Genomic DNA, 115,343 nt, shown 5'->3' with positions numbered 1-115,343 from the left:
GCAGGTCAATGCGTTTGTGCTGCGTTATACTGTTGATACGTTGACCGAAATTGCCACGCTTGCCGAGCCTTGGGAAGCTGGCATACGTATGCTGATGATTATCAGTGCGGTCTTGCTAACTAAAGAGATCCTGTCGATATTTATCTCTTTTGGTCAGCGTTTCTTTGGTGAAAAAATACGTATTAATCTGTCACGCGATTTGTCACAGCGCATCATTGAGCGCATTCTCACTTATCGCATGGCATTTTATACCAGCAGTGAAAACGACAGTGGTAAATTGCAAACCCGTATTGATTATGGGGTCAGCAGTTTGACCAGCCTCGTGCAAAACTTCTTTATCGATATGCTACCGCTGTTTGCCAACGCAATTGTGGCACTTATTATCATGTTTTCGACCAATTTTTGGGTGGGTATGGTCGGTCTTGTCATCATACCCATTTACTTTTTTATCAGCCAAAAACAGGCAAAGCGACTGCAAGGATTTCGGCGGCAGATGCGCGGGTTTCGCGAGGCCAAAAGCGGTTTGGTGATCTCTTTGATCAATTCGATCAGCGTGGTGAAGTCCTTTGTCCGTGAATCTATCGAAGCTGAAAAGCACCTAACCATTCAAAAAGAGATGACCGACAATCAGCTGCGTATTCGCAGTATTGGTTTTGTTTATGATGCCATCAAAACTTTTATTGAGCAGATTGGTGTGGTGGTTATCATCCTTCTCACCGCTTATTTTGTCCTACAAGGCGAGATGACCATTGGCATGATTTTGTTTCATGTCATGCTGTTTCAAAACGTCGCCGCCCCTATCCGTCAATTGCACCGTATCTATGATCAAATAAATAATGCGCTCACTTATGCCGAAGGTTTTTTTGATATTTTAGAAGATGACAAACAAGTTGAAAACATCGCTGGTATTAGTAGCGACAACCTAAAAGGTCATATTGAGCTTAAAAATGTCGACTTTACTTATCCAAATGGCACACAAGCGCTCATAGACGTCAGCTTTACCATCAAGCCTAATCGTATCACCGCGTTGGTTGGCCTTTCAGGCGCTGGCAAGAGCACCATCATCAATCTATTGGTCAAGTTCTATGCGCCAGACGCTGGCACGATCTGCCTAGATGGGCATGATTTGGCAGACTGTGATACCCACGAGCTGCGTCAGCGCATTGGGTTGGTACTACAAAGTAATCATATTTTTTCAGGTACGATCAGTGAAAATATCCGCTATGGCGATATGAATGCTAGCATTGATGACATCATTGTAGCGGCAAAAAAAGCTTCGATACATGAACAGATCGTCTCCTTGACAGATGGTTATGAGAGTACTGCCAAGTCGTTATCAGGTGGGCAGCAGCAGCGTATCGCGCTGGCAAGGATGTTTTTAAAAGATCCGCCGATTGTGTTTTTGGATGAGCCGACCGCTAGCCTCGATGCTATTGCCAGTCAGCAGGTCAAAAGAAGCCTCGATCTGATCAAAAAAGACCGCACCGTCATTATGGTCTCGCACAATATTGCTCAAATCATTGATGCCGACGATCTTGTGGTGATAGAGAATGGCGAAGTGGTTGAGACAGGTACTCACGAGGTACTATATGCCCAGCGCGGCAAATACTTTGAGATCTTTAGTGCCATGTCTGATAGCTTAAACTTAGACAAAATCAGCCAAACGCTAAAGGGTTAGTCATGGTTAATGACTGCCTAAATCGTTATAATGCCCCTATTTTACCGCCTATTGCCAGAAGCTAGACCATTATGAATTGTGAATTTTCTATTAAAACCTTTAACGAGCTGACCTCAGTTGACCTTTACCATATTCTAAAAGCACGCTCGCAAGTGTTCGTCGTCGAACAAAACTGTGCCTATCAAGATATGGATGAGGTCGATTTTGATTGCTTGCACTTGATTGCTCATCAAAACGCAGCGTTAGTGGGCTATTGCCGCATTGTCCCGCCCGAATTCAATAAGCTAAAATCCAATCTGTCGGTCGCCGACCCTACGATCAAGACCAACCACACTGCCATGCCTGCCATCGGTAGAGTGCTTGTGCTATCAGAGCACAGAGGTGACGGCCTAGCACGCCAAATAATGACTCAGGCTATTGCTCATTGCCGCAAAAAATACGGTAAAAAGCGTCCGATTATTATCTCGGCACAGGCTTACCTGCTTAGTTTTTATGAGTCTTTGGGTTTTGTACCTGAAGGTGAGCATTATCTTGAAGACAATATCGAGCATGTGAAGATGGTGCTATACGTTGCTAAGAAAAACAAAGTAAGAAAAGAAAGTGTGGATACTGCGTCAACCACGACCAAAGTTTTAAGCTTCCTGCTGTTTATTATAGCAGCGCTGTTCATTTTAGGTCTGTTGTATTTGATGATTTAAATGGACTACAAAGTTTTATTTCTTAACACAATTCAGTCTGGTTGTTCCATATTGAGTATGCTACTTTTGAATGATAACCGCTTTAAAAGGATGACTGCGAGCATGGGTCAAAAAAGCGAAAAGTTAGCACACTCAAGGAAGAGGAAACAACCATGTCAAATACCAATTCAGATACAGCTCATTCAAATACGAATGAGGCAACGGTAGAGAGCAATATCCGTCCAGAATATGACGATGAAATCCAAAATATCGCCGATTATGTGCTCAATTATTCCATAGATAACGAGTCACCAAATCCCACTGATGCATGGAATACTGCGCGCCACTGTCTCATGGATACCATCGGCTGTGGACTACTGGCATTGCGCTTCCCTGAGTGTACCAAGCACTTAGGGCCTGATTGCCCTGATCAAATAACGCCGCATGGCGCTCGCGTCCCTGGCACATCCTATAGACTAGACCCCATCAAAGCCGCTTTTGACATCGGCTGTATGGTGCGCTGGCTTGACTATAATGATACGTGGCTCGCTGCTGAGTGGGGTCATCCGTCTGATAACTTGGGCGGCATCTTGGCGGTCGCCGACTATATCAGTCAAAAAAATATCAGCCAAGGGCAAGCACCTCTGACCATGAAGGCCGTGCTCGAGGCGATGATCATGGCTCATGAGATTCAAGGTGTGATGGCGCTTGAAAACTCATTTAACCGTGTGGGTCTTGATCATGTGTTTTTGGTCAAATTAGCCTCAACTGCGGTCGTCGCCAAGCTGTATCAGCTGCCACGCGAGCGCATCATGGCAGCTATCTCACAAGCCATCGTTGATGGTCAGGCACTGCGCACCTATCGTCATGCACCCAACGCGGGCAGCCGAAAATCATGGGCGGCAGGTGATGCAACCAGTCGTGCGGTACGTCTGGTAGATATCACCGCGCGTGGTGAAATGGGTATCCCTGGCGCATTAACTGCACCGCAGTGGGGATTCTATGATGTGCTGTTTAGCCATACCAATAAAGATCTCGCCACAAAGTCTGAAGACGATCGTCGCTTTAAATTCCAGCGAGATTTCGGTAGCTATGTGATGGAAAACATCTTATTTAAAATAAGCTTTCCTGCTGAGTTTCATGCGCAGACTGCTTGTGAAGCGGCGGTTATTTTGCACCCACATGTGAAAGGTCGAATTGATGATATTGAAAAAATTGTCCTAACCACCCATGATTCAGCGATTCGTATCATCTCAAAGGAAGGCGCGCTTGCCAATCCCGCCGATCGAGATCACTGCTTACAATATATGGTGGCTGTTCCCTTATTGACAGGCGATCTGATGGCGGAGAACTATGAAGATGATTATCACGAAGAGCATTTATCAATCGATGAGCTACGCGAAAAAATGGTAGTAGAAGAAAACGCGCAGTATTCAAAAGACTACCATGACCCCAGTAAGCGCTCTATTGCCAATGCTATTCAGGTATTCTTTACAGATGGCAGTAGCACAGAAAAAGTTGCCATTGAATATCCTATCGGTCATAAACGCCGCCGCGCCGAAGGCATTCCCATACTTGAGGCAAAGTTCCGTGCCAGTCTGGCCACCCGATTTATCGAAAGTCGTTGTCAGCAGATCATCGAGCTGTGTGACGATCAAGAAAAATTGGAGCAAACGCCAGTGAACGAGTTTATGGACTTATTTATGGCTTACTAACGTCTCATTCTGTTGATATATTTACTACCAAGGTATCGACTCTCCTGCCCAATCGACAAAACTACCTGATTGGGCAGCCGTCATCCCTGATAGCACTTCCAATAAACATTTAGCGCTATACGCTGGCGAGAATAGATGTCCTTCAGCGACATTGCCTTGAAAAGGCGCGGACAATTGGGTATTCACGGTGCCCGGTTGCATGACGACTACGCACACGTCTTTGAGTGATCGGCCCCATTCTATACTCAAGTTTTTCATCCCCATATTGAGCGCCGCCTTACTCATTCTATAGCTATACCAGCCGCCTAGTTGGTTGTCCGTGATGCTACCGACTCGGGCTGATATGGTCGCAAAAATTGCTGGATGTTCAGCGCTACGCTCAGCTTTGGCGAGCAAAGGTTTGATATGCTTGGCTATGAGCAAGCTTGCTAGTGCATTGATTTGCATATTCTGTAAAAAGAACTCCGTTTCAATCTGCCGCAACGCCTTCTCTGGTTGCGCAGCCTCTGTATGTAGTAATCCTACGCAGTTGATCATCCAATCTACATGATCCACTGTCTGCTTGATGGTGTCGACCGCTTTTTTGATGCTGTCCTCAGCACTGATATTCATGGGCAACCAGTGTAGGTTTTCTGATTCAAAGTTCGGCTCACTGCGATGATAAGTGGCGAATACTTGTGTGCTATGACTTTTAGCAGATGCGCCGTCAGTTTGATCGGCAGCTAACTCTTGTACCAGCTGCTTGACCATAGCCTGACCAATACCGCCCGTTCCGCCGATGATAAGATAGGTTTTATTATTCATGTCGTTGTTCATATGCCACCTTCCCTTTTTTTATACAGCTCTTAGCTCGTGTTGGTTTGTTTATTCATTTTGGCTGATTTTACGAGCGTTTGCTATGATAAAAATAATAGACATTATTCTCATTCCATATACGCTACAATAATTTTTAGCGATTAAACCCGCGTTTTTTGCTTTCCATTACTTCTATTGACGTTCTTATACGGATATCAGCGCCTTATGCTATCACCCCAAGACCAACTGACCGAGCTGGTACGTGCTTTAGAGACCGATCAGCACATCTTTGCCACTGACCCGTTACTAATCACGGAAAAGCTACAGAGTGAGGATGGCACGCCTATCCAAAAGCTACATCGACGGGCCTCACGGATAGATAGCAATGGTGCACTTGCGCGGGTACTGGGCAAAATAGACGGTCGCATCAAAGGCATCATGATTGTCATGAGCGTGGTGTGGTGTATTTCGGGATTTTTGGGATTGTTTACGCTATTGCAGTCTAATGTGGTGAACTTCTTTTATGTGTTGGTCTGCTTGCTTGGTTTTCATACTATTATGCTTGGCGGTTGGCTGGTGATGACACTTATCAATCGAGACCAGCAAGCGCCTAGTTGGTTTGCGAGCTTTGTCAGTCCAAGTTACCTGATACGTGGTAAAGACGATGTGACCAAGGCGGCCGTCGATCTGTATGAGCGCCAATTACAGCATAGCGGTATGCGTTGGTATTTAGGCAGATTTAGCCATCAGTTATGGCTTGCGACATTGACCGGTATGCTGCTTGCCATTATATTTTTATTGATCGTACGTCAGTATAGCTTTAGCTGGGAGTCGACCCTACTCTCTGATCAAGCACTTGTGAGCTTAACGCAAATACTCGGCTGGCTACCAAGCATGGTTGGTTTTGATGTGCCGGATAGTACAGCGATTGCACAAAGCAGGCTGGTAACAGAAACGATGCCACTGTCTGTCGCTCGGCAGTGGGCAGGATTGCTAGTCGGTAGCTTGCTGATGTACGGTATTGTCCCGCGCGCGATAGCGTGGGTATTTTGTGCCTTGATGTTCCGCCGCAAAAAGATGCGATTAGATATCAAGCAACCATATTATCAGAAGATAATAAACTTTTGGCAGCGCCATGTGGTCGATGCAGATGACTTTACGGAAGCGCCCGCACCTGTCGCGCCCAAAGCGACCGTTAGCGCCGGTAAAAAACTGGTCGCCTTGCTTGAATATCCTTCAAATCAGGATAAATGGTGGCAGTCAGGGCTTGATGGCAGTCATCATGGTTTTCAACAATCAAGTGAGGTTGAGAATTTTGGTATTATCGATGACCGTGAGGACATGGCACGGCTCAAAAACTACTTAGATGAGCACCCTGTACAAGTCCTATTAGGTATTCATAGCAAAGCACTGCCTGACCGCGGTACGCTACGCAAACTTGATCAAATCGCCGCTCATGCAAAAAATGGTCTTATTGTACAGCTGCTCAGTGATACCACCCCTTCTGCTGGCTTGACTGACGCTCGTACGGATGATGAACCAGTAGATAAACAAGCCGTTCGCTATCAGCAGTGGCAAACAGCGCTCTCTGCGCGAAAAATTGGCTTGGTGGATATTGATTATTAAAATTTTCGAATGCGATACTTAATAATAATTATTTTTATAAAAAGGACAAAATAAACCAGTAATATAGAAAAATAGTTATCTCTTGGATAACAAGGATGTTTTATAGTGGCTAGGAGCCAAATATGTCAACAGACAACACCCTCTTAACATCAGGTGAGTATGATCAGATATTGGATAATTACAAAGAAGCATTAAACCAAAGTATATTAACCGCTGCACCCGAGTCATGGCAGCCAATGCTGGCAAGTATCTTACCTGCTCACTGGCAAGAATGGCTGTTACCGCTGGCTGGTGGCCCATTTTTCTTATTATTTTTGGCAGAGTGGTTCTATCAGTCTAAGCGTGGGAAAAATGAAAGCTTTAGCTGGCGCCGTGCGATGACCAATTTTAGCTTGGGAGGCTCTTATCTCGGGTTTGAATTGATTGTCCAAGCACTTATTGTGCTGCCTATTTGCTTATGGCTATATCAATACCGACTATTCACTATTGAGGTGACATGGCTGACGGCCATACCCATATTTGTCGCCGTTGAGTTCAGCTATTACTGGTTCCATCGTGCCTCACACCGCATGAATTGGTTTTGGTCAGCGCATGTCGTGCACCATTCAGATGATAAGATGAATCTATCCACCGCGATGCGCCAAAGTCTGCTGTACTCGGTGACAGGCTGGTGGTTGTTCTTTGTCCCATTAATGCTGCTGGGTGTGCATCCTGTCTGGGTGTTTTTCTTTTATGCCTTAGATTTGATTTACCAGTTCTTTATCCATACCGAGACGGTGGGGAAATTTCCAAAATGGGTTGAGTATATCTTTGACACCCCATCCAACCACCGCGCCCATCATGGTACCAATAGTGAATATATTGACCAAAATTATGGCGGTGTTCTCATTATTTTTGATCGTTGGTTTGGCACTTATGTAGAAGAAGACACGGTCAATAACCCCGTTAAATACGGTGCGGTTGGTGAAGCCAGCCATGACAATATCATCAGCCTGATATTCGGCGTTTTTTACCGTATGTGGCAACGATTTTTTCGTGCCAAGGGGTTTAAGAAAAAAATTAAGGTACTGCTGCGCCCACCTACGGCAATCTCATAGCGTATCATGGATACGTAAAACATGGTTTACGATATGAACACTACGCATCCATAACCAACACGCGACCAGATTTGTTTTACAATACATGGCTACAGTAATTTGATCATCAATAACAATAAGACGCAACTATGAATAATGACAATAAAAAAGAAAATTACGAGAATAATAAGCCTGTTGGTCTTTTTGCAGACAAGGCGTTGCCCAGTGATTCAAATAATAACGCCAATACCTCGCAATCAACAACGGCCTCTCAGTCTAAGGTGACTCATGATAATCAATCTATATCAACTGAATCAGTACCGCCAGCCACCAGCGCAAATGTGACAAAAAAAACCATCGCCAGTGGTGAGGCGCTCAAATTGGCCGTCGTGGGTCACACCAATACTGGTAAGACCTCTATATTGCGCACCTTATTGAGGGATGTCTATTTTGGTGAAGTCAAAAACGAAGCGGCGACCACACGTCATGTCGAGCAAGCACAGCTGACAGACAGTCAAACTGGCGAGGTGCTAGTAGCTCTATACGACACACCAGGATTGGAGGACGCATCAGGACTCATGGATTGGCTTGAGGACAACACCGCCAGTCGCCGTGATGGTATTGAACGCTTGCAGCAGTTTTTGGCGGCAGATGTCGCTCAAGGTGCAGATAGCGGTGTTTTAGACAGCTATGATTATAGCCAAGAAGCAAAAGTGATTCGTCAGCTGCTGGCAAGCGATATGGCCATCTATGTGGTAGACGCTCGTGAGCCAGTATTGGGCAAGTATAAAGATGAGCTAGCGATTTTATCGTGGGCAGCCATTCCGGTGATGCCTGTATTTAATTTTACCGACAGTCAGAATGCCAATATTGATGATTGGCAAACCATGCTGGCAAGACGCAATCTACATATTTCCACACGCTTTGATTCCGTTGCTTTTGAATTTGAAGATGAGATGCATCTTTGGCAAAACTTAGCGACCATGCTCACTCATTCTGAGATGCTTGAGCAATTGATGCAGCGCCGGACTGAAGATTGGGCGCAGTTGTATGATGAAGCTAATATTATCATTGCTGACTTTTTATTGAATGTTGCTTCTTTTGTACGCGAGATTAATGAAGATGACGACCCGATGCCTGTATTAGCGCAAATGCAGGAAGCGGTTAGACAAAGTGAGCGTGCGATGCAGCACAATTTACTTAATTTATATAAGTTCTATGATAATGCAGTCGCAGTCACCCCGCTTGAATTACAAGCCTATCAGCAAGACCCGTTTGATCCTGAACTACTCAAAAGTTACGGTATCCGCACCACTTCTGGTGCAGCAGCAGGCGCGCTGTTAGGGTTGGGTATTGATGCAGCAGCGCTAGGTACGACATTGGGATTGGGCGCCGCAATAGGTGGTATCGCAGGCGGGTTACTATCTAATACCAGTAGTATTGCAGATAGGATTACTGGGGTAAAACGCTTGTATATCGATCCTGCGACGTTGACATTGCTAGCAACACGAGCGATCGACTTACTCACTGCCCTACGCCATCGCGGTCATGCTGCGACAGACGCCACTCAACTATTATACAGAGGCGAAAAAAATAGCCTTGAGACATTGTCAAATGATGGCAGTGACCATAGCAATAACAATGCCGATGAAGAGAACCATCCAATTACCGTATGGCCTGCGCATAAATTACCCAGTGAGCTAAAAAAGGCTCGCGGCAAACCGCAGTGGTCATCACTTAGTAGTGGTAAGTCTGAACAGGCACAGCTGCTGCGTGCAGATATGGCATGGTCGCTGTCGGGCAAATTACAGTCCTACAAGCGTGAGTCTTAATTATTTACTATACATTTATTCTAGCAGCGCGCTTAATGCCTCCGTGCCACGCACGTCTGTTTGCTGCAGATAAATTGGATACAAGGGATATTTGAAAAAGTTCTCTTCAATATCTTGCATCAATTGCTGCTGGCGCTCAGCACGGCGGCGCCAAAACTCATCTGACTGAGTCGGTGTTATCAACTGATTGATGACTATTGCTGCTGGCGTGAGCTTGCTGTTTTCTAGCTGCTCGATAGCTCGTGTAGTCTCAGCCAGCGGCAACACGTCAGCCGTCATGACTAGCACAATCGCTGTTTGTGTACGATCATGCAACAATAGTCCTGCTTGGCGAAACAGCTCTTTACGCTTTTCTAGTACGGATACTGCTTGCTCCCAGCGATCAGACTTTTTTGCGGCAAACGGATTGGCGACATCGTTCTTTTGAGCGCTATCCGTTTGACTGCTTTTTTGATTGTGACTGTCCAAATGCGTCGCTACTGAGCGTAGCTTGGCTTGCCGTCGCTGCTGAGCAAGTAATCCATCTGTCCACGCGCCCATCATCTCTGGTAGTACTAGTAACCGTAGCGTATGCCCTGTCGGTGCCGTGTCAAAGATAATATGCTCATAGCCTGCATCTGCTGCTTCGACCAAATGCTGACACATAGATTCGAGCATCGCCGCTTCTTGGGCGCCAGGCGCTGATTTTGATAGCCTCAGGTGCTCACGAATTTTGGGCATCATATCTGGATTGGCATAGGATTTAATCGTACGCTCAACTTGAGCAAAATGCTCGTCAACGATTACATCAGGATTTAGCTCAATAGCATCTAGATAAGGTGAGATTGCTGTTTTTGCGTTATTAAGCTGGGTATTTAATACGTCGCCCAAGCTGTGTGCTGGATCCGTTGAGACAATCAGCGTCTTTTGCTGCTGGCTTGCGTAATAGCTGGCAAGTGCGGCGGCAGTGGTGGTTTTCCCCACACCGCCCTTACCGCCGATAAATATAATCGGTTGTGCTTTTAGTTGTTCTACTAATGTATGTAGAGGATGTAATGCCATATTTTTATCTCATTTCTTATATTATTCTTATTTTTCCATCATAAACAAACGATTAGCAGCAGCCAACATGGTCAAACGGACATCTATCCATACCCATGCGTGTGTGCCATTCGTGGAAGTTTTCTAAAAATAATGGTTGCAACTCTAAGGTATAAAAGCTGGCAGGATTATCAATGCCTAAGCTTTCAGCAAACATAAGCAGCATAAAAAAATCTTCTTCATCACGGGCAGCACGTGCCATCGTTTGGCGATAAGGTGCATGATAAAACTCATTTAACCCAGCCACAAACCGTTGCCACCATGGTTGGACGTTTTCAGTTAATTCTCGCTCGTTTGACGTACCATTATTGTCCATAATTTACTCATCCCTCTTCCTGTTTTTCTTATCTATCATGCCTATATGATACAAAAAACGCCAGCAATTGCTGCCAGCGTTTTTGAGTTGATAAATATTTAGTATGGTTTAGCGTTTAAATGTCACCGCTTTTGCCTTTGTGTATCGACCACTCTTTGCGTAATACAGACAGACTCTCAAACGTTACTAAGATGGTTGCTATCAAGATAATGATATCCATAATGATAAGCAGCCAATTACCATCAGTGAAGAAGGTTTTTAGCTGGATCAATAATGCAAATACCGTCATGACCAGCAAGAACGTCAATGGCGCTAAAGTGTACCAAACTGGTTTGCCTTTACGTAACAAGATAACCGTTACGATCATTAGTGTTAACGCCGCCATTAGCTGGTTAGTCGTACCAAATAGTGGCCAGATAATCATACCACCAGCACCATCAATACCACCGGCACCGAATGCTAATAGCAAGCAGCTGCCGACAGCAAGTAATGTTGCAACCACGCTTTTATTCAGGACTGGCAGGTTATAAAACTCACCAAACTCTTGGAAAATATAGCGTTGCAGGCGTACACCAGTATCCATGGTTGTACCTGCAAATAATGCAGCCATGACCGTAAGCATCGTCTGGGATAGTACCATGTCGATACCAACACCTGCGTTTAATATGGTCGCACCACCGTCAATGAAGGCACCGATAGAACCGTCGCCAAATTTTTGATAAACCGCTTGCCAATCACCAAGAGTAGCAAAACCTGCGGTTGCCGCTAGAATCGCGCCGAGTGCTAGCATACCTTCGCCTAGCGCACCAAAATAACCAACGAAACGCGCATCTTCTTCTTTGTCAATCTGCTTAGACGTCGTCCCTGTCGCGACCAATCCGTGGAATCCTGATATAGCCCCACAAGCAATCGTCACAAACAACAGCGGCATCAGTGATGGCGTGCCAACCGGCAGTGCTGTGTTTATTGCTGGCGCGACAATATTCGGCGTACCGATAAAGATAGCTGCGTACAATAGAATTAAACCAACGAACAACTGCAAACCATTAATATAATCGCGAGGTTGAAGCAGCATCCATACGGGCAACAACGAAGCAATCGCTGCATAGGCGAATAAAATAAGAATCCATACAGCGTTATCAGGTAAGCCCATCACAGTCTCAGGTAACACAATTGGGAACATAGGGCCAAGATAGATCAGCCCGTACAAAGCGCTTACCCCGATAATAGATACCCAAACCAAATTCATCTTGTAGCGATAAATACACTGACCGATGATAAAGGCAACCACCAAGGCGCCCCAAACAGGCAATACAGCGGATGGCGTTTTTATCATCATATTAGCAATAGCAACACCAAACACCGCGTTGACCATCAATAGTAATAAGAAAATCACAACCATCATCAAACTGCGGACACGTGTGCCCATGACCGTACCCGCAATAGAGCCAATCGATTGACCTCTATTACGCATACTTGCCCAAATGGCCGACATATCATGTACACCAGCCATAAAAATCGTACCGAGCACCACCCAAATGATGGCAGGTACCCAGCCCCAAATAACCGCAATTGCGGGACCAATAATCGGTGCAGCGCCTGCCACCGAAGTAAAATGGTGTCCCCATAGTACATATTTATTGGTAGGAACGTAATCGACCCCATCTTTCATCGTATGCGCTGGCGTGGGACGACTGTTATCCAATGCTAAAATTTTGGTAGCAATGAATTTTGAGTAAAACACGTAGCCACAAAGCATAGCAGCAACGCCGAATATCAGTACAATAGCACTATTCATCTTATCTCTCCCTAGACAAGTAGTAGGTAGTCTTATAAGTTCAAGCTTTTTAAATGAAAATATAAAAAATATGCTAAATTAGTGTGCAGCGAGTCATTCATATAACCCGTCACCGAATAAATTGTGAAAATCATGTGAGATGAATATTAGCCAACAAATTTTCGCATTACACAATGATGGTGCGTCACTAATTAGCATATAGCGTGGTGAATCTTTGTTTCAAATTCTGGTTAAATGGTAACCGATTTCACGACAAATGTAACGCAAGTAAGACATGAAAAACAACAAATAAAGGAAGCATAATGGCACATTATTTTGGATTCGTACCTTCAGATAAATTAAAAGTATTAATCAGCGAGGCCGAACAAGTCGTTGCTTCAAATGAGCAAGTAGATTATTACCCTTACCGAGATGCGCTCACTCATCAGACAGCTCGTGATCTGACGGACAATTTATTGGTTGGTTTGGTCGAGATTATTCCCAATCCTGAACGCCAAGCCGCGATGCGTAAAATCGTCACCATGATAGAACGCTCAACCGATACTCTGCTTAATATCTTACTTGGTAAAGAAAGTAACGAAGAAGTGCTTCCAAGCTTTCACTTTCTAAAAGACCAGGCAACTTTTATTGATAATGCAGGTGTCAAACGTATTGGTTTTAAATTGTCAGAAACAGATGCTAGAACTATCGTCGAAGGCTTTGCTGCTATCACACCAGAGCATGTAGATAGAGCCAAGTTTAAAACAGCGCTCGAAACTATGAACGACGCGACACTAACCCACTTCGTCAGCCGCTACGCTGAAACGTTAAAATTAGGTATGATCAAACGCAAATCAGTGCCAGTTGCCAAATCTGCGATTGATAAAGGGATGAATATGGCGCTTAACAAGCTACTACCTGATCTACCAAATGACTCGCTCAATCGTTTGGCGAATTATTACCGTCCATTTATCATTGAAAAACCAGAGTAATTGCTAAATTTTGACCAAATGGTCATATAACATTGGGAAAATTTAGCAAAACTTGTTAAAATACTTGGCATTTTTCACCAAAGGTGCGCCCGATGACCCAAATCAGCAATCAAGAAATCGAAAAAACATTACGTAACTCAGAGTGCCTGATCAGCAGTATAGAAGTAGCGGCTGCTTATGAGCGTTTGGCTGCTCAGCTCAACCTACACTACGCCGGTCTGAACCCAATTGTGATGGTTGTTATGAACGGTGGATTAATTCCAGCTGGTCAACTATTGACGCATCTTACTTTCTATCATCGTATGCATTATATCCATGCGACACGCTATCGTGACAATGAAGGTACTAACGATCTTGATTGGAAATTCAAGCCTGATGTGAGTATCGAAGGTGAGCACGTGCTGTTAATTGATGATATTTTTGATGAAGGCATCACTCTAAAGGCTGTTGTCGAAGAGCTAAATAAAGAAAAACCATTATCTCTCGAATCTTGTGTGCTGCTAAACAAGCAGCATGATCGCAAAGTTGCCGATTTTGATGTTGATTTCGTCGGTATTGATGTCGCAGATCGTTATGTCTATGGTTGTGGTATGGATTTCCATGGTTACTTGCGTCACCTGCCGGGTATCTATGCTATCAAAGAAGATAAAGTTTAAGTCTTATCCCTAAGTGACTAACAATATCTAAGTTCAAAAAAAGCATCCAAATCGGATGCTTTTTTTGTGCGTAAAATGACAATCATAAATCCTAAAACTGCAAACTTAAACCTGTATGTCTTTCGGTTGGTGTTTGGACTGCTTTCTCAAAAGCGTGTTTTGTACTATATATTGTTACCCGTTTTTTGGCACGAGTCACCGCTGTGTAAATAAGCTCCTTGCTTAATAACCTTGCATGACTATCATCAAACGTAATCGCGACATGATCAAATTCAGACCCCTGCGACTTATGAATCGTCATGGCGTATGCAGTAGCAACTACCTCCTCGTTTAGTAGGTTGACCGCAATCCCTTGTGTCTTATTCTCAAAAAACACTTCCAATCGACTTCTGTCATCTGATGTCTGTAAGCAAAAACCAATATCACCATTAAATAATCCTAATTCATAGTTATTCTGCAAAATCATAATAGGGCGACCATGAAACCATGTGTTTTGACCCAATGGCAGCTTTAGTTTAGTGAGATGCCACTGGGTGAGATAATTATTAATGTAATGATCGCCCCACTCACCATTATGGCCAGCAGTTAATACTCTGAACTCACTAAATATTTCCATTAATGATGAAATAGTATTTTTTATTGATTTTGGCATAGATTTTTCTATCGGATGTCTTAGTAAATTTTCAATCTTTTTTAAGTATGATTGGTAATTTCGGGAAACTTTTGAGATATTTTTTTCTCTACTTAGGCTATTTTCTATCTGATTACCTGACATAGATTCTGCTTGCAACGTATTAACGTATTGGAAACTCAAGGCATCGTCTTGCCTTAATAACTGCCAAATAGCTTGAAGGTTTGTCTCTGCTCTATTGATTTGAATAGCCAGCTTACCAATACCTGAGTCCGCGCCAAATCGACGGCTCTCAGTCAGCTCTGCATGAATGAGTTGTAGAGATGGTATGCGGCATAAATCCGCCAATACTGCGCCTGCATCGACTGCTGCCAACTGATTAGCGTCTCCTAACAATATAAGTCTTGCCCCTGGTTTTACTGCACTCACCAAGTAATTAGCCAACTCAACCCCTAGCATTGATGCTTCATCAACAATGATAATATCTTCGCCAAGTGGATTATCGGCATTGTAACGAGGTCTGCCCGTCCGCCCAATACCTAGCAAACGGTGAATGGTTTTGGCTTCTTGCAGCTGCAAATTGATACCCGCTGTATCCAAAGCCGCTTGCAAAGACTCTTGCATACGCTGTGCAGCCTTACCAGTCGGCGCTGCTAGTGCTAGACTCGCACTATCCGTACTAAATCTAATATTTTCAGAATTATCACCCCTACTCTCTGTCGCTTGTTGCAGTGCAATAACCAATTGAGCAACGGTGTATGTTTTACCTGTCCCTGGGCCACCGGTAATGATACTAAACGCGTTATTATTAGCGACATTAATTGCCTTTATTTGATTGTCATGAAGATTTTCAGGTATCGCTATTGGTAAAGGGCTTACTTTTTGATTCAAAATATTGTTGATATTTTTTGCCAAATTAAATTCGGCCTGCCATGCACGATGCAGCCAAAAAGTAATGGATTCCGCTGCATTTAGATTGTTAGTTACTTTATAAACGATAGGTTGGCTATTATTGCTTAGGCTATTTTCTTCACTGCTACTATTGGTGTTAGCATTAACCTCAGCAAATAAAGCATGCTTATTAACTAGGTTCATGAAAAAAGTAAGATCGGTATTTTTCAGTAGCTGAAATACCGTCACAATCGTATCAAAACGCTTGTTTAGCATGTCCTTTTCATGATTACTCAGCGCCAACTGCATCCATAACTGATTCCGCTTATCAAATAATGTGCTTAGCAATACAAATATCGATGTTTCGGCGGTAGATTGATCTTCTGGTTGAGTATTTGATTTGGTATCTATGAGCGCAAAGATTGGCATTGCTAGCATCTCTAATAACTGTTGCTGCCAAGCGTATAGTGTAACCGACTCATTATTGATTTCACCTTGCAATAGCCCTTCATGTTCAGAGGCCTCAATGGTCAATACGGTATGCCCCTCTTCCAAATGCGTCGCTAACATCATGAACAATGCGTTAAACAAATGACTGTCTTCTATCTTGTCGGCCTGTTTGCTCTCATGATTTGCCGTTATATCCGTCGCGTCGTACGCTATACGCGTTTGCGCGCGGCGTAGCAAAATATAATCACTGATATTACTGGCCCAGCTTTCTTGTAAGCCTATTGCTGCACTGCTTTTATTATTATTGCTCATGATATATTTGTCTCTATTTTGATCTGTTTGATCTTTTTAGAATCTTTAATTAATGATAGTCGTTAGGTATGATCTGCTAATCAGGTACACCAAATAGCGCATCCAACCCCTTAATAAAATCGATTGGAATATCCCAAGTCACGAGTCCATAACGGCCGTTATGTGGTGATTCGCTAGTTTTATTAACATCTTGCGATACGGTAGCAGCTGCTTGAGCGTTGGGGCTATATACCCCTCGTAGAAAGACATATTCTACCGCCCCTAAATACTTAGCTTCGTTGCCGACATAATCAGCGATTCTCATTGAAAGGAATCGATGTAATGCTACTTGATAAATTGCTGCCTGCAGCCAATATCCGGCTTTAGACATGGCTTTTTTGAGGGTATTTTCATTATAATTGCTTAGGCTATTTCCTAGAAAATTACTCTTATAATCGACGACGTAATACTTGCCAGCATGCTCGTAAACCAAGTCAATTTCACCGCGCAAGTAACGATACAAGTGCGCGCTATTTTGCGGCACAAGATGGACATGTTTGTCTGTCTCATCCGGTAGATGCTGTTGAAACAGTTTACTGATATCTTCTGCTTTAAAGCGCTCTGACAATCCCATATTGAATTCTAATTCGGCAAATCGCTGATTTGCATCCAAAGCATATAAGGGTTGATTGGAGGCCAATAGCGGAGTACGCAACACTTCTTCAACCCAAGTAATCAAGGCCTCATGCTTTATCGTATCTATTGACTCAGAGTCAAATGAGTCACGATCTCCTTCCCCCTTTACCTGTGACCTACGGCTTTGATGTTCAGCACTGCTATACACCAGCGGCAATTGATAACTACTCACCGCTCTATCGATCACCCCAGACCACTGAAGTTTATTGGTAAAATCGATTTTTTCAAATATCTCATGTAAAAACGTACCTGCATTAGCGCCTTTCACAAAGGTAAAGCGAATATCCTCTTCTGACTTGAGACTTATCTCATCAATTTTTTCAAGAGACGCATTACTATCAAGGCTGCTATTAGGATAAGACGCTAATGACATTGCAGCGTCTGCCATATCAATATCTATCGCATCATCAATACGCTCATCAACAATAGCCATTGCTTGCGTTGATTCGTCTAGCTGACGGGCCAAAGCCGTAAAGCTGGTCTTAGCCCAACCATAAAAATAGTTCATTTTCATGACCTCAGCAAAAGGAACATACTCAATCGCTTGTGTCGTGGGTTCGATGGTAAGCTTGGTATCTGTTGACGTTACTGTTTTAGCATAATGACTATTATAGAACTCATTAATATTATGCCCTCTAAGCATGCCTATCGTGCCTTTTAGCCTATCAGGTAATTCAAATTTTGCGTCTGGAGAGTCAAACCAATAAAATACTGGCTTCAACTCAAATCCTATCTTATTACTAGGATCTCGCAACACCACATAAAGCTGCTCGCTAGCCCGCGTGAATGCCACATAACCAAGTCGGCGCAGCTCATCAAAGTCTTCTTTCGTTTCGATATCAGTATAATAGTCCTCTACCGTAGCAGAGCCTTGCAATGGTGAGAAACGACGCTGGTTACCTATGGATTGATCTTTTGTGGATTGCTGTACTAGCGCTGTAGGCGCTTGCTGAGCATTATATAGATACAGTCCATAGTCTTCTTTGTTGCCTGATTTCCTACTGGCATCTCCCATACCCAGTACATAGACTATCGGAAACTCAAGCCCTTTTGACTTATGAATGGTCATGAGCTGCACGCCAGACTCTGTGGGTAGCGGATACTGCTTGGCCCAATCGCTGTTGGGTGCAGCCTCTATGTGCTGCCTAAACCAAGCTAACAGCTCATGCTCACCCATACCTAGGCCATACTGTGCCAATACGTCCATCACATGGCGCAAATCCATGATATGTCGATCGCCTTCTGGATGAGCAGCTAGTGCTTGCCAAACGCCTTGTGACTGTATAGGACTTTTATCTAGTAAGTAATGTAGCGCCGATAAAATACCAAAATGCTGCCAGCGCTGTGCGCCTTCTTTTAGATAGGTGATAAAATCTTGATAGCTCTTTTTATGTTCTATATTTTGAACATCGCTACTATTTGGATTGATACTATTAAGTCTGTCGTCACTCTCAGCCACGCCTGATTCATGATCCGTCATCATGGCTTTAATATCTTTGATACTCAGTCCATATAGATGACTGGTTAATACCCGATTAATCATGTCATGACGATACGGGTATAGCATAGCACTAAGTAGCGCTGCGACATCCTCTGCCATAATCGTTTCAAAGATGCTGACATCACTGGTGGTCAAGGTGGGTACGCCCAGTTTTACCAGCTCGTCTTCGACCTGCTTTAAGTCTTTTTTGGTACGTGCCAGCACCCCAATGTCACTGGGCTGAATCGGCTGATCGTTTAATGTCTGACCACTACTGAGCAAAATAGCAATATGACGGGCAGTGATTTCATACTCATCATAGTCAAGCTCTGCCTCTTTACTATTAGGCAAATGCAAGAGGCTCACTGGCTGAGCAGAGAGAACGTCTGTCACCAAACTACTATCTTTTGCTCCTGAACTCTTAAACCAAGATAATTTACTCTGCTCTTTTGCGGCTTTGCTATGCTGATAATAAATACCACTGCCCAGCTGCGCTTGCTTGTTTTCAGCAGTCGTTGCTGTAGGTATACCAAACCAGCAGTTGAGTGCATTAACCAGACTGAGGGTGGAGCGCCGGTTGGTGTTAAGTGTCCAAATGGTACTTTTGTCAAACTGCGCTTTCATATAATTATAGTTGGTCACATCCCCACCACGAAACCCGTAGATCGCCTGCTTTGGGTCACCAACCAGTAGCAAAAACTCATGGTTGGATTTTTTGGTGGTGGGTTGCTTGTCATTATCCGACTGTTTGCGTTTACTCTTTGGCAAGTAAATACTTTCGATCATAATGGCTTGCTCGCCATTAATATCTTGCGACTCATCAATTAATGCAATTGGATAATGGTGACGTATATAACGCGCCAGCTTATCGCCTTGCCGACCCGTTAGTGCTTGGTTTAAGCGCACCATTTGCAGACTAAAGGTGGTCTCCCCTCGCTCTTCTAAGATAACGGGCAACCTATTACGTACCGCAAGTACAATATGACGATTAAGGTTGGCTAAAACTAATAGGATATGCTGATTTAACCCTTCGACCATATCTAAGAGTGACATCAACTTACTAATGGTCTCTAACTCAAAAAGGGTCTGGTGCTCTTTTTCTCTATCTTTATTGAAATTCTTAATTTTGCCGTCTTCATTTGGATATCTGGCGTCTTGTAAAGCGGTCAGAATCTTATTGTCACGCTCATTCAAATGGCTGTTAAATGCTAGCTGATATTGCGCTACCTTTTGATGGACATCAACAAGTGCATCGAACTGTTTAAATAGATTGGAACGCCCATTAAATCCTTGAGATTTTCTGTAATCAGGATTTAGATAGGGCTGAATATCTACTAGATCTAACTGGGCAAATTCATGAATCAGCTTTTCATACGCATCAAAATCAAAACCTTGCTCTAGTGTTATCTCATCAATCGGCGCAGAAACAAAATTCAGCGAGCGAGAAACGAATTTTTTTTGATCACCTACTGCTGTCAGCTTACCTTGCTGATCCATGAGCGCATACAGTTTAGGCTGCTCGTGATATAAACGGCTTTGAAACTGACGCAGCTCATCATGAATAATACTGTCCGTAACCTGCTCGATACTACTGTCTTCAATAATCGCCATGCCTTGCTGATGACCGGTTTCACTACTGTACTCTTTCAGCCACTTTTGCGCCAAGCTATCCAGCGTCCCCACAAACAGTTTATCTAATGTTGTTAATACTAATGCGGTACGCCGGATCGCCTCTGCCATTGGATAGCTGTATACATGATCTAATAGATAACCGACTAAATGTAGGTTAATGGGATCGTCCATAATGGCGTTTAAGCGTGCATGTTTGGCTTGCTCTTTTAACCAATCTTCACGCGCTTCTTTTACGTCCGCGCGCTTTTTTCTAGCCATCTGCTTATCATGGTCAATATCTTGATTGAACTCATCAACGCCTATCTGAGCTCTTGATTCGGTACTGGAATCACTGTCTTTTGGTTTACTCTTATTGTTATTGTTATCATCGCTGTCAGGCAGTACCTGCAATATGCTGGGATATAAGTTATCTTTATTATTGGTATCAGCACTTAGGTTATTGACCCATTGTAATAGCTGATAGAACTCTACCAGACGGTCGTGGATGCGCTGACGCATTTCGGCGGCGGCAGCTCGAGTAAAAGTGGTGGCAATGATTTGCTCTGGCGCACGCCGCGCTTCAATCAATAGACGCAGCACAATGCCAGTCAGCGTCCAAGTCTTGCCTGTACCCGCTGAGGCTTCGATAAGATGACGACCCGTTAATGCAACAGCAACCGCTGGGGTCACCTCTTCCTTTGCCTTGGGCTCAGCTGTAGCATCTGAGTGCTCATCAAATAAATTTGGTTGTGTAGAAATTTCAATATTATTGGCTGTGTCAGTAAAATCTGTCATATAGGCGTGTACTTTTAATTATTATCGATTAGATCAAAAGGATAAAAGGGACACTAAGGTCTAGCTATCCAATCCTTTTAGTGCCGTAAACATTGGCTCATATAGTGGTTGCGCCAAGGTGGTTAACGCCGCTGATAAGGCTCTAAAGGCATCTTGATCACGCAGTACATATTGCCAAATGGCATGCTGCGAGCAAGTATCGTATACCATGTCTGAGTTATAATTAGGTCTTAGCCAGTCTGAGAAGTCTGCTCGTTTTGGCCAATAATTGCCACTTTCATTATCATCTTCTTGAGATTTTGAGCACTTAGCCAGATAATTGAGCGCATACTCAGGCAGTAATGTGATGGGGGTTTGACCCGCTAGGTTGCCAAAAATCGCCCACTTTATCAGTTCTATCACTGCATCTTCATAGACGATTGGGCTGAGTTTAAATGCAATGAAATTTTTGTAGGTATCTACTTTTGAGCTGGATTTATTAAAGCGCCAAATACTCACGCCATCATCTAACGCCACTTGCTCAGCCGTGGTGCGTCTGGCAACCTGCCAATATAGATGGGACAACCAAAACTTGAGTAGATGTTTTGGACTGGCAGAATTGGGCAGTATATTTAACCACTGCTTGGGTGACTGCTCAGCATAGCCACTTGTTTCTTGAGTATGAACATCCGATTGTGCCGATACTGGTGCTAATATTGGTACAGGGCCTTTTATCTTAATAGATTTAGGTAGAATTTTAAGCCATGCGTCTGTGTCTATCGGACTGTTTGGGTCGTTATTCACATGGTCGTTATTCACATGATTGAGCACAGCCGCCAAATCTGACAATTCAACGGGTTTTTCTATGGTCGGGGTAAGTAACTGCAAATCTGCCATACCCTCTGTTCTACCTATATTAGGTACAACACGCTCACCAAAACCATTAGCGATCAACTGTTCTTCAAATTCTAGACACTGCTGCTGTAGTTTTTGTTGTTGGTTGGGCAACGTGGTTTGGCGCGCCACCCCTGCTGGTATGATTTTCTGATACATCAACGTTGAGCTGTCTTGCTGAGCCGTGTTATCCGTACGCTTATCGGTGGCCAGCTCTTTAATCAAATGATCTTTGATCTGATAGGTTGTCAGGTGATCCAAAAACAATGGCTCTTGATGCGCCATCGCTTCCTCACCTTGTACCACATGCACTTTTTGAGACCGTAAAAACGCTTTGGCAGGGTGGCGCACTTGATACACCAACATACCTTCGACATCTATCTCCCCAATGTTGAATACAGCGTCACGCATCGCTTGGTTCATATCACTGACATCATTAGCATCAACAAAAGTATCCAGCCCTAGCATATTGGCTAATGTAGACACGATTTGATGATCTATGTTCCCCAGTCCACCCAAGCGATGACCCAGCATTTGAGCAATGGCTTCGTACTGTATTTTTGTGGGCAGACCAATCAGTTGTGGATGCTCGCTAGATCTTCTTTTCTGTAGTGTCTCAAACACCGCTTGCCACAGCGGCGCCGGAGGGAATTGCTTTTTCTGAGCCAGCTTGGTTTTGCGCATGGCTTTATTTAGCAACCTATCTAGCTCATCGGCTACAGTAGTATCAGGGTTGCTATCGCTAACATCATGAGACGTATTGCTTGGATCAGCATTGACATTGGACGTATCAGTCTTTTTCTCAGAAGCCCCTTCAATATCTACTTCAAACAAGCTCTTGTGAAAAGGTAGTGCTGGATGCTCAGTGACCAGCCACTCTTTGATGAGCTTTGGTAAATAACGTTTAAGGCTTTCTGTCGTTGGATCAATACTTTCAGGCAAAGTATCAAGCGAGTTGACCTGCCACTGTACCTCACCTTGCAAAAACTGTAGCAGCTCACTCACTGGGTTCGCTGGTAGATGCTCATGGGTGTCGGTCAAGCTTTGGCCATTGTAGAATATCCAACACGCACTACGCGCACATAGTAGGGCATCCAAAAATGCCCCGTTATCGTCATCCTCACTGACTCTATCACCGCGCCGTGAATTGGTCGCTTTAATCAAGTCATATCGGTTATCACGATCACGCCCTGGGAACTCAGAGAGATCCATATTGAGCATCACTACCAACTCAAATGGTACGTTGCGTAGCGCACCAAATCGACCAAAAGTGATCACCCCCGTCGGTTCCGCACTGACTTGCTGGCTTTCAAGCTCAGCTTCGATACTGTCTAGCATAAAACTCAGCTTTAGCGGTAACTGCTCGACGCCTGCCAGCTTTTGCTCCACCTCTACCCTATTAGTATCACCACTGGAGTATTGTCTATAGTGACGATTGGCACGTAAGCTCGATTTAAAACCATTCATGGCATTATAGATGGCGCGCATCGTACGCGTTTGATCGACATCGCCAAAGTAGCGATGAATCACTTGGCTCTCAATCTGATCGAGCCAATCTTCCGCCTTCATTTTTTGTGTGTGGTCATCACGCCTTGCTACCAAGCCAGTATAGATACGGCAAAGCGCTTCTACAATCATGGCATCATTTAGACTGACTTGCGCGAGCGGTATACTCATCTCAGGCATAGCCGTACTCGGCCATTCCTCCTGAGCTAAGGGATACAGACAGTCGCTCAGACTCGCCTCTGGCATGATTAATCCCAAAGTCAGTCTGTCTAATGCTTGTGCGAAGCTAAAGCGATAATCATAGTCATTAGTATCTAAGGTTTGTTTCAGATGGCGCTCATCAAACCCACGGATAAATCCAGCCTCCACCAACAAGTCACAACCACGGCTCATCTGCTCATGGGTCAAACCAAAACTCTCAAATAAGGGCGGCAGCATCAACCAGTCTAAAACCTCAGCCGCTTCAAAACGGGCGCTATGACTGCCAAGCAGCTTATAGAACCCAATAATCGCTTCCCATAACTGGCGAATATCAGCATCGACAACACCAGTCACCTTAGCAGGTAAAGTCAAACCATCTTGACCTTTGCCACTAACAAAAATAGAGCCAATCAGCGCATGATGACGCTCAACATCAGGTAGCAGTACCACAACGTCTGATATATGGCGCTTTTTCTTACCAGACTTGATGGGCTCATTGAGCCAACGACCAATCATAATACGCAGTACTTCAAGTTGGCGCTGTAGGTTATGACAAGAATGAATGCTTAGGCTATTGTCTTGAGAAGAGATTGCCCAAAAGCGATCTTTTTCGAAACGCTTATTCTCTAGTACCTCATCGTCATACCATGACGTTTCTTGCTCAAAATCCAATGCTATTTGATTGCTGACGGCTTCTGAGACTTTTGCCGCTGTCGCTTTCTGAGTTGATTGCTCATCAAGCATCAACACATCGTTTTGCAAACGGCGCAATAAACTTGGGCTATGTTCTGCTGCTTGCAAACTAGCATCGTCATCACTATTACTGGTGCTGCCCTCAATGACACTACCAGTTTCGCCGTCAAACCTATCACTAAAGTTATCTTGCCACTCCACCAGCGCCTCTTGGTATTGCTCATTACCTGACAAATTAGCGAGCATTGCAAAAGTATCACGAGACTGTTTGCCTAAACGTGACAGCAAACTGTGCCCGTAATCACGTAAAAACACGCTTTGGGGATTAATGATCTGTTGGCGCTGTAGCCACGCTTTATCGACAATATCTGCCCAAAACAGCTTTGAGGGATTGTAGTGTAGTAGCGTGATGTTCATATATTTTGACAAGCGCTGTAAAAAATCGAGCTCAGTCTGTGGCAATTGCTGAATGGTAAAAATACGCAGCACTTTGGGTAGCTTGGCACGCTCATTTGCCTTATTATTTTCTAGCGCTGACCAAAAGGTATTCTCAATTGCCACGCGGTGCTGATGTACATCAGCAAATAAATGCGACCACAAAAAGCGCTGTGCAACCTCTAGCTCTACATAGTGCGCCACCAACCACTCAGGCGTACCGCGCGCATACTGATCAAAACGTAGGGACAATGCATCTTTATCTGCGATTAGTTTATCCACATCAAGCGGTTTGTTGTGCGACCATAGCGCCAGCCAATCCTCACGGTGAGTCAAGTAACGGTTAAATACTCTTGCCAAATCGCTTGCCAGCTGCCAAATGCGGGCATCTTGTTGCGCTTTATCTTGCTTAACCCCTTCTTGTGGCTCGTCAATCAAAGATGCTAACAACGGGTGCACAGGATGCGTGTCATCATTGACAATCGACGATTGATAGTAAGTTAGGTATCCGAATAGTCGCCACTGCATCACCGTTGGCGACAGCACGGCAACTTCGGGCACGTTTAAGGTTGCTGCGTCAGGATTAACCTCTAATAAATAGGTATTATGGCGAGTTAACACATCCTGCATGAGTGTCCACTGATACTGACCCCAAAATTTGGTACGTACCAATGTACTGATGCCAGCACGGCTAGCAATGGTTTTATCCAACCAATCGCCCAATACCATTGACGGTACAATAACGATAAAGGGTTCAAAAATGTTCTGGCTCTTTGATTGATATTGCACCAATAGCTGGTCAACGAGATTTTCGGTACGATGTGACTGAATGATAGTAAACATAGACAATAATCTGATTGGAATAAGAGTAAGCGCTGAGAGCCACTGTTGGTTACAGCTAACCTGTCAGTCACTACACTTGTAATAAAAGTGCCATAGAAAGTAGCAATGAAGCCTGAATTGATACTCATCAATACATCTTTGGCAGTCGTCACTGTAATGCATTTCTGCTAGCATTATATGATGTACAATACGCTTTCATAAATAGCGTATATGTTCTGTCAGTGTGCCACTGATATTCGATGTTTACCAGTATAGATATCAGCATTATACTATCTTGCGACATCTAATGTCGCTTTGTAGCACTGCTCATAATTATGATAATAAAATATACATTGCCGCTCTTTTAAGTTATTTTCTATACCTTATTTCGACCTAACCTTCATTATCACGAGATGATTTAACATTATGCCTTTGCGTCCTATTGATGCCATCTTTGTTCATCCTAAACAACGTTTATACGTTGTTTACTATCGTGGTGAGCTATGGCAATTACCGCGTATGAAAATCGATGATAAATCATGGCAAAACAGACGTCCTTATACTGACGACAGTGGTTCACTTTACCTGAGCATTCACCAAGCCATTAGCGATCCTGTATTGGCACAAAAATTACGTACATTAGATTTGCCTGTTGCAGTACGTGGTAGCACCTTATCGCGTTTTGAAGCATGGTGGGAGGCGCATGGGTTTAAATGGCTAAAAGACAAGCTCATGATCGGCCAGTCGCCATTAGCTGCACATCAAGCGACAGCCTATGCAAAAGCGATTGATAGCCAGCCTGCCTCGCTTAGTAATAACCGTACTGAGAATAAAACCCCAGCTTCTATGCCTTTTTTTGTGAACACGGATGTGTTTGCAGAGATGTTGACAGAGTTAACCAATGAAGTACTCGATCAAAAGCTTTGACTCAAGCCATATATCACCTATAGTGTGTTGTGTAAATTTTGAGCTGAATCTATTAATAAAAGAGCGGTAATATATGAAAGACTACAAGCTGCTACTGGCTGGGCTAATTTTATTGCTGCTAGCAATTTTTATCGCTCTGATTACGTGGTTGTGGACCCACAATCGTAAGAATATAGATCCGCTACCTATCATGGCAAGTGAGAATGAGTCTGTAACTGCTAAAGGCGATGAGACTGCCAAAACTGTGCCTGATAGTGTCCTGTATGTCCGTGCAGCAGAGAATCTGCAAGTGCCGTTGGACGATATTATTGTCAGTTTTGAATCTCGTTATCCTCATATTCAAGTATTGGCAAACTATGTGCCGCCAAACACACTTTTGACCTTATCAAACAATAATATCGTTGCTAACAACGACAGCGACGCCGCTTTTAATACAGACGTCATTATCGCAAATGATAGGCTATCGGCAGATCGTCTCGCGCCGTTACAAGCAGAGCTGACAGCGTCTCAACACCAAGATAACCAGAGTAAGGAAAACACCAATACAATTATTACAGAGGATGAAACCGATAGCGGAAATACTGATAGTGAGCAGGCAACTACCGAGAACGATAATAAAGAGGCACGTACACTAACCTCTTTTAATTATGCCTTGAAAGATAAGCAGGAGCTCGAAGGCGTTGTTTTGACAGACCGTACTGTTGCCGTTAGTTTTCGCAATTTCTTACTCTCTAGTACGGGCCAAGGTATTTTAGAAAAATACGATTATTATAATATTAATGGTTATGAGAATAGCGTGAACGACTTGTTTCAACCAACATCACGGGCAAAAAAGGCATCAGGTGATAATCCAGTAGATGTCGCTGATGCTCTTAGCAATGGAGATAAATGACAAATTATCCCTATTTGTCTTTTGTTGATTGCTTTTATGGCGGCTTTTTCCTACAATGTCACTCCATAATGCGCCTATAGCTCAACAGGATAGAGCAGTTGCCTCCTAAGCGATCGATCCGAGTTCGAGTCTTGGTGGGCGCACCATCAAATATAATTTTAATTACCGATAATCCCTTGTATGCCACGCGCTACAAGGGTTTTTTATTGTCTATTACACGATAGCTTACGATTAATAACGGTATCTGCTACTTGTACGCGGCAATAATAACGGTATTATAGACGGTATCCATCGATACCGCCAAATAGGATACCGTCAAAATGGCTAAAATAATAAAACCATTGACCGACTCGCAAGTTAAACAGGCCAAGCCTGCTGATAATCCATACAAATTGACTGATGGTGGTGTATTGATCAGCTAATTTAGGACACCTGATAAGAGGTTTTGATTAAAGTAACGTCTTTCTTTTTCAGCCGGCGATAAATAATGATTGAAGCTGTGCGGTCTTACCGTTTGGTAGTAACCCCAGATATAATCGCTAATAGCACTTGACGCTTCAGCTGTATCCTCGTAGCCACCCTTAGGCATCCATTCTGTCTTAAAGCTTCTAAAGAAGCGCTCAGTGGGTGCATTGTCCCAACAATTACCTTTTGGCTCATACTTTGTGTCATGCCCTCACAACTAGACACAGATTCAGCGTATGCCTTGCTAGTGTAATGTGTTCCTTGATCTGAGTGAAACAAGACACCACTGGGTTTAAGTCTCGTCTGATACGCCATCTGTAGTGCTTTAGTAGTCAGCACACTGTCAGGTGAGTCTGAGACACTAAAGCCCACCACATGTCGTGCAAACAAATCTAATAATACCGCTAAGTAACACCAGCCGATTTTGATACGAACATAAGTCACATCACCTGTCCAATCTTGATGAATTATTTAATGCTTCTGGGTTCAAGATTGAATCAAACGAAGATTTTGAGGCTATTCCAGACGAAAAGTGGGAAAGCTTTATCCAAGAAAATACTACTTACGAAAGCTGGCAAGAAATGCAAGAAGCTGCTGGCGTAGAATACGCAAGAAATATGCTACTTAAAGGGTTGAAATAAAATGTTTGTATTTTTTACCATTAATAAAAAGCCCCGCTAATGCGAGGCTTTTTATTAAATAGCTAATATCAATGTGCAAAAAAATTCTTTTCTGCTAATAATGCAATAAAATTACTTCTACTCTTATAACGTTCTTTATTGCTTGCAACTTTCTCATCAATCATATGAATCAGACGACTTGGTAAAGTTACATTGATTTTTTCAGTTTTTCCGAGATAACGATTTACATCGACTGGCGCTAAAGCCCAAGTTACACCTTCGTACTCTGGATTATCCATATAAGCACCGATATCAGAAGGAAGTGGAATTTGTTCTCCGTCTTCTACCAAGCCTTCTAAATGCAGCTCGATAGCTTCAATCGCCATATCAACAGCATCTTGATAGTTATCAGCAGCAGAAAAGCATCCTGGTAAATCAGGTACACGGATACCATGCGCTGTATAACTATCTCCTCTCTCGATTGCGATAGGATAAAACATGGCTAGACTCCTTTATATAGGTTTTATTAATTCAACGGTATAGATTATTTCAAAACAGATTTTTTATTAGTATTTACAAGTTAGCTGTAGTCAAACGTTAGCTTCGTTTGCAAACAAAGCTAACTATTGCTAAAGCCACTGGATCATTTCAATCCAGCTTATTTGAAAATACTATTAACAGTACCTTTCGGTAGGTCTTTTTTAGGGTGTGGGACAGTAACCCTGCCCTTTTTAGTTTTATGCTTGTACTGAAAATGACTACCCTTAGCGGCGACCCAATACCATCCATCTGCTATGAGCATATCTATAAGCTCGGATGACTTAATAAAAACCTCCTATAATCAAAATTCATTTTTATTATAACAACCATAACCCTAGGGTTATAAATTATTAAGTACAATATAACCCTAGGGTTATGAGATGTCAAATTTATTCTTAAATATTTCAAAAAGGGGAAAAATCAGCTACTGCGATAACCTCGCCAGCCACCGCAACCTTGACGTCCATATTCTGAGTTGATGGTAGGTTAACCGCAATCTCTGGCACAACCTGCCACAGCACAAGCCGTGATAATGTAGGAGCAAGCTCTGACAGCTCGCAGATATTTACCACTGCATCAAGTTTAATACGAATACGACTGGTCAAAAATCTATCTATACGCGCGGTATCGGTCAGATATGAGGGGTATTTGTGCGCTAAGGATTTAGAGTGCCAAAGCCTCACAATTTCATTTTGTTTGGGGTATAGCATATCAAGAACAAACTGCAAAAATCCCAGCCCGCGCTCACTTGCCAGCGCTTGCCAATTGGCATAGATAATCCGTATCAGCCTGTCTGACAAGGCCTCATCATCACGTCTAAGCACTACCAAACCATTTAGCTTGGTAAAACGTTCGACAACAGACTGACTGCCCTGCCACGGTACGCTATAGCTAAAAATATCGTTCAGCGCGTCAAGACAGTATTCATCTACCACTGATGCAAATACAAAACCGTGGAGTACAAGGTATCCTCATTGCCTTTGTCGATGGTTTAAGAGGCTTCCCTGATGACATTAATACCGTCTATCCCAACGCTAAAGTAGTAGGGGCTGATTTAAAGACCATCTACGGCGCTGATACGCTTGAGATAGCAGAGGCCGATCTTGAGCATTTCGATAAGGTGTGGGATAATAAATACCCGCACGTGGTCAAGTCTTGGCGCAGCAACTGGGAGGGCTTAACGGTGTTCTTTGAGTATCCTAAAAACATTAAAACAGCCATTTATACCACCAATGCTATAGAATCACTGAATAGTCTCATTCGGACGGCGGTGAATAAGCGTAAGGTGTTCCCATCTGATCAAGCCGCATTCAAGGTGGTGTACTTAGCCACCCAGCAGGTATCCAAAAAGTGGTCGTTGCCAATTCGTAACTGGACGGCTGCTCTTAATCGTTTTATGATTATGTTTGATGATCGTATCAGTAAGCATTTAATCTAAAGGGCAGTTACACAGAATCTGGGATGGGCTCTCTTATGCAGGGGACGAAATAACTAAAAATATTAATATTCATTCTTTAAGTTTCCGACAATCCCGGGACGGTTCAGAGCGTGTATTACTCTTCTAGATTTTAGTATATTTGGTAACTGCTGCCATATATTTACCGTGTAGAATTCATCGAAGACCTTTACCTACGGCACTAATATTTACGCAAAGTTTGGGAAAATCTCAGTTTGGTAGGAATTTGATCACGGCTATATTTTATTCTGTTCAATGACTTCTAAAATCTTGTGAGCTTTCCATATATATCTAACGTTTAAGTACCATTTGCACGCTATCACACTAAATGACGCAGAAATCGAGAGCCCAAAAAATAGTGAGAAATGGTTAATGGGCAACTATCGCAAATTTTGCGACAGTTACATCATTTTCTAAAATGCAGTTATCGCAAAAATTGCGACAACTGCTTTAATTTATGAAATGGAAAGAAAAATGTCTGATGATCGCCCTATCCTTGTAAGTGAAGCCGAAATTGCGAAGCGCCGGCATAGCAACGCATTTACTGCAGGTAGCTTTGCAGTAGACAATATACCTGCAAACCCTGACACTCAGCACCTTTTTGACGATTTTGTGGAAGGTCGAATTGCTACCAATGAGGAATTAATACAACTGTTACATGCTCATTATTCTAAAATAATAAACCCACCTAAGCCTTGATGGTTTAGATACATACCCTTTTAGCCTCCATTAGTTATGCTTTTACTTTACTAATGACAATCCAAAATCGAGGATTTACAGTCGGAGTCAGCAGGCGTAAAAGAGTTAAAAACACTAAATGACGCAGGAACGTACGCTGTTTTTTAGAGCGTCTATTGCTCCTCTGAATTTTATTGAGTATACCTATGGCTAACCAATCAGTCCTCCATTGATTCGGTACCCTAGTGAGGACTTGGATCTTGGTCTGTAGACTATTGGTAGTAATGGTTAGAGTTATATAAATAATTGTAGTGTACTTCACAGTGCATTTTTTTGGTAGTTAAACAGAATTCGGGATGGGCTCTGTCACACTGCTTGAGCTATGCTGAAGAAACCGTAGTGAACCCTGCCCTCAAATCCATATAATTAAACTTGAGACACTTTAGTTATGCAACCTAACGATAATAACCAAACCACATCTGCCTTGGCGATCTATAGTTTAAACCTTTTTTAATTCTCGTTTCAAAGCAGTGCTTTGCTAATCGCTCCTCATTATAATCAAGCTCAACATACTTAATAATATCGTTGATGGCTCCAGTTCTTATTTCAAAGTCTTGATGATACATAAGCTCATTCTTACTTGAGGAGCAGTACTCCTCACCCGAAAAGCTTTCTATGTGTGCGTTATCAAAGCAGTTGCCTTTGCCACTAACTGAGCTGTTAAAGTGATGCTGCTTGATGATGTGATACGCTTAGCTACAATACTAGGCTAGGCTAGGCTAGGCTAGGCTAGGCTAGGCTAGGCTAGGCTAGGCTGAAGAAAACATATTGCCCTAACACTATGGCCGCTCTTGAAGAAATCAAGTATTTTTTTGATAGTCATACTTTTATCAGGTGCCGCAGTCTTAGATTTTTGGCGTACAACATTATCAACAATAGAATATTTTCAACAGCATAAAGAGATAAAATCTTGAGTGCAAAGTCATCGCTAGCCGCTGATGTTATAGCCTACCAAACATTTATTATCTTTAAAATTATTTAGCTGACTTTTTTAATATCGGGGTTTAATTACAAATATTTTTTGCTAATTATTTATTTCAGAAAAACAAGCATTCATATTTGAATGACTAAGTGCTAAAATAATGGTTTAACACTCTTATATGATTGATTAAATTATGAATGTAAGGTTTGATTTTTATACGCCAAGTGAGATTGCCGAGATTTTAGGTGAACGCTTAAAAACGCAGCGATTGGCATTAAACTTAACACAAGCCGCCTTAGCAGAGAAGGCAGGTATTGGCGTCAGCACTGTAGCTCGCATTGAATCAGGTCAAGGCGGTACATTAGATAACGTGATCAGGCTCGCTATGGGGCTTGGCATGGTCCATCACTTTGCTGAATTGTTTGATATAGTACCTACCAACATAGAAGAGGTTATCGCTAAGAAAAATTCGCGCTTGCGTGCCTCAAATAAAAGCTGACATAAGGTAACCAATTCAGTGTATCAACCGATATCAATTGTCAATATTTACTACCAGGGATTCGGGGACAAACGTCTTATCGGTAAATTAACAATGGATGGGCGACGCCCTACCTTTGGCTATGATGCAGCGTGGCTGGCTGATGGACTGGAGCTGTCACCCATTGAGATGCCATTACGAGCAGCACCGTATTATGGTACTCATGCGTCGAGCCATTACTTATGCGGATTATTATCAGACAGCTTACCCGATGGTTGGGGAATGCTACTAATGGATAGGTTTTTTCGCAAATTTATGGACAGCTCTGCACAACAAGTGAATGTTTTGGATCGTTTGGCTTATATTGGTGATTCTGCAATGGGTGCGCTTAGCTTTGAGCCACAACAAGACCTGTCAGGCGCTGATATAGATATCACTGATTTTACTTTATCTAAACTAGCCGCTGCCAATCAATCGATTTTATCTGGACAAGATAGTGACATACTGGCTGAGCTCATCGTCATTGGTGGCTCACCACAAGGCGCAAGGCCAAAAGCACTTGTCCTATATGATGAAGCAACCGAGTTTATTGCTACGGACTTAACAAGCGAACAGCCATCCGCAACGCCGTGGCTGATTAAGTTCCCTGCCCAATCTGAGCATAAAAGCGTTTGTCTATTAGAGTCACTTTATGCTGATATGGCTAAGCAAGCAGGCCTAAACATGCCTGCGCATCATTATTTTGATATCGGTAAACAACATGCTGCTTTTGGGGTTGAGCGTTTTGACCGCATGGGCAATCAACGCGTTCATACTCATACACTGGCGGGTTTGTTAGATATTGACTTTCGCATTCCTTCAATAGATTATTTGCAGTATTTGCGCTGCGTGCGTATGTTGACTCAATCGCAAGTTGCTGTAGAAGAGGGTTTTAGACATGCTGTATTTAATGTCATCTTTAATAATAAAGACGATCATAGCAAAAACTTCTCTTTTATGATGGACGAGGCTGGCAGGTGGTCGTTATCGCCCGTCTATGATCTCGCTTATAACTCAGGTATGAATGGTTATCACCAAATGGATGTAACTGGTGAAGCTCAATACCCTACCCGATCTCACTTACTAAAATTGGCGAAGCAAGCTGATATTAAGCGAAACAAGGCACAAGCTATTATTGATCAGGTAGCATCAGTTGCTGAGGACTTTTTGACTGTTATTAAAGATCATAACATTGAGAAAGAATTATCAAATCAGGTTATTCATGATATAAAAGCCAATCTCAATCGGATGGCAAATCAATAGACCTTAAGAAGTTGTTAAATTTGTTGTTAAAAATAAATACTTAACTACCTTATCCCTTAATAATAAAGGATTATACTAAGTTAGTCGTTGCGTGGTGGGCGCACCAATCATGGTATTTTTAGCTTATTTTAAAGCCCCACAACCTTCTGATTATGGGGCTTTTTTACTTCTTATCGCGTCATAATATTGCATAACTTACGATGTATTTTCATCTAGCATATTGTCAAAACACAGAATATCCGGCATCGCTTATCAACCCAATCAGCTCATGCTTTTAAGATGTCCAAATTTATTGAAAGCATGAGAATAATTCTCCACCTTCAAAATAAAAAAATCCTTTCAAGCTATTAAGTATAAAGCTTGAAAGGCTTTTTCGATCACATATTTTTATCTAGGTAAGAGAGTTGATACTGTGGTTTGCCTAAAGCCGCTCTTACTCTATGTTCAATATCGATTTCGCCACAGCTTCGGCCACTTTAATGCCATCAATCCCTGCTGATAATATACCACCTGCGTAACCAGCGCCTTCGCCTGCAGGGAATAAGCCTTTGGTATTAATGCTTTGAAAATCTTTATTGCGTTTAATACTTATCGGTGACGATGTTCTGGTTTCTACGCCAGTGAGTAAACCGTCATCAGATGAAAATCCTTGGATTTTTTTATTAAACGCTGGAATGGCTTCACGTATGGCATCCACGGCAAAGTCTGGTAGTGCTTTGCTTAAGTCGGTTAAGGTAATGCCCGGTGTGTAGGAGGGTTTTACATCGCCTAATTCTGAATTTGGTTTACCTTTTAAGAAATCGCCAATGGTTTGCGCTGGTGCACTGTAGTCTTTGCCGCCTAATTCAAACGCTAAAGTCTCTAGTTGTCTTTGCAAATCGATACCGGCAAGAGGGTGACTTGGGTAATCTCGCTCTGGGTCGATACCTACAACAATAGCACTGTTGGCGTTGCGCTCGTTTCTTGAATATTGGCTCATGCCGTTAGTGACAACACGGCCCTCTTCTGATGCTGCGGCAACAACCGTTCCGCCTGGACACATGCAGAAGCTATAAACAGAACGACCATTTTTGCAGTGATGAACCAATTTATAATCCGCAGCGCCAAGTATTTCGTTTCCAGCATTGTCGCCAAAGCGTGCTTTATCTATGGTTGACTGCTTGTGTTCAATCCTAAAGCCAATCGAGAAAGGTTTTGCTTCAACATACACGCCTTTATCATGGATCATTTGGAAGGTATCACGGGCGCTATGACCAATAGCAAGAACAACATGGCTAGTTTTCAAGGTTTCGCCATTATTCAGCGTCACGCCAGTTACTTTTGAGTCAGTTATATGCAAGTCGTCTACGCGAGTAGCAAAACGGATTTCACCGCCAAGCTCTATGATCTGGGCACGCATTTTTTCTACCATACTAACTAATTTATAAGTACCTATGTGCGGTTTACTAACAAACAAAATCTCCTCTGGTGCGCCTGCTTTTACAAATTCTGTCATTACTTTACGGCCATAATGATTTGGATCTTTCACTTGGCTATATAGTTTGCCGTCGGAGAACGTACCCGCGCCGCCTTCACCGAATTGTACGTTTGATTCTGTGTTTAATTTACGCTGACGCCAAAAGCCAAAGGTATCTTTGGTACGCTGTCTTACTTCATTACCACGTTCAATGATAATAGGTTTAAAACCCATTTGAGCAAGGGTGAGTCCTGCTAATAAACCACAAGGTCCAAAACCAATAACCACAGGGCGCTCAGTTAAGTTCTCAGGTGCTTTACCTACATATTTGTAGCTGGTATCTGGTGTTGGTTTAATATGGTTGTCTGACTCAAATTGAACCAGTAAATCATTGGCCAAATCTGAGTCGGTCAGTATGATGTCTAGCGTATAAATTAATTGGATATTTCTTTTATTACGAGCATCATAACCACGTTTAAACATCACAAATGACGCCATTTGCTCAGCAGAGATTTTAAGTTTTGTCGTTATAGCAGTCGTTAGATCTTCAGGTGCATGATTTAATGGCAATTTAATTTCAGTTAAACGTATCATTGGTTACTCATAAACTCGTGTAGAAAACAGTCTCGCATTTTACTGGTACTGATACAAATAAGCGAATAAATATTTTACTTACGCAGCCTGATGGTAAAAGTCAGGCCACATCTTTCTTGGCTATCTATAGCTCAAACCCTTTTTAATACTCGTTTCACTGTGAGCACAGCTCTTGTCTTGCAGCACTGCAAAGCAGTATTCTCAAAACCCAAAAAGCCTGCCAAGCTTTATATTTCATCGCTTGACAGGCTTTGTTGATGTCATAGGTATTATCTAAAAACTATAATAGTTCTGGATCATTGCAAATTAGATAATAAAGCCTTTACAGAATGTCGATCAAAGAGAAACATCAAACTCTATAATTTCCTCGATAAATTTGGCTTCGATAGCAGACAAAGCGCGATGCTTGTGCCAAAAAATATATATAGGTATGTCCGCAATCCCATCACTTGGGGGCAAACGTCTAAGTTTAGATGCTAGATGAGTCGCAGCAACGAATTGATCTGGCAAAGCGCCTATGCCATATCCTGTGTAAATCAGTCGAACCAGTTCATCTAAGTTATTTGTGTAGGCACTAACATGACCAGTAAAATCATGGGCTTCTTTAAATAACGTTATTGGCGAGAGCACATCACCAATCGCTTCGCTATTAAATGCAATAAAATTTTCTTTTAATATATTACTAAAACTCAATTCCTTCACCGAAAATAAAGGATGGTGATAGCCACAATATAGATAATAACGTTGATTAAAAAGCATCTTTTGATTGAGTGTATCGGATGTATGCTTTGCTAAACAAATACCAATAGCGGGATTTTTTTGCTTTAAATCATTTAAAATATCCATACTTGATTTGACCGTCAAATCTAACGTAATGTTTGGATACTTCTTTTTGAAATAGACTAAAAAATCATTATATTTAGGATTATGAAGGCGACTAGCGACCAATAGTTTAATGTTACCTTCTAAAAGGTGTAGATTACTGCCTCTCATCGCTTCAATAGACGTAATCTCTGTAAATATTGTTTGAGCCACTTGAAGGCAATAGCGACCAATCGGTGTAAGCTCCAGCGGCTTGGTATTACGAATCACAAGCTGGCTTTCAAGTTGCTCTTCAAGCTTTTTGAGACTTTGGCTAACGGCAGATTGGGTAATATTGAGACGATCAGCCGCCGCGCTAATACTGCCCTCTTCACATATAGCAATTAATACGTGCAGTAATGTCCAGTTTAAATTGTCTGCTAATTTCCGTTGTATCATGGTAATTTCAGCACTTATATTCTAAATATATTGATAACCAATTAATATGAAAGGCCTACCAAAACTATGGCAGGCTTAGTCTTTGCGATACGCATTTAACCGCTAAATTTTCAGCGCGCCTTTCATTGTTGTCCTTAGTCCATAATACAATACAGCTAGAGATAATGGGCCAGTATAAATGCTTATTTATTGTATGGCTTGTCATGACCCTGTTTTGTCAAGACAAGCTAATGGATAGCTAAGGTGTTAGCTCATCAGGATCTGTAATCACATGTAGCAATACAGTCTTGCGCTCTTTTGTGACGATTCTCAACGCATCGGTCACACTAGTTGCGATATCTTTGTTATTATCGATTCGTATACCATGTGCCCCAAAAGCGTTGGCGAGTGCTGCAAAATCTGGGTTCTGCAACTGAGTGCCAGACACTCGATCAGGATAATGCGCTTCTTGATGTTGGCGAATGGTACCAAATTGCTGATTGTCCATTAAGACAATTAAAACAGGCGCATCATAACGAGTAGATGTGGATAGCTCTGCCTCATTCATCATAAACTCGCCATCACCAGTAACCACTATCGATAAACGTTCAGGCGACTCTAATGCAGCTGCGATACCTGCCGGCACACTATAGCCCATTGCCCCATTTCTACTACTCAACTGACTTGGAAAAATATTCGTTGGTAAAAACTTCTGCGCCCATAGGCAATGATTGCCAGCGCCAAAACTGTAGACAGCATCATCAGGTAACTGTTCAGTCAACGCTTTGATAACTTGGGTCATGCTGGCGTATGTCTGATCAGTATTTGTTTGCTCAGCACTATCAGTTGTTACGAGTATTTCTGGAAAAACACAATCTTTTCTTTGCTGCTCATGACAATAGTTAAACCAAGCTTTTCGAGAATCTGAACTTGCCAGCGACGTTTGGCTAATTGCTTTGGTAAAGCTAATAGGACTAGCGACGATATGCTCAGTCACTGAACCACTATGACCGCGCAAGCTTGTATCTAAATTAACAATATAATTAGGCTTTTCAAAGGACTGTCTTAACTTATACCCATCACTAGCCACGTCCCCTAATACAGTACCTATCGTCAGCACTATATCGGCGTCTTCAATTAACGCGGCACAGTCATCCGAGCGCCCATAACCTAGGTAACCTGCATGGGCAGGAGAGTCAAAAGCTACTCTGTCTGAGGCACGCCAATCATGAATAACAGGAATGGCGTTGTCTTCGGCGAACTTCGTTAGCTGGGTAGAAGTCTCTGTCGTCCAATTTTGCCCTCCTGCAAAAATCAGCGGCTTTTTGGCAGTCGATAATGCATCTACTATTATATCAAGCTTGCCATCACTTACCGCACCTTCAGCGATGGGAATCACTGGATGCAATTGCCCATGGAACTGCTGTTTGATGATATCTTCAGGCAGTCCGACAACCACAGGACCCGGTCTCCCCTCTAACGCTGCATGAAATGCTTTTGCGACAATCTCAGAGGCTCTTGACACTTCATCTAATATTAATACGCGCTTACATTGACTGCCAAACCACTGATTGGGGTCAAACTCTTGGAACGACTCTCGGTCTCTGTCAGAAACAGGGATAAGTCCAATAAACAATATAAGCGGTACACCATCTTGCCATGCCGTATGAATACCAGTATAAGCTTGTGCCGCTCCCGGTCCACGAGTCACCATAGCGATACCAGGCTTACCCGTAAATTTACCATGAGCGTCTGCCATATAGGTACAGGCCGCCTCATGTCGACATACGATTGTTTGGATATCAGCACTGTATAATCCATCTAATACCGATAGATAACTTTCACCAGGAACAACATAGGTACGATTAACCCCATGTAATTGGAGACTGTCTACGATTGCTTGACCACCATGGATTGTATTACTCATTTTTTATCTCCACATTACTTTGAAAATATTGACTATGACGCTATGATTTAAATGATAAGTTATCTGATTACCCCATAAATCCCTTTATTAGGATAATGAAGGGACAACCACTTTAAATATTAGACTTCTTGCAAAAATAGTGTTTTATTGACCTCTGCTAATATGGTGTATCAATGGTTAACAATAATTTATATAAGAGATCTTCCCATCATCATTTTTTAGTAAAGAACGATAGTTGAGTACATAACTCGTCAGTTATCAAATATTACTACTGTTATCACTAGTCATTAACGACACAACAATAACTAACAAGACTGAGACTGGGAAACCAATAAATATCGGATGCAAACCAAATGGATGTCCAAGTATTTGCCAAGTTACTGCAACGATTAAACCAACCCACATGGCCACTACGCCACCCAATCGAGTCGCTTTTTTCCAGAATAGACCAGCAATCACTGGCGCTAACAAACTTGACACTAACATAGCGGCACCTGTCACCCATAAACCAACCAATTTCGGGATAGATAGCGCTAGCAGTAAAGAGAATATTGAAACTATCAGAACTGAAAGGCGACTATACTTTAACAAGCGACTATCAAGATCCGGGCTATCCTGTAGTCTTGGTTTAATGATATCGTTTATAATTGAGGAGGCGCCAGCCATACAAAAAGAGTCGGCTGTTGATATGACCGTTGCAAGTAGGGCAATAATCATCACTACAATCATCGGAAAACTAAATACGTCTCCAATAACTATGTAATAAGTGAGACTAGAGTCAATGTCTCCTAGATTCAATCCAAAGCGGGCCATAACACCGATAGCAATAATCATGAAGGCAGTCACAGCACCTAAGACAACAGCTATCCAATATCCGTTTCTGGCTATTTTAGCGCTGCCCGCAGCCCAAAATCTTTGCCATAAGTCCTGTCTAAGGAACTGATAAGCCCCAATGGTTAATAGATAAACAAATACTTCAGAAGGTGAGATACCAAGTATACTCAAAAACTCACTCTGATTAGCAAGTTCGGCTTGTTTAGACACTACTTGCAAGCCACCAGACGCCAAGATTACGGTTACAAACAGGATAAAAACACCAACTGTCTGTATTGTTCCATGAAAGGCGTCTTGCCAAATTACGGACTTCATTCCACCGTAATAGGTTTTTAACGTCAGTAAAACCCAACTGATTAAAATACCAGTTGTTATATTTAATCCCATTGTCAAATTAAGTATGGTGGCAATGGCTGCAAATTGCATTCCTGTCAACGCACAGTTTGCAACTAAAACACTTACAACTGTAGGAATTCTAGCGCCCTCGCCAAACCTTAAAACCGTATAATCTGCAATGGTCACCATTTGATACTTTTCGCCAATTGCCCGAATTTTCTTTAAAAAGAACGCCAGCATCAGCACGCCTGATATGAAAATCGCAAAATTTAGCCATTGTTGTCCCATCCCATATAAAAAGCCATTCTGCATAAAACCTAATAACGTCGCACCACCAACACCGAAACAACTGACCACTTTTAGAATGGAGGGAGGTTCTTATATTGAACATCCTTGTTATATTATTAAGTCGAGCAATTGTCCTCATAAATTTTATATCGCTCACCCTTAAGCATTCATCGACAATGAGTCATTATCAAAAAAACTTGCTTTGTGAATACTGTAGGGCATAGGAACGTTACTGATTTATAGAGCGCTTCTATGCTTTACGATCATGAAATACCTATTAAATGCCCTGCCCATGGTACCTATCAGTTTTCTATAATCGCTGTTTCTAACACCGCATGTAACAACACATTAGTGCCTGCAATCGCCCATTCAGAGAAAATCTCTTCATCTTCATTGTGCGATATACCATCCACGCAAGGGCACATAATCATTGCGGAAGGTGCCACATCTGCTATCCAAAAGGCATCATGTCCAGCACCAGAACAAATATCAATATTCGAGTAGCCCAACTTACTCGTTGCACCACGAATGATGTCTACTAATTTAGTATCAAAAGCGACAGGATTTTTGTGCCCTACTACCTCAATTGAGCAACTCACATCCAGCGCAGATGATATTTGATGAACTTTAGCTTTTATCTGATCACATAACTCATCAAATTTATCTTGCGCAGCTGCCCTGATATCTATGGTGAATACCACTTTGCTCGGAAGCACATTACGAGAGTTTGGAGAAACATCAATCTTACCCACTGACACTGCGGTATTGGGTTGGTTATCCATGATCAAATCATGGGTAACATGAATTATTTTGGCCATTGTTAAAGAAGCGTTTGACCTCATCGTCATTGGTGTCGAGCCAGTATGAGCAGCCTTGCCTGTCAATGTCACTTCAAGAGCAGCCAAGCCTTGACCATGCGTCACCACCCCTATTAACTTATCTTCTGCTTCTAAGATGGGACCTTGCTCAATATGGTATTCGTAATAAGCCTGTATTTTAGGCTCCCCAACGGGCATATCGCCGAGCCAACCTGTGCGTATCAACTCATCTTTTATGCTAATGCCGTCTGGATCTTTGCAATGATATGCATATTCGAGATCATATTTATCAGCATAGACGCCTGATGCAATCATGGAGGGTGCGAAGCGTGAACCTTCTTCATTTGTCCAGTTTGCGATAACGATTGGGTGTTTAGTTTTAATGTTATGCTCATTAAGTGAACGCACCACTTCTAGGCCAGCCAAAACGCCCAAAATACCATCATATTTACCGCCTGTAGGCTGCGTATCGAGATGAGAACCTATCATGATGGGTCGTGCACTTGGATCAGTACCCGCTCTAAAAGCGAACATAGAGCCAAGCTCATCAACTTTTACCACCATACTTTCAGCTTCACACCAATTCTTGAAAAGAGTACGACCTTCACTATCTTCATCTGTTAGCGCCTGTCTATTGCTGCCTCCAGCAATACCTGGACCAACCTTGGCCATATCCATCAAAGAGGCCCATAAGCGACTCTCATTGGCAGTGATCTCAGTATTTTTTATCATTTTAGTCCAACCTCTAAAGGCTCTAATTTCGTTAGATATCTCGATAAACAATCAGTAATAGCTTAACTATAACTAGTCATTATTGACGATCTTTTCCGCAGTAAACCCAGAGAGGAAAGCTTGTAAATTTTCATTGAGCTTTTCTATGCAATACCCTCCTTCGACCAGCACAATGACCGGTTTGTTTATTGCTTGGATTTTCTCTGCCAAAATTTTGAAGCCTTCAGTGCTAACATGACATTTGGCTTGTGGATCATCTTTATAAACATCAAACCCTAAAACATGAACAATAACGTCTGGGTCAAAGAGTTTCAAAGCGTCGATTGATTGATCGATGTAATGAAAAAATCCAGATTCATCTGTGCCGTGTGGCATCGGAAAATTGATGTTATATCCATAGCCCACGCCTTCACCTCGTTCGTGCTCATGACCGGCGACGACTGGATAAAAATTGATAGGACTACCATGTACAGACGTATATAACACATCTTTGCGGTCGTAGAATATTTCTTGAATACCCTGACCATGATGCATATCCGTATCGATAATGGCGATTTTTTGAAATTTTTGACGTAGATGTTCAGCGATGATGGCAGCATTATTTAGATAGCAAAACCCACCTGCTGCGCTCTTACGAGCATGATGGCCTGCAGGTCTGGTCAGGCATATTTGCACATTGTTTTGATTAAGATTTTGATTGTCACCATCGTTTAATAAGGCCTCGGCTGCATTAAGTGCCGTTTGAGCCGACCAGTAAATAGACGTCCATGAATGTTCACCAATAGGGGCACTGCCATCCGCTTGATACTTAGCGGCTTTTGCCAAAATACTCAAGCCATCATTATTATTTGGCATATAGATAGTAGTCTGGACCTCTTCACCCATGTCTTCGTCTACCGCTATCCACTCACTGTAGGCGTTCTTCAAAAAATTCACGTACCCCAAATCGTGTACTGCTAAAATCGGTGCTATACCTATCTCTTTAGCCATCGTGATTTTCAATTTTAGAGCTTCTGGTGCTTTTAAAAGCTCAGTCAAACGCTCAGGCTTTTCTTGCGGCTGACGCATTTTCCCTCGAGAAAAATAACTTTTCGGATGATGAAGCATTTGATTTTCGTGGTTATAAATTTTCATTTTAAACATTCCTTTGTTTGTAAAGCATTTAAAAAAATAGTATTAAAAATCCTAATATATTTACCGAAGCATATTAGGCTACACCTTATGGTATATAGCTAAATTTAATAGGTTTTACTTGTTTTTCTCTAATATATGTTGCTGAAAAGTCACAGTCAAACGTTATAAATTAATATTAAATATAAGAATAGCTAATACCTATAAAGCTAATTATATAAGGAATTGTTTAATTGAAATTACAGTGGAACTTTTGATTAAAGATTAAAAAACGCATGAGAAAGCGCCCAAGCGTCATTATTGTTTTGTATGAAAAGACGCTGTTTGAGCTACGTTTAAGAAACTGTACGATCAAAATTGGCAAAGTAAGCGTCTTAATCAAAGTTTGCCATGACAAAAAATCAGAAACTAAAGTGACAAATTTAAAGCCAAGGCTGTCAAGAAGATAACCATCTTAGAATAAACGTCAACTTAAAATGGTCGAAGAGAAATGAGAGATATTGAAGGATAAAACGAAACACTGTTTCGCCCTGACGCAAGACAAGAGCCATGCTTGTAGTGGGACTATCACTAAAAAGAGTTCGGTCTATAGATCGCCAAGAAAGGTGTGGTTTGACTTTTGCCGTCAGGACGCGTAACTAAAATATCTCAGGTTTGATTGTACGGACTTGATAGCGGAGTCAGACAATTTGAAAAAAGCAGCATTTCATCCATCATTTTAGTCACTTATAGTGTTTTAAAAAATGCTGAACTTACCAAACTGCGATGATAAATATAGCTTGTAGATAACTGCTAAGCTAAACGTTCGCATATTTTTATTTAGGTAAAAGTTTAAATGTTAAGATATTTTCAAATCCTCTCACGCCTATAGTCAAAACCTTCTGCATCGTAGATTTGATAAGTAACGTTTAGTAATGTTTTTAGCAGCTCCGATTTGTCAAAATGTCTGACACTCATCACAATTGGGGAGGTGATCAATCCATCTTCAAAAGGGATATAAGTCACTTCTTGATTACGCAAATGCTCAAGCGTTTTTGGCACAATGGTCAAGCCCTCACCTGCTGCCACCAGTCCCAGTGCCACATGCAACTCACGCACTTCTGTAAAATAATTGGCTTTTAATTTCCGTGCTACAAACAATTCCAATACATAATCTATAAAGCTAGGGCGCGGCGCGGTTGGATATAACAATAGATTTTCGTTGGTCAGATCAATTAGTCTGAGACTGGTGCGACCTTCTTTTACTAAAGGATGATCAATAGGAACAGCAACGACCAAACTCTCCTCTCGAAGCACCATCCGCCTAATAGAAGCGTCCTCGAATAATAGCCTACCAAACCCCACGTCTATTTTTCCGTCTACCAACCCTTGCGTTTGTTGCCAAGAGTTCAGCTCATAAAGTTTAATCTCTATATTAGGATATGCCTCGCGGAAATGGGCAATCACCTTTGGCAAGAGCCCGTATAGAATCGATGAGACAAAGCCGATAGACAGCGTATTATCAAAATTGCCTTTACGAATAGTCATCGCACGCAGATCATCTGACTTTTTTAATATCTGAATGGCATGATCATAAAAAAATTCGCCTGCTTCAGTCAGCTTAAGCGGACGATTTTCTCGATCAATAAGCATGACACCTACCTCATCCTCTAACTGCTTAATCTGTCTACTAAGCGGCGGCTGTGAAATATACAGACGGGTTGCCGCTTTATTAAAGCTTTTTTCTTCTGCAACTGCCACAAAGTAGCGTAAATGCCTCAGTTCCATCTTCTTTCTTCCTTGATATAGATAACAATGCCAGCTGAGTAAGATTAGACGTCATAGTCTTTATACCTAAAGAACATAACATGAGGCAAGATGAATATCAAAATACCTAAAAGGTATTAAAAGTAGACCAAATAGGTCTTAGACATGCTGATACCTAACATTTATAGTTCTTATTAAGCATACGGAAGCACTATTCATCAATTAGGGACTGTCATGATTCGTTCAATTAATACCTTGCTGGTACCAATACCTACTATCCGAGCACACAAGCTTGCTTGTACCGTCATGAACGAACAAGTACTCGTACTAGTACACATCCAAACAGAAGATGGCTATGAAGGCTGGGGCGAAGCGACAACGATTGGTGGTCTAAGCTACGCTGACGAAAGTCCTCACAGCATCAAAACCAATATCGATACCTACTTTGCCCCATTATTACTAAAAGAGCAGCCTACCAACGCAGCAAAAGCCATGCAACTGCTGAATATTCATATCAATGGCAACCGTTTTGCAAAATGTGCGATTGAAACCGCGTTACTCGATATTGAAGGTAAACGTCTGAACCTGCCTGTTAGCGAGCTCATCGGTGGTCGTGTCCGTGATCGTATCGAAGTGGCATGGACACTTGCCAGCGGTAATACCGCGACCGATATCAATGAAGCCAAGCAAATGGTTGCACAAAACAGACACCGCATTTTTAAATTAAAAATTGGCAGTCGTCCTATACTTGACGACGTGGCGCATGTATTGGCAATCAAACAAGCCTTACCCAACTGCCGCATCACGGTCGATGTCAATCAGGCTTGGACAGAGCTTGAAGCAATGAAAGGTATCAGTCTATTACAAAATGGCGGCGTTGATCTTATCGAGCAACCCGTCTCGATGCGTAATAAGTCAGCACTGAAGCGCTTAACTGAACACTTTGATGTACCGATCATGGCAGATGAAGTGGTTCAAGACCCACAAAATGCTTTTCAATTAGCAGCCGACCACTGTGCAGATGTTTTTGCGGTAAAAATTAATCAAGCAGGTGGCCTAAAAGCAGCCTGTCTGATTGGACAAATGGCGCATTTAGCGGGCGTGGAGCTTTATGGCGGTACAATGTTAGAGGGCCCTATTGGCACAGCAGCATCAGCCCATGTGTTCTCAACATATCCGAGTTTAAGGTTCGATACAGAGCTGTTCGGCCCACTCTTATTGACTGAAGATATTTTAGCGCAGCCATTAGATTATCAAGACTTTGGCCTAAATGTCCCTACAGGTGCAGGTCTGGGCATCGAGGTTGACAGCGACAAAGTCTATCACTATGCCAAGCAGGCCGCAGCCATGCTAACAACGCCATCGTTAGATTATGCAAATAACGCTTATAGTGAGACCGTGTAACCGAGCACTATTGGGTATAAGAATATACCTATAGCAATAAAGGCTGATAGAAAGCCATTATCAGTCGCACTCCCTTCATTAAATGTAAGGAAACAGTTATGTTATATCACGTCAGAATGGATGTTTTGCTACCGACCGATATGGATGCAGATGTCGTCAATGAGCTTAAAGCCACCGAAAAAGCCCTGTCGCAAAAACTACAAGAGCAAGGCAAATGGCGTCACATATGGCGTTTGGCTGGTGAATACGCCAACTTTAGCATCTTCGATGTTGAGAGTCATGAAGAGTTACATGACATTATGATGTCTTTGCCACTTTATCCTTATATGAAAGTTGAGATCACCCCATTACTCCGTCATCCATCCTCTGTGCGTGATGACGATAGCTGATAACTGCTAATGCTATCGATAGGTGTAATCACAACCAGACACCTCTTCAATAGCACAACTGACTAACAGCTCCTTATTTCTTATTACTGAACAGCCGTGGTCTATATGAGACCAAGCGTACTTTATCACCCAAAATTTGCTCAAACAGTCAATGAGACAAACAAAATTCGAGTAAGAATACTCGATAACCTGACCTTTTAAACAGTCCTCAACAAGGAGAGAGACATGGAACGCAGCCAAATTGAATCTTTAGCCACGCAGTTTGTCAAAGGCAAAATAGACTTCCCTGAGCAGGTCAATCCACGCGTACAAGAGATTGTATTGCGTATCGTCACCGATCTTATGCAAGCCATCAATGATCTCAAAATCACGGCCGACGAATACTGGTCTGGTGTAGAGTTCATCGGTGATTTGGGCAAAGAAGCAGGATTACTATCACCCGGTCTTGGCTTTGATCATTTCATGGATCTGATGATTGAAGAAGATTTAAAAGCAGCGGGTCTGGATGGTGGGACGGTTCGTACCATCGAAGGCCCACTATATGTCGCTGGTGCCCCAGAAGAAAAAGGCTTTGCGCGTCTAGATGACGGTACAAACCTTGATATTGGCACCGTGTTATTTATGCAAGGTACGGTTTATGGTGAAGACAATCAGCCACTACCAAACGCCAAAGTAGAGGTCTGGCATGCCAATAGCTTGGGCAATTATTCGTTCTTTGATGAATCACAAACACCTTTCAACCTACGGCGCAGTATCATCACGGACGAAAACGGCAAGTATGCTTTTCGTAGCATCGTGCCACTTGGATATTCAGTACCGCCAGATGGCATGACACAAAAAGTACTCGGGGCATTAGGACGTCATGGTCATCGCCCTGCCCACATTCATTTCTTTGCTAGTGCAGAGGGTTATCGCAAGTTGACCACACAAATCAATATCGATGGCGATGAATACTTATGGGATGACTTTGCTTTTGCAAGCCGTGAAGGTTTAGTACCAGAGGTTATTATGGTCGAAGATGCAGACAAGCTAAAAGAAAAAGAAGTTGATAAGCCTTATGCCAGTATTGATTTTGATTTTTATCTTGTTAAAGACATCGAACAAACTATCCAAGGCAGCGAAGTCGAACGCCGACGCGCCCAAGGTTAATGATTGCTTGATAGCGTCATGCAATAGCAAGTATTTAAGACTACTCACTATTGAATATAAATAAACCATCATATTTTGCGTTTGATACGTCCATAGCTGACGTATCAAACGTCGACTCTTACTCTTATTTTACACCGTTATTATACAAGGAAGGCCACCATGAGCGAGCGTATCAATCTAGTACCTGAAGGATCAGATATTACCATTGATGATTTTTTAGAAGAAAATAAAGAAGAAGGCATTTATCGTTTGCATCGTAGTGCCTTCACCAATCAAGAGCTATTTGAGCTTGAAATGAAACATATCTTTGAAAGCAATTGGGTCTATCTGGCGCATGAAAGTCAGGTGCCAAACAATGATGATTACTACACCTCATACATTGGACGTCAGCCCGTCATCCTTGCCCGTAATAAAGAAGGTGAGCTGCATTGCATGATCAACGCGTGCTCACATCGCGGCGCACAATTATGCCGTCACAAAAAAGGCAACAAGGCCACGTACACCTGCCCTTTCCACGGCTGGACTTTTAATAACTCAGGCAAACTACTCAAAGTAAAAGACCCAAGACATGCAGGTTACCCTGAAGGCTTTAACAAAGAAGGCTCTCACGACCTCAAACCGGTCAAACTTGCCAATTATAAAGGCTTTTTATTCGCCAGCCTAAATGATGACGTTGCTCCTATCGAAGAATGGTTAGGCGGCTCTACCAAAATTCTTGACATGATCGTCAATCAATCTCCAGAAGGTCTCGAAGTCCTACGTGGCACCTCAACCTATACCTTTGATGGTAACTGGAAACTGCAAGCAGAAAATGGTGCCGATGGTTACCACGTATCCGCCGTACATTGGAACTACGCGGCGACGACTGCGCGCCGTAAAGAGCAAGAAGCAATAAAGGCTGACAACATCAAAGCCATGAATGCAGGGAAATGGGGTCGTCAAGGCGGTGGGTTTTACTCTTTCGAAAACGGTCATATGCTGCTATGGACACATTGGGAAAACCCACAAGACCGTCCAAACTATGCCTACCGTGACGACTATGTAGCCAAATATGGCGAAGCGATGGCGGACTGGATGATTGGGCGTTCGCGTAACTTATGCCTGTATCCAAACGTCTACATCATGGATCAGTTTGGCTCGCAAATCCGCGTGCTTCGTCCATTAGCCGTCGATAAAACCGAAGTCACCATCTGGTGTATCGCGCCAAAAGGCGAAAGTGATGAATCACGCACGCGCCGCATTCGTCAATACGAAGACTTCTTTAATGTCACCGGCATGGCGACGCCTGACGATTTGGAAGAATTCCGCTCATGTCAAGAAGGCTACAACGGAATTAAGCTGGAATGGAACGATATGTGCCGAGGCTCAGAGCACTGGATCGAAGGGGCTGATGAAGGCGCGGCTGCCATTGATCTTAAACCTTTGATGAGTGGGGTTAAGACCGAAGATGAGGGTCTCTATACCGTACAGCATCGCTACTGGCATGAAGAGATGAAAAAAGCCTTGGCGCAAAAAAACAACGACACGGTATAGCTGGCGACCTCAGCCTGTCAGTGGCTGATGGTGGCAAGACCAATCAATATATAAGGATATGATTATGAAAAACACAAGCGTTAGTATCGAAGAGATTCGGCAGTTTTTATACCGTGAGGCACGCTTATTGGATGAAAAAAACTGGGAAGAATGGCTCACGTGTTACGACGAAGACTGTCCATTTTGGATGCCGAGTTGGGATGATGATGGCGAGCTAATTAGTGACCCGCAACGAGAGATCTCATTGATTTATTACCCTGATCGTCGTGGTCTTGAAGATCGTATTTTCCGTATCGAAACAGAGCGCTCATCCGCAACCATTCCCGATACTCGTACTGCCCACAACTTGTCCAATATTGAGTTACTTGAAAATAACGACGGTATCGTGACGGTGCGCTTTAATTGGATAAACAAATCTTTTCGCTATCACGAGACCAATACCTACTGGGGTTACTCTCAATACAAAATAGACATGACTCAAGACCGCCCAAAGATTTTGGATAAGTATGTGGTCTTAAAAGACGACTATGTACATCAAATCATGGATGTCTATCACGTCTAACATTTACTCATTATTTGGCTATTAATTATCCACTATCTAATCAGTATTTAGTAAATGCTTCATTTAATACGTGTTGAAAAAAGGATATTTCTCATGGAATACAGTATTGCTCTACAGTTCGAAGACGGCGTCACAGGATTCATCAAGTGTGAAGCAGATGAAACGGTTGCTGAAGCCGCTTATCGTCAAAAATTTAACATTCCAGTAGATTGTCTGGATGGCGCGTGCGGTACTTGCCGTTGTCATTGTGAATCGGGCAGCTATGACATGCACCCTGATATGTATATCGAAGATGCCCTCACAGAAGCTGAGGCGGCTGAAGGCTATGTATTGACCTGTCAGATGATTCCTGAAAGCGATTGCGTCATTAAAGTACCAAGCTCTTCTGAAGCTTGCAAAGTCGGTAAATCAACTTTTAAAGGCAAGCTTCAACAGCTCAATGTCTTGTCTGAATCGACCATTCATTTTGGCATTGATATCGAAAATCCAGATGCATTGGTATTTTTGCCCGGACAATACGTCAATATCAATATTCCCGATTCTGACGAGACACGCTCTTACTCGTTCAGCTCTGTGCCCAATGCCAAGCAAGCTGAGTTTGTGGTTCGTAATATTCCTAACGGCAAGATGAGCACCTTTTTATCAGATATCGCGCAACTTGGTCAAGACATTGATTTTGAAGGGCCTTTTGGTAGCTTTTATTTGCGTCCGCTGGTTCGCCCGACTCTATTTTTGGCAGGTGGAACGGGAATTGCGCCTTTCTTATCGATGCTAAAAAGCTTAGAAGTGAGTGGCGGTCATCACCCTGTCAAGATGGTTTATGGGGTTACCAATGATACAGATTTGGTAGAAATCGAAAAACTAGAAGAGGTAAAACAAAACCATGCTTGGTTTGATTATCGTACCTGTGTGGCAAGCGAAGACAGTAATCACGAGCGTAAGGGCTATGTCACAAGTCACGTGGAAGAGGACTGGTTAAATGGCGGCGATGTCGACGTGTATCTTTGCGGCCCTTTAGCCATGGTTGATGCGGTCAGTCATTGGTTAGATGCCAGCCAGCTCAAGCCCAGCAATTTTTATTATGAGAAATTTACGCCAAGTGAAAAGTAGTAGCATCGCAACATACTAGGAAGATCACGTCATAAAGGAGAACGTGAAAATGGAAAACATGGATAGTTACACAGGTCTAGACAGGCTTCTACTGAAGATTCTCAAGATACCTGGTGCATTAATGATCGTACCCCTTTTTCTTGGAGTTATGTTCAATACTTTTGCACCACAAATATTAGATATTGGTAGCTTTACTACTGCTCTTTTTAAAAACGGGCTTGCGGTTTTAATTGGACTTTTTTTTCTAGCAGTAGGCTCTCAAATTAGTTTTAAAACTGCATTGCCATCTGTAGAAAAAGGCGTTGTATTACTGCTTGCAAAATTTGGTATTGCTGTCATTTTTGGACTATCTGTTGCTTTTTTTACTCCCGAAGGCATGCTTTTTGGATTATTACCTATAGCTATTATTGCAGCGATGTCCAATTCAAATGGTTCACTTTATGTCGCTCTAACAAGTCAATTTGGGAACAAAACGGACAAAGGAGCCATCTCGATACTTTCTATTAATGATGGACCTTTTCTTACTCTGGTCGCTCTTGGTGTAGCAGGACTTGCTGCGTTTCCCTTACTGGCGCTTTTCGCTGCTATTTTTCCAATGATATTTGGTTTTATTCTTGGAAACAGCAGCACAATTGCTAGGAAATTTCTAGCTCCAGGAGAAAAACTAATTATTCCTTTCGCCGCTTTTGCTATTGGTGCTGGAATTAATCTAGAAGTATTACTAGGGCAAGGATCAGTTGGCATCTTATTGGGAGCTGCTACCGCAGTAATCTCTGGTGGTACTGCCCTGCTCGCTCTGTATTTTTGGCACAGGGTACGTCGACATCCCAAATCTTGTAGAAATCTAGTGGCAGCAGCCTCTGAAGCCAGTGTAGCAGGAAATGCGATTGCAACTCCCGCTATGGTCACTGCCTTGGACCCAAGCTATTTGGCTATACAAGGGGCTGCCACTGCGCAAATTGCTGCTGCAGTAGTTACCACCGCTTTCATTCTGCCATTCTTCGTCGCTTGGTTAGCTGCTTGGCAAAAACGACAAGGAATTACACCTGAAAACGAAGATAGATTCTATGAAGAAAAAAGTATAAGACATGAACATGTTTTAAAAGCGGAAGTACATATAAAAAGTTAAAAATGACAGCTATTTGAAATGACGTTAATACATCACATTATAAATCGAATATAGGTTCATAGGAGATAGCAATGAATAAACGCTTTGATAATAAAATCTGTATCGTAACGGGTGCCGCCCAAGGTATCGGGCGCGGCGTTGCTATACGTCTTGCAAATGAGGGCGCAAAAGTCGTCATGGCAGACTTCTCGCCGTTGGTGGAGGACGTGTTAGCAGAAATCACGACAAACGGCGGCGATGCGATAACGATTCAAGCCAATCTTGAAACCTATCAAGGGGCACAAGATACGGTCAATAAAGCCATAGAGACTTATGGTCGTGTCGATGTACTCGTGAATAATGTTGGCGGTGCGATATGGATGAAACCCTTTATCACCTTCTCAGAAGAGGACATTCAAAAAGAAATCAGTCGCTCATTATTTCCCACACTTTGGTGTTGCCGTGCGGTATTACCAGCCATGGTCGAGCAGCAATCAGGCACTATTGTAAACGTCTCCTCCATCGCTACACGTGGCATCAACCGTATCCCCTATTCTACTGCGAAAGGCGGTGTCAACGCCATGACCGCTTCACTCGCTTTTGAGTACGCCAATGACGGCATCCGTGTCAATGCGGTCGCCACGGGTGGTACTGATGCGCCGCCCAGAAAAATCCCTCGAAATGCTACGCCCTTAACAGATGATGAAAAGCTATGGATGCAAGCAGTCGTTGATCAAACCATTGATCGCACTTTTATGAAACGCTACGGCACAATCGATGAGCAGGTCAATGCCATTGTGTTTTTAGCGTCAGATGAGTCTTCCTATATCACTGGCAGCACGGTTCCTGTCGGTGGCGGCGACGCAGGCTAAAAGCGTTCAGCAGTATTGTAGACTGACTCATCGTTACTACCCTTTGATTACCGCTCATTTGCAAGGAAGCAATATGGCCTCTGTCATCCAAACCTTAAAAGAAGACTGGTCACTCTCGGCGTCCGTGGCAGGATTTTTGGCGGTGCTCATCTCATATGCGGGCCCGTTGATTATTTTCTTTCAGGCCGCGCAAGCCGCTCAGGTCTCAGACGCCATGATGGCTTCTTGGATTTGGGGCATATCTATCGGCGCTGCTGTCTCTGGCATTTACCTGTCTATTAGATATAAGGCACCTATCATTACTGCTTGGTCAGCGCCTGGCACGGCACTACTGGTGACCGTGTTTCCTGAGATGAGCATCAATGAGGCTATATCTGCTTATATTCTCTCAGCCGTGGTGATATTTTTGGTGGGCGCGACTGGTTCTTTTGACAAGATTTTGCGGTGGATTCCTAATGGAATTGCGGCAGGTATGATGGCCGGTATTTTGTTTCAGTTTGGCTTAGAGTTGTTTGTTGCCACCAACACCATGCCATTTATCGTATTTAGCATGCTCGGTTGTTATTTATTGGCCAAGCGATTTTCACCACGCTACACCATGATTTGGGTTTTGCTATGCGGGGTCATATTAAGCGTGTTACTTGGCAGAATGAATCCTGTCGATATGGATTTGGCGATTACCATGCCAACGATTATCTGGCCTGAATGGACATGGAATGCGACGTTTAACCTTGCTATTCCGCTTATCTTGGTCAGCTTAACGGGACAGTTTTTACCCGGCATGGCCATTTTGAATCTAAGTGGTTACGACACGCCTGCCAAACCCATCGTCAGTGTGGCAAGCCTTGCCTCATTAGCCGTCGCTTGTGTGGGCGGCATTACCATTGTACTCGCGGCCATCACCGCAGCCTTGTGTACGGGTAAAGATGCGCATGAGCTACAAGAGAAGCGCTATATCGCAGGGGTCGCCAACGGTATCTTTTATTTATTAGGCGGCTTGTTTGCAGGCAGTATTGTCATGGTGTTTAGTCTGTTGCCAAAGGAGCTGGTCGCGGCATTGGCTGGATTGGCGCTCATTGGCGCTATTTCTACCAACATCACGATTGCCATGAAAGACGATGAACAAAGAGATGCCGCCTTAATCACTTTTTTAGCAACCGCTTCTGGCATGAGCTTTTTGGGATTGAGCTCGGTGTTTTGGGGCATCGTTATCGGCATGGTGGCCCATTATGTGTTAAACAAAAAACGTCTATTGTCATTTTCTTAATCGCAAATATCATGAGTTATTGACAACATTATCTTCGGATAACCCTTGTTAAAACCACAGTGTTCTTATGTTTTATTAAAGAAAAGGCTAGCCAGCGTTAACCAACTCTCCCTTTTTATAGGATATCAATATGATTAACAAAGCAGATAAAAGCATCAAGGATGTGCTCAGTCAAATCAAAGACGGTGCCACTATTATGATTGGTGGTTTTGGCACAGCAGGACAACCTGCCGAACTGATTGATGCGCTCATTGATTTGGGTATCAAAGACCTTGTGATTATCAACAATAATGCTGGTAATGGCGACCATGGACTTGCCAAGTTATTAAAAACAGGGGCGGTGCGCAAAATTATTTGCTCGTTTCCGCGCCAATCGGATTCTTGGGTATTTGATGAGCTATATCATGCAGGCAAAATAGAGCTTGAGCTGGTGCCACAAGGCAATCTGGCATGCCGTATTCAAGCCGCTGGTATGGGGCTTGGGGCGGTCTATACGCCAACGGGGTTTGGCACCTTACTCGCCGAAGGCAAAGAGACGCGCCATATCGATGGTAAAGACTATGTCCTTGAGTATCCGATCAAAGCAGATTTTGCGTTAATCAAAGCGGATAAAGGCGATCGTTGGGGCAACTTAGTCTATCGTAAATCTGCCCGTAACTTTGGTCCCATCATGGCGATGGCAGCTGATATTACTATCGCTCAAGTTTCTAAAACGGTCGAGCTTGGTGAGCTGGATCCCGAACACATCATCACACCCGGTATCTTTGTGCAGCACGTGGTGCAAATTGAACCTACTTCCTCTACTACCGCAGCGATCGCTTAATACGATTCATCATAAGGAGCGTCACCATGAGCCATACATTACTCACACGGGATCAAATCGCTGAGCGTGCTGCCCAAGATATTCCAGATGGTGCCTATGTCAATTTGGGCATTGGGTTACCTACCAAAATTGCCAAATACTTGCCTGCTGACAAAGATGTATTTTTGCATTCAGAAAACGGCCTACTGGCTTTTGGCCCGCCACCTGCCAAAGGTGAGGAAGATCCAGAGCTTATCAATGCCGGCAAGGAATACGTCACCATGCTAAAGGGTGGGAGTTTCTTTCACCATGGCGACTCATTTGCCATGATGCGCGGTGGTCACATTGATATTTGTGTACTGGGTGCATTCCAAGTGGCAGCCAATGGCGATCTAGCCAATTGGAGTACGGGCGCGCCAGATGCCATACCCGCTGTCGGCGGTGCAATGGACTTAGCTGTGGGTGCCAAAAAAGTCTTTGTGATGACCAACCACACGACCAAAACAGGCGAGCCAAAGATAGTCAGCGAACTCACTTATCCTGTGACAGGCAAGCACTGCGTCGATCGTGTCTTTACCGATCTGTGTGTCATTGATGTCACAGTGAAAGGATTGGTCGTGACAGAGATAGTAGACGGCATGAGCTTTGCTGAGTTGCAGGCTGTGACTGGCGCCACACTCATTGATGCGACTAAATAAAAATATCTCACAATTAAAACTTAGGATAATCGCTATGATCGATTCAACTACTGGTTTAAACAATGCTTATATTATCGATGCCATTCGCACGCCGTTTGGGCGTTATGGCGGTGGCTTGGCACCAATAAGAGCAGACGATTTAGGGGCTATTCCCATCAGAGCATTAATGAAGCGTAATGCCAATGTCGACTGGGTACAAGTAGATGATGTCATCTATGGCTGCGCCAATCAAAGCGGAGAAGACAATCGCAATGTCGGACGCATGTCATCACTGCTGGCTGGTCTGCCTTATCAAGTACCCGCGACCACGGTGAATCGTTTGTGCGGCTCATCGATGGATGCCATCGCTATCGCCGCCCGCGCCATTAAAGCGGGAGAAGCCCACCTCGTCATCGCAGGCGGTGTTGAAAGCATGAGCCGTGCGCCATTTGTGATGGGCAAATCAGACAAAGCATTTGGTCGTGCTCAAATCCTTGAAGACACTACGATGGGCTGGCGCTTTATCAATCCAAAGCTTGATAATTTGTATGGTACGGAAACCATGCCACAAACTGCCGAAAATGTCGCTGAGCAGTTTGATATCAATCGCGCTGATCAAGATGCGTTTGCGCTACGCAGCCAACAACGTACCAATGCGGCGCAAACGTCAGGGTTTTTCAAAGATGAGATTACCCCTGTCATTATTCCGCAGCGTAGAGGCGATGCAGTCATTGTCGATACGGATGAGCACCCTCGCGCTGATACCACGTTTGAAAAACTAACCAAACTTCGTGCCATCGTCAAAGAAAACGGCACCGTAACGGCAGGTAACGCCTCAGGTATTAATGATGGTGCGGCCGCTTTTTTAATTGCCTCAGAGCAAGCAGTGACACAGTTTGACTTAAAACCACGTGCTCGTATTGTGGCGGCAACGACGGTCGGTGTAGAACCGCGCATCATGGGATTTGCTCCAGCTCCTGCCATAAAAAAATTACTGGCACAAACAGGTCTGTCACTTGACGAGATGGATGTCATCGAACTGAACGAAGCCTTTGCTGCCCAATCATTGGCCTGCACACGTGACTTAGAATTGCCTGATGATAGCGCGCACGTCAATCCTAATGGCGGTGCGATTGCACTTGGTCATCCATTAGGCGCATCAGGGGCAAGATTGGTTTTGACCGCGCTCAATCAGCTCGAAAAAACCAGCAAACGCTTTGCCATCTGCTCGATGTGTATTGGCGTGGGACAAGGTATCGCCATGATTATTGAACGTATAGATCACCAGTCATCGTAGTCATAACCCGATGCGCCACTACCATCATAATCACACCACAATGACAAATAAGGATGATCGTTATGCCTGTACTTGAAAATAAAGACGTTACCTTAAACTATGCCACTTTTGGTGATCGTCACAACCCTGCCCTGATATTCTCTAACTCTTTAGGGACCAACTATCAGATGTGGCAGCCACAAATCGCTGACTTGCAAAACGAGTACTTTATCATCTGTTATGACACTCGTGGTCATGGTAAATCCTCTGCACCAAAAGGCCCTTATAGCCTTGATGAGCTTGGACAAGACGTCATTGATTTGCTCGATCATCTGAATATTGATAAAGCCTTTTTTTGTGGTATCTCAATGGGCGGCATGACAGGTCAATGGTTGGCTATTCATCATCCTAACCGCTTTTATCATTTGATGCTGTGCAATACGGCTGCAAAAATTGGTAACGAAGCTGCTTGGAACGATCGCGCGCAATTGGTACGAGAGCAAGGTTTAGATCCTATCGCGGCCACAGCAGCATCGCGTTGGTTTACACAAGGATTTATCAGCTGTCGTCCTGATGTGGTCGAGACCTTGTCTGAGGCGCTTGCCGCTGGTAGTAGCGAAGGTTATGCCAGTTGCTGCGAGGCGTTATCGACCGCTGATACGCGTTCGCAATTACAAGATATTGATGCTGCTATTACCGTATTGGCAGGATCAGCCGATCCGGTAACGACAGTTGAGGATGCTCGGTATATGATCGAACGCATTCCCAATGCTACGCTCGCTACCATTGAGGCGTCACACATCTCGAATATTGAACAACCTGACGTATTCAATCAGTTTATACGGCAATACTTGGTGCGTTGATCACGTCACTGCTACGGCGTATCCGAGCCAAGCTATAAAAGCACTACCCACAAGGACGTTACCCCAAACAAGGAAGAAATATGAAAAAATCATTGCAAGCATTGGTTATTGGCATTGCAGCCTGTAGTGCATTTAGCGCGCACGCTAATATCAATATCGATAAAGAAGTTAAAAGTGTTGAAAAAAAGGTGATTGAATGGCGACGCGACATTCATCAGCACCCTGAACTGAGTAACCGGGAAACCCGTACCGCTGCTCTCGTGGCTAAGCATTTAAAATCTCTCGGTATGCAGGTTGAAACTGATATCGCCCATACTGGTGTTGTGGGCTACTTAAAAGGGGCAAAACCCGGCCCGACCGTAATGCTACGCGCAGACATGGATGCCCTGCCCGTCACCGAAAAAGCCGATGTCCCATTTAAATCAACGATCGTCACCAAATACATGGGAGAAGACGTGGGTGTGATGCATGCTTGCGGACACGATACCCACGTGGCCATGCTCATGGGAACAGCTGAAGTATTGGCTGCGGTACAAAAAGAGCTGCGCGGCAATATCATGTTCGTGTTTCAGCCAGCAGAAGAAGGCGCGCCTAAAGGAGAAGAAGGCGGTGCCAACTTGATGCTAAAAGAAGGCATATTTAAAAAGTATCAACCAGACGTTGCGTTTGGATTACATATTATGTCGAATCTAAATACTGGACAGATTGGTTATCGAAGCGGCCCTATCATGGCCAGTGGCGACACGTTTGATATTACCGTAAAAGGCAAACAGACTCATGGATCAGCACCGTGGAATGGCGTTGATCCTATCGCGGCCGCGTCACAGATTGTGACTGGGGTCAATCATATTGTCAGTCGTCAAATTGACATCACTAAAGAGCCTGCCATTATCTCATTCGGTAAAATAAGCGGCGGTGTCCGTGACAATATTATTCCAGATAGTGTCAACATGATTGGTACGATTCGTAACTTCGATATGGACAATCGCGCCAAGATTTTTGACAACATAAAAACAACGGCCTCCCATATAGCCATGGCATCAGGCGCAGAGGCAGACGTCAAAATCACCAAAGGCTATCCTGTCACCATCAACGATCCCGCGCTTACCGCGCAGATGCTGCCCACACTCAAAAATGTAGCAGGGGCTGATAATGTCTTTGATGTGCCAAAGCTAACAGCCTCTGAAGACTTTGCGTTTTATTCTCAAGAAGTACCGAGCTTGTTTATTTTCTTAGGCGGTACACCTGTAGGACAAGACGCCAGTAAAGCCCCTTACAACCACTCTCCCTATTTTTACGCCGACGAATCCTCTTTTAAAATCGGTACTAAAGCGCTGAGTCAGCTGGCCATAGATTATTTAGCCATGAATCAGTGACGCATAAAACCTGTAAATCAAGCCTAGTCATTTTAATGACGCTAAACCATTACCACGAGCGTTGCCATACCAACAAGGAAAACATATGAGTATCAGTCAGGCCATCGAAAAAGTCGAAGCACGTTATGCCCATCAACCTGAATTCGTTCAAGCGGTAAAAGAAGTTGCCATGACGATTGCACCGCTATATGACGCCCATCCTGAATACAGTGCATTGAAAGTATTCGAGCGTCTCGTTGAGCCTGACCGCATTATGGCGTTCCGTATTAACTGGGAAAATGATCAAGGCGAAGTGCAGGTCAATCGCGGCTGGCGCGTTCAGTTTAGCAATGCACTGGGGCCTTACAAAGGCGGTGTTCGGTTTCACCCTACCGTCAATCAGTCTGTGTTGAAGTTTTTGGGTTTTGAGCAAATATTCAAAAACGCACTGACTGGATTGCCAATGGGCGGCGGTAAAGGCGGCTCAGATTTTGACCCCAAAGGCAAAACGGACAGCGAAATCCGCCGCTTCTGTTATGCCTTTATGCGTGAGCTACATCACTACGTGAATAAAGACATTGATGTACCTGCGGGCGACATTGGCGTCGGCGGGCGTGAAGTCAGTTATATGTTTGCCATGTATAAAAATCTTACGCACGAGTATGGCGGCGTATTGACTGGGAAAGGCGTTGGTTTTGGCGGAAGTTTGATGCGCACAGAAGCAACGGGATATGGCGCGGTATATTTTTTAGAAAACATGCTTACGGCGCAAAATGACAATATTACAGGTAAAAGAATACTCATTTCAGGCGCAGGTAATGTCTCACTACATGCTGCTGAAAAAGCCTATATGCTGGGCGGTATCGTCGTCACAGTATCAGACTCACAAGGTACTTTGTACGATGCAGCGGGTTTTAACCAAGAAAAAATCGACTGGCTCAAAGCGCAAAAAGCAAAAAGTAAACCTTTGGCGGACTATGTAGCTGTGTACGGCGGTGAATGGTGTGCCAAGCAAAAACCGTGGCAGTTCAAAGGTGATATTGCGATTCCATCAGCGACCCAAAACGAAGTCACGGTAGACGACGCCAAGCTCATGATTGACAATGGCGTTACCTATGTCGTTGAAGGTGCCAATATGCCGCTGACTACCGAGGCAATCGATTATGTGCGATTGCACCGTGTGCATTATGCTCCTGGCAAAGCTGCCAATGCAGGCGGCGTGGCTGTCTCTGCACTTGAGATGTCACAAAACTCGGTACGTCAATACAAAACGTTTGAGCAAATAGATTTACGTCTCAAAAACATCATGAAAAGTATCCATGATAGCGCAGCCGATGCCTCAGAACAGTACGGTCAAACCGATAATGGCTATATCGATTATATGGCGGGTGCCAATATCGTTGGCTTCAAGAGAGTTGCCGATGCGTTGGTTGCTTATGGTATTTTGAACTGATCCAGTTTGTAAATACTCAACACGCTTAAATAAAAAACCGCTCATCTATTTAAAAGATAGATGAGCGGTTTTTTATTGGTATTTTTACATTGGCATTGTTAGGGCAATGAGTTTTTTAAAGAGAATATAACCATTTATACTGATACTGCGCCAATCAGCTTCCATACCCTTTAGGTATAAATTTATACTTAGAGGGTTTTTGACTTGATCCTTATAAAACCCTAACTTAATAAGTACTTATAGGGACATTACCCACGGAGAAAGTCGAATGGAATCACCAACTTTAAATATCAATAAGGTCATTGATGATGCCAAATTTACACCCTTTCATTGGAAGGTGCTTTTTTGGTGTTTGCTCATTATCATTTTTGATGGCTACGATCTTGTCATTTATGGCGTAGCACTACCACTACTTATGGAAGAGTGGTCATTGACCGCCGTACAGGCAGGATTGCTCGCGAGCGCGGCACTTTTTGGTATGATGTTTGGCGCAATGATTTTTGGTACGTTGTCTGACAAAATCGGCCGCAAAAAAACGATTATGATCTGCGTTGCACTTTTTAGTAGTTTTACCTTTTTTGGTGCTTTTGCCAATGGCCCCATCCAATTTGCCACTTTGCGGTTTTTTGCAGGGCTGGGTATCGGTGGCGTCATGCCTATCTGCGTGGCCCTAACGTCTGAATATGCACCAAAACGCATTCGCAGCACCTTAGTCGCGGTGATGTTTAGTGGTTATGCTATCGGTGGCATGGCATCAGCACTATTAGGATCATTTTTAGTGGTGGATTTTGGCTGGGAAATCATGTTTTATATTGCTGGCATACCGACTTTATTACTCCCTATCATCTGGAAAATGCTGCCAGAATCTTTGATGTATTTGGTCAAAGAAAAACGGGATAATGAAGCAAAGGTTATTGTACAAAAACTGGCTCCACAAGAAAACATTACTACTTCAACAACCTTAATATTAGATGAACCCACCAAAGGGGATGATGCACCTATTAAGGCACTGTTCCTAAAAAACCGTGGCTTTACGACGATTATGTTTTGGGTTGCTTTCTTTATGTGTCTACTGATGGTTTACGCCTTAGCCAGTTGGTTACCCAAACTGATGATTCAAGCAGGCTATTCGCTAGGAGCAAGTATGATTTTCTTATTTGCTCTCAACATCGGTGGCATGATTGGCGCCATTGGTGGCGGTATCTTGGCTGACAAATTCCATCTTAAACCTGTCTTGACTACTATGTTTACTTTAGGTGCAGTCTCATTGATAATGCTCGGTTATAACAGCCCGCAAGTAGTGCTCTATACACTTATTGCTATTGCTGGCGCGACCACGATTGGCTCACAAATTTTACTTTATACCTTTGTTGCGCAGTACTACCCGACCGCCGTTCGTACAACAGCTATGGGCTGGGCATCAGGTATCGGTCGTATTGGCGCGATCGTCGGACCCATCTTGACGGGTGCATTACTTACGCTTGAGCTGAGCCATCAGACCAACTTCTTGTTCATTGCCATCCCAGGCATCATTGCATCGATTGCTATATTCCTTGTAAACCTAAATGCGGCTGTTGATAGCAGAAAAGCTGAGGTTAGACCAATAACTTTAGACACTTCCTCTATTTGACTTTGTCATTTAGCTTATTAATTGGACTGAAGGTATTAGGTGGATAGACTGACACTCAATTAACACATGTTTTTAGTTCATGTAACTGGCATTTTAAGCAACTGTGCTTGAAATTTCAGTTACACTATCTTAATAGGTAGTTAAATTCTTTTAACGAATTTAGCATTAGCAGAATTCTCTATCGTTAACCAGCGAGTTTTCATGAACACACAGACAATATGCTTTAGTAAATTTTTGTTTACCTTTTTAAAGAAATCAGAATGGTACAATCTCAAAACACAAAAAAGCTTTTCAAGCTTTATATTCAATAGCTTGAAAGGCTTTTTTATTTAGGCAAGAGGTTTGGCTGAGTTTACTTCATTTGCTTAAAAACGCTACTATTTAAACATGCTAAGAATTGAGATTAATAAAATATTCATCTCAACAAGCTAAATTTAGTTATTTATTTTCACTAAACAGTGTGAATTAATATCAGCAATCGTTTTAGCGCCCGTCAAGGTCATCGCAACGCGCATCTCTTTATCTATCAAATCTAGCAAGTTACTTACTCCTGCACCGCCATCCGCCGCTAAAGCATATATAAATGCGCGTCCTAGCATGCAGATATCAGCCCCTAAAGCCAACATACGTACGACGTCTAAGCCACTGCGTATGCCAGAGTCTGCTAAAATTTTAATCTCTCCTTTGACGGCATCGGCAATAGAAGGCAGAGCACGCGCACTTGATAAAACACCATCCAATTGTCGTCCACCATGATTGGACACAACTATACCGTCTGCACCAAAACGTACAGCGTCTTTGGCATCTTCTGGGTCCAAAATACCTTTGATGACCATCGGCCCATCCCAGTATTCACGAATCCAATCTAAATCTTTCCAAGAAATAGAGGGATCAAAATTATTACCTAGCCAGCCTATATAGTCCTCTAGCCCTGTAGGCTTACCTAAATAAGTAGAAATATTACCCAAATCATGCGGTCGACCTTGCAAGCCCACATCCCAAGCCCATTGTGGATGCGTCACAGACTGTAAGTAACGGCGCATAGCTGAATTTTTACCACTCATACCAGAGTGCGCATCGCGGTAGCGTGCCCCTGGTACTGGCATATCTACCGTAAAGACCAATGTCGAACACCCCGCAGCTTTTGCACGCTCCAGAGCATTTCGCATAAAGCCTCGGTCCTTTAATACATAAAGCTGAAACCACATCGGACGGTTGATTTTAGGTACCACTTCCTCAATCGGACAAACAGAAACCGTTGACATTGTAAACGGAATGCCTTTTTGATCGGCTGCTATAGCGGCCTGTACTTCTCCGCGGCGGGCATACATGCCCGTCAAACCAACGGGTGATAACGCTACAGGCATAGACAGTGTTTCGTTAAATAACTGCGTCTCTAAGCTCAGTTCTGACATATCATTCAGTACACGTTGCCTAAGAGCAATCTGTGATAAATCTTCAGTATTACGTTTTAAGGTATATTCATCATAAGCACCGCCATCTATATAATGAAACAAGAATGGTGGCAGTCGGCGCTTGGCAGCAGCTCTGTAGTCATTTGCAGATGAGATAATCATACGTTTACCCTTTTTATTTTGTTAGATAACTAGGTAATATTTTTGGATGTCTAATTGTACATAGCTCAGTATTAATCGATGGATACGACTGACTTATTTTGAAGCAGCAAGCCGCAGCCCAAACTCGATATTACAAACAGCACGAGCAATTACGTTTGATTTTCGACATTTTACCGACACCTGGATTAAAGGTGTTGGTTGGGTCTAAGCTTTTATAGAAGTTTTGCAAATCAGGCTCCGCTTCGTACAAGTGACCGACATTATGCTCAGCAGGATATTTTGCCCCGCGTGCGCCCAATAACTCTAACATCATTTTTTTGACATGCTTGATGTCACTACCTTTCTTCAAAATATAATCTTGATGAAATACATAACAAAAGAAGTGTCCGTAATAGAGCTTCTTTTCTAAGTGTTGTATGATTTCTTCAGGTAGCGTTTCAAGCCAGTCTAACTCATTACGTGGTATGGCAATATCAAGCGCTAATATCTCCCCTACTTCTTTTTCATGTATAATTTCATACCTCAATGCGGCACCTGCTGCTGCAAAACGATTTAAAAAGGCGCTTTCTGACTCTTCCTCACTACATTCAAAATAGCTACCGGTTTTTGATGACGCAAAAAAAGTTTTCAAGAAACCTTGTGCTTCCTCTATGCCCTCATCACTCATTTTTAATATTAGGTGATGCTCATATTGGTCGCGATACTCAATCATTTGCTTCGGTAAATGCTTTGGAAATATATTGGCGACAAACTGCATGACTTTATCTGTGAAATGCTTTGGCATCCACGACCACTTATGGAACTTTGCGTCCATAGCGCCTTTGATAGAAAACAGTCTAGGTAAAGCATTTGTACCAAGGTGCTTAATACTCAGGAACGTGTCTTTACCGTATTTAGCGGATACATCAAATATATCGCGATGCATATATTCACCAACTTCAGGAATACTTTCAAAGCTCGATAATATCTGCCGTCGCAACTGTGCAAGCTCACTCACACTGTTACTGCCTATATAAAAAGTCTTCTCCCTTGCAGCGGTTGGATAAGTGTCAAGGCGTACGGCAAATACAGCAAGCTTGCCAGCACACCCACTTGCTTCATACAGTCTCCGCTTGTCAGCATTAAAACGACTTGGTGTGCTTGCATTAACATCTTTTACTCTAGTGATGTACTCTTTATCAGATGCCAACTTGCCAGTGTCAGGTAGCTTTCTTTTATCAAAATTACCTGTTTGTAAGTTAGTGAGTATTTCTTCAGGGGTATTTCCTAACTCTACATCTAGATGATTGACTAGCACCAGCTGACCGTGTTTGTTTATTTGTGCAAACAACGCAAGCTCGGTGTAAGCAGGACCCCTTTTCACAAGAGCCCCACCTGAGTTATTAGAAACCCCACCAATAATGGACGCACCTAAAGTTGATGAACCAATGACTGAATGCGGCGCTCTATCTACGGCATTAAGTTGGCTTTGCAACTGGTGCAATGTAGCCCCAGGCAAGCTAATTACTTGTTCATTACCATTCACTAAGTACAGCTGGTCTATAGCAAGGGTATTGATAACAACCACGGGTCTATCGTAGTCATTACCGCTTGGCGTTGAGCCTTCAGTCAGTCCTGTTTTTGCCGCTTGCATGATAATAATGCAATCGCCTTCAACACACACTTCTAGGCTACGCCAAATGTCTAACAACGTTTGTGGAAATAAAACTGCTAATGCATTTCCACCACCAGAGCGCCATCCCATTCTATAATGCTCGTTTTTCTCTGGGTCTGCTTGTACATTACTGGCTCCTAATAAAGTGGTGAGTTTTTCTAACACGTGGTCAGGACTCATTATGTCTTGAGAAGCTCGATTTGACGAAGAGATATGATGCTCCTTATCTTGTAATGGTGTATCACTCATGATGCTAAAGGGCCTTGAAAATCGAAAATATAAATTGCGGCCATGACGATTATTCCACAGAGCAATACATAATATAGAGTGGGTAAAATAGTACGTCTCAATGTGGCGCCTTCCATACCAAGCAAACCCACTGTTGCTGATGCAGCCACCACGTTATGTATGGCAATCATATTACCAGCTGCTGCACCAACTGCTTGTGCCGCGATGATTAAAGAAGGTGAGATCCGTAAGCTCATGGCGGCTTCATATTGGAATTGGCTGAACATCATGTTAGATACGGTATTAGAGCCCGCGATAAACGCACCTAAGGCACCGATGGTTGCACTAATTAAGGGGAAGGTGTTGCCAAAAGTACCCGCAAACAACTCTGCACTTGCAACCGGCATACTCGCCACATCTGATAAATTTATGCCCGAATTGATAAAGATTCTAACCATTGGAATCGTAAAGATAAGTACGAAACCTGCTCCCAATACGGTTTTACTTGATTCTTTAAAGGCATTATTTAGTGCGCTGACGGGTTTTCTAGTTTGAAGAATGGCGGCAACCAAGGCGCTGATGATTAACAGGCCACCTGGTAAGTACAAAGGACTAAAGCTGGCACTAATATCTGCCTCACTTAAAATTGAGGTTAGGTCGACCGTTACACTATTAAGTAAAGACTGAAAGCCTGTAAATACTCTTGAAAACACTAGTAAGAGAGCCACTAGTAAATAAGGAAACCACGCCATAAAAGTGGACATATTTTTATCACTCAAAGCCGGCGTAATATCTTCTTTACTGATCACCAACTTACCAAGCCATTCACTTGGCCAGCTTTTTTGCGGCTCAAAATCCCATGTGGTTTTTGGTACTAAAAACCCTCTTTTAGCAGCATTAACAACGATGGCCATGCTGACCAGACCACCAACCAGTGATGGAAACTCTGGTCCTAAAAAAACGCCCGTCAATGTATAAGGAATCGTAAATGCCAGGCCTGCAAAAATAGCAAATGGCCAAATAGCGAAGCCTTCTCTCCAGCTTTTGTTTTTACCAAAAAAGCGAGTGAGCATCATCACCATGAAAAGTGGCATAAACGTACCAATAGCGCCATGAATCATAGCAACTTGGCTGGTAATCAGTTGTAAGAAGCTGTCCCACTGCAAGCCTTGTTGTGCAAGTTGCGCGCTGATAGCGACTGTATCCAACCCCTTATTTACCCCAATAACGATAGGCGTACCGACCGCACCAAATGATACAGGTGTACTTTGTATCATCATCCCCATCAACACCGCACCCAGCGCTGGGAATCCTATTGCCACCAGCAAAGGTGCGGCAATAGCGGCAGCTGTACCAAAACCAGAAGCACCCTCAAGAAAGCAGCCAAAGCACCATGCAATAATAATGGCTTGCACACGCCTATCTGGCGATACATTGGTAAATCCAGCACGGATAACAGCGATTGCACCAGTATGTTTCAATGTATTTAGTAAAAAAATAGCACCAAAGACAATCCACAACACTGAGACAGTTATCACCAAACCCTGAATAATAGATGATGACACTCGATTAAGCGTCATATCCCATATAAAAATGGCAAGCGCAGCGGTAACAACTAAAATAATTGGCATTGTTTTTTTGGCCGACCATTGCAAGCCTATAAGAAAAATACCACAGAGAACAATTGGCAGTAATGCCAGTAGACCATATATTGTTTGATTCAAAACTATATCCTTTTTTGTCGCTTAATCTTCCTTGAATCAAGTCATCGAAGCCTTTATCTTGACGGCTCAATAATGACTAAGTTGTGTTAAACACTCACGAACACAGACTGCTAATTTAACCTAGCGGTCTTTCAGACAAAGCCAAACACAGCTTCAACTAGTCTATGATCTAATGTTCAAAACATCCTAAAATAGTCTACGCCTTGTTAATAGATTGATATATTGCATCAAAGGAAAATATTATTTTCTTTTTTTGCTATAATCCAAACCGCATTGTATCAATTGGAGCACAAATATGATTAAAGCTGACGATATGGTTTTATTCGTCCAAGTTGTTGAGGAAGGGTCATTTTCTAAGGTCGCTGAAAAACTGTCATTAACGAATTCAGTTGTTAGCAAGCGTATTGCCAGATTAGAAGAAAACTTAAATACTCAGTTACTTTATAGAACCACCAGAAAGTTGAGCTTAACCGATGCAGGTATGGTGCTTTATGAAAAAGCTAAAATTGCTAGATCTGCCTTTAAAGAAGCCGAAAATGCTGTAACGGGTTATGGTGAAAATATGAAAGGCAACATACGTATAACTATGCCAGCGGTCTCTGCCAAATTAATACTGAGCGAATCGATTGCCGAATTCTGTAAGCAACACCCTGATATTTCCGTAGACTTACACATTACCAATCGATTGGTTGATCTGATAGAAGAAGGATTTGATTTAGCAGTAAGAACTGCTGAGCTTGAAGACTCTTCGCTCATTGCAAAGCGCCTGATAGACAGCCAATGGGTGATATGTGCGACTCCAGACTATGTGAAGCAATATGGTATGCCTCAAACCCCTGAAGAATTAGAGAATCACGAGTGCTTGATTTATAAGTTTGATAACAACTCTAATAATGTATGGCCATTACATATAGACGGCACAAAGCAGTTAATGCCTGTCTATGGTCGATTTCATAGCAATCATCTTAGTGCGATTAAACAAGCCACGCTTAGCGATTTAGGTATCGCTTTTTTACCGCAAGCGCTAGTTTATGAAGAGATGCAGCAAAATATGCTCACGCAAATTTTGCAAAGCTTTACGCGAAAGAAATTGGGTATGTATGCGGTTTACCCTAGGGCAAGGCAACCTGATCAAAAACTCAAACTACTTATTGCCCATTTGCAAGAGTCACTACATCAAAAACAAGCTTATTATTGCTAAGTAACAAGCCTGTTTTTGATGTATGTAAAAATGGATATAATCAAAAAGCTAGCAATATATTTTGGGGTTGTAGTAGATAAGCACTGTGCTAGACTACTTTTATTGAGATAACTCTTTGTAAAGTATTAAAAAATATAGCGAAGGTTATTAGAGTTTTTCATGGTTGAAGTAGCCGTTAGAACAGCAGCATATTTGCTATATATCCAGCCTAATATTGCTGCGCTTTTTTATTAAAAAATCAAAATTATTAGATATCGTCAAGCTGCTTAACTAAAATCTCCTAAGTTTATTTCTACGGATTTGACGGCAGGGGTCAATTACAGGATAGAAATGTGCGAAGCATACACCTAAACACTCATCCGAAATTAGCAGCTAAAATGATAGCTGTTAAATCATTTAATGACTACCATCTGACGTTTATGCTAATGTAATATTTTACAAGCATCGGCTAATGAGGCTCAATAAACACTCAAGTATTGATGTTTCATAAGAGTCTAATAGATATAAAAGCACTCTTATTGTTGCATTGATTAGGCTCAGGAAGATAGTCTCTAAGCGTGTATATATACAAGGAAGAATAAAATGGCAGGGATTGAATTTTATACTAACGGTCATATTGTCAGCGAAGCTGACATTATGCGCCAAAAGCTAGGTATTTTAGCAAAACAATATTCTGCAACGTCAGCTATCATTATTACAGATACTGGTATATCCGAACTAGGATATGTCGATATCGCTCAGCAAGCCTTACAGGAAGTGGGTGTCAATGTAGTTGTGTTCGATAGTGTCATTGCTGACCCACCGATTGAAGTTGTTGAAAGTGCCATTGAGCTCGCAAGAGACAATCAATGTGACTTAATTATTGGTTTAGGAGGTGGAAGCTCTATTGATACAGCAAAAATTGTCGCCTTATATCCGAACGACTTTCAGTCTGTTAACGATATTTTGGATAAAGATATCAGTGGTTTCAAAAAACTACCACTGTTTGCCATACCGACCACTGCAGGTACAGGTGCAGAATCCACCTTTGTCTCCGTAATTACCGCAAAGGATGGCAGTAAAAAAGCCATTTATACTCCTAAAATCCTACCTGACGTTGCCATATTAGATGCAACCCTAACATTAAAACTACCCCGTCATATCACGGCAGCAACCGCGCTTGATGCTATGGTGCATTGTATTGAAGCCTACACGAGTCGTACTAAAAAGAATCCTATTTCAGATGCACTGGCCCTAAAGGGCTTACAGATGCTTTGGCATAATTTTGAAAAAGTGTTAAACCAAGGTGACAATATTGATGCTCGTGCTGATATGCTGTTAGGTTCTACATTGGCTGGCATCGCCTTCGTTAATGCCTCTGTAGCCGCCGTTCATGGACTCTCCTACCCTCTTAGTATTAACTTCCACATTCCACATGGACATGCTAATGCACTCGTTATGTGTGGTGTTTTCACATTTAACTTATCAGAAGCTGCTCCTCTCTACGCAGAGCTTGCTCGTGCTGTCATGCCTACTCAAATAGCTGGAATGACAGATTTGGACGCAGCGACTTCATTTATTAGTCAACTAAAAATGTTTTTGGAAAACAGTGGTCTTAAATACCGTTTGAGTGAATTGGATATTACAAAGAACGATATTCCTGCCCTAGCGGACATAGTCATCAATACTTATTCACGACTAATCGCGACCAATCCCAAAGATATGAATTTAGAGGAAGTTACTGCAATATATGAAGAAATAGCCTGATAAGAAATTTTTTTAAATAATTTTGTCCATCAATCAAGGAAGATGATCATGTCGAAATATGAATTAGAAGTTGCTGTTGATGACTTTCACTATCTAGAAGGACCTCGATGGTATCAAAATGCCCTATGGTTTGTCGATTTCTATACTCAAGGCGTTTATCGAGTTAATGATAAAGGAGTGGCAGAAAAGATTGTACATGTTGAACAACAACCTTCCGGTTTAGGGTGGCTGCCTGATGGACGTATGCTGGTCGTATCAATGAAAGACCGCAAGGTATTACGGTTAGAAAATGATGGTAACTTGGTCGTTCACGCGGATATTTGGGAGCATTGTGGTGGTCATGCCAATGACATGGTGGTAGCCTCTAATGGTGACGCCTATGTGGGCAACTTTGGCTTTGATTTGATGGGTGGCGCTGACCATAAAAATACAGGGCTTGTATTGGTTAAGCCTGATGGAAGCTCACAGATCGTTGCAGAAGGATTGGCATTTCCAAATGGTATGGTTATCTCTGCAGATCAAAAAAGATTGATCGTTAACGAGCTTTTTGGCAATAAAATTACGCAGTTTGATATTAACGAAGACGGTAGCCTAGGAGAAAAGCGTGACTTTGCTAATTTTGGAGAATTAGGTGATGAGCTAAATCTTGGCCTACGTATAGAGAATGCCAGCATATTACCGGATGGTTTAGCTTTAGATGCCAAAGGTGCTGTGTGGATCGCAGATACTTTAAATCAGCGAGCTGTACGTATAGCAGAGGGTGGTGAAATTTTAGACACTATCGATACTGCACCTGATGGTATCTTTGCAGTTGCCCTTGGCGGAAAAGACGGTAAGACATTATTTATGTGTGCGGCACCAGACTGGGATGAGACCTCTCGCAAGGCAGAAACTAAAGGACGTATGTTAGCTGCGCAAGTTAAGGTGGGGCATGCAGGTACGCCATAGTTAAAAAGTTTTTCAGAACGTAAATCTAAAACAAGCCACTAGTAAGTGGCTTGTTTTATCTTTGAGTCATCAGTTTTTTATAAAAATATGCAACGTATATCATTTTTTCTTGTCTAGCCTTCAAAAATTAGAAGGTCGATACTAATAGTATTTTTATATACTAATAACTACATGCCAATTTGGGTCACTATAAAGTAAATAGTAGTACCTATATAGTGACCAACTGCATAACCTACAGTACCGACGTATTCAAATGCTGCGGCAACTCCGAAAAAATCTTAACCACCCAATCAAGAAAAACATCCAGTCGACGCGATAGTCGTCTATCACCAGGGTAAATCGCGCTTAAGTGCATAGGTTCTGGCAACGTGTCAGAGAGAACTTGCACCAATTACCCAGAAGCAAGCAACAGCTCGAAGCGGTAATGTGGTGCCTGAATCAGTACAAGACCGTGAAGTGCAAGATCTACAGCGGTGTCTAAGTTATCTGTCATGACTCTAGCAGAGATCTTGCGCATTTCAATTTTGCCATCACGCTGAAACTCCAGTGGCATGATATCACCTGTGCGAGAGGAGACAAAACCTACCATGAAATGATCTGCAAGCTCATCGATACTCTCAGGTCTACCATATTGTTTTAGATAACTTGGACTGGTGCAGGTGATTTCGGGCAAAAAACCCAAACGGCGCATACGCATACTACTGTCATCTAGGGTTCCAGCTCGCAACACGCAATCCACCCCTTCTCACACTAGATCAACAAAACGATCGCTCTGGCCAAATTGAATAGTGATGTCAGGATAAGTAAGCAGAAATTCTGGTAAGCGAGGCGTGATGAATGTACGGGTTAATAATCCAGAGGCGTCAATCCTTAAGTGCCCGCAGGGCGTTGTCGTTTTAAACGAGCTATAGGCGTCCTCTACTTCATCTAGAATAACTCTGGCAAGGATATTCGTGCCCTCTGTGAGAGCACATCACCAGACCATGAATAATTTATCTCTATATAGAGATAAATTTATTTTTAGACAGTAGGAAGCTGATTTTCGACTTTCTTTAATAATAAATTGATGATAAGTAGCTCTTCCTTACTAATATCATTCATTAATTCATTCTCCAGTTGCACGTGTGATGCGACGGCTCTATCAATCAAGTCAAGGCCCTTGGGAGTTAGTTTGACTAATAAGCTTCGTTTATCATCTGGGTTGTCAATGCGCTCAATAAGCTTTTTCTTTTCTAAATGCTGTAAGCGATTGGTCATCGTACCAGAACTCACCATCATACTATCAAACAAAACGGTTGGGCTCATTAAATATGGGGTGCCTATGCGCCGTAATGTCGCCAACACATCAAATTCCCAATGTGATATTTGGTAATTTATCTTATAGTTAGCAGATAATTTTCGCATCAATATCACTTCTAACCGCTTGATACGACCTATAGTCTCCATTGCCAACAACCTATCAGTAGCAAATCCTTGGTCTTGCCACTGGCTAATAATCTTCTGTACCGCATCTTCTTGTACACACCCTTCAGTTTGCATTGATTTATTCCTCGTTACGATCAAAATTTTTATGATTTTGGAGATATTAAAATGTCTATTTCTACTGAGAAAATTACTCTTAAGCAGTAATAATAGCAATATTTTTATCTTGAAATAGAGATATTAAATGATATTCTGACATCAAGGTCATTTTCGGCCGTTAGGATATTGTATGACTAAGTTTACAGAGCGAAATAGCTCTCCTTGTAGAAGTGTATGGTTAGTTCCTTTAATTTGTCTTCTGGTTGGAGGCGCGTTACTTGGTATCTCTACCAACGTGGCAAAATATGCGGGTGAAATCGGTTTATCTCCGCTTGCCTTTTTATTTTGGTCAATTGCTGGTGCTGCCACAATCCTGTTAGCTATTGCGTTACTACGCCATGAACTTCCACCTCTCAATACACGCAGCTTTGAGTATTACTTTGTTTCTGCTTTGGTCAGCGTTGCAGGGTCTAACTTACTTTTCTTCTCCGCTGTTCCTCATGTTGGTGCTGGCTTTGTAGCCCTAATTATTTCTTTACCACCACTTCTCACCTATCTTGGGGCATTAGCGTTAGGGATGGAACGATTTCAAACTGTTCGAGCGCTTGGGGTTGCAGCGGCACTTGCCGGTGCTGGTGTACTGGCTGCACGCAAATTTTCTGCACCAGATGCCAGTGTGTTTTGGATTTTTATAGCACTTTGCGGTCCTGTTTTGCTTGCCATTGGCAATCTCTATCGTACATTGCGCTGGCCGAAAGGAGCATCTCCCAATGCACTTGCTCCAGGAATGCTTATTGCGGCTGTGATATTACTTGGCGCAACAAGTCTCTTACCAATATTCTCACTTGCTGTCCCACTGGGAGATTTCCTACCACTTGGTTTGATCGCCTTGCAGGCCTTTATCTTCGCTGCTCAGTTTCAATTATTGTTTCTACTTCAAAAAACGGGTGGTCCGGTTCTACTAAGCTTACTAGGGTCTGTTGGGGCCGTTGTGGGTGTTCCTGTTGCTATTTTTTTACAAGGTGAATCCCCGCCGGACGGACTAGTTCTAGGTGCATCCTTGATCATACTCGGTGTCATACTTGTTACATGGGGTGGAATGAAGATGATGGCATCTATTGCAATAAAAAGTTGAAGTGCCTGATGAAACCTAGAATTAGTAAGTTTGTTCTCCTTTTTAAATTCATTCAAAAAATCTGATAACCCTCAATACAGTGAGATTAATGACCTTCTATCTAACAATATTTAAAAGGATGAAAAATATGCCTCAGTACAACTTAGCCAGTCTGCAACGAATTTCTAGCAAACATCATTTCACTTGTTTTTTAGATAATAACTTACCAGTAAAACCACAAGCAATTGCCACACGTAATCCATCACATGAGGTAGTCAATGAGTAAGCTTGGTTATAATCAATGGATACTAGCCACTATAACAATACTTGTAGGTCTTAACCTTAGACCTATCATGGCTTCGATATCTCCAATCATACCCGTTTTAATAGATACTGTAGGAATCAATAATCAAACTGCCGGTCTATTGACTACTGTGCCAGTTGCAATGATGGGTTGCTTTGCCCTTTTAGGTCCTAGAATTCAATCTAGAGTAAGTGAGTATTTAGGCATATTGGCTGGATTGTTGGCTATAGCACTTTCTTGTACCTATCGATTTTTTGTTGATTCTGTATTACTTCTACTGATAACTTCGCTTATTGGAGGTATTGGTATAGCAATTATCCAAACTCTAATGCCAGCTTACCTAAAAAGAATGACGCCAGAAAATGCCAGCGTTTTTATGGGGTTGTTTACAACGGGTATTATGGCTGGGGCTGCGATCTCAGCGGCTACGGTATCCCCCTTAGAAGGAGTGTTTGGATGGAATATCGCTTTATCGATTATGGCTATCCCTACCATATTAGCAATTATACTGTTTGCTTCTGGTATGCCACGTATCGAAAGTAGTAGAAACGGTTATTTACCTTTACCTCTAAAGTCTAAAAATGCATGGTTGCTAATGCTTTTCTTCGGTATAGGTACTGGCGCCTATACATTAGTTTTAGCTTGGTTGCCGTTGAACTATACGCAGCTTGGATGGAGTAGAGACGCCTCTGGTGCTTTACTCAGTATTTTGACGGTGGCAGAAGTGATTTCTGGTATCTTAATTTCTATATTCATCAAAAAACTCACTGATCGCCGCAAGCCTTTATTTATCACTCTATCGCTCATATTGATTGGTCTAGTGTTACTTATTTATATTCCCTCAAAGCTTGCTTTTTTAACTGTGATAATTTTAGGGTTGGGGATCGGTGCTTTATTTCCTTTATCCTTAATCGTAGCACTTGATTATGCCTCTAGCGCCAAGCAAGCAGCGACTTTATTAGCGTTTGTACAAGGTGGTGGATACTTAATTGCCTCTGCTTTCCCTTTAATAGCGGGTGTTCTAGTTGATTCTTCAAGTGATTTGACGGGATCGTGGGTTGGAATGATTATTGGGATTTTGCTATTACTTGCTATGTGCAAGAAGTTTTCTCCACGAGATTTTGTAGTTTGGTATTAATATACCTATAATGAACCAATCAAGCGCTTTCATTGGTTCGGTTTCCTAATGAGGACTTGAATATTCAGCTATGCTCTATGCTCTATTCTAAATTGAGTTTTTATGTCTAATAAACTAAGTAATGAACCTATAATACAATACGATCCACAGAGCCTACGTCCAATAGTAGCTACTATTGGAGTGCTTTTTAAAGATGGAAAGGTGCTTTTAGTACGCCGTGCTAACCCACCCGATGCAGGTCGATGGGGTTTTCCCGGTGGTAAAATTGAACGTGGGGAAACTGTTAAAGATGCTGCCGTTCGTGAACTTTATGAAGAGACAAGTATTGTATCAAATGCCTTCAAAACATTTAACGCTGTAGACGCGTTTGACTTTGACAATAGTGGTAAGCTTCGTCATCATTTTGTTCTTGTAGCCGTACTTTGTATTTGGGTTTCTGGTGATCCTCTAGCAGGTGATGACGCTCTAGAAGCTAGATTTTTCGATATTGAAGATTTTATCAATACAAATTTAGCGCTTAGTTTAGATGTTACAGAGATAGCATTACAAGCCTCTGAGTTACTCTAAAAAGTAAGAATGTTCGATATTCTATACCTTACAGGAACCAGTTATTTCACTCCTTCAAACCTATTGATAGACCACTCAAAACAGAGTAACATAGTGGAACCGCTTGTATTAGACCACTGAATTTATTGTATTTATTACATCTTATGCAAATAATTTATTTCTATCATAGTAAGCTTGAACAAAATAATTTTTATCATAAAACCAGCTCATAACTCGTACTACGTCCTGATGCCTCAGATTTTTGCATCATACCCTTCTCTATTAAATCATTAATATCTCGTAGTGCCGTATCTATAGAGCATTTAGTAATGGTCGCCCATTTTTTAGTGGTGAGCTTACCATATAAACCATTCAGTAAAGCGTTCAACATTTTCACTTGCCTATCATTCAGAGCGTGCTGTCGATGCGTCTGCCAAAAACCTGCTTTACTGATAATTTTATTCGTGGTTTCTTGAGCCGTAGCGATTGATTGCTCTAGCATTTGTAAAAACCACACCAACCAATAGTAATAGTTTTTGTTCGATCATTGCTACTCAGTCCAGTTTGGATGCTCATGAATATAAGTAATATAGTTCATATTTTCCTTAAAGATATGCACAGATAAAGCTATTGACCTCCTTATATTATGCAGAGAATAAACAATAGAAACAGCACCTACGAATTTTGAAACTAGAAAAGTGACATTAATAATAGATGTAATAAAGAAGAGTTTTTAATAACAGTATCTATAAAAGCGATAATCCTCATGATCCATTTAATAGTTAAGCCATCTGCTCATACTTAGCAGGTGGCTTAACTATTAAATGGAAGAGCCAAACATACCCCTCCATATAGCCTCAATTCAGTCCATTACTCCTAAAATAAGATGACATAGTGGATGAATCGCTTGTTTTTACAAGATCTGACAAGCCTCATCAAAATCCAATCTTGGCAGACGGCTGTATAACTGATCCTCTTGACCATAACCTATATTGATGAGTAGGTTTGAGGAACAATTAATGTCTTTAAGAAAAGTTTTATCTATTAATTCATTATTAAATCCAGACATAGGGCCGGTGTCTAAACCCAAGGCTCTACAAGCCAAAATTAGATAGGCTGCTTGCATAGAACTGTTTCTAAACGCCGTTTCTTTTATAAGTTCAGGACTAGAGTTAAACCACGATCTGGCATCCGTATGTGGGAATAATTTGGGAAGCTGATCATAAAACTCATTATCATAAGCGACAATCACTGTGACAGGTGCCGTCATTGTTTTTTCGATATTACCTGATGACAATGCTGGCTCTAAGCGTGCTTTAGCGTCATCAGATTTGAGAAATACAAACCGCGCCGGTGAACAGTTAGCCGAAGTAGGCGCCATTTTAACCAAGTGATAGATCTCTTCAAGTAGTACATCTGGCACGTCTTTTTTTTGCCAAGCGTTAAAGGATCTGGCCTTACCAAACAGCTGATCAAGACCTTCTGAGGATAACGATAGGGAGTCAGTCATAACATTTCCTTATTGATATTAAATTTTGGATAAGAATTGAAGAATTTTGCTATTGGTTGAGCAGGTCTCTGTGATTGTGCTGGCATGGCCACCCGTCACCATTAACTCAAACTGGGCGTTTTGCATACTATCGGCTAGCGCCAGACCGCGTTGCCATGGCACCAACACATCATCAAGATTGCTTAAGACTAACGTCTTATTTTTGATATGCTTGGCATTTATCAGGGGCTGATAAGCCTGCAAGGCTTTTAGTCTCGTTGAGACGTTCTCGACTGGCGCAAAGTGATCGATGGCTTTGTTTTCTTTTTGCGTGAGTGCGTCTATGTTGTCTGAGATCCATATTGGCGGGTACAAAAATATCGCTTGGGCGCGCACAAATGCTTCTATACCTGTGTTTTCTATCAAGCTTTGTCGCATGCTAAAACATTTAATCGTGTGAGGATCGAGGCTTTCCCAACCATTTAAGATGACCAGTTTATTTAACAATTCTGGCGCTTTATAAGCGACTTCCATACCGATAAATCCGCCAAGCGCGTGACCGACGAAATGACAATTAGACAGCCCTTCTTGTTTTAATATTTCAATTAATTGTTCTGCTAAATCTTGCATAGAATAGTCATCGGGTAAGAGATCACTATCAGGCGATACGCCCTCTTGTTCATAGCAAATCACATTATAATACTCGGTAAAACTCTCAATTTGAGGTAACCAAAAATCAGCATGCCCGCCTAAACCTGAACTAAATACGACCGTTTCTGACGTGTCGTTCTTACAAGGATATTTTTTAACTAACATAGGGTTTCATCCAATTTTAGTAAATTTCAAATTGCGGTAAAAGTATCTAATGGCTTATAAAATCAAGTTAAATTAAATTTACTAAATCAATTCAACGGTATGCTCATCGCTTTCATCATATCCGTACGCTAGGGTTTCTTCGAAGTTTTCGACTTCGCTTTCACCTTTACTTTCGACAGCCTCTTGAGACTTAATATATTTAATTAACGCGTCTATGGTGCCGACCTTTAGATTATGAGTATCGGCGAATTTCATCAGATCGTCTCTACGAGCCATCTCACCATCTTGATTGATAATCTCTACAATAACCGCCGCAGGTTCCAAGCCAGCCAGTCTCGTTAGGTCACAACCTGCCTCCGTGTGACCAGCGCGTTCTAAGACACCGCCTTCTTTAGCCACTAATGGAAAAATATGACCTGGGGTTACGACGTCATCAAAGGTAACGTCTTGAGACACAGCAGTTCTGATAGTCTGAGCTCTGTCTGCCGTTGATATACCGGTACTTACGCCTTTTGCTGCATCAATGGAAACAGTGAAATTTGTACTGTAAGGTGCCTTATTGTCTTTGCACATGAGAGGTAATTTTAATTTCTCGCAACGCTCGGACGTCAAGGTCAAACAAACCAAACCTCTGGCATGTGTAATCATAAAATTGATATCATCAGGCTTGGCTAAAGTAGCTGCCATAATGAGGTCACCTTCATTTTCTCGATCCTCATCATCCATGATGATGACCATCTTGCCTGCTTTAATATCTTCAATGATTTCTGGTATTGTATTGATATTCATAAAACCCACCATTTACATTTATATTTGCTTTTATATGTTGTTCTGTAGAGCCTATTGTCAATTGATCACACGCTCTACATAACGTCCTACGTTTGCTAAGCCGTATACCTACTTCATAGAGATAGTGGTATTTACGCCTTCACTAGCATCTTCATCAAACCAGCGTGATATCACTGTTTTAGTCTGCGTATAAAACTGCACCGCTTGCTTGCCGTAAGGACCTAAGTCACCGAGCTTACTGGCTCTAGACCCTGTAAACGAAAACATCGGTAGCGGTACTGGAATTGGTAAATTAATACCAACTTGTCCAACATCGATATCTTGTTGGAACTTATGTGCATGGGCGCCAGACTGGGTGAAAATTGCGGTACCATTACCATTCGGATTGGTATTGATAATCTTAATGGCTTCCTCAAGCGTGTCGGCATACATAATGCATAGGACAGGACCAAAGATCTCTTCGGTATAGCAGCTCATATCAGCTGTTACATTGTCCAAGATGGTTGGACCAACAAAGTTACCATCCTCGTAACCTTCTACCTGACAACCACGACCATCTAATCTGAGAGTTGCCCCTTCGTCTATCCCTGCTTGAATTAAGCGCTCGACACGGGCTTTGGCTTGCTTAGATATTAGCGGACCTAAGTCTTTATCATCCTTTCCAGCAGACACTACCAGCTGTGCTGATTTTTCTACAATCTCATCGACCCACTGTTTAGACTCTCCAACCAATACCACGACAGACAATGCCATGCATCGCTGCCCTGCTGCACCAAATGCGGCCCCTGCTAACTGATTTAAGCTTTGTTCTTTATTGGCGTCAGGCATGATAACGGCATGGTTTTTTGCACCCATCATACATTGCACACGTTTGCCAGCCTGACCTGCTCGATCATAGACATGCTTACCCACCGCAGTTGAGCCAACAAAAGATATCGCTTTTATATCTGGATGATCGCACAGTGCATCCACCGTATCTTTACCACCATGAACCACATTTAACACCCCTTTTGGTATACCCGCTTCAAGTGCCAACTCGACCAACCTCATGGTAACGATTGGATTTTGTTCAGAGGGTTTTAAGATGAACGTGTTGCCTGTGGCGATGGCCATTGGAAACATCCATAGCGGTATCATGGCAGGGAAATTAAAGGGAGTAATACCTGCACAGACACCTATTGGCTGTTGAACGGTGTACATATCAACACTACTGGCAACGTTTTCAATGTAGCCACCTTGTTGCAAGTTACCGATACCTGATGCGTGTTCTACGACCTCCAAGCCTCTAAATACATCACCTCTAGCATCTGCCAGTGTCTTACCTTGTTCTTCAGTCAGTAGCGCTGCCAGCTCATCCATATTTTCACGTATCAGTTGTTGATACTTTAGAAACACACGCGCTCGTTTGCTGATGGGTGTGACACGCCAACTCTGAAAGGCCTCAGATGCCGTTTTGATCGCTTGCTCGATTTCCGCAGGTGTTGATTGTGGTACCTTGGCGATAACTTCTTGAGTAGCTGGATTGGTGATATCAATCCATTCTGTGGTCGTTGATTCGGTAAATTCGCCATTGATTAATTGTTGTACGCTGCGTGGTTCTGTATTCATGACACGATTCCTTAAGGTGATATCAAATAGGGATTAAAATTTATGGATTGAGTTTTAAGAGCGGCTCTGATGTAGCGACTTCTCTCTCAGTGGTCACGCTCACCTCTTTTTGTTTGTTTTTAAAATTGAAAGCGAGGTTCATAAGAATGGCTAAGAAAGTAGCGGTACCGATGCCGCCTAAATCAAAGCCTGCAATGTTTAATGAATAGTTGCCAGTACCTAGGATTACTGGGACGGCGGCTACCAACATATTGCCATTCTTACTAAAATCAATTTTTGCATTCATCCAGATACGCGCACCAGCGATGGTAATCAAACCAAAGACAACGATTGAAGCTCCGGTCAAAATAGGCACAGGAATGGTACTTACCAAGGTGCCAAACTTAGGGGATAAACCCAATAAGATTGCAAAGACACCTGCTATGACAAAGACGACTGTAGAGTAAATTTTGGTCGCGGCCATCACGCCGATGTTTTCTGCATAGGTCGTCATACCAGTACCGCCTACCGAGGCTGAAAGCGTGGTACAAAGGCCATCAGCGAAGAACGCTCTACCCATATAAGGTGAGATACTTTTACCAGTCATAGCTTCTACTGCTTTGAAATGCCCAAGATTTTCAGCGATCAAGATGATAAAGACAGGTGCAATGACTAATATGGCACTGGTCTCAAAGACAGGAGAATAAAGGGTTGGAATACCGAACCAAGCGGCATTTGCAATTGGACTAAAATCAATAGGCGTGCCCATGCCCAATACATTCGTTAATAGGAAATAAATAAAATATGCAGCGACCAATCCGATTAACAGTAACAGGCGCCTGACCATACCTTTGGTAAATACGGCGACCGAACAGATACACAACACGGTGACCAACGCCATCCAAGAATCAAAGCTACTGCCAATGACGCTTTGTATGGTGACAGGCGCTAGGTTCAATCCGATAATCATCACAATGGACCCAGTGACCACAGGTGGCATCAGGTTCTCAATCCATCCTGCACCTGTTTTCATCACCAGCAAACCCATCAATGCGTATAAGACCCCACAGACCAGTGTGCCCCCAAGCGCAATACCAATATTTGGATTGATACCCGTGCCGCTATAGCCTGTTACTGCTGCGACCGCTCCGATAAATGCAAAGCTAGAACCCAAATAACTGGGTACGTGACCGCCCGTGATAAGAAAGAAAAGTATCGTGCCTATACCAGTGATAAGCATTGTTAAGCTAGGATCGAATCCCATCAATAACGGGGCTAAGATTGTCGCACCGAACATGGCGAATGAGTGCTGTGCGCCTAACACCACGCTTTTACCCATTGGTAAGTATTCATTGATACCTACCGGTGTCTTTTCTAGGTTCCCAGTGTAGGGACGCCATTTAACAAACCATTTATCCATTTTGAATATCCTTAAAAAGTAGAGGGATGACACTTAGTACACTTAATTCGTGCACTTACTCAATTGATGGTAGCCTCGATTGAAATAGATGAGACTTTCACAATCAGGCTTGTGTTTGATATCCAATACTTCACAAATAAGAATATCGTGGGTTCCTACCGAGCTGATGAGCTTGATTTTGCAATCAAAAGAGATACTGGCATCTTCTAATACAGGCGATCCGGTTGACAGCGTGGACCAATTGCCTTGCTCAAATCTTTCTTCTAACGCCTTTTTACCCCCGAACACACCGCTTAAATCTTGATGTTCAAGACCAAGTGTGTTGACGCATAGCACCATATTTTCTTTAAAAAATTTGTATACAGACGCGCTTCTGTTTAAACATACTAATAGGGTTGGCGGTTCGTCAGTGACACTACACACCGCTGAGGCGGTAAACCCTGCCCGCCCTGCTGGACCCTCAGTGGTAATAATGTTCACGGCAGCCGCCAGCTTGCTCATCGCATCTCTAAAAGACTGCTGCATGTCGGTTAAGTTTCCTGCCGTAGAGGTGAATGATTCTTTAGACTTATGTTTCATTAATGAGGATTGCGTTACTTGGCTTTCTTTAATTACTGTATTCATCTGTCATTTCCTTTTAAACAATATTCCGCCACATGTGTAGTCAACTAAAGCGCCCTACTACAGTCCAATGCAATGCTAGAGGGTTCGATGTCAGGTGACTTTAAATTCACTAACTGCAGTTATTTTTAAGCAGGTTTTCATCCAATGTGCGCTATGGACGCGATTTCGACGAGGGCGTCTGGTTTGACCAATCCACATTGGATACAAAATCTTGCTGGCTTTTCATTGGGAAAAAATTCTGCATAGACTTGATTGACTGCGTCATAATCTGCCCAATCTTTTACAAAGATTGAATTAAACGTCACATCATCCATATCACCGCCAGCGGTTTGAATAACGTTTTGAATCGTTGTTAACACATGGCGAGTTTGCGCGGCGGCATCACCCACATGTACGACATCGTTGTTTTCATCAAAAGGCAAAGTGCCCGAGACATAAACGATGTTATCGGCCTTAGTTGCGGGTACATAAGGGGCTAATGGTTTGCTTGTACCTTCAGGTATAATCACTTGTTTAGACATATCTACATTCCTATTTAAGTTAAGTATGAAGCGCTTGGTTTAGGCTCCTAAAAAGCCAGATATCAAAAAGATTAAGTATCCAAAAAGCACTGCTGCATGCTGGCAACATCAGAGACCCAACCAAAAAAGGTTTTTACGTTATAGAGAGTGGCGTCATGAGCCTCTACTGGCCCTGCTTGATAACAAGCGTCATCTAACAAAACTCCAAAATACTCAAGAAAAAACCCATCTCGAAGCGTAGATTCAACACAGACGTTGGTCGCGATACCAGTGAACAATAGATTACGTATGCCTCGTGACCGCAATACGCTATCGAAGTTGGTATTGGCGAAGCCGCTATAACGAGGCTTATCTATAACGATGTCTTGCGGCGCAGGGCTAAGCTCGTCGACCAACTCATAATCCCAGCCTCCTTTTGCCAATAGTGTTCCCTCAAGTTCAGGGTTTTTACGCATGGTTTTTAAGGCGTTTGATTTGTGATAATTGGGCGACCCGCTACCACCAGCCTCCACATATTTGTTATCCCAGCCATTTCTAAAATAGATGACTTGTATGCCAGATTGATGCGCAATATCCACGGCTTGCTTGATTTTATCGATGACGGGTTTGGTTGACGTCACATCAAACCCAGCCAAATCCAGATAACCACCTTGGCTGGCATACGCGTTTTGCATGTCCACGACAATCAATGCGGTTTGCGATGGATCTAACTTGATAGGTTCAGGCAACGACTCTAAAACGGGAGAGGATTGTTTGGTAAAGTCTGCACAAATAGTATTAACCGAATTCATATCCACTCCTTTTATTAGGCTTCGCTCATGGCTTGGCTGGCAACTGGTGTATCAACATTGATGCGGCTTTTCATCAGGGGCTGGATTTTGCTGCCAAAATCCTCAACACCTTGCACGAAATCATCAAAGGTCAATAAGACACCATCCGTACCTTGTACTTCAGCGACTTCGTCTAACATGCTGGCGACGTTTTCAAAAGAGCCGACCAGCGTACCCATGTTGATATTGACTGGCGAAACGCTTGAGGCCATATGGCGGATGTTGGTATCTTTGCCTGAGGTTTTGTCCTTACCACCTTGCGATTGCAACCAATCAATGGCTTCAAAATCCGCACCGTCATTGTATGATTGCCATTTTGCCTGAGCTTTTTCATCGGTCTCATCTGCAATGACCATAAAGAGCACATAGGTGGGAACATTACGGCCCGTCTGATCTGTATGTACTTTTAAGCGGTCATTAATACCAGCGTAGGCAGTTGGCGTGTTCAGACCTTTACCAAAGACAAAGTTGTAATCAGCATATTTCGCAGAGAACGCCAAACCTGTATCTGATTGACCCGCACAGATAATTTTCATATCCGCTTTTGGAATAGGCTTCACCTGACAATCATTCATCTGAAAGAACTCACCCTTCAAATCAGATTGGCCTGTCGCCCACAGATCTCTTAGGATTTGTACATATTCAGATAAATACTCATAGCGCTTACCAAAATAATCGTTGCCTGGCCACATTCCCATCTGTCCGTATTCTGCTTCTTGCCAGCCAGTCACGACATTCAATCCAAACCGTCCGTTCGAGATACTATCAAGCGTCGACGCCATTCTGGCTACGATTGCGGGCGGCATCACTAACGTTGCTGATGTGGCATAGATTTTTATTTTGGACGTGACTGCTGCGAGTCCTGCCATCAAAGTAAAGCTCTCAAGGTTATAATCCCAAAACTCAGTCTCACCGCCAAAACCGCGCAGCTTGATCATTGAGAGCGCAAAATCAAAACCGTAATGCTCGGCACGTTGCACAATTTGCTTGTTGAGCTCAAATGTTGGTTTGTACTGAGGCGCGTTTTTTGAGATTAACCAGCCATTGTTACCAATCGGACAAAAAATTCCTATTTCCATGAGGTCACCTATAGATTTTGAGAAGAGAAGAAGAAAGCTATAAAAGAAATGAAAATTCTTTTACATTTTTATCAAAGCAAAACTCATGCCATATTTTTTTATTTATATTTATCAATAACTTATATAATTTTTACCCAAAATTTTTTAGACCATATGGTTTAAAAAAATGCATAACAATAGTGCGGACTGTTATAAAACGGTGCGGTTTGTTATAAAATAGTGCAGAAACACTTGAAAAAGGAATTTTGGTGGTAATCTGGACACGGTGAGTTAGATTAGTAGTAAAAAGGATGTTGGTGAGGGCTATCGCTGCGATTAGTGATCCATAGAATAATAAGGTGTTGATCGCTGCTGAGCGAGCGATATTGGTCAATAAATGGCGCTTGTAATGATTGCTTTGGCCATTTTTAAATTGAATCAACCATCATCTAAAATTAGGTTTATACGACTTTATAATGAAGGACATGACAGTGAAAGACAGCGTGCTCAAAGAAGAGGCAGAAACGAGTTCAAAAGTACTAAAGAAAAAAGCACATATCATTAATGCGGCATTGATCGTCTTTTCACAAGAAGGACTGAATGGGGCACGAATGGAGAGGATTGCGGAAGAGGCTGATATTTCTAAATCGAATATATTTTATTACTTCGACAGTAAAGAGGTTCTGTATATTGCTGCTTTGGAAGCGGTGCTGAGTGAGTGGTTGTCCCCTTTGAGCAATATTAACGTCAACCAAGATCCAAGAAATGCGCTCAAAACTTATATCGAAGAAAAATACAAGATTTCAAAGAAATCACCTGCAGCATCGAGACTATATGCATTAGAGATCATGCAAGGAGCGCCTCACTTAATGGGGGTGCTGAAGGGACCTTTAAGATATTTGGTGCGAGAAAAGGTGGCAGTGATTGACGGGTGGATTGCGGACAATAAGATTAAGTCCGTTTCTGCGATCCATTTAATTTTCCATATTTGGGCAGTCACTCAGCACTACTCTGACTTTTCTACGCAAACTGAAGCTATTTGTAATCATAGTTTAAGAAATAAGAAATTTGCTAATGATGCGTTAAACACTAGCATTCAACTTCTTGTAGATAGTTTGATTATATAATTTGATATTGTTATCGATGTCTTGCGTCTCTATACCGCCTTTGCTGTAGTGGCATAATAAAATTGGACAGCGCATAAGCGGTTATACTACCCCAAAGAGGATAAGCAGTATGACTACCAAACGCCGCGAATATACCCGAGAATTCAAATTAGAAGCCGTCAGTTTAGTGATTGAGCATAATCGCAAAGTTGCTGAGGTTGCCCAGTCGCTAGGAATAGGAATCTCCACCTTAGACAACTGGGTGCGCAAGTATAGAAAAGAGCAGCAAGGGATTACGCCAACTCAAGGTTTGGCACTTACCGATGAACAACGAGAGCTACAGGCGCTTCGCAAATAAGTTAAGCAATTGACCATGGAGTGCGACATCTTAAAAAAGGCTTCAGCTCTACTGGCATCAGACGGTCTCAAAAGCTACTACTGATAAGTAGGCTTGTAGAGCAAGACAAACGCCTAAATAAAAGCCAGTTGTGTCGTCTATTTGGTATAGTGAGAAGCACCTACTACTACAGCAAACAGACTAAACCCATTGATATTGCGCGTGTCAAACTCAAAGCTTTGATACGTCAGGTATTCAACGAATCAAAGCAGTCAGCAGGCACTCGCATTGTGAGGGCATGACACAAAGTATGAGCCGTCGTGGTAATTGTTGGGACAACGCACCCACTGAGCGCTTCTTTAGAAGCTTTAAGACAGAATGGGTGCCTAAGGGTGGCTACGAGGATATAGCTGAAGCATCAAGTGCTATTAGCGATTATATCTGGGACTACTACCAAACGGTAAGACCGCACAGCTTCAATCATTATTTGCCGCCGGCTGAAAAAGAAAGACGTTACTTTAATCAAAACCTCTTATCAGGTGTCCTAAATTAGTTGACCACTACAACACCTCCTGCTGTACCATTAGAATGTCTTCACTCATGCCCTTATCAATGAGCGCTTTAGCTAGCTTAGCTTGTACTTCATCAAGCGTAGGCGCAGCAGCCACACCACCTGTGGTTAAAGCACCTTCTACACTACCCGTCCCTAAGGCACCAAGCGCCGTGTGAGCCGCGACTCTATAGATACCGCCTTCATCCCACTTGGCAATAGCTTCATTTTTCTCCGTATTACTAAGCGTAGTGTCAGCTATGATCGCTTTGATTCGATTATTGGCAAAGTCCCCAACCGCCTTCGGTGCTTCCTTGCCAAACTCCTGCGTAATTTGCGTCTGCGCTCCTAACTCCTCATTCACTCGACTGGCATCAAAGTTATTCTCAAGCTTACCCGCTAAGGCTTCACGGTTATCAGTGGTGAATATGCCTTGTGGATCATTGTAACCACTGACCCCGCCTTCGGTAATACTGCTGTCACTGTCACTATCGCTATCGCTATCGCTATCGCTATCGCTATCGCTGCCATAACCTAGGCCGTTCATACCAATTCTTCAAATAAAAATGAAAATCATTTGCATTTTTGAGTGATTTTTATTTAGAATGCTTCATTTACTTTAGACGGCTTACTATGATGCACATGAACAATTTGGGCGTGGCACAAGGTCTGCTTCGCTATATGGACAATGACTCAAACACCATACAAAAACAGGTTTTACATTCCATATTTTGGGTAAGCGTTACGCTGCGTACTCACCCTGATGTTAGTCAACAAGTAGCCGTTATATGAAAGCAATGTCTCTCTTCATCCGTCTGTTTGTGACAGCATGCCTAGGCTTAGTGTTGAGTAGTTGTCACTCATCTGATGCCACCTCGCCCGCGCCTGCCCTAGAGACGCAAAACACCTTAACGCAGCCCCTGTCGGTACAATCGCCTTCTAAGGTGATGACACCAGATTGGGGCATCGCTGCGACATTAACTGCCATGGGCTACCCGCCAGTGGCAATGGGTGATAAGCCTTTTTATAAAGAATGGGTGGGCAAACCTATTATCCCTGCTACCACATACGACGTGGGTACCCGTTATCAGCCCAATCCCGAAATGTTCTCTCAGCTCGATCTAGATGTGGTGATAGACACCGGATTTTATGAGCATTTGCGTCCTATGTATGGCGACTTGCCCATTCACTCTATTGAGCTGAGCAGTCTAAATAGAGTTGCCAAATGGGAAGATTTCATAGAGCCCACGTTAGAATTGGGTCACTCTATTCATCAGCCTCAAGCAGCACAACACTATCTTGAGCAGAGTAAAAGTCAAATAACGCAAGCAGGTCATACGTTTCATACGCGATATCCTCATATCAAAAAACTGGCGGTAGTCCAATTTGCTGATACCAATAATTTACGTATGTTTTCATACAACAGCTTGTTTCAGCCGGCACTAAACGCCATGGGGTTAGAACTGGTGGCTTTCGCAGATGGCAACCAATGGGGCTTTGCACCCATTATGCTAGGGGATTTGGCACAGCTCGATGACGATACTTGCTTGGTGGTCGTAGAACCTATCGGTGATCTACTTAAGCTGGAGCTAGAATCCAGCTTGGTATGGCAACGCTTGGGATACTCGTTTGAAGATGACCCAAAATCTGCCGATAAAGGTCGCTGTCTAACCCTACTACCGGCCACTTGGAACAATAGTGGCGTGGCTTCTATGAATGTCTTGGCCGATCGATTAATGAATGCCACGCTTGTAGGCAATACCGACTTATGATGAAAAACAATGTTTTGTCTATTAACCGTCTTTATTTAATGGTTACTTTTTTGATCGTGATGGCAGTAGTCAGTAGTTACGCTGTCATACATCAGTTATGGAATCTACCATTCATAGAGCTGTTCACTCCATCATTTGACTTGTCGCTTTCGGATATGAGTATCCAGCTGCAAATCGTGCCGACCATGATCGTGGCATCAACTGCAGGTGGCCTTTTAGGCTTAGTTAGTGTCTTGCTACAACAGTTGGTAAAAAACACGCTGGCGTCAGACACAACATTGGCGGTGGGCAGTGGCGCAAATATGTCACTGCTACTTGTGACATTATTTTTCCCTAGTTTCAATCTAGGAGGTAGCTTTTGGGTCGCCTTTATAGGGGCCATTAGCAGCATGGCAATTGTATTCATCCTTGCCGCACCAAGTCGCATGAATCCCCTGGTAATGGTACTAGGAGGGTTGGTCACCAATATCTTATTGGGTGCTATCGCCGCCTTGTTGATGATTTATTATGCCGAAGAATCCTTAAATGTCATGGTATGGGCGGCTGGCAGTCTTACGCAAAACAATTGGCAAGTGTCTATTGTATTAACCATTGCTAGTGTGGTCGCCTTTATCAGCTTAATGCCCTTGTTAAAGCCGCTAGAAATCATGAGCCTAGACGATAGGCAGGCAAAAAGTTTGGGCATACCTATCAATCTTATTCGAGGACTGGTAGTGGGATTGGTGGCGATATTAACGGCCCTTGTCGTGAGCCGTGTAGGACCTATTGGTTTTATCGGACTGGGTGCCGCTACCCTCGTCAACGTATTTTCTGTCAGAAATATCGGTTACCGTCTGCTCTTGGGCTATGGATTTGGGGCGCTTCTGCTATGGGTGACCAGCAATGTCACCACGGTACTACAGCATTACCTAAGCCTAAACATTCCTGCTGATGCGATGACTGCCTTACTTGGCGCGCCATTGGTTATATGGCTAATCGTAACCCAAAGCCGGCCGCATAAAGATGAGATTAGCCCAACGCTTATTTCAGAACGCCGCGAACCGCATTTACTTCTCTGGAGTATCGCCTTAGCCCTACTAATTGTCGGCATACTTGTTTTCACTGCCACAGCAAATGGCTGGCAATTGAATGCCGTATGGAGTTTGATTGTTGATTTTAGACTGCCTCGCACCCTAAGCGCGGCGGCCACTGGCGTGATGCTAGCGACTGCGGGCGTACTGCTGCAAACCTTGACGCGCAACCCTATGGCCAGTCCTGAAGTGCTGGGCATCAGCTCAGGTTCAGCAATCGGCGTGATATTTGCCTTTGTTTTCTTACCCAGTTTTGGCTACGCAGGCATTGTGCTGTCAGGATTATTGGGCGCAGCGATTGTGCTCAGCTTGATATTATGGCTGGCTCGTAGAATAAATCCTGCCTATTTGCTGTTGGTTGGCGTGGCAATTGCCGCCCTGATGGGTGGTTTGTTAAGTCTGGTCAAAATATCTGGAGATCAGCGGTTGCAAGCAGTTCTCAGTTGGCTATCGGGCTCCACTTATCTGGCCAGCCCTGAGACTGCATGGCTACTTGTGATATTTGCCCTATTGCTTTTTTTATTGAGTTTTATGCTGATAAAACCACTAGAGATACTGAGCTTAGGCAGCGGGATAGCGCGTGAGCTTGGTGTCTCTTTAAGGCTGTTTCAAAGCTTGATATTAATCTTAGTGGCAGCGCTTAGTACCATATCAACATTGGCAGTCGGTCCGCTCAGTTTTATTGGTCTGATGATTCCACATCTTGCCACGACGCTCGGCGCGGTTCAGCTCAAGCGCCAATTACCACTGGCGGCTATTTTAGGTGCCGCATTAATGGTGCTGGCGGATTGGCTTGGGCGTTATATCATATTTCCTTACGAGATACCGGCTGGCACCATTGCCGCTATTATTGGTGGTGCGTATTTCTTATACCTGATGCGCCGTATCAAAGCGTGATTTACACCATTACTTATGACACTACTCTATAAAGAGGTGTCTTGTTTAATGTCATTCACGCTTCTATGAGTGTTGATGAGGCATTGGTTCATCATGGCTTTATCATACTATGCGTTGATACTGTTGTATGCTCATTTCTTTCTTCATCGAATAGGTCAGCTCGCACCCTATTCATTCATGCAATTTTATCAAATACTCAAGTTCACCGATCAGACACACAAGCAAATGTATCAAAAATATCTCTATATTGTATTGCTAATAATTCTCATTATCATTATCATGTACGCAATTGATCGTGACATGTTAAGCCTATCAAACAGTCTGTCACTGACAAAACCATATATTGATTATTCATTCAATGCTGCATCAAGAGAATGTTAAGCCAATTAACCCAATACTTTTATCGAGATACCATCTGATGTTTATCATTACAAAAGGCACCAAGCGACATAAACCCAGCTCCTTGAGTTGGTTCATCAAACAAACCATGCATCTGTCAGCCATTGCTTCATTGGCAGTCAGCTCATCTATCATTCATGCTGAAACCACCGACCAATCCGCAACTGGTGATAGTATCACCATCAATGATGCTGACAAAAAAGCCGAACCTAGTACCACGCTAGAGACTATCGTGGTCACGGCAGATATAGACGCACAGAATACTGAAAATACCGACCGCTATACTATTCCTACCGCCAGTAGCGCCACTGGACTGGCACTCTCTGCAAAAGAAACCCCGCAGGCCACCAGTGTAGTGACCAATCAGCAACTCAAAGATCAAAACTCAACCAATCTAACAGAGGTGCTTAAACGCGCGCCTGGTATTCAAGTGGGCAGTATCGATGGCGCGCGCAGTGGGTTCTCAGCGAGAGGGTTTGGCATTACTGGCTTTCAAATCGATGGCTTAAATACAGATTTTGTTCAGCAAGCGGCGATGGGTGAATATTCAGCCAATACTGCTATGTTTGATCATGTTGAAATAGTACGTGGTGCGACAGGCTTGATGAGTGGCTCAGGCGATCCTTCTGCCAACGTCAACCTCATTCGCAAACGTGCCGACAGCACAGTGCCCGCCACTGAACTCTCTGCCAACGTTGATCGTTATGGCAATTATGGTGTGAGCATCGATCGCAGTCAGTCATTGACCAAAGATGGCGCGGTACGTGGCCGAGTCGTGGCAAGTTATCAAGATGGCGACACCTTTATCGATCGCCAAGAGCTGGGGCAAAACCTAATCTATGCCACAGTGGATGCTGATGTGAGTGACAACACTACTGTCAGTGTGGGCGCAAGCCGTCAGCACAATAAATCAAAATCGACCATGTGGGGCGGTTTGCCAAGTTATTTAAGTGATGGCTCAAAAGCTGAGTGGGATACCAGTAAAAACGGTAGTGCTGACTGGTCAAACTGGGACTCTGACAATGTTTACTACTTCGCTGACATCGATCATGATTTTAATGAAGACTGGAACCTAACCACCAATGCCAGTTACAACGAGAGCGACAGCAGCCCAAAACTCCTTTATATCTATGCCAATGGCAATCAAGTTATTGATCCTGATGTAGGACTGATCTATAACTTAAACCCATTCCATGCCGATACCGAACGCAAACAAGTCAACGTCAAAACTAAGCTGACGGGTAATTTTGATGCACTAGGCAGAACGCATCAAGTCATCGTCGGTGGCTCGTATAATAAAAGCGATCTTGATACCTTTACCTATACAGCGCCGCCTGATGGACTTTTGCCAATATCTGACTTCGATAACTGGGATGGCAGCTACGCTGAGCCAGCATGGGGCGCCAAAACCCAAAGCTCTGATGTCACGACTAAAGAAAAGGCCATCTTTGCCGCCACTCAGCTAAAGCTAACGGATCCCTTGTCAGTGATATTAGGGTCACGGGTGTCTGATTATGAGCGCTCAGGTGTGCAGTATGGCAATAATGTAGACACTGAATCCAAACATATTTGGACACCTTATGCGGGTATTACTTACGCTATCGACGAAAACCACAGCCTTTATACCAGCTACAGCGATATCTTTAAACCTCAAACCGAGCGCGATATCGACGGCAATTATCTCGATCCTATCGAAGGTAAAAATTACGAAATCGGCCTCAAAAGCGAATCAGATAATGGCGCGCTACAAAGCCAAGTCAGCATCTTTAGAATCGAGCAAGACAATCTTGCGCAACTTGATGGCGGTCAAATAATCCCAGGTACCAGTCTTGAAAATGCTTATGTTGGTGCAAAAGGCGCTACCAGTCAGGGCGTTGAAGTAGAGGTCACTGGCGAGCTTAGTGACAAACTAAAGGCCACTATCGGCTACACGCATTTTAATGCTGAAGACAATAGCGGCAAAGCCATCAATACAGGCTACGCCGACACCACGCTGAATTTGTTTGCCACCTATGATATGAACGATATCGTTCCTAACTTGATAGTTGGTGGCGGTATCGATTGGTCAAACGGCTACTATGGTGTGGTCACCAACCCTGTGACTGGGCAATCTGAAAAATATGGTCAAGACAATGTGACACTAGCAAGCATCATGGCCAAATATGCCATCAATGACAACTTAGAAGCACAGCTTAACGTCAACAATTTATTCAACCAAAAATATCTTGCTGGCGAAAACTTCTTTGGATTAACGTATGGCGAGCCTTTAAACGTAGTCGGTAGAGTGACTTATCGCTTTTAGTCTAAATATTAGGGCTTGTTGAGATTGAAAGTTAACATCTAACAAATTGACATTCAGGGTCGGCTTATAATACCATTGATAATTACTTTCATTCATCTCAACGATGATCCTATAATAACTTTTTGGAGTAATCCCATGCAGTGGACTAAACCAGCTTTTCAAGACATCCGTATCGGTTTCGAAATCACTATGTATTTTGAAGCACGCTAAAAACTCATAGACCTGAATACATTAAAAGCCCTAGATGATTAGGGCTTTTACTTTTTTTGACATTTGGAAATATTGCGCTATGTATATTCACGTTTTAGGCTCAGCAGCGGGCGGCGGCTTTCCGCAGTGGAACTGTAACTGCGAAAACTGCCATGGCGTACGCCAAGGCACCATTGAAGCAAAGACCCGTACCCAGTCCTCGATCGCCATATCAGAAAATGGCGTTGACTGGATTTTGTTTAACGCTTCACCCGACATTCGCCAGCAGCTATTTGACTTTAAAGCCGCGCAGCCAGCCCGTCAAGTACGAGACACAGGTATCACCGATGTGGTATTGATGGACAGTCAGCTTGACCACACCACAGGCCTATTGACCTTACGTGAAGGCTGCCCCATCTCTGTTTGGTGTACCGACATGGTGCATGACGACCTCAGCACAGGATTTCCACTGTTTAATATGTTACAGCACTGGAACGGCGGTCTACAATATAATCAAATTGATCCAAAACAGCGCTTTCAAATTGACGGTTACAGCAATTTAGAGCTAACGCCTTTGGTCATCAGAAGCTCAGCGCCGCCGTATTCGCCGCACCGTAACGACCCTCATGATGGCGACAATATTGCGCTGATTGTGAAAGATTTAAAAACACAAAAGCAGCTGTTCTATGCGCCAGGCTTGGGCAAAATTGACGATGTAGTCATGCAAATCATGAAAGCGTCTGATTGCGTGATGATTGACGGTACGCTATGGACAGACAACGAGATGCAAGAACGCGGCGTTGGCACTAAAACTGGCCAAGATATGGGGCATTTGCACATCAGTGGTTACGATGGCTCGCTGCACTATTTAGATCAGCTCGATAATACTCGCAAGGTGCTCATTCATATCAACAATACTAACCCGATATTGAACGAGCAATCTGAACAAGCGGCGACATTAAAACAGCACGGTGTTGAAGTGGCCTTCGATGGCATGCAGATAGAGCTTTAAGACAAACGGTAAGGCAAAGACAGCAATCGCAAGGTGAAAATAATGCAAGAAGAAAACACAGCACTCAGCCCAGAAGCGTTTGAACAAGCGATTATGGCAAAAGGTCAGTATTACCACATTCACCACCCTTTTCATATCATGATGCATGAAGGGCGCGCGACGCAGCAGCAAATCCAAGCATGGGTCGCCAATCGATTTTATTACCAAATCAATATCCCGCTAAAAGACGCGGCAATCATGGCGAACTGTCCTGATCAACGTGTGCGTCAAGAATGGATCCAGCGCATGATTGATCAAGATGGCGTGTATCCTGATGGCGGCGGGCGTGAAGCGTGGCTCGGGTTGGCAGAAGCAGTTGGTCTGACTCGTGAGCAAGTGATTTCTGAAGAGCTGGTATTACCGGGTGTGCGTTTTGCGGTTGATGCTTATGTGAACTTTGCACGCCGTACGTCATGGCGTGAGGCGGCGAGCAGCTCACTGACCGAGCTGTTTGCGCCGCAGATTCACCAATCGCGTCTAGAGTCTTGGCCCAAGCACTATCCTTGGATCAAAGAAGAAGGCTATACCTATTTTCGCTCGCGCCTCAGCCAAGCTCGCCGCGATGTTGAGCATGGCCTGACCATTACCCTTGACTCATTCAAGACGGCTGAGCAGCAAGAGCGTATGCTTGAGATATTACAATTTAAACTCGATATTTTATGGACGATTTTGGATGCCTTGAGTCTCGCCTATGTGCATGACCAAGCGCCTTATCAAAGCGTCACCACGGATCATGTCTGGCATAAAGGATTGTTCAAATGAGTATACCTGCTAGTTTACCTGAGCTGGACCAAACTCTGGTTCCCACATGGCGTCATGGCTATCGCTTCCAGTTTGAGCCGGCGCAAGACGCTTATGTCCTGCTCTACCCTGAGGGTATGATCACCCTTAACGACAGTGCCAGTATCATTGGACAACATATCGATGGCACCGCATCGGTTGCTGATATTATTAAAAAGGTGAAAGCGATGTTTGGCGATGTCCCTGAAATCGAGCAAGATATCATTGAATATATGCTGGTCGCCCAGCGCGAACATTGGATTGATTTAGTATGACTGCGCCAGTAGGGCTACCGTTATGGTTACTGGCGGAGCTGACCTATCGCTGCCCGTTGCAATGCCCGTATTGCTCCAATCCCATTGATTATGCTCAGTATAAAGAAGAGCTGACGACAGCGGAATGGTTTGATGTGTTTGATCAAGCGCGGCAAATGGGCGCGGTGCAGCTGGGGTTTTCTGGCGGTGAGCCACTGGTGCGTCAAGACTTAGAAGAAATGGTCGCTTATGCGCACAAGCAGGGCTTTTATACCAACCTCATCACCTCAGGTATGGGGCTGACTGAGGCTAGAATCGCGAGTCTAAAAGAAGCAGGCCTACAGCATATTCAGATCAGCTTCCAAGCCAGTGACCCTTCAGTAAATAACCTCTTAGCGGGTTCGAAGCATGCTTTTGAGCAAAAGTACGAGATGTCACGTCTGGTCAAACAGTACGACTATCCGATGGTACTTAACTTTGTGATCCATCGGCAAAACATCGATCAGATCGACCAGATTATTGATCTCTGCTTAGAGTTAGAGGCCGATACGGTTGAATTGGCTATCTGTCAGTTTTATGGTTGGGCATTTGAAAATATCGAAGGCTTACTACCGACCAAAGCGCAAGTGGTTAGAGCCGAACGCATTACCAATGAATATCGCCAAAAAATCGAAGAACGTGGTATCAAATGCAAACTCATTTTTGTGGTGCCTGATTACTACGAAGAGCGGCCAAAACCTTGTATGGATGGCTGGGGTAAGATTTTCTTGACTGTGGCACCTGATGGCACCGCCTTACCTTGTCATGCTGCCAGACAGCTACCCATGTCCTTTCCCAATGTCAGGCAGACGCCATTAAAAGAAATCTGGTATGACTCAGACAGCTTCAATCACTTTCGCGGTGATGAATGGATGCCTGATATGTGCCAAAGCTGCCCCGATAAAGAGCGCGATTATGGCGGCTGCCGTTGCCAAGCGTTTATGCTGACGGGCGATGCCAAAAACGCCGATCCTGTGTGCGGCAAATCCCCTTATCACTACCTGATCGAGGAAGCACGTATCAATAGCGAGACGCCAACTCCGTTTGAAGAGCTGCGCTTTAGGAACCCTAAAAACTCTAAACTATTAAGTATGAGTCAAGAGCAACTGATTCCCACGCGTACGGTCACGGATTAATGATGAATAAACAGCCCATAATTTTTGATGGTCATAATGATCTACTAACCCGCCTATGGCTGAGCTCGGCTGATGATCCTGTGCATGATTTTATTTATGGCACACTACCGGGGCATTTGGATCTAGCTCGTTGTCGACAAGCAGGATGGATGGGCGGATTATTCTCTATTTTCTTACCGCCCTACGCTTATGTGAAAAACAACCATCCTGATAAGTTATCCAACCCATCAAACTCGGATTTTACTCCGCAAGAAATCGTTGATATTTGCTGTGCGCAACTAGAACTTGCCCAGCAATTGCAGGCGCGATCAGATGGTCAGATTCAGATCTGTACGTCCTTGGCGCAAATTCAAGCCTGTCAGGAAAATCAACAACTGGCTATCGTTTTGCATCTTGAAGGCGCTGAGTTTTTAGCTATTGAGCCTGACTTGCTGGATGTGTTTTATGAGGCAGGACTCAGAAGTATTGGCCCGCTGTGGAATAGAAAAAGTCTGTTTGGTGATGGTTTAAATGCGTCTTTTCCACACTCTCCAGATACAGGCTCTGGTCTGACTACGCAAGGCAAAGACCTCATTTTGGCGTGTCGTGACAAGCATATGCTGATTGATGTGTCACATATGAATGAGCGCGCTTTTTGGGATACGCTAGAGATTTCGGATCAGCCGATTGTCGCAACCCACTCCAATGCACACGCCTTATGTCCGCAAGCAAGAAACTTAACCGATCACCAGCTGGCTGCCATCAAACAAAATGGTGGTCTGGTTGGGGTGAACTTCGATGTGGCGTTTCTACGTGCGGATGGGCAGCGATATACGCAGACCTCACTTGATGTCATTGTCGATCATCTTGCTTATCTGATTGACCATCTGGGCGAAGATCATGTCGGTTTTGGCTCTGATTTTGATGGGTGTCTATTGCCTGATGAATTGTTTGATATCAGTCAAATATCCAAGCTAATTAAGCGGATGCAACAACGCCACTTCTCTGATGCGCTTATTGAAAAGATAACGTCGAAAAATTGGTTTGCTGTGCTTGATAAGATATGGCAGTGATGGTTCGTATATTTGGATATCGCAAGCTTCATCTGAATTTTTTTAACTAAAACGGTTTGCTAAGCAGGTAACTAGTAACTTCTCTTTCTTCCAGACCTTTAGCACCATTCTTCAACCAGAGTTCAAAATGGTTTGAAAATGAAGAGTTGTCTTCACCTTTCATTATAGGTTGGTGGAAAAAAGATTTATTCTTTCTTAAAACTTCTATGTGCTTAATTGAAAATACATATAACTCTACCTCGTCTTTACTTTTGGGCACATTGTTACAACTATCAGTTGTATGTGTAGATTCTTCTCTTAAGAGATCTAATAAATCTTGAAACCTAGCTGATTCAATCATGTTTCTTACGAAACTTTCCAACATATTATTTACTCGTCTGAATTATTTTCAAGCATTTTTATTAATTCTTGAAAATCAGGATGATCACCTCGAAAGCCTTTAACTGCTTCAAGTAAGTAATCTTTTCCATTATAGTAGTTAACATCTCCACCATTTTTTAACATTAGTTCTAAGACATCTAATCTATCAGGCATTAACAAAGTCATTCTCAAAGGTATCAGGTTATCTCTATTAGGAACGTTCGGATCTGCCCCTGCTTCTAGTAAGGCAATCGCCGCTTCTGCATTTTCCCCTCTCATCGCATAGTGCAATGGTGTCATGCCATAACTGTCTTGAGCATTAATTGGAACACCTTTTTCTATAAAAAATCCAATAGTTCTTTTCGGTGGTTCATCTGGATTAAATCCCATTGAGAGCTGATGTAACCAGTTCCATTGGTAATCCCCCCAATAAATAAGAACACTTACAAATAGAGATTAACTGCTAAAATACACCAGCAGGAGAATCCTATGAAAAAGACACGCTTTAGCGACAACCAAATCGTCAACATCCTAAAACAAGCCGAACAAGGCGTCCCTATTACCGAGCTCTGCCGTGAGCATAACATCAGCCAAAGCACCTTCTACAACTGGCGATCTAAATATGGTGGTATGGACGCCACACTTATCAGCCGTCTTAAAGAGCTTGAAGTTGAAAATGCCCGCTTAAAGAAGATGTACGCTGATGAATGTCTTAAATCCGACATCCTACAGGATGCTATGTCAAAAAAGTGGTAGCGCCCCGAAGGCGCAAAGCGTTGGTTTGTCACTACATTGAAGATCGTGGTATTGGTATCCGCAGGGCTTGTAGCATCTTTAACATCAGCGTCACCTGTTATTATCACAAGTCGGTGGTAACAGATGAGAACCAGCAAATAGCGGACTTACTTATCAAACTGACTGATGAGAACAAGAACTGGGGCTTTGGCTTGTGCTTTTTAACCTTGCGTAATGTGCTAGGACTGCCGTACAACCATAAGCGGGTATATCGCATCTACTGCGAGCTTGAACTCAACCTTAGAATCAAGCCTAAGCGTCGCATTAAACGTGCTAAACCAATACCATTAGCAGTACCTGATAGGATTAACCAAAGCTGGAGCATGGACTTTATGCACGACAGCTTAACTGATGGCCGCGGCTTTAGACTGTTCAATGTCATTGATGATTACAACCGTGAGGCACTCACCGTTGAAGTCGACTTCTCGCTACCGGCGCAAAGGGTCATACGCAGTCTTAATCAGCTTATTGAGTACCGAGGCAAACCTGTGCAGATAAGATGCGATAACGGCCCTGAATACATCAGCAATGCGCTCAAAGACTGGGCTGAGCAGCAAGGTATCATCTTAAGCTATATTGAACCTGGCAATCCACAGCAAAATGCGTATGTAGAGCGCTTTAACAGAACCATGAGATATGATTGGTTAAATCAGGAGCTGTTTGATAATCTAGAGCAGGTACGCGCACAAGCAGAAAACTGGTTATACCATTATAATCATAAGCGCCCAAACATGGGCAATGGCGGTTTTACACCGATACAGAAACTCAATCAGGCAGCTTAATTGGGAGTTTCCCAAACTTTGTGTAACTGCTTATAATCCACTAACAGGAGAATAAGCAATGACTACTCAATCTGACATCAAGAAACTGGCCGAGCAAATGGCTGGTAGCATGAACAGCTTCGATGACATCAAAGACTTCCAAAAGCAGCTCATGCAATCCTTTATTGATACTGCCTTAGAGGCTGAGATGGAAGAGCATCTCGGCTACCCTAAACATGAGAAGGCAGACAAGCCCAATAAGCGCAATGGGCATACTAAAAAGACCGTCCGCAGTGACACAGGCGATCTTGAGATATCCACCCCAAGAGACCGCGGTGGCAGCTTTGAGCCTGTGCTGGTCAGTAAGCATCAAACCCGTATCTCAGGTCTTGATGACAAGATCATATTCCTTTACGCCAAGGGTCAAACCACCACCGAGATTGTAGAGAGCATTAAAGAGCTCTACGATGTCGACATCTCAAGCTCTCTTGTCTCAAGAGTCACCGATAACATATTAGAGGACATCACCGCTTGGCAGAACCGGCCGTTAAGCAGTGTTTATCCTATCGTCTATTTGGACTGCATCGTCGTGAAGATACGTCAAGACAAGCAGATCATCAACAAAGCCATTTACTTAGCGCTAGGTGTTGCTCTTAACGGTAAAAAAGAGCTGCTTGGTATGTGGTTATCAGAGAATGAAGGCGCTAAGTTCTGGCTTGGTGTTCTCACTGAGCTACAAAACCGCGGGGTTCAAGATATTCTTATTGCCTGTGTAGACGGCCTAAAAGGCTTCCCTGATGCCATCAATACGGTCTACCCTAACGCTCAGGTTCAGCTGTGTATCGTGCATATGGTGCGCTATTCGATGAAGTTCGTACCTTGGACGGACAAGAAGGCCGTAGCAGCTGATTTAAAGGCCATCTACGGTGCTGATACGCTTGAGATGGCAGAGGCCAACCTTGAGCACTTTGATGAAGTATGGGGCAAAGAGTACCCGCATGTCATCAAGTCTTGGCGCAATAACTGGGAGGGCTTAACGGTGTTCTTTGACTATCCTAAAGACATCAGAAGAGTGATCTATACCACCAATGCGATAGAGTCGCTAAACAGTGTGATTCGGACGGCGGTGAATAAGCGTAAGGTGTTCCCGTCTGATCAGGCAGCGTTTAAAGTGGTGTACTTAGCCACCCAGCAGGCATCCAAAAAGTGGTCGATGCCTATTCGTAACTGGACGTCTGCTCTGAATCGCTTTATGATTATGTTTGATGATCGTATTAGTAAGCATTTAATCTAAATGGCAGTTACACAGAATCTGGGATGGTCTCGCTTAATTCTATTTATTAGGTGTCTTAAGTTTGGGAGGGTTACCCATTTATCAGTTGGAGCTGTTTCAAAGTAGTCCATATTATTACTTTCAAATAATTCAACAGCTTCTTTTAATTGACCTTGTTTAAAAAGCCTAAAAATTCTCATTCTTAGTTTTCTATATTCATCCATAATTATTCCTATTGACTTCTGTTTTTATCAAAAAATATTTGCATTTCTTCTATTAGATCATCAGGTATATCCTTACCTTTAATTTCATCAGCATGACTTCGGTTTTTGGACATATTTTCTAATCTAAAATATTGAGGGTGGCTATTATCTTGATGTACTACGACTATTTTGACGTGAATGACACAGTTAAAAATATAAAGCCTAACTGATTACGTTAGGCTTTATGATAAAAATTATCGAGCGTTACGCATCATTTTCATCGGTCAAGTACCACTCCATAAACTCATAGAAGCTATCCCAATGCGGTAATGTACCGTCCGCTAGTTGCTGTATCTGTCCCATCTGAAAATTCCATACACTATCATCTTCTGTATTGTAAAAATAACCGCCTTCACCTTCGCCTGTACTAAATAGAATATAATTCTTAGGAACTCCCCAAACTTCATGTGCGAATTTCACTCTAGGGATGAAACTTCTGGTCGGTAAGGGATCAACTATTTCATCGACACCAGAACGATAGCTTGTTGATCCTAATAAATATTTGGTATATATTTTAAAAAAACCACTGTCTTCTTTAACGCCATAGTTTAAGAGAATAGTTTTTGCCTCAAGCTTATGCTCTGGTTTCATCTCTATAGCAGGATATTCTCGATTAGATAATAAGACTTCAACTTCATTGAATGAACTCACATTAATCTCCTTGCAATTGGTTTAAACGATCTTTCCAGTACTAACTCTTATATTTATCAAAAATATCACGATTATCTGGATGACTGTTGTTTCCATAAGTTTGCCACTCTCTTTTTCATATTGTTTAATCATTTCAGTTTGTTTACTATGTATTTCTTTTTTAGTACCCAAATCTATTTTTTGATATTCAACACCCATTTCTTCAATTTCATCAGCAGGATAGCGCTTTTGGTTACCCTGCGTGACGGAAGTACTGTTAGAATTTTAATACGACTAATTATATAACCACACCAACACAAAAAAACCATCTTAGCTAGGATGGTTTTATATTTTGATTTTAAGATTATACTTTCTAAAACTATAAGCCCTACGCAGGCCAACCTTCTAATACAATCTTGCCATGTGCTTGCTGGTTTTCTAGCATTTGGTGCGCACTACGTACATTTTCAGCCGTGATAGTGCTCAGATGATAGGCAACGGTGGTTTTGATCTCGCCTGCATCAATCATGTTTGCCACGTCCGTCAATAAACGATGCTGTTCGAGCATATCTGGCGTATGGAACATAGATCGCGTAAACATAAATTCCCAATGTAGGCTCAGACATTTAGTTTTAAGAAGCTTGGCGTCTAATGATTCAGGATCATCGATGAGTCCCAATTTACCTTGTGGCTTTAAGCATTTAATGATTTCTTCATAATGCTCGTCGGTGTTATTGAGGCTCACTACGTAATCTACCTCAGTGATACCTGTCTTCTGTAGCTCTTCAAACAATGGGTTGCGGTGATTAATCACATGATCTGCGCCTAGATCCTTTAACCACTGTACGCTCTCATCTCGTGATGCAGTGCCAATAATCGTGGCAGAAGTCCGTGTTTTTAATAACTGCGTTAAGATAGAACCCACCCCGCCTGCCGCACCAATAACCAATATCGAGACGTCATTATCACGCTCATCACTACCATTTTTATCTGCCGAGCTATTAGTAACAGGCACTTGCAGGCGCTCAAACAACATCTCCCAAGCCGTAATCGTAGTGAGAGGCAGTGCCGCCGCTTCAGCGAAAGACAACGATGCTGGCATACGCCCAACGATTCGCTCATCAACCAGTTGATACTCAGCGTTGCTTCCTGAACGGGTTAAATCCCCTGCGTAATATACCTTATCTCCTACTGAGAATAGGCTTACCTCGTCGCCAACCGCTGTCACGATGCCCGCCGCATCCCAGCCAATCACTGCATACTCACCCTCTGGTGCAGGACGCGATTGACGGATCTTATAATCCACTGGATTTACGGATATGGCTTTGACCTCTACCAGAATGTCATGGCCTGATGCAGTTGGCTTATCAAGGGTAATGTCTTGTAGCGCTTTTTCGTTATCGATAGCTAGGTTGTCTTGATAGCCAATGGCTTTGATGGTGGTCATAATACGTTGTCCTATTTTTAATAAAGGTATTTTTGGTTATTTAATTTCTGATGGTTAATTGATGCCATAAAACATGATTTAATTGCTAGGCAAAAATGGACTGCAATACGGTTTGAGTTTGCGCTTCAAGCTCGGCAATGGCTTCTTTATCTAACGCATCGGCATGCGGTTGTCCAAATTCGCCCCTAGCATCGCCATGTGCACCATCTTTGATATCGTTATCAAAGTATTTACCCGTGTCGTCCGCGAACTCATCCGAGACAGCCAATGCTGTTAGGATATTTGCGCCTTTGTCTGCTGATGACCAGTGATGACCATACGCTTCGTCAACCATCTTGGTGTTCAGCAATGATCCCGGATTGACAGCGATCACATTAATATCATGGCTAGCAACTGTGCCAGCTAAACCCATACTCCACATCGTGAGCGCCAGTTTACTTTGCGCATAGGCAACTTTGTCATCGAGACGCTCTTGTCCTACAAATGCCTTATATGATATTGGAGCTTGGGCAGCCGAGCTCAGATTCACAATACGCGCTTTACTAGATTGCTTGAGTAAAGGTAACAAAGCATTAGTCAGCTCATAAGGCGCTAGGTAATTGACCACAAAGCGTATGTCCAAACCATTTTTAGTCATCGCTGATGCCGTGGTATAAATCCCTGCATTGTTTATGAGGACGTCAAGCTTTGGTAGCTTTTCATTGACGTCTGCGGCCATCTTGAGTACAGCGGTTAAGTCAGAGAAATCCGCGACAAACCCATCAATATGATCTACCGCGTCGCCTGTTGCCACGGCTTTTACTTCGGCGATGACACTGGCAAGTTTGTCAGCATCGCGGCCATGCAGGTACACCTGATGACCCGCTTCTGCCAGTTTTAAAGCCGCCAATTTGCCAATACCGTCGGTGCTACCAGTGATTAAAATTGTTTTAGTTTTACTCATGATTGCAACCATCCTTATTATTTGATTATTTAACTTATGGTTATCTTATTAGGTACACGCTACATTTTATCCGCCGTCATGATATCCATTGTTATGAAAGTGTTGTGATTCATACAGCCACTATTGATCATTTTTCAGCATTATTTTAAAAGTAGCGAACGCTTTATATAATTGTTTACTATATGAAAATCATAAAGACAGCCAATGTCGACTGTCTATCTGCGGGCATCTATACACATAAAGATATGATGGACAAAAAAACGCTAGTAAGTGAGTACTTACTAGCGTTTGAACAACAACTGTCTATCTAAAGCTTCAGTTAGCGTCAATTAACGTAAATCATCAACGACGGCTAGCATGGCAATAAGCGATGCTTCCCCTAACTGAATAGAACGCTCTGGTGACCAGCCCATTTCTTCATCAGGTAGATTATCATTGTCTTTGAACGGCATCTCTAAGGTATTGGCAAGACAGTCAAAACGCTCTGCCACCCAATGGGTTGCGAGCGTCATATTCGCCGCGCCTGGCGCATCAATCTCATAACCGAACTCTGTCTGAAAGTCAGCACTGGCTAATTTCAATACGTCTGAGAACCGATCACGTAGATGTGCGAGGCGCTCATTATAACTTGGTGTGCCTTGAGAGCCAGCAAGGAATGCATAAGGTAGTGCTTCATCGCCATGCACATCATAAAACAGATCAACGCCCGTCTCTTCCATCTTTTTAATCACATGAAACACTTCAGGGCTTTTGTCCAAGCTTGGACTTGCCCATTCACGGTTTAGATTCGTACCTGCGGCGTTCGTACGTAGATGTCCGCGTACACTGCCATCAGGATTCATATTAGGCACAATATAGAAGTTGGCTTTCTCTAACAGCAACCGACTATTGGCATTATCTTTATCTAACAAGCTATAGAGCAAACCTTCGACCAGCCATTCCGCCATCGTTTCACCTGGATGCTGACGCGCAGTGATCCAGATGTTGCGTTTGGTCGTATCGCCATCACCAATCTTCACTAACGTTAGGTCGCGCTTATCAAGGGTGTCGCCTAAATGCTCTAACGTCACTAGCGGATGCGTCTGTACAGCGGCTAATAAATCCTGATGACGCTCATAACTATAAGGCGCAAAATAAGCAATTTGGATGGTTTCGCACGCCAACTCTGCCACGATGGTTAATTTGCCATCTTGATAAGTCGTCGGTAGACGAAACCAATGCTGACGATCATAAGAAGCGACTGCTTGATAATTTTCCCACCCTTCTAGATAGGAAGCCTCCCCTGCATTCATAATATGAAGAACGTACTCTTCTCCAATCTCACCAGAGAGACGGAAGTTGAACCATTGGAAAAATTCTTCGCCAACGTCGGGACGAATGGCCAGTTGAATATTGTTTTTATCTTCTATGTTAAGTACGTCAATATTACCTGCGTCAAAATTGGCAGTGATACGCATGATCGCTCCTTGATTTGTTTTTTATGATTGGGTCTAATCGGCTATGTGCGGGATGCAAAGGAATATGACAGATTTTTTATTCTAGATAATCTCTAATCTAACACAGTAGCGTTATACTTTATTGGTCATCACACACTCTTTTTCAAGTCATTGGCTGACCAGATTAATCTCTAGTGTTTTCAGAATAACCCACAGCGCTATATTCATATTTATCCAAACTGGAAAGCAGATAACTGCGTTTTTAGCACTTGCTCGGAGTAGATTTTATCCCCCTTATCATTACCTGCTGCGCCTACCGCCACCATAAGCGGTAGCAAATGCTCCTCCGCCCCTAATGGATGCGACGCTGTTGCATAAGGCGCTTTTAACCAGTTAGCCAGCGCTGACCACCGCGTCTCCGCATCCGCTGCAACAGTATCGGTCAGCCAGTCGTCAAAGCGCTCTGACGGTGCGGTGAAATTTGCATCACCATAGCCACGCATATTATGAAAACTCATACCGCTTCCGATGATTAACACCCCTTCTTGACGTAATGATTGCAGGGCTCGACCCGCTGCCAGATGCGTTTTTGGGTCTAAATTATTGCGTAGTGACATCTGTACTACAGGAATATCTGCCTCAGGAAACATTACCTTTAACGGTATAAATACCCCATGATCAAATCCACGCGCCGCATCTTGTTCATTTGGGATTCCTGCCTCAGTTAGCATTTTACTGACTCGCTCAGACAATACTGGCGCACCTGATGCTGGATAAGTCAAATCATAGGTATGCTTGGGAAACCCATAGTAATCGTAAATCAGATCAGGTTTTGCACCAGCAGTAATACCAAACTCAGCCGTCTGCCAATGGCCGCTAATGATCAAGATAGCCTTTGGTCGCTCAGGCAATCGATTCGTAATGCTCGCTAAAAAAGTCGCCATCCCATCCCACATATCTGCAGGTTGCCAATCCATAAAAAAGCAAGGTCCCGCGCCATGCGGTATAAATAGCACAGGCTGACTTACTGACTCGTTAGATACGTGTACGCTCATCACTTGCTCCTCGTCACTTTTATGAAATGGTGTTATTAATTGATATGACGTTATCAACGTGAGTCATTACTGTTATTAGGATGACGACTCTTTAGCGTTACTGATAGTCATTAGAGGGAGCTATGCCGCGCGTCCTAGATTTTCTGATAGTGCCTTATCCATGCTTATAGCGCCGCCACCTTGTACCGCTAAAGCGAGCAAGGCAACCATCAAGGTCAATGCGTATTCGTAGCCGCCCTCAGCAGCGAATAGGCCATTACTGATATGGACAGAGAAAATAGCGACTAGCATCGTAAAGGCGGCGACCAATGCAGCAGGTCGAGTCAGCAATCCTAATACTAAGGCAAGACCACCGAAGAACTCAGCACCGCCTGCTAAGATAGCCATCAGGTAGCCGGGTTCCATACCCATACTACTCATCCACCCAGCCGTACCTGCCAGCCCATTGCCACCAAACCAGCCAAATAGCTTCTGCGCGCCATGTGCCATCAAAATTAGGCCCACAGGCACACGAAGGATTAAGGCAGCAACGCCAGCTTTCGATGTTAAAACTCTATTTAATAATGAGGATTGCATTGATGAGTACTCCATAACGTAGTAGTAAGATAAAGTGTTTAGATATTGGTATAAACATACTTTACTATCGTCGCTATAAAAGAGTAAGCCAAGTTATATTGAATAATTATCAACGTAATGTTGTTAATTGATTGGATATAAACCTTAATAAGTGTGCAAAAGACACAGACAAAATGCCATCGCAGTATGACTCATTAATGTATTATTACATCCAAAATAGGTTGGCCATATTCCACACCGATCCCATCCTCAACCACTATATCGCTAACCATACCATCATGCTCACTCACGACAGGGAGCATGCGCGTTAGCTCTTCGATAAAGCAAACGGTTTGGCCTTTTTCAATACGATCGCCTTTTTTAACAAGATTGTCCGTCACAGCGTCTGCGCGTAGATGCACGATACCGACATGCGTGGCACATACCTGCGCAGACTCATTGCTGTCATCTTTAGCGAGTTTCTCACCGCTGCCTGCTTCGAATGGTAGACGATGGCGCTGCGAATTGTTGGTAGAATTGACCACTTTGATTGACTGACCACCCTCTACGATCGTCATTTCCTGTAATTGGCTGCGCTCAATGAGCTGCACCACGCGCTCGACTTGCTCGATATCCATCATACCCTCCTTATATTATATTTTTTAGTCGATACTGTTTTTAGCCTAGCCCAATGTTTAGCTTAGCCCAAGATATTTGGCAATGGTCATGATACTGAGCACACTCATCGCAATGGCAATTAGCCAGCCAAAGGCAGCAATCCAGATAGGATGCTTGTAGTTGCCAACGATGTTTTTTCGATAAGCGGCAATCAGAATAATTACCATAGCAATAGGTAAGACCAAGCCGTTCAATGTACCTACCAATACCAGTACCTGAGCGGGCTTACCAATGGTGGCAAATACAAGCGTTGAGATGACGATAAAACCGATAATAAAATAGCGCTTATAGGTTTCGATAAAGGGATGGAAATTGGTCATAAATGACACTGAGGTATACGCTGCGCCAATGACTGAAGTCACAGATGCCGCCCAGATAACAATACCAAAGATCACTTTACCCACGTTACCTAAGATATGCTCAAAAGGCGACATCGCTGGGTTTGACGGATCTAAAGTTAGGCCTTGTGATACCACGCCCAACACGGCGAGGAACAAAAACACTCGAATCACTGAGGCGACCAAAATGCCCGTGACTGAACTTTTGGTCACTGAGCTTAGATTTTCCTCACCTGTCACGCCCGCCTCTAGCAAGCGGTGTGCGCCAGAAAAAGTGATATATCCGCCGACCGTACCACCGACCAAGGTCACGATGGCTACCGCATCGATTTTGTCCGGCATGATGGTTTTGGTCGCCGCTTCTGCCAAAGGTGGGTCTGATTTGAATACCACATAAATGATTAAGACAATTAAGATAAAGCCCATGAGCTGAGCAAATTTATCCATTAAAGGCCCTGTCTCTCGACCCAAAAATATCGCGACGGCAATCACACCACTGATTAATGCGCCCGTGATGGGTGAGATATTAAACATCGACTGCATGCCAAGGCCAGCGCCGCCGATATTACCAATATTAAAGGCAAGCCCGCCTGCAATAATCAAAAAGGCGAGTAGATAACCGACTCCGGGAAACACCAAATTGGCGATTTCCTGCGCCCGTTTTTTGGATACGGCAACCACGCGCCAGACATTAAGCTGGACGCCAATATCCATGATGATTGATATTAAAATAACAAAACCAAAGCTGGCCATCAAACTTTCGGTAAAAGTAGCGGTTTGGGTTAAGAATCCCGGTCCAACCGCAGAGGTGGCCATCAAAAAGGCCGCGCCCAAAATGGCGGTATTGTGCTTTTTTAAGGTACTCATAAACATCCTTGTATAAAACGAGACAACAAATTTGAGTCATTAACGTTCAAACAGTTATCCGTCAAATGATTATTATGCGGATATCGTAATACCCTTTCGTTCTAATTGTTCTTTGATCTCTTCAGCAAATAAAATGGCGTGCGCGCCATCGCCATGCAGACAGATACTCTCTGCCTCAACAGGCACCACCTCACCGCAGACACTGGTCACCGTCCCCTGGGTAATCATCTGCAATACATGGTCAATAGCCGCTTGGGTATCGGTGATAAGCGCGTTGTCTTTACTACGCGAGACCAATGAGCCATCTTTTTCGTAGTTTCTATCCGCGAACACTTCAGATATCGACACCAGTCCCTGACGTTTGGCGGCAGCAACCAGATGACCACCTGACAGCCCCATGACTTTTAAATTGGGATCAAAGCGTTTGATCTCACTGACCAAAATATCAGCGAGCGACTCATCAACAGCCGCTTGATTATATAAAGCACCATGCGGTTTGACATAATCTAATGACACACCGACCAGATCACACAGTGCTTTGGTTGCACCAAGCTGATAGGCCATCAATGCCCGATATTTCTCTTCGCCCAAAGACTGATTGGTGCGACCAAAGTTTTCTCTATCGTCAAGCCCTGGGTGTGCCCCGACTCTAACATTGTTTTGTTTTGCCAATTGCAAGGTTGCTAGCATCTCCGCATAAGAGCCTGCATGCAGCCCGCAGCAAACATTGGCAGAGCTGACGATGGTAAGCAGTTTATCGTCTTGCCCGCAGCCTTCAGCAACGTCTGCATTCAAATCAATGTTCATAACCATACTCCTGTATCTGATCGATATAATGTTGTCGGTTTTGGCGTGCGCGGTGCGCCTGCCTGCGATCTACGAGGGTAAATTGACAGGTTTTACCAAACCTTATTTGTGCCATCAATCCGATATCTGCATCGATAACGGTAGCAATTTTAGGATAACCACCCGTGGTTTGCCCGTCTGCCATCAATACAATCGGCTGACCTTGCGGCGGCACTTGAATCATACCCATATCGACACCGTGCGAGCTCATCTCTTTGGGCTGTGTTAACTCAAGGGATAACTCACCTGCCAAGCGATAACCCATACGGTTACTGCTGGTCTGTAGCTGCCACGGCTGGGAGACAAAATCTGCCTGCGCAGATGATGTAAAGCAATCATACTCGCTACTTTTAATCACACGAATAGTGTTGGTTGGTGCAAGAGGAGCCACACCGATGATCGGCAAGCTTGACGGTGCTTTTACCTTTAACCTGTCATCCGCTTGTAAGTACCTACCGTTAAAGCCGCCGAAACCAGCTTTTAAATTGGTACTACCCGATTGCAATATAGACGCAATATCAAATCCACCATGCACGCAAAGATACGCATACATGCCTTCTATCGGACGTAGTAACTTGAAGGTTTGCCCCGCTTTTGCATTGATGCGCCAATAACTGGGTATACGCTTGTTATCCAAATATGCCTCATAAAGCGCGCCTGTCAGACAAAAGCTGACATCTGCTTCAAACTGTATGGTCAACTCACCCATCGCCAGCTCAATTGCTGGCTCGTCACGCTCATTTTTTAGCAAGGCATTGCCTGCTTGCAGCGCCCAGTGATCCATTGCGCCACTTCTACCCACGCCCATACTGCGATAACCAAAACGCCCCAGGTCCTGAATACTGGCCATACCATTGGTCGTTAAAATCTTCATTGCTGCCACCTATTGACTCATTTTTTACAGGGTCTTGTTTTATTCATGGATATCTATTGCGGTAAAGCACAAAGTATCACCTGCACTCAGCAAGGTTGGCGAATCTTTGGTCAAGTCAAATAGCGCGGTATCGGTCTGACCCAACAACTGCCATCCACCTGGGGAAGCAAAAGGATAAATGCCTGTTTGCTCGCCACCAATACCGACTGACCCTGCAGGCACTTGCGTCCTTGGGGTAGTATGTCTTGGGAAATGTAGCGACTCAGACAAGCCGCCAAGGTAAGGAAAACCGGGCTGAAAACCAATAAAATAAACGGTGTAAATGGCACTGGTATGCAGATCGACCACAGCATCGACAGACATACCCAAAGTCTCTGCCATTGCTGCTAAATCAGGACCGTATTTGCCACCATAATGCACGGGTATCTCGATATGCTTACCATCGATGGTTTTTTCAGGCATCTCCTCAAGCAGCGCAGTCAGTTTGTTTTGTAATACCTGAAACTCATCCCATGCTAGCGGATGACTAAACACACTGAGTGTATTCATACCGATAACAACTTCGATAACTTCGGGCATTTTTTCAATAATATCTGCCAGCGCCCAACATTTTTTTTGCTTATCAAGCGTGATTGGTTTAGGGAAAAACAACACAAGGTTGGTTTCGCTGCCAATTTGCCATTGTAGGGTCATCCTTTTACGCTCCTGGTTTTTATTATGTGTTCTGGCTATTATCTTGATAACTTGGCGTTTATATCTGTTTTATATATTTTCTTTGATCCATTTTTCTAAGTAATGAATGCTCATTTGACCCTCACAGAAGCCTTTATCGGCAAACAAACACTGATGCAACTCAATATTGGTATCAATACCCGTGATCTGCGCTTCTGACAATGCCCCTTGCATCTTGGTGATAGCGTGCGCTCTGGACTCATCCTGTACACATATTTTGGCAATCAAACTGTCATAAGTGGGTGGCACGGTGTAGTTGGACTCGATATGACTGTCCACTCTGACGCCAAAGCCTGCAGGCAAATGACAATAGTTGATGTGGCCTGCATTGGGTAAAAAGGTCTTTGGGTTTTCAGCATTAATGCGGCATTCAAAGGCATGACCACTGATGGTGATGTCTTGCTGCTGGTACGCTAGCGGCAACCCTGCGGCAATACGTATTTGCTCACGGACGATATCAACGCCCGTCACCATCTCGGTGATTGTGTGCTCCACTTGCACCCGCGTATTCATCTCAATAAAGAAAAATTCGCCGTTTTCGTACAAAAACTCAAACGTCCCCGCCCCTCTATAACCCATTTGCCGACAGGCCGTGGCACAAGCCTCGCCTATCTGCTGCCGTTGCTCGTCGGTAATCCCAGGTGCAGGTGCTTCTTCAATGACCTTTTGATGGCGGCGCTGCATAGAGCAGTCGCGCTCGCCCAGATAGATGGCATGACCATGGGTATCAGACAGCACTTGTATTTCGATATGACGCGGATGTTGTAAGTATTTTTCAAGATAGACCACAGCGCTGCCAAAGTTGGCTTTGGCTTCGGTTTGGGTCAAGGAGATGGCAGATAACAGATCGGCTTCTTTTTCAACGACACGCATCCCGCGACCACCGCCACCGCTTGCGGCTTTGATAATGACTGGATAACCCACATCATTGGCAATCTGTATGACAGCATCGGAGTCTGTTGGCAGCGCGCCCTCAGAACCAGGCACACAAGGCACGCCAGCCGCAACCATTTGCGCTTTGGCCGCGACCTTGTCGCCCATGGTGCTTATATTTTCAGCCGTTGGGCCTATAAACTGAATGCCTGATGCTTCCACCAATGCCGCAAAGTCTGCATTTTCTGACAAAAACCCATAGCCGGGGTGAATGGCATCTGCCTGTGTCATTTTGGCCGCTGATACAATCGCTCTTTGGTTCAGGTAGCTTTTTGCGGCATTAGCAGGACCGATGCAGATCTTTTCATCCGCCAAACGTACCGGCAAGGAGTCTTTATCTGCTTCTGAATACACGATGACTGACCCAATACCTAACTGTTTGCAAGCCCGAATGATACGTAATGCAATCTCGCCACGGTTAGCGATTAAGATTTTTGAAAACATATACTTTTCCTAAAAAAGAGAAATCAGATGTTTATTAAACCACTGCTAGTTAGTTTCTAGGCTGGCTTGCAGGTTCAGTGACGAACAAAGCCTGACCGTACTCGACGATATCCCCTTCCTCAATCAGAATATCTTTGATGATGCACGCCGTCTCTGCTTTGACCTCATGCATCATTTTCATTGCTTCAATGATACAAAGCGTCTGTCCCACCTCGACCTGATCGCCTATGCTGACAAACTCATCAGCGTCAGGCTCAGAACGCCGATAAAACGTGCCCAACATTGGCGCTGATATGTCATTTTTTTGTGGCGTATCAACACGCTCTTCATTATTTATATCATTTTCGTGTTTGTTATTATCACTATCGCTAGATGCAGGCTTGGCCTGTTGCTTATTGGATGCGCTGCTGACAGTGCTGGTAGAAGACTGGCTCGTATTTTGCGCAGTAGAGTGACACACAATAGCGATACGTGCGTCACCGTCGGTCACCTCTAGCGATTGTATATCGGCGTTTTCTGCGATTTTTATCAGTTTCTCTAAATCATCAAAATTGATATTCATATTGGACACTATTCCTTTAGTTTTTATAAAAAGTTGGCTTGAAACAACTGGCGTAAAATCAAAACAAATATGATGGTTTATAAGACTGCTAAGTCTTCATCTCTGGGGTCGCAAATAAACATATATCCCGGTGCATGAGTAATCATCAGTTCCGGACGGCTGGTCATGGCGATGCTCTGCGGCGTGACACCGCACGCCCAAAATACAGGCACTTCGCCTGCTTTTATAATGGATGGGTCGCCAAAGTCTGGAGAACTGATGTCTTGGATACCGATTAGGCTGGGATCGCCAATATGAATGGGTGCGCCATGTACTTGCGGAAAACGTGAGGTGGCTTGCACTGCCTTAGTGATTAACGGATAAGGTATCGGTCTCATACTGACCACCATTTTTCCGTGAAATTTTCCAGCAGGCTCTGTTTCTATATCAGTGATGTACATCGGTACATTATGATTGTCTTCGATGTGTCTTATGGGGATGGACGCACTCAACATAGCCGTCTCAAAAGAGAAGCTACAGCCTAAAAGAAAGCAGACCAAATCGTCGCGCCAATAGTCTGTTAAGTCTGATACTTCATCGACCAGCTCACCATGTCGGTATATTCGGTATCTGGATAGATCAGTTCTGAGATCAGCTCCTTTTGCCATTAACTTTGGCTCAGCGCTACCGATATCGGTGACGTCTAACACAGGACAAGGCTTGGGATTGCGCTGTGCAAATAACAAAAAGTCATAAGCCAAATCTTTGGGCACAATGACCAAGTTCGCTTGTATGTGACCTTTGCACATACCCGAGGTAGGTTTGTCTATTTCGTTATTTCTGATCAGTGCCCTGACGTCTTGTGGCGACAAGTTCCCTATGTCTGGCATGGTTGTTCCTTTTTATGCGTCATACTAAAAAATAGTAAGCGATTGTCTGATAAAAACATCCTAACAAATATAAATTGATGTGATTGATTTGGCTTCAAACTGTTACAAAAAACACCACGCTTTATATCGTGCTGAGTCATGCGTTAACCACTACAATATTAGTGACCGTTTAATAATGACAGCGTGCGATATATGAAAGCCATCTCATATATATCGGCGACCTTTAGGAGCATAACCATGTTTGACTCTCATAAGCACTTATTATCTCTTAGATTAACACACCAAGTGCAACGCTAATTAATATTATAGAACGCCTGCATAGGCGTTTTAAACCCTAAGCGTTTTCTTGGTCTGTTATTTAGTTTGTTCTCAATGTCCTGCATCTCATCATCAGAGACTTGTCTAAAGTCACAGCCTTTAGGCAGAT

Annotated in this window: 99 protein-coding genes, 1 tRNA gene and 7 pseudogenes (1 of these 107 running past the window's edge); 53 read left to right on the top strand and 54 right to left on the bottom strand. The window is 43.2% G+C overall.

What is annotated here, in order from left to right:
* The 3 genes from JMX83_RS04485 to JMX83_RS04475 all read left to right on the top strand — a co-directional run.
* Positions 1–1,678 carry the 3' portion of an ABC transporter ATP-binding protein gene (locus JMX83_RS04485; RefSeq protein WP_227675731.1) on the top strand. The gene continues 176 nt to the left of window position 1, outside the view, so the window shows 1,678 of its 1,854 coding nt (coding positions 177–1,854); its start codon lies off the left edge, out of view; its stop codon occupies positions 1,676–1,678.
* Between the two features lie 71 nt (positions 1,679–1,749).
* Entirely contained in the window at positions 1,750–2,376 is a 627-nt protein-coding gene (locus tag JMX83_RS04480; protein WP_201599349.1) for a GNAT family N-acetyltransferase, read from the top strand.
* A gap of 152 nt (positions 2,377–2,528) precedes the next feature.
* Positions 2,529–4,070, top strand: a complete 1,542-nt coding sequence (locus JMX83_RS04475) for a bifunctional 2-methylcitrate dehydratase/aconitate hydratase (RefSeq protein WP_201599348.1) — start codon at positions 2,529–2,531, stop codon at positions 4,068–4,070.
* A gap of 24 nt (positions 4,071–4,094) precedes the next feature.
* On the opposite strand, the gene JMX83_RS04470 is transcribed toward JMX83_RS04475, so the two are convergent.
* On the bottom strand, positions 4,095–4,886 hold the full coding sequence (locus tag JMX83_RS04470; protein ID WP_265089489.1) for an SDR family oxidoreductase: 792 nt from the start codon (positions 4,884–4,886) through the stop codon (positions 4,095–4,097).
* A gap of 204 nt (positions 4,887–5,090) precedes the next feature.
* On the opposite strand from JMX83_RS04470, the gene JMX83_RS04465 reads away from it, so the two are divergent.
* The 3 genes from JMX83_RS04465 to JMX83_RS04455 all read left to right on the top strand — a co-directional run bounded on the left by JMX83_RS04465 (position 5,091) and on the right by JMX83_RS04455 (position 9,399).
* Complete coding sequence (locus JMX83_RS04465; RefSeq protein WP_201599347.1) at positions 5,091–6,491, top strand: DUF2868 domain-containing protein; 1,401 nt, start codon at positions 5,091–5,093, stop codon at positions 6,489–6,491.
* A gap of 122 nt (positions 6,492–6,613) precedes the next feature.
* Positions 6,614–7,588, top strand: coding sequence for a sterol desaturase family protein (locus JMX83_RS04460; protein WP_201599346.1), 975 nt, complete (start codon positions 6,614–6,616; stop codon positions 7,586–7,588).
* Between the two features lie 128 nt (positions 7,589–7,716).
* Positions 7,717–9,399, top strand: coding sequence for a DUF3482 domain-containing protein (locus JMX83_RS04455; RefSeq protein WP_201599345.1), 1,683 nt, complete (start codon positions 7,717–7,719; stop codon positions 9,397–9,399).
* Positions 9,400–9,414: 15 nt separating this feature from the next.
* On the opposite strand, the gene JMX83_RS04450 is transcribed toward JMX83_RS04455, so the two are convergent.
* From JMX83_RS04450 to JMX83_RS04440, 3 genes are all read right to left on the bottom strand, one after another.
* Positions 9,415–10,440, bottom strand: coding sequence for an ArsA family ATPase (locus JMX83_RS04450; protein WP_201599344.1), 1,026 nt, complete (start codon positions 10,438–10,440; stop codon positions 9,415–9,417).
* A gap of 52 nt (positions 10,441–10,492) precedes the next feature.
* Positions 10,493–10,795, bottom strand: a complete 303-nt coding sequence (locus JMX83_RS04445) for a cory-CC-star protein (RefSeq protein WP_201599343.1) — start codon at positions 10,793–10,795, stop codon at positions 10,493–10,495.
* A 115-nt stretch (positions 10,796–10,910) separates the two neighbouring features.
* Positions 10,911–12,593, bottom strand: a complete 1,683-nt coding sequence (locus JMX83_RS04440) for a carbon starvation CstA family protein (RefSeq protein ID WP_201599342.1) — start codon at positions 12,591–12,593, stop codon at positions 10,911–10,913.
* A 302-nt stretch (positions 12,594–12,895) separates the two neighbouring features.
* On the opposite strand from JMX83_RS04440, the gene JMX83_RS04435 reads away from it, so the two are divergent.
* Both JMX83_RS04435 and JMX83_RS04430 read left to right on the top strand, forming a co-directional pair.
* Complete coding sequence (locus JMX83_RS04435) at positions 12,896–13,564, top strand: hypothetical protein (RefSeq protein WP_201599341.1); 669 nt, start codon at positions 12,896–12,898, stop codon at positions 13,562–13,564.
* A 92-nt stretch (positions 13,565–13,656) separates the two neighbouring features.
* Entirely contained in the window at positions 13,657–14,220 is a 564-nt protein-coding gene (locus JMX83_RS04430) for a hypoxanthine-guanine phosphoribosyltransferase (protein ID WP_201599340.1), read from the top strand.
* 91 nt (positions 14,221–14,311) lie between these two features.
* Here the strand turns inward: JMX83_RS04430 and recD are convergent, their stop codons facing one another.
* From recD to JMX83_RS04415, 3 genes are all read right to left on the bottom strand, one after another.
* On the bottom strand, positions 14,312–16,507 hold the full coding sequence (gene recD, locus JMX83_RS04425; RefSeq protein ID WP_201599380.1) for an exodeoxyribonuclease V subunit alpha: 2,196 nt from the start codon (positions 16,505–16,507) through the stop codon (positions 14,312–14,314).
* Positions 16,508–16,580: 73 nt separating this feature from the next.
* The gene (locus tag JMX83_RS04420) at positions 16,581–21,065 is read right to left on the bottom strand and encodes a UvrD-helicase domain-containing protein (protein ID WP_201599339.1); all 4,485 of its coding nucleotides are present in this window, start codon (positions 21,063–21,065) and stop codon (positions 16,581–16,583) included.
* Positions 21,066–21,125: 60 nt separating this feature from the next.
* The gene (locus JMX83_RS04415) at positions 21,126–25,616 is read right to left on the bottom strand and encodes an exodeoxyribonuclease V subunit gamma (protein WP_201599338.1); all 4,491 of its coding nucleotides are present in this window, start codon (positions 25,614–25,616) and stop codon (positions 21,126–21,128) included.
* A gap of 405 nt (positions 25,617–26,021) precedes the next feature.
* Here JMX83_RS04415 and JMX83_RS04410 point away from each other — a divergent pair, with 405 nt between their 5' ends.
* The 3 genes from JMX83_RS04410 to JMX83_RS04400 all read left to right on the top strand — a co-directional run bounded on the left by JMX83_RS04410 (position 26,022) and on the right by JMX83_RS04400 (position 27,560).
* A complete protein-coding gene (locus JMX83_RS04410; protein WP_201599337.1) occupies positions 26,022–26,522 on the top strand; it encodes a hypothetical protein in 501 nt (166 codons plus the stop codon).
* Between the two features lie 73 nt (positions 26,523–26,595).
* The gene (locus JMX83_RS04405) at positions 26,596–27,414 is read left to right on the top strand and encodes a hypothetical protein (RefSeq protein WP_201599336.1); all 819 of its coding nucleotides are present in this window, start codon (positions 26,596–26,598) and stop codon (positions 27,412–27,414) included.
* A 70-nt stretch (positions 27,415–27,484) separates the two neighbouring features.
* A tRNA-Arg gene (locus JMX83_RS04400) sits at positions 27,485–27,560 on the top strand.
* Positions 27,561–27,832: 272 nt separating this feature from the next.
* Here JMX83_RS04400 and JMX83_RS15435 read toward each other — a convergent pair.
* The 5 genes and pseudogenes from JMX83_RS15435 to JMX83_RS04380 all read right to left on the bottom strand — a co-directional run.
* Positions 27,833–28,024 (bottom strand): annotated as a pseudogene (locus JMX83_RS15435) (IS3 family transposase); the annotation flags it as partial.
* Positions 28,025–28,077: 53 nt separating this feature from the next.
* Positions 28,078–28,347: pseudogene (locus JMX83_RS15430) on the bottom strand (DDE-type integrase/transposase/recombinase); the annotation flags it as partial.
* 241 nt (positions 28,348–28,588) lie between these two features.
* On the bottom strand, positions 28,589–28,999 hold the full coding sequence (locus JMX83_RS04390; RefSeq protein ID WP_201599334.1) for a type II toxin-antitoxin system HicB family antitoxin: 411 nt from the start codon (positions 28,997–28,999) through the stop codon (positions 28,589–28,591).
* A 158-nt stretch (positions 29,000–29,157) separates the two neighbouring features.
* Entirely contained in the window at positions 29,158–29,325 is a 168-nt protein-coding gene (locus JMX83_RS04385; protein WP_201599379.1) for a type II toxin-antitoxin system HicA family toxin, read from the bottom strand.
* Positions 29,326–29,443: 118 nt separating this feature from the next.
* A complete protein-coding gene (locus tag JMX83_RS04380; RefSeq protein ID WP_201599333.1) occupies positions 29,444–29,974 on the bottom strand; it encodes a hypothetical protein in 531 nt (176 codons plus the stop codon).
* On the opposite strand from JMX83_RS04380, the pseudogene JMX83_RS04375 reads away from it, so the two are divergent.
* Together JMX83_RS04375 and JMX83_RS04370 are read left to right on the top strand one after the other, a co-directional pair.
* Positions 29,974–30,477: pseudogene (locus JMX83_RS04375) on the top strand (transposase); the annotation flags it as partial. The gene JMX83_RS04380 and the pseudogene JMX83_RS04375 sit on opposite strands and share 1 nt — an antisense overlap.
* Before the next feature lie 492 nt (positions 30,478–30,969).
* Positions 30,970–31,194 carry an antitoxin VbhA family protein gene (locus tag JMX83_RS04370; RefSeq protein WP_201599332.1) on the top strand — a complete coding sequence of 75 codons (225 nt, stop codon included), beginning with the start codon at positions 30,970–30,972 and terminating at the stop codon, positions 31,192–31,194.
* A gap of 434 nt (positions 31,195–31,628) precedes the next feature.
* On the opposite strand, the pseudogene JMX83_RS15190 reads toward JMX83_RS04370, so the two are convergent.
* Positions 31,629–31,925, bottom strand: a pseudogene (locus tag JMX83_RS15190) (hypothetical protein); the annotation flags it as partial.
* A gap of 423 nt (positions 31,926–32,348) precedes the next feature.
* Between JMX83_RS15190 and JMX83_RS04365 the strand changes: the two are divergent.
* Together JMX83_RS04365 and JMX83_RS04360 are read left to right on the top strand one after the other, a co-directional pair.
* Entirely contained in the window at positions 32,349–32,654 is a 306-nt protein-coding gene (locus JMX83_RS04365) for a helix-turn-helix domain-containing protein (RefSeq protein ID WP_201599331.1), read from the top strand.
* An 18-nt stretch (positions 32,655–32,672) separates the two neighbouring features.
* Positions 32,673–33,935, top strand: coding sequence for a type II toxin-antitoxin system HipA family toxin (locus JMX83_RS04360; protein WP_227675727.1), 1,263 nt, complete (start codon positions 32,673–32,675; stop codon positions 33,933–33,935).
* A gap of 433 nt (positions 33,936–34,368) precedes the next feature.
* On the opposite strand, the gene JMX83_RS04355 is transcribed toward JMX83_RS04360, so the two are convergent.
* From JMX83_RS04355 to JMX83_RS04325, 7 genes are all read right to left on the bottom strand, one after another.
* On the bottom strand, positions 34,369–35,985 hold the full coding sequence (locus JMX83_RS04355; RefSeq protein ID WP_201599329.1) for an NAD(P)/FAD-dependent oxidoreductase: 1,617 nt from the start codon (positions 35,983–35,985) through the stop codon (positions 34,369–34,371).
* A 336-nt stretch (positions 35,986–36,321) separates the two neighbouring features.
* Entirely contained in the window at positions 36,322–37,245 is a 924-nt protein-coding gene (locus JMX83_RS04350; protein ID WP_201599328.1) for a LysR family transcriptional regulator, read from the bottom strand.
* Between the two features lie 238 nt (positions 37,246–37,483).
* Positions 37,484–39,151 (bottom strand): thiamine pyrophosphate-dependent enzyme, encoded by a 1,668-nt coding sequence (locus JMX83_RS04345; RefSeq protein ID WP_201599327.1) that lies wholly within the window; start codon positions 39,149–39,151, stop codon positions 37,484–37,486.
* Between the two features lie 258 nt (positions 39,152–39,409).
* Complete coding sequence (locus JMX83_RS04340; RefSeq protein ID WP_227675725.1) at positions 39,410–40,678, bottom strand: sodium:solute symporter family protein; 1,269 nt, start codon at positions 40,676–40,678, stop codon at positions 39,410–39,412.
* Positions 40,679–40,911: 233 nt separating this feature from the next.
* Positions 40,912–42,159 (bottom strand): Zn-dependent hydrolase, encoded by a 1,248-nt coding sequence (locus JMX83_RS04335; RefSeq protein WP_201599325.1) that lies wholly within the window; start codon positions 42,157–42,159, stop codon positions 40,912–40,914.
* A gap of 72 nt (positions 42,160–42,231) precedes the next feature.
* A complete protein-coding gene (locus tag JMX83_RS04330) occupies positions 42,232–43,293 on the bottom strand; it encodes a histone deacetylase family protein (protein WP_201599324.1) in 1,062 nt (353 codons plus the stop codon).
* Between the two features lie 846 nt (positions 43,294–44,139).
* Positions 44,140–45,057: a LysR family transcriptional regulator gene (locus tag JMX83_RS04325; RefSeq protein ID WP_201599323.1), complete on the bottom strand. Its 918-nt coding sequence runs from the start codon at positions 45,055–45,057 to the stop codon at positions 44,140–44,142.
* Positions 45,058–45,270: 213 nt separating this feature from the next.
* Here JMX83_RS04325 and JMX83_RS04320 point away from each other — a divergent pair, with 213 nt between their 5' ends.
* The 16 genes from JMX83_RS04320 (at position 45,271) to JMX83_RS04245 (ending at position 62,486) form a co-directional block, all read left to right on the top strand.
* Positions 45,271–46,440, top strand: coding sequence for a muconate/chloromuconate family cycloisomerase (locus tag JMX83_RS04320; protein ID WP_227675723.1), 1,170 nt, complete (start codon positions 45,271–45,273; stop codon positions 46,438–46,440).
* Between the two features lie 98 nt (positions 46,441–46,538).
* On the top strand, positions 46,539–46,829 hold the full coding sequence (gene catC, locus JMX83_RS04315) for a muconolactone Delta-isomerase (protein ID WP_201599322.1): 291 nt from the start codon (positions 46,539–46,541) through the stop codon (positions 46,827–46,829).
* Positions 46,830–47,054: 225 nt separating this feature from the next.
* The gene (catA, locus tag JMX83_RS04310; RefSeq protein WP_201599321.1) at positions 47,055–47,978 is read left to right on the top strand and encodes a catechol 1,2-dioxygenase; all 924 of its coding nucleotides are present in this window, start codon (positions 47,055–47,057) and stop codon (positions 47,976–47,978) included.
* A 159-nt stretch (positions 47,979–48,137) separates the two neighbouring features.
* A complete protein-coding gene (gene benA / locus JMX83_RS04305; protein WP_201599320.1) occupies positions 48,138–49,511 on the top strand; it encodes a benzoate 1,2-dioxygenase large subunit in 1,374 nt (457 codons plus the stop codon).
* 64 nt (positions 49,512–49,575) lie between these two features.
* A complete protein-coding gene (gene benB, locus JMX83_RS04300) occupies positions 49,576–50,073 on the top strand; it encodes a benzoate 1,2-dioxygenase small subunit (protein ID WP_406947411.1) in 498 nt (165 codons plus the stop codon).
* A gap of 54 nt (positions 50,074–50,127) precedes the next feature.
* On the top strand, positions 50,128–51,183 hold the full coding sequence (gene benC, locus JMX83_RS04295; RefSeq protein WP_265089488.1) for a benzoate 1,2-dioxygenase electron transfer component BenC: 1,056 nt from the start codon (positions 50,128–50,130) through the stop codon (positions 51,181–51,183).
* A 49-nt stretch (positions 51,184–51,232) separates the two neighbouring features.
* A complete protein-coding gene (locus JMX83_RS04290; RefSeq protein ID WP_265089487.1) occupies positions 51,233–52,312 on the top strand; it encodes a 2-keto-3-deoxygluconate permease in 1,080 nt (359 codons plus the stop codon).
* 71 nt (positions 52,313–52,383) lie between these two features.
* Positions 52,384–53,163 (top strand): 1,6-dihydroxycyclohexa-2,4-diene-1-carboxylate dehydrogenase, encoded by a 780-nt coding sequence (locus tag JMX83_RS04285; protein WP_227675721.1) that lies wholly within the window; start codon positions 52,384–52,386, stop codon positions 53,161–53,163.
* Positions 53,164–53,236: 73 nt separating this feature from the next.
* A complete protein-coding gene (gene benE / locus JMX83_RS04280) occupies positions 53,237–54,430 on the top strand; it encodes a benzoate/H(+) symporter BenE (protein WP_201599376.1) in 1,194 nt (397 codons plus the stop codon).
* Positions 54,431–54,560: 130 nt separating this feature from the next.
* Positions 54,561–55,253 (top strand): 3-oxoacid CoA-transferase subunit A, encoded by a 693-nt coding sequence (locus JMX83_RS04275; protein WP_201599318.1) that lies wholly within the window; start codon positions 54,561–54,563, stop codon positions 55,251–55,253.
* Positions 55,254–55,279: 26 nt separating this feature from the next.
* Complete coding sequence (locus JMX83_RS04270; protein ID WP_201599317.1) at positions 55,280–55,930, top strand: 3-oxoacid CoA-transferase subunit B; 651 nt, start codon at positions 55,280–55,282, stop codon at positions 55,928–55,930.
* Positions 55,931–55,964: 34 nt separating this feature from the next.
* The gene (gene pcaF / locus JMX83_RS04265) at positions 55,965–57,206 is read left to right on the top strand and encodes a 3-oxoadipyl-CoA thiolase (protein ID WP_201599316.1); all 1,242 of its coding nucleotides are present in this window, start codon (positions 55,965–55,967) and stop codon (positions 57,204–57,206) included.
* A gap of 62 nt (positions 57,207–57,268) precedes the next feature.
* Positions 57,269–58,048, top strand: coding sequence for a 3-oxoadipate enol-lactonase (gene pcaD / locus JMX83_RS04260; protein ID WP_201599315.1), 780 nt, complete (start codon positions 57,269–57,271; stop codon positions 58,046–58,048).
* 80 nt (positions 58,049–58,128) lie between these two features.
* Complete coding sequence (locus JMX83_RS04255) at positions 58,129–59,424, top strand: M20 family metallopeptidase (RefSeq protein ID WP_201599314.1); 1,296 nt, start codon at positions 58,129–58,131, stop codon at positions 59,422–59,424.
* 85 nt (positions 59,425–59,509) lie between these two features.
* A complete protein-coding gene (gene gdhA / locus JMX83_RS04250; protein ID WP_201599313.1) occupies positions 59,510–60,856 on the top strand; it encodes an NADP-specific glutamate dehydrogenase in 1,347 nt (448 codons plus the stop codon).
* A 268-nt stretch (positions 60,857–61,124) separates the two neighbouring features.
* Positions 61,125–62,486, top strand: coding sequence for an aromatic acid/H+ symport family MFS transporter (locus JMX83_RS04245; RefSeq protein ID WP_201599312.1), 1,362 nt, complete (start codon positions 61,125–61,127; stop codon positions 62,484–62,486).
* Between the two features lie 434 nt (positions 62,487–62,920).
* Here JMX83_RS04245 and lldD read toward each other — a convergent pair whose 3' ends face one another.
* The 3 genes from lldD to JMX83_RS04230 all read right to left on the bottom strand — a co-directional run bounded on the left by lldD (position 62,921) and on the right by JMX83_RS04230 (position 67,669).
* Complete coding sequence (lldD, locus tag JMX83_RS04240; protein WP_201599311.1) at positions 62,921–64,063, bottom strand: FMN-dependent L-lactate dehydrogenase LldD; 1,143 nt, start codon at positions 64,061–64,063, stop codon at positions 62,921–62,923.
* A 130-nt stretch (positions 64,064–64,193) separates the two neighbouring features.
* Positions 64,194–65,897: a D-lactate dehydrogenase gene (gene dld, locus JMX83_RS04235; RefSeq protein ID WP_201599375.1), complete on the bottom strand. Its 1,704-nt coding sequence runs from the start codon at positions 65,895–65,897 to the stop codon at positions 64,194–64,196.
* A 65-nt stretch (positions 65,898–65,962) separates the two neighbouring features.
* Complete coding sequence (locus tag JMX83_RS04230) at positions 65,963–67,669, bottom strand: L-lactate permease (protein WP_201599310.1); 1,707 nt, start codon at positions 67,667–67,669, stop codon at positions 65,963–65,965.
* A 295-nt stretch (positions 67,670–67,964) separates the two neighbouring features.
* Here JMX83_RS04230 and JMX83_RS04225 point away from each other — a divergent pair, with 295 nt between their 5' ends.
* The 3 genes from JMX83_RS04225 to JMX83_RS04215 all read left to right on the top strand — a co-directional run bounded on the left by JMX83_RS04225 (position 67,965) and on the right by JMX83_RS04215 (position 71,564).
* On the top strand, positions 67,965–68,870 hold the full coding sequence (locus JMX83_RS04225; protein ID WP_201599309.1) for a LysR family transcriptional regulator: 906 nt from the start codon (positions 67,965–67,967) through the stop codon (positions 68,868–68,870).
* A 582-nt stretch (positions 68,871–69,452) separates the two neighbouring features.
* Entirely contained in the window at positions 69,453–70,616 is a 1,164-nt protein-coding gene (locus tag JMX83_RS04220) for an iron-containing alcohol dehydrogenase (RefSeq protein ID WP_201599308.1), read from the top strand.
* Between the two features lie 48 nt (positions 70,617–70,664).
* Positions 70,665–71,564: an SMP-30/gluconolactonase/LRE family protein gene (locus tag JMX83_RS04215; protein ID WP_201599307.1), complete on the top strand. Its 900-nt coding sequence runs from the start codon at positions 70,665–70,667 to the stop codon at positions 71,562–71,564.
* A gap of 391 nt (positions 71,565–71,955) precedes the next feature.
* On the opposite strand, the gene JMX83_RS04210 is transcribed toward JMX83_RS04215, so the two are convergent.
* Complete coding sequence (locus JMX83_RS04210) at positions 71,956–72,294, bottom strand: LysR substrate-binding domain-containing protein (RefSeq protein ID WP_201599306.1); 339 nt, start codon at positions 72,292–72,294, stop codon at positions 71,956–71,958.
* A gap of 290 nt (positions 72,295–72,584) precedes the next feature.
* Positions 72,585–73,103, bottom strand: a complete 519-nt coding sequence (locus JMX83_RS04205) for a MarR family winged helix-turn-helix transcriptional regulator (protein WP_201599305.1) — start codon at positions 73,101–73,103, stop codon at positions 72,585–72,587.
* A gap of 172 nt (positions 73,104–73,275) precedes the next feature.
* On the opposite strand from JMX83_RS04205, the gene JMX83_RS04200 reads away from it, so the two are divergent.
* The 4 genes from JMX83_RS04200 to JMX83_RS04185 all read left to right on the top strand — a co-directional run bounded on the left by JMX83_RS04200 (position 73,276) and on the right by JMX83_RS04185 (position 76,208).
* Positions 73,276–74,220, top strand: coding sequence for a DMT family transporter (locus JMX83_RS04200; RefSeq protein ID WP_201599304.1), 945 nt, complete (start codon positions 73,276–73,278; stop codon positions 74,218–74,220).
* Between the two features lie 127 nt (positions 74,221–74,347).
* Complete coding sequence (locus JMX83_RS04195; protein WP_201599303.1) at positions 74,348–74,485, top strand: hypothetical protein; 138 nt, start codon at positions 74,348–74,350, stop codon at positions 74,483–74,485.
* Positions 74,478–75,641 carry an MFS transporter gene (locus tag JMX83_RS04190; RefSeq protein ID WP_201599302.1) on the top strand — a complete coding sequence of 388 codons (1,164 nt, stop codon included), beginning with the start codon at positions 74,478–74,480 and terminating at the stop codon, positions 75,639–75,641. The genes JMX83_RS04195 and JMX83_RS04190 overlap by 8 nt, the downstream gene beginning before the upstream one ends.
* 102 nt (positions 75,642–75,743) lie before the next feature.
* Complete coding sequence (locus tag JMX83_RS04185) at positions 75,744–76,208, top strand: NUDIX hydrolase (RefSeq protein ID WP_201599301.1); 465 nt, start codon at positions 75,744–75,746, stop codon at positions 76,206–76,208.
* A 193-nt stretch (positions 76,209–76,401) separates the two neighbouring features.
* Here JMX83_RS04185 and JMX83_RS15180 read toward each other — a convergent pair whose 3' ends face one another.
* The 10 genes and pseudogenes from JMX83_RS15180 to rutA all read right to left on the bottom strand — a co-directional run bounded on the left by JMX83_RS15180 (position 76,402) and on the right by rutA (position 85,342).
* Positions 76,402–76,689 carry a hypothetical protein gene (locus tag JMX83_RS15180; RefSeq protein WP_227675720.1) on the bottom strand — a complete coding sequence of 96 codons (288 nt, stop codon included), beginning with the start codon at positions 76,687–76,689 and terminating at the stop codon, positions 76,402–76,404.
* 411 nt (positions 76,690–77,100) lie between these two features.
* Positions 77,101–77,697, bottom strand: a complete 597-nt coding sequence (locus JMX83_RS04175) for a malonic semialdehyde reductase (protein ID WP_201599300.1) — start codon at positions 77,695–77,697, stop codon at positions 77,101–77,103.
* 18 nt (positions 77,698–77,715) lie between these two features.
* Positions 77,716–78,492, bottom strand: coding sequence for a pyrimidine utilization protein D (gene rutD, locus JMX83_RS04170; protein WP_201599299.1), 777 nt, complete (start codon positions 78,490–78,492; stop codon positions 77,716–77,718).
* Between the two features lie 147 nt (positions 78,493–78,639).
* Positions 78,640–79,281, bottom strand: a pseudogene (gene ribB / locus JMX83_RS04165) (3,4-dihydroxy-2-butanone-4-phosphate synthase); the annotation flags it as partial.
* Positions 79,282–79,389: 108 nt separating this feature from the next.
* On the bottom strand, positions 79,390–80,889 hold the full coding sequence (locus JMX83_RS04160; protein ID WP_201599297.1) for a CoA-acylating methylmalonate-semialdehyde dehydrogenase: 1,500 nt from the start codon (positions 80,887–80,889) through the stop codon (positions 79,390–79,392).
* A gap of 40 nt (positions 80,890–80,929) precedes the next feature.
* A complete protein-coding gene (locus JMX83_RS04155) occupies positions 80,930–82,288 on the bottom strand; it encodes a solute carrier family 23 protein (protein WP_201599296.1) in 1,359 nt (452 codons plus the stop codon).
* Between the two features lie 42 nt (positions 82,289–82,330).
* Complete coding sequence (gene rutF, locus JMX83_RS04150) at positions 82,331–82,912, bottom strand: NADH-dependent FMN reductase RutF (RefSeq protein WP_201599295.1); 582 nt, start codon at positions 82,910–82,912, stop codon at positions 82,331–82,333.
* 137 nt (positions 82,913–83,049) lie between these two features.
* Positions 83,050–83,433, bottom strand: coding sequence for a pyrimidine utilization protein C (rutC, locus tag JMX83_RS04145; RefSeq protein WP_057761062.1), 384 nt, complete (start codon positions 83,431–83,433; stop codon positions 83,050–83,052).
* Positions 83,434–83,504: 71 nt separating this feature from the next.
* Positions 83,505–84,224, bottom strand: a complete 720-nt coding sequence (rutB, locus tag JMX83_RS04140) for a pyrimidine utilization protein B (protein ID WP_201599294.1) — start codon at positions 84,222–84,224, stop codon at positions 83,505–83,507.
* 14 nt (positions 84,225–84,238) lie between these two features.
* Positions 84,239–85,342: a pyrimidine utilization protein A gene (rutA, locus tag JMX83_RS04135; RefSeq protein WP_201599293.1), complete on the bottom strand. Its 1,104-nt coding sequence runs from the start codon at positions 85,340–85,342 to the stop codon at positions 84,239–84,241.
* A 470-nt stretch (positions 85,343–85,812) separates the two neighbouring features.
* Between rutA and JMX83_RS04130 the strand changes: the two genes are divergently transcribed.
* From JMX83_RS04130 to JMX83_RS04120, 3 genes and pseudogenes are all read left to right on the top strand, one after another.
* Entirely contained in the window at positions 85,813–86,448 is a 636-nt protein-coding gene (locus JMX83_RS04130; RefSeq protein ID WP_227675718.1) for a TetR family transcriptional regulator C-terminal domain-containing protein, read from the top strand.
* Positions 86,449–86,557: 109 nt separating this feature from the next.
* Complete coding sequence (locus JMX83_RS04125) at positions 86,558–86,785, top strand: transposase (protein ID WP_201599292.1); 228 nt, start codon at positions 86,558–86,560, stop codon at positions 86,783–86,785.
* A 283-nt stretch (positions 86,786–87,068) separates the two neighbouring features.
* Positions 87,069–87,317: pseudogene (locus JMX83_RS04120) on the top strand (integrase core domain-containing protein); the annotation flags it as partial.
* 7 nt (positions 87,318–87,324) lie between these two features.
* Here JMX83_RS04120 and JMX83_RS04115 read toward each other — a convergent pair.
* Positions 87,325–87,861 carry a hypothetical protein gene (locus tag JMX83_RS04115; RefSeq protein WP_201599290.1) on the bottom strand — a complete coding sequence of 179 codons (537 nt, stop codon included), beginning with the start codon at positions 87,859–87,861 and terminating at the stop codon, positions 87,325–87,327.
* 241 nt (positions 87,862–88,102) lie between these two features.
* Between JMX83_RS04115 and JMX83_RS04110 the strand changes: the two genes are divergently transcribed.
* The 9 genes from JMX83_RS04110 (at position 88,103) to JMX83_RS04070 (ending at position 98,255) form a co-directional block, all read left to right on the top strand.
* Positions 88,103–89,086, top strand: coding sequence for an ABC transporter substrate-binding protein (locus tag JMX83_RS04110; protein WP_201599289.1), 984 nt, complete (start codon positions 88,103–88,105; stop codon positions 89,084–89,086).
* Complete coding sequence (gene fhuB / locus JMX83_RS04105) at positions 89,083–91,053, top strand: Fe(3+)-hydroxamate ABC transporter permease FhuB (RefSeq protein WP_201599288.1); 1,971 nt, start codon at positions 89,083–89,085, stop codon at positions 91,051–91,053. Before JMX83_RS04110 ends, fhuB begins: the two co-directional genes overlap by 4 nt.
* A 418-nt stretch (positions 91,054–91,471) precedes the next feature.
* The gene (locus JMX83_RS04100) at positions 91,472–93,754 is read left to right on the top strand and encodes a TonB-dependent siderophore receptor (RefSeq protein WP_201599287.1); all 2,283 of its coding nucleotides are present in this window, start codon (positions 91,472–91,474) and stop codon (positions 93,752–93,754) included.
* Between the two features lie 135 nt (positions 93,755–93,889).
* Positions 93,890–93,964 (top strand): pyrroloquinoline quinone precursor peptide PqqA, encoded by a 75-nt coding sequence (gene pqqA, locus JMX83_RS04095; protein ID WP_075107140.1) that lies wholly within the window; start codon positions 93,890–93,892, stop codon positions 93,962–93,964.
* Between the two features lie 79 nt (positions 93,965–94,043).
* A complete protein-coding gene (pqqB, locus tag JMX83_RS04090) occupies positions 94,044–94,955 on the top strand; it encodes a pyrroloquinoline quinone biosynthesis protein PqqB (protein ID WP_201599286.1) in 912 nt (303 codons plus the stop codon).
* Between the two features lie 42 nt (positions 94,956–94,997).
* A complete protein-coding gene (gene pqqC / locus JMX83_RS04085) occupies positions 94,998–95,756 on the top strand; it encodes a pyrroloquinoline-quinone synthase PqqC (RefSeq protein WP_201599285.1) in 759 nt (252 codons plus the stop codon).
* On the top strand, positions 95,753–96,049 hold the full coding sequence (pqqD, locus tag JMX83_RS04080; RefSeq protein WP_201599284.1) for a pyrroloquinoline quinone biosynthesis peptide chaperone PqqD: 297 nt from the start codon (positions 95,753–95,755) through the stop codon (positions 96,047–96,049). The genes pqqC and pqqD overlap by 4 nt, the downstream gene beginning before the upstream one ends.
* Complete coding sequence (pqqE, locus tag JMX83_RS04075) at positions 96,046–97,203, top strand: pyrroloquinoline quinone biosynthesis protein PqqE (RefSeq protein WP_201599283.1); 1,158 nt, start codon at positions 96,046–96,048, stop codon at positions 97,201–97,203. Before pqqD ends, pqqE begins: the two co-directional genes overlap by 4 nt.
* Positions 97,204–97,205: 2 nt before the next feature.
* Positions 97,206–98,255 carry a dipeptidase gene (locus JMX83_RS04070; RefSeq protein ID WP_227675717.1) on the top strand — a complete coding sequence of 350 codons (1,050 nt, stop codon included), beginning with the start codon at positions 97,206–97,208 and terminating at the stop codon, positions 98,253–98,255.
* Positions 98,256–98,301: 46 nt separating this feature from the next.
* Here JMX83_RS04070 and JMX83_RS04065 read toward each other — a convergent pair whose 3' ends face one another.
* Positions 98,302–98,595 carry a hypothetical protein gene (locus JMX83_RS04065; RefSeq protein ID WP_201599281.1) on the bottom strand — a complete coding sequence of 98 codons (294 nt, stop codon included), beginning with the start codon at positions 98,593–98,595 and terminating at the stop codon, positions 98,302–98,304.
* A gap of 29 nt (positions 98,596–98,624) precedes the next feature.
* Positions 98,625–99,005: an ankyrin repeat domain-containing protein gene (locus tag JMX83_RS04060; protein ID WP_201599280.1), complete on the bottom strand. Its 381-nt coding sequence runs from the start codon at positions 99,003–99,005 to the stop codon at positions 98,625–98,627.
* 99 nt (positions 99,006–99,104) lie between these two features.
* Between JMX83_RS04060 and JMX83_RS04055 the strand changes: the two genes are divergently transcribed.
* Both JMX83_RS04055 and JMX83_RS04050 read left to right on the top strand, forming a co-directional pair.
* A protein-coding gene (locus tag JMX83_RS04055) for an IS3 family transposase (protein WP_201599279.1) occupies positions 99,105–100,192 on the top strand; the annotation gives its coding sequence in 2 pieces (ribosomal slippage) (positions 99,105–99,357 and positions 99,357–100,192; 1,089 coding nt in all).
* A gap of 58 nt (positions 100,193–100,250) precedes the next feature.
* Positions 100,251–101,465, top strand: a complete 1,215-nt coding sequence (locus JMX83_RS04050) for an IS256 family transposase (protein WP_201599278.1) — start codon at positions 100,251–100,253, stop codon at positions 101,463–101,465.
* On the opposite strand, the gene JMX83_RS04045 is transcribed toward JMX83_RS04050, so the two are convergent.
* The 4 genes from JMX83_RS04045 to JMX83_RS04030 form a co-directional block, all read right to left on the bottom strand.
* Entirely contained in the window at positions 101,462–101,668 is a 207-nt protein-coding gene (locus tag JMX83_RS04045; RefSeq protein ID WP_201599277.1) for a hypothetical protein, read from the bottom strand. The two genes, JMX83_RS04050 and JMX83_RS04045, sit on opposite strands and share 4 nt — an antisense overlap.
* Before the next feature lie 243 nt (positions 101,669–101,911).
* Positions 101,912–102,358, bottom strand: coding sequence for a hypothetical protein (locus JMX83_RS04040; RefSeq protein ID WP_201599276.1), 447 nt, complete (start codon positions 102,356–102,358; stop codon positions 101,912–101,914).
* A 367-nt stretch (positions 102,359–102,725) separates the two neighbouring features.
* Positions 102,726–103,775, bottom strand: a complete 1,050-nt coding sequence (locus tag JMX83_RS04035) for a zinc-binding alcohol dehydrogenase family protein (protein WP_201599372.1) — start codon at positions 103,773–103,775, stop codon at positions 102,726–102,728.
* Positions 103,776–103,869: 94 nt separating this feature from the next.
* Positions 103,870–104,727, bottom strand: coding sequence for an SDR family NAD(P)-dependent oxidoreductase (locus JMX83_RS04030; protein WP_201599275.1), 858 nt, complete (start codon positions 104,725–104,727; stop codon positions 103,870–103,872).
* A 182-nt stretch (positions 104,728–104,909) separates the two neighbouring features.
* On the opposite strand from JMX83_RS04030, the gene JMX83_RS15335 reads away from it, so the two are divergent.
* Positions 104,910–105,038, top strand: coding sequence for a hypothetical protein (locus JMX83_RS15335; protein ID WP_265089484.1), 129 nt, complete (start codon positions 104,910–104,912; stop codon positions 105,036–105,038).
* 18 nt (positions 105,039–105,056) lie between these two features.
* On the opposite strand, the gene JMX83_RS04025 is transcribed toward JMX83_RS15335, so the two are convergent.
* The 12 genes and pseudogenes from JMX83_RS04025 to JMX83_RS15470 all read right to left on the bottom strand — a co-directional run.
* The gene (locus tag JMX83_RS04025; protein ID WP_201599274.1) at positions 105,057–106,184 is read right to left on the bottom strand and encodes a M14 family metallopeptidase; all 1,128 of its coding nucleotides are present in this window, start codon (positions 106,182–106,184) and stop codon (positions 105,057–105,059) included.
* Positions 106,185–106,393: 209 nt separating this feature from the next.
* Complete coding sequence (locus JMX83_RS04020; protein WP_201599273.1) at positions 106,394–107,218, bottom strand: DODA-type extradiol aromatic ring-opening family dioxygenase; 825 nt, start codon at positions 107,216–107,218, stop codon at positions 106,394–106,396.
* 120 nt (positions 107,219–107,338) lie between these two features.
* Complete coding sequence (locus JMX83_RS04015; protein ID WP_201599272.1) at positions 107,339–107,794, bottom strand: DoxX family protein; 456 nt, start codon at positions 107,792–107,794, stop codon at positions 107,339–107,341.
* A gap of 194 nt (positions 107,795–107,988) precedes the next feature.
* Positions 107,989–108,411, bottom strand: coding sequence for an acetyl-CoA carboxylase biotin carboxyl carrier protein (locus JMX83_RS04010; protein WP_201599271.1), 423 nt, complete (start codon positions 108,409–108,411; stop codon positions 107,989–107,991).
* 57 nt (positions 108,412–108,468) lie between these two features.
* On the bottom strand, positions 108,469–109,656 hold the full coding sequence (locus JMX83_RS04005) for an NRAMP family divalent metal transporter (protein ID WP_201599270.1): 1,188 nt from the start codon (positions 109,654–109,656) through the stop codon (positions 108,469–108,471).
* 72 nt (positions 109,657–109,728) lie between these two features.
* The gene (pxpA, locus tag JMX83_RS04000) at positions 109,729–110,463 is read right to left on the bottom strand and encodes a 5-oxoprolinase subunit PxpA (RefSeq protein ID WP_201599269.1); all 735 of its coding nucleotides are present in this window, start codon (positions 110,461–110,463) and stop codon (positions 109,729–109,731) included.
* Entirely contained in the window at positions 110,453–111,376 is a 924-nt protein-coding gene (locus JMX83_RS03995; RefSeq protein ID WP_201599268.1) for a 5-oxoprolinase subunit C family protein, read from the bottom strand. The genes pxpA and JMX83_RS03995 overlap by 11 nt, the downstream gene beginning before the upstream one ends.
* A gap of 39 nt (positions 111,377–111,415) precedes the next feature.
* Positions 111,416–112,069: a 5-oxoprolinase subunit PxpB gene (gene pxpB, locus JMX83_RS03990; RefSeq protein WP_201599267.1), complete on the bottom strand. Its 654-nt coding sequence runs from the start codon at positions 112,067–112,069 to the stop codon at positions 111,416–111,418.
* Between the two features lie 69 nt (positions 112,070–112,138).
* Positions 112,139–113,485: an acetyl-CoA carboxylase biotin carboxylase subunit gene (gene accC, locus JMX83_RS03985; protein ID WP_201599266.1), complete on the bottom strand. Its 1,347-nt coding sequence runs from the start codon at positions 113,483–113,485 to the stop codon at positions 112,139–112,141.
* Between the two features lie 49 nt (positions 113,486–113,534).
* Positions 113,535–114,047: an acetyl-CoA carboxylase biotin carboxyl carrier protein gene (accB, locus tag JMX83_RS03980; protein ID WP_201599265.1), complete on the bottom strand. Its 513-nt coding sequence runs from the start codon at positions 114,045–114,047 to the stop codon at positions 113,535–113,537.
* A 77-nt stretch (positions 114,048–114,124) separates the two neighbouring features.
* A complete protein-coding gene (locus JMX83_RS03975; RefSeq protein WP_201599264.1) occupies positions 114,125–114,916 on the bottom strand; it encodes a putative hydro-lyase in 792 nt (263 codons plus the stop codon).
* 293 nt (positions 114,917–115,209) lie between these two features.
* Positions 115,210–115,343, bottom strand: a pseudogene (locus tag JMX83_RS15470) (IS30 family transposase); the annotation flags it as partial.

The sequence above is a fragment of the Psychrobacter piscatorii genome (genome assembly GCF_904846415.1).
GTDB lineage: Bacteria > Pseudomonadota > Gammaproteobacteria > Pseudomonadales > Moraxellaceae > Psychrobacter > Psychrobacter piscatorii.
The sequence above is the reverse complement of the archived record's forward strand: the minus strand, read 5'-3'. Positions and strand labels throughout refer to the sequence as shown.

Coding starts and splice junctions, on each gene's coding strand:
- JMX83_RS04480 (WP_201599349.1), top strand. CDS start 1,750: ATGAATTGTGAATTTTCTATTAAAACCTTTAACGAGCTGACCTCAGTT.
- JMX83_RS04475 (WP_201599348.1), top strand. CDS start 2,529: ATGTCAAATACCAATTCAGATACAGCTCATTCAAATACGAATGAGGCA.
- JMX83_RS04470 (WP_265089489.1), bottom strand. CDS start 4,886: ATGAACAACGACATGAATAATAAAACCTATCTTATCATCGGCGGAACG.
- JMX83_RS04465 (WP_201599347.1), top strand. CDS start 5,091: ATGCTATCACCCCAAGACCAACTGACCGAGCTGGTACGTGCTTTAGAG.
- JMX83_RS04460 (WP_201599346.1), top strand. CDS start 6,614: ATGTCAACAGACAACACCCTCTTAACATCAGGTGAGTATGATCAGATA.
- JMX83_RS04455 (WP_201599345.1), top strand. CDS start 7,717: ATGAATAATGACAATAAAAAAGAAAATTACGAGAATAATAAGCCTGTT.
- JMX83_RS04450 (WP_201599344.1), bottom strand. CDS start 10,440: ATGGCATTACATCCTCTACATACATTAGTAGAACAACTAAAAGCACAA.
- JMX83_RS04445 (WP_201599343.1), bottom strand. CDS start 10,795: ATGGACAATAATGGTACGTCAAACGAGCGAGAATTAACTGAAAACGTC.
- JMX83_RS04440 (WP_201599342.1), bottom strand. CDS start 12,593: ATGAATAGTGCTATTGTACTGATATTCGGCGTTGCTGCTATGCTTTGT.
- JMX83_RS04435 (WP_201599341.1), top strand. CDS start 12,896: ATGGCACATTATTTTGGATTCGTACCTTCAGATAAATTAAAAGTATTA.
- JMX83_RS04430 (WP_201599340.1), top strand. CDS start 13,657: ATGACCCAAATCAGCAATCAAGAAATCGAAAAAACATTACGTAACTCA.
- JMX83_RS04420 (WP_201599339.1), bottom strand. CDS start 21,065: ATGACAGATTTTACTGACACAGCCAATAATATTGAAATTTCTACACAA.
- JMX83_RS04415 (WP_201599338.1), bottom strand. CDS start 25,616: ATGTTTACTATCATTCAGTCACATCGTACCGAAAATCTCGTTGACCAG.
- JMX83_RS04410 (WP_201599337.1), top strand. CDS start 26,022: ATGCCTTTGCGTCCTATTGATGCCATCTTTGTTCATCCTAAACAACGT.
- JMX83_RS04405 (WP_201599336.1), top strand. CDS start 26,596: ATGAAAGACTACAAGCTGCTACTGGCTGGGCTAATTTTATTGCTGCTA.
- JMX83_RS04390 (WP_201599334.1), bottom strand. CDS start 28,999: ATGTTTTATCCTATCGCAATCGAGAGAGGAGATAGTTATACAGCGCAT.
- JMX83_RS04370 (WP_201599332.1), top strand. CDS start 30,970: ATGTCTGATGATCGCCCTATCCTTGTAAGTGAAGCCGAAATTGCGAAG.
- JMX83_RS04365 (WP_201599331.1), top strand. CDS start 32,349: ATGAATGTAAGGTTTGATTTTTATACGCCAAGTGAGATTGCCGAGATT.
- JMX83_RS04355 (WP_201599329.1), bottom strand. CDS start 35,985: ATGATACGTTTAACTGAAATTAAATTGCCATTAAATCATGCACCTGAA.
- JMX83_RS04350 (WP_201599328.1), bottom strand. CDS start 37,245: ATGATACAACGGAAATTAGCAGACAATTTAAACTGGACATTACTGCAC.
- JMX83_RS04345 (WP_201599327.1), bottom strand. CDS start 39,151: ATGAGTAATACAATCCATGGTGGTCAAGCAATCGTAGACAGTCTCCAA.
- JMX83_RS04335 (WP_201599325.1), bottom strand. CDS start 42,159: ATGATAAAAAATACTGAGATCACTGCCAATGAGAGTCGCTTATGGGCC.
- JMX83_RS04330 (WP_201599324.1), bottom strand. CDS start 43,293: ATGAAAATTTATAACCACGAAAATCAAATGCTTCATCATCCGAAAAGT.
- JMX83_RS04325 (WP_201599323.1), bottom strand. CDS start 45,057: ATGGAACTGAGGCATTTACGCTACTTTGTGGCAGTTGCAGAAGAAAAA.
- JMX83_RS04320 (WP_227675723.1), top strand. CDS start 45,271: ATGATTCGTTCAATTAATACCTTGCTGGTACCAATACCTACTATCCGA.
- catC (WP_201599322.1), top strand. CDS start 46,539: ATGTTATATCACGTCAGAATGGATGTTTTGCTACCGACCGATATGGAT.
- catA (WP_201599321.1), top strand. CDS start 47,055: ATGGAACGCAGCCAAATTGAATCTTTAGCCACGCAGTTTGTCAAAGGC.
- benA (WP_201599320.1), top strand. CDS start 48,138: ATGAGCGAGCGTATCAATCTAGTACCTGAAGGATCAGATATTACCATT.
- benB (WP_406947411.1), top strand. CDS start 49,576: ATGAAAAACACAAGCGTTAGTATCGAAGAGATTCGGCAGTTTTTATAC.
- benC (WP_265089488.1), top strand. CDS start 50,128: ATGCTTCATTTAATACGTGTTGAAAAAAGGATATTTCTCATGGAATAC.
- JMX83_RS04290 (WP_265089487.1), top strand. CDS start 51,233: ATGGAAAACATGGATAGTTACACAGGTCTAGACAGGCTTCTACTGAAG.
- JMX83_RS04285 (WP_227675721.1), top strand. CDS start 52,384: ATGAATAAACGCTTTGATAATAAAATCTGTATCGTAACGGGTGCCGCC.
- benE (WP_201599376.1), top strand. CDS start 53,237: ATGGCCTCTGTCATCCAAACCTTAAAAGAAGACTGGTCACTCTCGGCG.
- JMX83_RS04275 (WP_201599318.1), top strand. CDS start 54,561: ATGATTAACAAAGCAGATAAAAGCATCAAGGATGTGCTCAGTCAAATC.
- JMX83_RS04270 (WP_201599317.1), top strand. CDS start 55,280: ATGAGCCATACATTACTCACACGGGATCAAATCGCTGAGCGTGCTGCC.
- pcaF (WP_201599316.1), top strand. CDS start 55,965: ATGATCGATTCAACTACTGGTTTAAACAATGCTTATATTATCGATGCC.
- pcaD (WP_201599315.1), top strand. CDS start 57,269: ATGCCTGTACTTGAAAATAAAGACGTTACCTTAAACTATGCCACTTTT.
- JMX83_RS04255 (WP_201599314.1), top strand. CDS start 58,129: ATGAAAAAATCATTGCAAGCATTGGTTATTGGCATTGCAGCCTGTAGT.
- gdhA (WP_201599313.1), top strand. CDS start 59,510: ATGAGTATCAGTCAGGCCATCGAAAAAGTCGAAGCACGTTATGCCCAT.
- JMX83_RS04245 (WP_201599312.1), top strand. CDS start 61,125: ATGGAATCACCAACTTTAAATATCAATAAGGTCATTGATGATGCCAAA.
- lldD (WP_201599311.1), bottom strand. CDS start 64,063: ATGATTATCTCATCTGCAAATGACTACAGAGCTGCTGCCAAGCGCCGA.
- dld (WP_201599375.1), bottom strand. CDS start 65,897: ATGAGTCCTGACCACGTGTTAGAAAAACTCACCACTTTATTAGGAGCC.
- JMX83_RS04225 (WP_201599309.1), top strand. CDS start 67,965: ATGATTAAAGCTGACGATATGGTTTTATTCGTCCAAGTTGTTGAGGAA.
- JMX83_RS04220 (WP_201599308.1), top strand. CDS start 69,453: ATGGCAGGGATTGAATTTTATACTAACGGTCATATTGTCAGCGAAGCT.
- JMX83_RS04215 (WP_201599307.1), top strand. CDS start 70,665: ATGTCGAAATATGAATTAGAAGTTGCTGTTGATGACTTTCACTATCTA.
- JMX83_RS04205 (WP_201599305.1), bottom strand. CDS start 73,103: ATGCAAACTGAAGGGTGTGTACAAGAAGATGCGGTACAGAAGATTATT.
- JMX83_RS04200 (WP_201599304.1), top strand. CDS start 73,276: ATGACTAAGTTTACAGAGCGAAATAGCTCTCCTTGTAGAAGTGTATGG.
- JMX83_RS04195 (WP_201599303.1), top strand. CDS start 74,348: ATGCCTCAGTACAACTTAGCCAGTCTGCAACGAATTTCTAGCAAACAT.
- JMX83_RS04190 (WP_201599302.1), top strand. CDS start 74,478: ATGAGTAAGCTTGGTTATAATCAATGGATACTAGCCACTATAACAATA.
- JMX83_RS04185 (WP_201599301.1), top strand. CDS start 75,744: ATGTCTAATAAACTAAGTAATGAACCTATAATACAATACGATCCACAG.
- JMX83_RS15180 (WP_227675720.1), bottom strand. CDS start 76,689: ATGCTAGAGCAATCAATCGCTACGGCTCAAGAAACCACGAATAAAATT.
- JMX83_RS04175 (WP_201599300.1), bottom strand. CDS start 77,697: ATGACTGACTCCCTATCGTTATCCTCAGAAGGTCTTGATCAGCTGTTT.
- rutD (WP_201599299.1), bottom strand. CDS start 78,492: ATGTTAGTTAAAAAATATCCTTGTAAGAACGACACGTCAGAAACGGTC.
- JMX83_RS04160 (WP_201599297.1), bottom strand. CDS start 80,889: ATGAATACAGAACCACGCAGCGTACAACAATTAATCAATGGCGAATTT.
- JMX83_RS04155 (WP_201599296.1), bottom strand. CDS start 82,288: ATGGATAAATGGTTTGTTAAATGGCGTCCCTACACTGGGAACCTAGAA.
- rutF (WP_201599295.1), bottom strand. CDS start 82,912: ATGAATACAGTAATTAAAGAAAGCCAAGTAACGCAATCCTCATTAATG.
- rutC (WP_057761062.1), bottom strand. CDS start 83,433: ATGTCTAAACAAGTGATTATACCTGAAGGTACAAGCAAACCATTAGCC.
- rutB (WP_201599294.1), bottom strand. CDS start 84,224: ATGAATTCGGTTAATACTATTTGTGCAGACTTTACCAAACAATCCTCT.
- rutA (WP_201599293.1), bottom strand. CDS start 85,342: ATGGAAATAGGAATTTTTTGTCCGATTGGTAACAATGGCTGGTTAATC.
- JMX83_RS04125 (WP_201599292.1), top strand. CDS start 86,558: ATGACTACCAAACGCCGCGAATATACCCGAGAATTCAAATTAGAAGCC.
- JMX83_RS04115 (WP_201599290.1), bottom strand. CDS start 87,861: ATGAACGGCCTAGGTTATGGCAGCGATAGCGATAGCGATAGCGATAGC.
- JMX83_RS04110 (WP_201599289.1), top strand. CDS start 88,103: ATGAAAGCAATGTCTCTCTTCATCCGTCTGTTTGTGACAGCATGCCTA.
- fhuB (WP_201599288.1), top strand. CDS start 89,083: ATGATGAAAAACAATGTTTTGTCTATTAACCGTCTTTATTTAATGGTT.
- JMX83_RS04100 (WP_201599287.1), top strand. CDS start 91,472: ATGTTTATCATTACAAAAGGCACCAAGCGACATAAACCCAGCTCCTTG.
- pqqB (WP_201599286.1), top strand. CDS start 94,044: ATGTATATTCACGTTTTAGGCTCAGCAGCGGGCGGCGGCTTTCCGCAG.
- pqqC (WP_201599285.1), top strand. CDS start 94,998: ATGCAAGAAGAAAACACAGCACTCAGCCCAGAAGCGTTTGAACAAGCG.
- pqqD (WP_201599284.1), top strand. CDS start 95,753: ATGAGTATACCTGCTAGTTTACCTGAGCTGGACCAAACTCTGGTTCCC.
- pqqE (WP_201599283.1), top strand. CDS start 96,046: ATGACTGCGCCAGTAGGGCTACCGTTATGGTTACTGGCGGAGCTGACC.
- JMX83_RS04070 (WP_227675717.1), top strand. CDS start 97,206: ATGAATAAACAGCCCATAATTTTTGATGGTCATAATGATCTACTAACC.
- JMX83_RS04065 (WP_201599281.1), bottom strand. CDS start 98,595: ATGATTGAATCAGCTAGGTTTCAAGATTTATTAGATCTCTTAAGAGAA.
- JMX83_RS04060 (WP_201599280.1), bottom strand. CDS start 99,005: ATGGGATTTAATCCAGATGAACCACCGAAAAGAACTATTGGATTTTTT.
- JMX83_RS04050 (WP_201599278.1), top strand. CDS start 100,251: ATGACTACTCAATCTGACATCAAGAAACTGGCCGAGCAAATGGCTGGT.
- JMX83_RS04045 (WP_201599277.1), bottom strand. CDS start 101,668: ATGGATGAATATAGAAAACTAAGAATGAGAATTTTTAGGCTTTTTAAA.
- JMX83_RS04030 (WP_201599275.1), bottom strand. CDS start 104,727: ATGAGTAAAACTAAAACAATTTTAATCACTGGTAGCACCGACGGTATT.
- JMX83_RS15335 (WP_265089484.1), top strand. CDS start 104,910: ATGAAAATCATAAAGACAGCCAATGTCGACTGTCTATCTGCGGGCATC.
- JMX83_RS04025 (WP_201599274.1), bottom strand. CDS start 106,184: ATGCGTATCACTGCCAATTTTGACGCAGGTAATATTGACGTACTTAAC.
- JMX83_RS04020 (WP_201599273.1), bottom strand. CDS start 107,218: ATGAGCGTACACGTATCTAACGAGTCAGTAAGTCAGCCTGTGCTATTT.
- JMX83_RS04015 (WP_201599272.1), bottom strand. CDS start 107,794: ATGCAATCCTCATTATTAAATAGAGTTTTAACATCGAAAGCTGGCGTT.
- JMX83_RS04010 (WP_201599271.1), bottom strand. CDS start 108,411: ATGGATATCGAGCAAGTCGAGCGCGTGGTGCAGCTCATTGAGCGCAGC.
- JMX83_RS04005 (WP_201599270.1), bottom strand. CDS start 109,656: ATGAGTACCTTAAAAAAGCACAATACCGCCATTTTGGGCGCGGCCTTT.
- pxpA (WP_201599269.1), bottom strand. CDS start 110,463: ATGAACATTGATTTGAATGCAGACGTTGCTGAAGGCTGCGGGCAAGAC.
- JMX83_RS03995 (WP_201599268.1), bottom strand. CDS start 111,376: ATGAAGATTTTAACGACCAATGGTATGGCCAGTATTCAGGACCTGGGG.
- pxpB (WP_201599267.1), bottom strand. CDS start 112,069: ATGACCCTACAATGGCAAATTGGCAGCGAAACCAACCTTGTGTTGTTT.
- accC (WP_201599266.1), bottom strand. CDS start 113,485: ATGTTTTCAAAAATCTTAATCGCTAACCGTGGCGAGATTGCATTACGT.
- accB (WP_201599265.1), bottom strand. CDS start 114,047: ATGAATATCAATTTTGATGATTTAGAGAAACTGATAAAAATCGCAGAA.
- JMX83_RS03975 (WP_201599264.1), bottom strand. CDS start 114,916: ATGCCAGACATAGGGAACTTGTCGCCACAAGACGTCAGGGCACTGATC.